The 115,343-nt window shown below is 67.9% G+C and carries 100 protein-coding genes and 1 riboswitch (1 of these 101 running past the window's edge); of the genes, 46 read left to right on the top strand and 54 right to left on the bottom strand.

Features of this window, described 5'->3' with window-relative positions:
- Positions 1 to 64: 64 nt before the first annotated feature.
- Together RU01_RS03325 and RU01_RS03330 are read left to right on the top strand one after the other, a co-directional pair.
- A complete protein-coding gene (locus tag RU01_RS03325; protein ID WP_042573344.1) occupies positions 65 to 643 on the top strand; it encodes a sigma-70 family RNA polymerase sigma factor in 579 nt (192 codons plus the stop codon).
- Positions 636 to 1,652 carry an anti-sigma-D factor RsdA gene (locus RU01_RS03330; protein ID WP_052493109.1) on the top strand — a complete coding sequence of 339 codons (1,017 nt, stop codon included), beginning with the start codon at positions 636 to 638 and terminating at the stop codon, positions 1,650 to 1,652. The genes RU01_RS03325 and RU01_RS03330 overlap by 8 nt, the downstream gene beginning before the upstream one ends.
- A 72-nt stretch (positions 1,653 to 1,724) precedes the next feature.
- On the opposite strand, the gene RU01_RS03335 is transcribed toward RU01_RS03330, so the two are convergent.
- Positions 1,725 to 2,129: a DUF5319 domain-containing protein gene (locus tag RU01_RS03335; protein WP_042573099.1), complete on the bottom strand. Its 405-nt coding sequence runs from the start codon at positions 2,127 to 2,129 to the stop codon at positions 1,725 to 1,727.
- Positions 2,130 to 2,338: 209 nt separating this feature from the next.
- Here RU01_RS03335 and guaB point away from each other — a divergent pair, with 209 nt between their 5' ends.
- From guaB to guaA, 4 genes are all read left to right on the top strand, one after another.
- A complete protein-coding gene (guaB, locus tag RU01_RS03340) occupies positions 2,339 to 3,892 on the top strand; it encodes an IMP dehydrogenase (protein ID WP_269430088.1) in 1,554 nt (517 codons plus the stop codon).
- 65 nt (positions 3,893 to 3,957) lie between these two features.
- On the top strand, positions 3,958 to 5,097 hold the full coding sequence (locus RU01_RS03345; RefSeq protein ID WP_042573100.1) for a GuaB3 family IMP dehydrogenase-related protein: 1,140 nt from the start codon (positions 3,958 to 3,960) through the stop codon (positions 5,095 to 5,097).
- A gap of 95 nt (positions 5,098 to 5,192) precedes the next feature.
- Positions 5,193 to 6,965 carry a GMC family oxidoreductase N-terminal domain-containing protein gene (locus tag RU01_RS03350; protein WP_042573347.1) on the top strand — a complete coding sequence of 591 codons (1,773 nt, stop codon included), beginning with the start codon at positions 5,193 to 5,195 and terminating at the stop codon, positions 6,963 to 6,965.
- Between the two features lie 29 nt (positions 6,966 to 6,994).
- Entirely contained in the window at positions 6,995 to 8,587 is a 1,593-nt protein-coding gene (guaA, locus tag RU01_RS03355) for a glutamine-hydrolyzing GMP synthase (RefSeq protein ID WP_042573348.1), read from the top strand.
- A 22-nt stretch (positions 8,588 to 8,609) separates the two neighbouring features.
- Here guaA and RU01_RS03360 read toward each other — a convergent pair whose 3' ends face one another.
- Together RU01_RS03360 and RU01_RS03365 are read right to left on the bottom strand one after the other, a co-directional pair.
- Complete coding sequence (locus RU01_RS03360; RefSeq protein WP_156148778.1) at positions 8,610 to 8,840, bottom strand: hypothetical protein; 231 nt, start codon at positions 8,838 to 8,840, stop codon at positions 8,610 to 8,612.
- 1 nt (position 8,841) lies between these two features.
- Positions 8,842 to 10,092, bottom strand: coding sequence for a PspC domain-containing protein (locus RU01_RS03365; protein ID WP_042573349.1), 1,251 nt, complete (start codon positions 10,090 to 10,092; stop codon positions 8,842 to 8,844).
- A 138-nt stretch (positions 10,093 to 10,230) separates the two neighbouring features.
- Here RU01_RS03365 and RU01_RS03370 point away from each other — a divergent pair, with 138 nt between their 5' ends.
- From RU01_RS03370 to RU01_RS03380, 3 genes are read left to right on the top strand one after another with little or no spacing between them, the layout of a single operon-like run.
- Positions 10,231 to 11,499: a PspC domain-containing protein gene (locus tag RU01_RS03370; protein WP_082042882.1), complete on the top strand. Its 1,269-nt coding sequence runs from the start codon at positions 10,231 to 10,233 to the stop codon at positions 11,497 to 11,499.
- Complete coding sequence (locus tag RU01_RS03375; protein ID WP_042573103.1) at positions 11,496 to 12,137, top strand: response regulator; 642 nt, start codon at positions 11,496 to 11,498, stop codon at positions 12,135 to 12,137. The genes RU01_RS03370 and RU01_RS03375 overlap by 4 nt, the downstream gene beginning before the upstream one ends.
- A complete protein-coding gene (locus RU01_RS03380; RefSeq protein ID WP_042573104.1) occupies positions 12,134 to 13,105 on the top strand; it encodes an endonuclease/exonuclease/phosphatase family protein in 972 nt (323 codons plus the stop codon). The genes RU01_RS03375 and RU01_RS03380 overlap by 4 nt, the downstream gene beginning before the upstream one ends.
- 16 nt (positions 13,106 to 13,121) lie before the next feature.
- Here the strand turns inward: RU01_RS03380 and RU01_RS03385 are convergent, their stop codons facing one another.
- On the bottom strand, positions 13,122 to 14,372 hold the full coding sequence (locus RU01_RS03385) for a serine/threonine-protein kinase (protein WP_231568584.1): 1,251 nt from the start codon (positions 14,370 to 14,372) through the stop codon (positions 13,122 to 13,124).
- A gap of 173 nt (positions 14,373 to 14,545) precedes the next feature.
- Here RU01_RS03385 and RU01_RS03390 point away from each other — a divergent pair, with 173 nt between their 5' ends.
- The 6 genes from RU01_RS03390 to RU01_RS03415 all read left to right on the top strand — a co-directional run bounded on the left by RU01_RS03390 (position 14,546) and on the right by RU01_RS03415 (position 20,556).
- A complete protein-coding gene (locus RU01_RS03390) occupies positions 14,546 to 15,340 on the top strand; it encodes a hypothetical protein (RefSeq protein ID WP_156148779.1) in 795 nt (264 codons plus the stop codon).
- Positions 15,337 to 16,923, top strand: coding sequence for a DNA polymerase Y family protein (locus tag RU01_RS03395; RefSeq protein WP_042573106.1), 1,587 nt, complete (start codon positions 15,337 to 15,339; stop codon positions 16,921 to 16,923). The genes RU01_RS03390 and RU01_RS03395 overlap by 4 nt, the downstream gene beginning before the upstream one ends.
- Complete coding sequence (gene dinB, locus RU01_RS03400) at positions 16,920 to 18,158, top strand: DNA polymerase IV (RefSeq protein ID WP_042573107.1); 1,239 nt, start codon at positions 16,920 to 16,922, stop codon at positions 18,156 to 18,158. Before RU01_RS03395 ends, dinB begins: the two co-directional genes overlap by 4 nt.
- Positions 18,159 to 18,170: 12 nt before the next feature.
- Positions 18,171 to 18,929: an alpha/beta fold hydrolase gene (locus RU01_RS03405; protein WP_042573108.1), complete on the top strand. Its 759-nt coding sequence runs from the start codon at positions 18,171 to 18,173 to the stop codon at positions 18,927 to 18,929.
- Between the two features lie 84 nt (positions 18,930 to 19,013).
- Positions 19,014 to 19,556, top strand: coding sequence for a hypothetical protein (locus RU01_RS03410; RefSeq protein WP_042573109.1), 543 nt, complete (start codon positions 19,014 to 19,016; stop codon positions 19,554 to 19,556).
- A 46-nt stretch (positions 19,557 to 19,602) separates the two neighbouring features.
- Entirely contained in the window at positions 19,603 to 20,556 is a 954-nt protein-coding gene (locus RU01_RS03415) for a HAMP domain-containing protein (protein WP_042573110.1), read from the top strand.
- On the opposite strand, the gene RU01_RS03420 is transcribed toward RU01_RS03415, so the two are convergent.
- Positions 20,538 to 21,386 carry a helix-turn-helix domain-containing protein gene (locus RU01_RS03420; protein ID WP_231568585.1) on the bottom strand — a complete coding sequence of 283 codons (849 nt, stop codon included), beginning with the start codon at positions 21,384 to 21,386 and terminating at the stop codon, positions 20,538 to 20,540. The genes RU01_RS03415 and RU01_RS03420 overlap by 19 nt on opposite strands.
- A 74-nt stretch (positions 21,387 to 21,460) precedes the next feature.
- On the opposite strand from RU01_RS03420, the gene RU01_RS03425 reads away from it, so the two are divergent.
- On the top strand, positions 21,461 to 21,835 hold the full coding sequence (locus RU01_RS03425) for a VOC family protein (RefSeq protein WP_042573352.1): 375 nt from the start codon (positions 21,461 to 21,463) through the stop codon (positions 21,833 to 21,835).
- A 54-nt stretch (positions 21,836 to 21,889) separates the two neighbouring features.
- On the top strand, positions 21,890 to 22,183 hold the full coding sequence (locus tag RU01_RS03430; RefSeq protein WP_042573111.1) for a putative quinol monooxygenase: 294 nt from the start codon (positions 21,890 to 21,892) through the stop codon (positions 22,181 to 22,183).
- 3 nt (positions 22,184 to 22,186) lie between these two features.
- On the opposite strand, the gene sigJ is transcribed toward RU01_RS03430, so the two are convergent.
- From sigJ to RU01_RS03465, 7 genes are all read right to left on the bottom strand, one after another.
- Entirely contained in the window at positions 22,187 to 23,098 is a 912-nt protein-coding gene (sigJ, locus tag RU01_RS03435) for an RNA polymerase sigma factor SigJ (RefSeq protein WP_042573112.1), read from the bottom strand.
- Complete coding sequence (locus tag RU01_RS03440) at positions 23,065 to 23,820, bottom strand: SDR family oxidoreductase (RefSeq protein WP_042573113.1); 756 nt, start codon at positions 23,818 to 23,820, stop codon at positions 23,065 to 23,067. The genes sigJ and RU01_RS03440 overlap by 34 nt, the downstream gene beginning before the upstream one ends.
- 79 nt (positions 23,821 to 23,899) lie before the next feature.
- Positions 23,900 to 25,897, bottom strand: a complete 1,998-nt coding sequence (locus RU01_RS03445; RefSeq protein ID WP_042573114.1) for an SDR family oxidoreductase — start codon at positions 25,895 to 25,897, stop codon at positions 23,900 to 23,902.
- A 35-nt stretch (positions 25,898 to 25,932) separates the two neighbouring features.
- Entirely contained in the window at positions 25,933 to 28,047 is a 2,115-nt protein-coding gene (locus tag RU01_RS03450; RefSeq protein WP_042573115.1) for an MMPL family transporter, read from the bottom strand.
- Positions 28,048 to 28,157: 110 nt separating this feature from the next.
- On the bottom strand, positions 28,158 to 28,973 hold the full coding sequence (surE, locus tag RU01_RS03455; protein WP_042573116.1) for a 5'/3'-nucleotidase SurE: 816 nt from the start codon (positions 28,971 to 28,973) through the stop codon (positions 28,158 to 28,160).
- Between the two features lie 25 nt (positions 28,974 to 28,998).
- Positions 28,999 to 29,961, bottom strand: coding sequence for a 1-phosphofructokinase family hexose kinase (locus RU01_RS03460; RefSeq protein ID WP_042573117.1), 963 nt, complete (start codon positions 29,959 to 29,961; stop codon positions 28,999 to 29,001).
- Positions 29,962 to 30,007: 46 nt separating this feature from the next.
- The gene (locus tag RU01_RS03465; protein ID WP_442970447.1) at positions 30,008 to 30,532 is read right to left on the bottom strand and encodes a hypothetical protein; all 525 of its coding nucleotides are present in this window, start codon (positions 30,530 to 30,532) and stop codon (positions 30,008 to 30,010) included.
- Between the two features lie 197 nt (positions 30,533 to 30,729).
- Between RU01_RS03465 and RU01_RS03470 the strand changes: the two genes are divergently transcribed.
- Positions 30,730 to 34,041, top strand: a complete 3,312-nt coding sequence (locus RU01_RS03470; protein WP_042573119.1) for an error-prone DNA polymerase — start codon at positions 30,730 to 30,732, stop codon at positions 34,039 to 34,041.
- Positions 34,042 to 34,063: 22 nt separating this feature from the next.
- Here the strand turns inward: RU01_RS03470 and RU01_RS03475 are convergent, their stop codons facing one another.
- Positions 34,064 to 34,528 carry a tRNA (cytidine(34)-2'-O)-methyltransferase gene (locus RU01_RS03475; protein WP_042573120.1) on the bottom strand — a complete coding sequence of 155 codons (465 nt, stop codon included), beginning with the start codon at positions 34,526 to 34,528 and terminating at the stop codon, positions 34,064 to 34,066.
- Positions 34,529 to 34,582: 54 nt separating this feature from the next.
- On the opposite strand from RU01_RS03475, the gene RU01_RS03480 reads away from it, so the two are divergent.
- Together RU01_RS03480 and RU01_RS03485 are read left to right on the top strand one after the other, a co-directional pair.
- Positions 34,583 to 35,455 carry a bifunctional methylenetetrahydrofolate dehydrogenase/methenyltetrahydrofolate cyclohydrolase gene (locus RU01_RS03480; RefSeq protein ID WP_042573121.1) on the top strand — a complete coding sequence of 291 codons (873 nt, stop codon included), beginning with the start codon at positions 34,583 to 34,585 and terminating at the stop codon, positions 35,453 to 35,455.
- Positions 35,452 to 35,751 carry a DUF3017 domain-containing protein gene (locus RU01_RS03485; protein ID WP_042573122.1) on the top strand — a complete coding sequence of 100 codons (300 nt, stop codon included), beginning with the start codon at positions 35,452 to 35,454 and terminating at the stop codon, positions 35,749 to 35,751. The genes RU01_RS03480 and RU01_RS03485 overlap by 4 nt, the downstream gene beginning before the upstream one ends.
- On the opposite strand, the gene RU01_RS03490 is transcribed toward RU01_RS03485, so the two are convergent.
- The 5 genes from RU01_RS03490 to RU01_RS03510 all read right to left on the bottom strand — a co-directional run bounded on the left by RU01_RS03490 (position 35,748) and on the right by RU01_RS03510 (position 50,841).
- Positions 35,748 to 36,566 (bottom strand): ABC transporter permease, encoded by an 819-nt coding sequence (locus tag RU01_RS03490; RefSeq protein WP_052493122.1) that lies wholly within the window; start codon positions 36,564 to 36,566, stop codon positions 35,748 to 35,750. The two genes, RU01_RS03485 and RU01_RS03490, sit on opposite strands and share 4 nt — an antisense overlap.
- A 14-nt stretch (positions 36,567 to 36,580) precedes the next feature.
- Positions 36,581 to 37,582: a daunorubicin resistance protein DrrA family ABC transporter ATP-binding protein gene (locus RU01_RS03495; protein ID WP_042573124.1), complete on the bottom strand. Its 1,002-nt coding sequence runs from the start codon at positions 37,580 to 37,582 to the stop codon at positions 36,581 to 36,583.
- The gene (locus RU01_RS03500; protein ID WP_156148780.1) at positions 37,579 to 48,156 is read right to left on the bottom strand and encodes a non-ribosomal peptide synthetase; all 10,578 of its coding nucleotides are present in this window, start codon (positions 48,154 to 48,156) and stop codon (positions 37,579 to 37,581) included. Before RU01_RS03500 ends, RU01_RS03495 begins: the two co-directional genes overlap by 4 nt.
- A gap of 151 nt (positions 48,157 to 48,307) precedes the next feature.
- Positions 48,308 to 49,459 (bottom strand): homoserine O-acetyltransferase MetX, encoded by a 1,152-nt coding sequence (metX, locus tag RU01_RS03505; RefSeq protein ID WP_082042861.1) that lies wholly within the window; start codon positions 49,457 to 49,459, stop codon positions 48,308 to 48,310.
- Positions 49,456 to 50,841: a bifunctional o-acetylhomoserine/o-acetylserine sulfhydrylase gene (locus RU01_RS03510; protein ID WP_082042885.1), complete on the bottom strand. Its 1,386-nt coding sequence runs from the start codon at positions 50,839 to 50,841 to the stop codon at positions 49,456 to 49,458. Before RU01_RS03510 ends, metX begins: the two co-directional genes overlap by 4 nt.
- Before the next feature lie 200 nt (positions 50,842 to 51,041).
- Positions 51,042 to 51,166: riboswitch (SAM riboswitch) on the bottom strand.
- A 195-nt stretch (positions 51,167 to 51,361) separates the two neighbouring features.
- On the opposite strand from RU01_RS03510, the gene RU01_RS03515 reads away from it, so the two are divergent.
- The gene (locus RU01_RS03515) at positions 51,362 to 52,615 is read left to right on the top strand and encodes an MFS transporter (protein ID WP_197074678.1); all 1,254 of its coding nucleotides are present in this window, start codon (positions 51,362 to 51,364) and stop codon (positions 52,613 to 52,615) included.
- 19 nt (positions 52,616 to 52,634) lie between these two features.
- The gene (locus tag RU01_RS03520) at positions 52,635 to 53,462 is read left to right on the top strand and encodes an exodeoxyribonuclease III (RefSeq protein ID WP_082042862.1); all 828 of its coding nucleotides are present in this window, start codon (positions 52,635 to 52,637) and stop codon (positions 53,460 to 53,462) included.
- A 45-nt stretch (positions 53,463 to 53,507) separates the two neighbouring features.
- Here RU01_RS03520 and araA read toward each other — a convergent pair whose 3' ends face one another.
- The 9 genes from araA to RU01_RS03565 all read right to left on the bottom strand — a co-directional run bounded on the left by araA (position 53,508) and on the right by RU01_RS03565 (position 64,422).
- Entirely contained in the window at positions 53,508 to 55,034 is a 1,527-nt protein-coding gene (araA, locus tag RU01_RS03525; RefSeq protein WP_042573127.1) for an L-arabinose isomerase, read from the bottom strand.
- Positions 55,035 to 55,110: 76 nt separating this feature from the next.
- The gene (locus RU01_RS03530; protein ID WP_042573128.1) at positions 55,111 to 55,788 is read right to left on the bottom strand and encodes an L-ribulose-5-phosphate 4-epimerase; all 678 of its coding nucleotides are present in this window, start codon (positions 55,786 to 55,788) and stop codon (positions 55,111 to 55,113) included.
- Positions 55,785 to 57,470, bottom strand: a complete 1,686-nt coding sequence (gene araB / locus RU01_RS03535; RefSeq protein ID WP_042573129.1) for a ribulokinase — start codon at positions 57,468 to 57,470, stop codon at positions 55,785 to 55,787. Before araB ends, RU01_RS03530 begins: the two co-directional genes overlap by 4 nt.
- Complete coding sequence (locus RU01_RS03540) at positions 57,457 to 58,485, bottom strand: LacI family DNA-binding transcriptional regulator (protein WP_042573130.1); 1,029 nt, start codon at positions 58,483 to 58,485, stop codon at positions 57,457 to 57,459. The genes araB and RU01_RS03540 overlap by 14 nt, the downstream gene beginning before the upstream one ends.
- Positions 58,482 to 59,519: a galactofuranose ABC transporter, permease protein YjfF gene (gene yjfF, locus RU01_RS03545; RefSeq protein WP_082042863.1), complete on the bottom strand. Its 1,038-nt coding sequence runs from the start codon at positions 59,517 to 59,519 to the stop codon at positions 58,482 to 58,484. Before yjfF ends, RU01_RS03540 begins: the two co-directional genes overlap by 4 nt.
- Positions 59,512 to 60,603, bottom strand: coding sequence for an ABC transporter permease (locus RU01_RS03550; RefSeq protein WP_231568586.1), 1,092 nt, complete (start codon positions 60,601 to 60,603; stop codon positions 59,512 to 59,514). Before RU01_RS03550 ends, yjfF begins: the two co-directional genes overlap by 8 nt.
- Positions 60,600 to 62,258 carry a sugar ABC transporter ATP-binding protein gene (locus tag RU01_RS03555; RefSeq protein WP_042573131.1) on the bottom strand — a complete coding sequence of 553 codons (1,659 nt, stop codon included), beginning with the start codon at positions 62,256 to 62,258 and terminating at the stop codon, positions 60,600 to 60,602. The genes RU01_RS03550 and RU01_RS03555 overlap by 4 nt, the downstream gene beginning before the upstream one ends.
- Position 62,259: 1 nt before the next feature.
- Complete coding sequence (locus tag RU01_RS03560) at positions 62,260 to 63,246, bottom strand: ABC transporter substrate-binding protein (protein WP_042573358.1); 987 nt, start codon at positions 63,244 to 63,246, stop codon at positions 62,260 to 62,262.
- Positions 63,247 to 63,375: 129 nt separating this feature from the next.
- The gene (locus RU01_RS03565) at positions 63,376 to 64,422 is read right to left on the bottom strand and encodes an aldose epimerase family protein (protein ID WP_042573132.1); all 1,047 of its coding nucleotides are present in this window, start codon (positions 64,420 to 64,422) and stop codon (positions 63,376 to 63,378) included.
- A gap of 41 nt (positions 64,423 to 64,463) precedes the next feature.
- On the opposite strand from RU01_RS03565, the gene trpS reads away from it, so the two are divergent.
- Positions 64,464 to 65,507 carry a tryptophan--tRNA ligase gene (gene trpS / locus RU01_RS03570; RefSeq protein ID WP_042573133.1) on the top strand — a complete coding sequence of 348 codons (1,044 nt, stop codon included), beginning with the start codon at positions 64,464 to 64,466 and terminating at the stop codon, positions 65,505 to 65,507.
- A 5-nt stretch (positions 65,508 to 65,512) separates the two neighbouring features.
- Positions 65,513 to 66,535, top strand: coding sequence for an inner membrane protein YhjD (gene yhjD / locus RU01_RS03575; RefSeq protein ID WP_042573134.1), 1,023 nt, complete (start codon positions 65,513 to 65,515; stop codon positions 66,533 to 66,535).
- Between the two features lie 18 nt (positions 66,536 to 66,553).
- Here yhjD and RU01_RS03580 read toward each other — a convergent pair whose 3' ends face one another.
- From RU01_RS03580 to iolC, 5 genes are read right to left on the bottom strand one after another with little or no spacing between them, the layout of a single operon-like run.
- Positions 66,554 to 67,942, bottom strand: a complete 1,389-nt coding sequence (locus RU01_RS03580) for a D-alanyl-D-alanine carboxypeptidase family protein (protein ID WP_042573135.1) — start codon at positions 67,940 to 67,942, stop codon at positions 66,554 to 66,556.
- Between the two features lie 32 nt (positions 67,943 to 67,974).
- On the bottom strand, positions 67,975 to 69,927 hold the full coding sequence (iolD, locus tag RU01_RS03585) for a 3D-(3,5/4)-trihydroxycyclohexane-1,2-dione acylhydrolase (decyclizing) (RefSeq protein ID WP_042573136.1): 1,953 nt from the start codon (positions 69,925 to 69,927) through the stop codon (positions 67,975 to 67,977).
- Between the two features lie 2 nt (positions 69,928 to 69,929).
- Positions 69,930 to 70,802, bottom strand: a complete 873-nt coding sequence (iolB, locus tag RU01_RS03590) for a 5-deoxy-glucuronate isomerase (protein ID WP_042573137.1) — start codon at positions 70,800 to 70,802, stop codon at positions 69,930 to 69,932.
- On the bottom strand, positions 70,799 to 71,704 hold the full coding sequence (locus RU01_RS03595) for a Cgl0159 family (beta/alpha)8-fold protein (RefSeq protein ID WP_042573138.1): 906 nt from the start codon (positions 71,702 to 71,704) through the stop codon (positions 70,799 to 70,801). The genes iolB and RU01_RS03595 overlap by 4 nt, the downstream gene beginning before the upstream one ends.
- Positions 71,697 to 72,713, bottom strand: coding sequence for a 5-dehydro-2-deoxygluconokinase (gene iolC, locus RU01_RS03600; protein ID WP_042573139.1), 1,017 nt, complete (start codon positions 72,711 to 72,713; stop codon positions 71,697 to 71,699). Before iolC ends, RU01_RS03595 begins: the two co-directional genes overlap by 8 nt.
- A 176-nt stretch (positions 72,714 to 72,889) precedes the next feature.
- Between iolC and RU01_RS03605 the strand changes: the two genes are divergently transcribed.
- On the top strand, positions 72,890 to 73,627 hold the full coding sequence (locus tag RU01_RS03605) for a GntR family transcriptional regulator (RefSeq protein ID WP_235579452.1): 738 nt from the start codon (positions 72,890 to 72,892) through the stop codon (positions 73,625 to 73,627).
- A 29-nt stretch (positions 73,628 to 73,656) separates the two neighbouring features.
- Here the strand turns inward: RU01_RS03605 and RU01_RS03610 are convergent, their stop codons facing one another.
- Both RU01_RS03610 and RU01_RS03615 read right to left on the bottom strand, forming a co-directional pair.
- Positions 73,657 to 74,655, bottom strand: coding sequence for an ABC transporter substrate-binding protein (locus tag RU01_RS03610; RefSeq protein ID WP_052493110.1), 999 nt, complete (start codon positions 74,653 to 74,655; stop codon positions 73,657 to 73,659).
- Between the two features lie 83 nt (positions 74,656 to 74,738).
- Positions 74,739 to 75,758 carry a LacI family DNA-binding transcriptional regulator gene (locus RU01_RS03615; RefSeq protein ID WP_042573141.1) on the bottom strand — a complete coding sequence of 340 codons (1,020 nt, stop codon included), beginning with the start codon at positions 75,756 to 75,758 and terminating at the stop codon, positions 74,739 to 74,741.
- Between the two features lie 183 nt (positions 75,759 to 75,941).
- On the opposite strand from RU01_RS03615, the gene RU01_RS03620 reads away from it, so the two are divergent.
- The 3 genes from RU01_RS03620 (at position 75,942) to RU01_RS03630 (ending at position 79,173) form a co-directional block, all read left to right on the top strand.
- Positions 75,942 to 77,117 carry a Gfo/Idh/MocA family protein gene (locus RU01_RS03620; RefSeq protein ID WP_042573360.1) on the top strand — a complete coding sequence of 392 codons (1,176 nt, stop codon included), beginning with the start codon at positions 75,942 to 75,944 and terminating at the stop codon, positions 77,115 to 77,117.
- 173 nt (positions 77,118 to 77,290) lie between these two features.
- Positions 77,291 to 78,349, top strand: coding sequence for an ABC transporter permease (locus RU01_RS03625; protein ID WP_042573142.1), 1,059 nt, complete (start codon positions 77,291 to 77,293; stop codon positions 78,347 to 78,349).
- 8 nt (positions 78,350 to 78,357) lie between these two features.
- Complete coding sequence (locus RU01_RS03630) at positions 78,358 to 79,173, top strand: ATP-binding cassette domain-containing protein (RefSeq protein ID WP_042573143.1); 816 nt, start codon at positions 78,358 to 78,360, stop codon at positions 79,171 to 79,173.
- Between the two features lie 175 nt (positions 79,174 to 79,348).
- On the opposite strand, the gene RU01_RS03635 is transcribed toward RU01_RS03630, so the two are convergent.
- The 4 genes from RU01_RS03635 to RU01_RS03650 are packed head-to-tail and all read right to left on the bottom strand — an operon-like array spanning position 79,349 to position 83,047.
- On the bottom strand, positions 79,349 to 80,350 hold the full coding sequence (locus RU01_RS03635) for a Gfo/Idh/MocA family protein (protein ID WP_231568588.1): 1,002 nt from the start codon (positions 80,348 to 80,350) through the stop codon (positions 79,349 to 79,351).
- On the bottom strand, positions 80,347 to 81,240 hold the full coding sequence (locus RU01_RS03640; RefSeq protein WP_042573144.1) for a sugar phosphate isomerase/epimerase family protein: 894 nt from the start codon (positions 81,238 to 81,240) through the stop codon (positions 80,347 to 80,349). The genes RU01_RS03635 and RU01_RS03640 overlap by 4 nt, the downstream gene beginning before the upstream one ends.
- Positions 81,237 to 82,268: a Gfo/Idh/MocA family protein gene (locus tag RU01_RS03645; RefSeq protein ID WP_042573145.1), complete on the bottom strand. Its 1,032-nt coding sequence runs from the start codon at positions 82,266 to 82,268 to the stop codon at positions 81,237 to 81,239. The genes RU01_RS03640 and RU01_RS03645 overlap by 4 nt, the downstream gene beginning before the upstream one ends.
- Positions 82,268 to 83,047, bottom strand: coding sequence for an SDR family oxidoreductase (locus RU01_RS03650; RefSeq protein WP_042573146.1), 780 nt, complete (start codon positions 83,045 to 83,047; stop codon positions 82,268 to 82,270). The genes RU01_RS03645 and RU01_RS03650 overlap by 1 nt, the downstream gene beginning before the upstream one ends.
- Before the next feature lie 75 nt (positions 83,048 to 83,122).
- On the opposite strand from RU01_RS03650, the gene RU01_RS03655 reads away from it, so the two are divergent.
- Positions 83,123 to 84,145 carry a LacI family DNA-binding transcriptional regulator gene (locus RU01_RS03655; protein ID WP_042573147.1) on the top strand — a complete coding sequence of 341 codons (1,023 nt, stop codon included), beginning with the start codon at positions 83,123 to 83,125 and terminating at the stop codon, positions 84,143 to 84,145.
- Here the strand turns inward: RU01_RS03655 and RU01_RS03660 are convergent.
- Entirely contained in the window at positions 84,104 to 85,372 is a 1,269-nt protein-coding gene (locus RU01_RS03660) for an MFS transporter (RefSeq protein WP_042573148.1), read from the bottom strand. The genes RU01_RS03655 and RU01_RS03660 overlap by 42 nt on opposite strands.
- 47 nt (positions 85,373 to 85,419) lie before the next feature.
- Positions 85,420 to 86,589, bottom strand: a complete 1,170-nt coding sequence (locus RU01_RS03665; protein ID WP_042573149.1) for a phytanoyl-CoA dioxygenase family protein — start codon at positions 86,587 to 86,589, stop codon at positions 85,420 to 85,422.
- 208 nt (positions 86,590 to 86,797) lie between these two features.
- On the opposite strand from RU01_RS03665, the gene RU01_RS03670 reads away from it, so the two are divergent.
- Positions 86,798 to 88,003 (top strand): acyl-CoA dehydrogenase family protein, encoded by a 1,206-nt coding sequence (locus RU01_RS03670; RefSeq protein WP_042573150.1) that lies wholly within the window; start codon positions 86,798 to 86,800, stop codon positions 88,001 to 88,003.
- A 63-nt stretch (positions 88,004 to 88,066) separates the two neighbouring features.
- On the opposite strand, the gene RU01_RS03675 is transcribed toward RU01_RS03670, so the two are convergent.
- From RU01_RS03675 to sdhC, 4 genes are read right to left on the bottom strand one after another with little or no spacing between them, the layout of a single operon-like run.
- Positions 88,067 to 88,849, bottom strand: a complete 783-nt coding sequence (locus tag RU01_RS03675; protein ID WP_042573151.1) for a succinate dehydrogenase iron-sulfur subunit — start codon at positions 88,847 to 88,849, stop codon at positions 88,067 to 88,069.
- A complete protein-coding gene (gene sdhA, locus RU01_RS03680) occupies positions 88,849 to 90,600 on the bottom strand; it encodes a succinate dehydrogenase flavoprotein subunit (RefSeq protein ID WP_042573152.1) in 1,752 nt (583 codons plus the stop codon). The genes RU01_RS03675 and sdhA overlap by 1 nt, the downstream gene beginning before the upstream one ends.
- Before the next feature lie 13 nt (positions 90,601 to 90,613).
- Positions 90,614 to 91,075: a succinate dehydrogenase hydrophobic membrane anchor subunit gene (locus RU01_RS03685; RefSeq protein ID WP_042573153.1), complete on the bottom strand. Its 462-nt coding sequence runs from the start codon at positions 91,073 to 91,075 to the stop codon at positions 90,614 to 90,616.
- 1 nt (position 91,076) lies between these two features.
- Positions 91,077 to 91,484 carry a succinate dehydrogenase, cytochrome b556 subunit gene (sdhC, locus tag RU01_RS03690; protein ID WP_082042887.1) on the bottom strand — a complete coding sequence of 136 codons (408 nt, stop codon included), beginning with the start codon at positions 91,482 to 91,484 and terminating at the stop codon, positions 91,077 to 91,079.
- 252 nt (positions 91,485 to 91,736) lie between these two features.
- Between sdhC and RU01_RS03695 the strand changes: the two genes are divergently transcribed.
- The 5 genes from RU01_RS03695 to RU01_RS03720 are packed head-to-tail and all read left to right on the top strand — an operon-like array spanning position 91,737 to position 96,871.
- A complete protein-coding gene (locus RU01_RS03695) occupies positions 91,737 to 92,168 on the top strand; it encodes a cytidine deaminase (protein WP_042573154.1) in 432 nt (143 codons plus the stop codon).
- On the top strand, positions 92,161 to 93,444 hold the full coding sequence (locus tag RU01_RS03700) for a thymidine phosphorylase (protein ID WP_042573155.1): 1,284 nt from the start codon (positions 92,161 to 92,163) through the stop codon (positions 93,442 to 93,444). Before RU01_RS03695 ends, RU01_RS03700 begins: the two co-directional genes overlap by 8 nt.
- Before the next feature lies 1 nt (position 93,445).
- Positions 93,446 to 94,945: an ABC transporter permease subunit gene (locus RU01_RS22370; RefSeq protein WP_082042865.1), complete on the top strand. Its 1,500-nt coding sequence runs from the start codon at positions 93,446 to 93,448 to the stop codon at positions 94,943 to 94,945.
- Entirely contained in the window at positions 94,942 to 95,718 is a 777-nt protein-coding gene (locus RU01_RS03715) for an amino acid ABC transporter ATP-binding protein (protein ID WP_042573156.1), read from the top strand. Before RU01_RS22370 ends, RU01_RS03715 begins: the two co-directional genes overlap by 4 nt.
- 43 nt (positions 95,719 to 95,761) lie before the next feature.
- A complete protein-coding gene (locus RU01_RS03720) occupies positions 95,762 to 96,871 on the top strand; it encodes an adenosine deaminase (RefSeq protein WP_042573157.1) in 1,110 nt (369 codons plus the stop codon).
- A gap of 113 nt (positions 96,872 to 96,984) precedes the next feature.
- Here the strand turns inward: RU01_RS03720 and RU01_RS03725 are convergent, their stop codons facing one another.
- Positions 96,985 to 97,557, bottom strand: a complete 573-nt coding sequence (locus RU01_RS03725; protein WP_231568589.1) for a pentapeptide repeat-containing protein — start codon at positions 97,555 to 97,557, stop codon at positions 96,985 to 96,987.
- Between the two features lie 481 nt (positions 97,558 to 98,038).
- Here RU01_RS03725 and RU01_RS03730 point away from each other — a divergent pair, with 481 nt between their 5' ends.
- Positions 98,039 to 98,560, top strand: coding sequence for a tetratricopeptide repeat protein (locus RU01_RS03730; protein WP_042573158.1), 522 nt, complete (start codon positions 98,039 to 98,041; stop codon positions 98,558 to 98,560).
- A gap of 18 nt (positions 98,561 to 98,578) precedes the next feature.
- On the opposite strand, the gene RU01_RS03735 is transcribed toward RU01_RS03730, so the two are convergent.
- The 4 genes from RU01_RS03735 to RU01_RS03750 are packed head-to-tail and all read right to left on the bottom strand — an operon-like array spanning position 98,579 to position 101,726.
- Entirely contained in the window at positions 98,579 to 99,853 is a 1,275-nt protein-coding gene (locus RU01_RS03735) for a hypothetical protein (protein ID WP_042573159.1), read from the bottom strand.
- A 15-nt stretch (positions 99,854 to 99,868) separates the two neighbouring features.
- Entirely contained in the window at positions 99,869 to 100,363 is a 495-nt protein-coding gene (locus RU01_RS03740) for a hypothetical protein (protein ID WP_042573160.1), read from the bottom strand.
- The gene (locus tag RU01_RS03745) at positions 100,360 to 101,394 is read right to left on the bottom strand and encodes a C40 family peptidase (RefSeq protein ID WP_042573161.1); all 1,035 of its coding nucleotides are present in this window, start codon (positions 101,392 to 101,394) and stop codon (positions 100,360 to 100,362) included. Before RU01_RS03745 ends, RU01_RS03740 begins: the two co-directional genes overlap by 4 nt.
- The gene (locus RU01_RS03750) at positions 101,391 to 101,726 is read right to left on the bottom strand and encodes a hypothetical protein (RefSeq protein WP_156148783.1); all 336 of its coding nucleotides are present in this window, start codon (positions 101,724 to 101,726) and stop codon (positions 101,391 to 101,393) included. The genes RU01_RS03745 and RU01_RS03750 overlap by 4 nt, the downstream gene beginning before the upstream one ends.
- 144 nt (positions 101,727 to 101,870) lie before the next feature.
- Here RU01_RS03750 and upp point away from each other — a divergent pair, with 144 nt between their 5' ends.
- Positions 101,871 to 102,494, top strand: coding sequence for a uracil phosphoribosyltransferase (upp, locus tag RU01_RS03755; protein ID WP_042573366.1), 624 nt, complete (start codon positions 101,871 to 101,873; stop codon positions 102,492 to 102,494).
- Here upp and RU01_RS03760 read toward each other — a convergent pair.
- Together RU01_RS03760 and RU01_RS03765 are read right to left on the bottom strand one after the other, a co-directional pair.
- Entirely contained in the window at positions 102,491 to 104,095 is a 1,605-nt protein-coding gene (locus RU01_RS03760; protein WP_042573163.1) for a phospho-sugar mutase, read from the bottom strand. The genes upp and RU01_RS03760 overlap by 4 nt on opposite strands.
- The gene (locus RU01_RS03765) at positions 104,092 to 104,937 is read right to left on the bottom strand and encodes a purine-nucleoside phosphorylase (protein WP_042573164.1); all 846 of its coding nucleotides are present in this window, start codon (positions 104,935 to 104,937) and stop codon (positions 104,092 to 104,094) included. Before RU01_RS03765 ends, RU01_RS03760 begins: the two co-directional genes overlap by 4 nt.
- A 55-nt stretch (positions 104,938 to 104,992) precedes the next feature.
- Here RU01_RS03765 and RU01_RS03770 point away from each other — a divergent pair, with 55 nt between their 5' ends.
- Positions 104,993 to 105,511, top strand: a complete 519-nt coding sequence (locus RU01_RS03770; protein WP_042573165.1) for a phenolic acid decarboxylase — start codon at positions 104,993 to 104,995, stop codon at positions 105,509 to 105,511.
- Between the two features lie 7 nt (positions 105,512 to 105,518).
- Here the strand turns inward: RU01_RS03770 and RU01_RS23060 are convergent, their stop codons facing one another.
- Entirely contained in the window at positions 105,519 to 105,671 is a 153-nt protein-coding gene (locus RU01_RS23060) for a hypothetical protein (protein WP_042573166.1), read from the bottom strand.
- Between the two features lie 87 nt (positions 105,672 to 105,758).
- On the opposite strand from RU01_RS23060, the gene RU01_RS03780 reads away from it, so the two are divergent.
- Genes RU01_RS03780 through RU01_RS03790 form a run of 3 tightly spaced genes read left to right on the top strand, consistent with a single transcriptional unit; the run spans position 105,759 to position 108,809 of the window.
- A complete protein-coding gene (locus tag RU01_RS03780) occupies positions 105,759 to 106,460 on the top strand; it encodes an enoyl-CoA hydratase/isomerase family protein (protein ID WP_042573167.1) in 702 nt (233 codons plus the stop codon).
- A gap of 13 nt (positions 106,461 to 106,473) precedes the next feature.
- Entirely contained in the window at positions 106,474 to 107,646 is a 1,173-nt protein-coding gene (locus tag RU01_RS03785) for a M20 family metallopeptidase (RefSeq protein WP_042573367.1), read from the top strand.
- Positions 107,643 to 108,809 carry a M20 family metallopeptidase gene (locus tag RU01_RS03790; RefSeq protein WP_042573168.1) on the top strand — a complete coding sequence of 389 codons (1,167 nt, stop codon included), beginning with the start codon at positions 107,643 to 107,645 and terminating at the stop codon, positions 108,807 to 108,809. The genes RU01_RS03785 and RU01_RS03790 overlap by 4 nt, the downstream gene beginning before the upstream one ends.
- A gap of 10 nt (positions 108,810 to 108,819) precedes the next feature.
- On the opposite strand, the gene RU01_RS03795 is transcribed toward RU01_RS03790, so the two are convergent.
- Positions 108,820 to 109,287, bottom strand: coding sequence for a gamma-glutamylcyclotransferase (locus tag RU01_RS03795; RefSeq protein WP_042573169.1), 468 nt, complete (start codon positions 109,285 to 109,287; stop codon positions 108,820 to 108,822).
- A gap of 164 nt (positions 109,288 to 109,451) precedes the next feature.
- On the opposite strand from RU01_RS03795, the gene RU01_RS03800 reads away from it, so the two are divergent.
- The 3 genes from RU01_RS03800 to RU01_RS03810 all read left to right on the top strand — a co-directional run bounded on the left by RU01_RS03800 (position 109,452) and on the right by RU01_RS03810 (position 113,235).
- The gene (locus tag RU01_RS03800; protein ID WP_042573170.1) at positions 109,452 to 110,855 is read left to right on the top strand and encodes an NAD(P)H-quinone dehydrogenase; all 1,404 of its coding nucleotides are present in this window, start codon (positions 109,452 to 109,454) and stop codon (positions 110,853 to 110,855) included.
- Between the two features lie 171 nt (positions 110,856 to 111,026).
- Complete coding sequence (locus tag RU01_RS03805) at positions 111,027 to 112,220, top strand: aminotransferase-like domain-containing protein (RefSeq protein ID WP_042573171.1); 1,194 nt, start codon at positions 111,027 to 111,029, stop codon at positions 112,218 to 112,220.
- A gap of 46 nt (positions 112,221 to 112,266) precedes the next feature.
- Positions 112,267 to 113,235, top strand: a complete 969-nt coding sequence (locus RU01_RS03810) for a GGDEF domain-containing protein (protein WP_042573172.1) — start codon at positions 112,267 to 112,269, stop codon at positions 113,233 to 113,235.
- Between the two features lie 7 nt (positions 113,236 to 113,242).
- Here the strand turns inward: RU01_RS03810 and RU01_RS03815 are convergent, their stop codons facing one another.
- Positions 113,243 to 113,458 carry a DUF2945 domain-containing protein gene (locus tag RU01_RS03815; RefSeq protein WP_042573173.1) on the bottom strand — a complete coding sequence of 72 codons (216 nt, stop codon included), beginning with the start codon at positions 113,456 to 113,458 and terminating at the stop codon, positions 113,243 to 113,245.
- A 183-nt stretch (positions 113,459 to 113,641) separates the two neighbouring features.
- On the opposite strand from RU01_RS03815, the gene RU01_RS03820 reads away from it, so the two are divergent.
- Both RU01_RS03820 and RU01_RS03825 read left to right on the top strand, forming a co-directional pair.
- Positions 113,642 to 115,225: a serine hydrolase gene (locus RU01_RS03820; RefSeq protein ID WP_042573368.1), complete on the top strand. Its 1,584-nt coding sequence runs from the start codon at positions 113,642 to 113,644 to the stop codon at positions 115,223 to 115,225.
- A protein-coding gene (locus tag RU01_RS03825; protein WP_042573174.1) for a serine hydrolase domain-containing protein crosses the window boundary here: on the top strand, positions 115,222 to 115,343 show its start. 1,186 nt of this gene lie beyond the right edge of the window; only the first 122 of its 1,308 coding nucleotides appear in the window; it begins with the start codon at positions 115,222 to 115,224; its stop codon lies beyond the right edge, outside the window. The genes RU01_RS03820 and RU01_RS03825 overlap by 4 nt, the downstream gene beginning before the upstream one ends.

Consider the following 115,343-nt stretch of genomic DNA (forward strand, 5'->3'; position numbering starts at 1 on the left):
GGACCGGGGGGGAAGCGCGCCCCTTTCGGGGCGCGCCCGACGTGAGGTGGAGAACACACTGACAATGATTGTCACGGGTGAGGGGCTGGACTCGGCCGTCGCGGCAGCAGCGCGCGGTGACCGAGGGGCTCTCTCCGTCGTTCTCGAAAGCATCAGGCCGGTCGTCGTCCGGTACTGCCGGGCGCGCGTCGGTGCTGGTGAGAGGGGTCAACTCTCGGCCGACGACGTCGCCCAGGAGGTCTGTCTCGCCGTCATGACGGCGCTTCCTCGCTACGAGGATCAGGGCCGCCCCTTCATGGCCTTCGTCTACGGAATCGCCTCGCACAAAGTTGCCGACGCCCATCGCAGTACTTCGCGTAACAAATCCGAACCCATGGCCGATGTACCGGATGTCATGTCCATCGAGGACGGCCCCGAGCAACGGGCGCTGGATTCGGAGGCAGGACGCCGCATGAACGAACTGCTGTCGACGCTGTCGGACAAGCACCGCGAGATCCTGGTGCTCCGCCTGGTCGTCGGATTGTCGGCAGAGGAAACGGCCGCCGCCGTGGGTAGTACCGCAGGCGCCGTTCGTGTGGCGCAGCACCGGGCAATAGCGAAGCTGAAAACCGAAGTACTGGGAGCAGGTGACAAGTATGGCTAGGGACTCGTGGCGCGACAGCGCACAGTTCGGCGGCTCCGCACGCGGAGGCTCCGGCCGCCCCGACGCCTTCGGCGCGGGTGGCGCCGACCCCTTCGCCGCAGACGACGCCGAGTCGTCCGGCCCTATCGATATCATGGCCGTGCGCCGCGACGACGCTCTCATCGACGCGATCGCCGGCGACGGCCCGATCGCGACGGCCGACGCCGACGAGTACCGGCTGGCCGGCCTGCTCGCCGAGTGGCGGTCCGACATCCTCGCCGAACCGTTGCCGGAACGGCCCGATCTCGATCAGGTCTCCGCCGCGATCGATCTCGCTCTCGCCGAGGACGCACTGTACCGTCAGCGCACGCGCAGCAAGATGCGTCACCTGCGCCCGCTCGTGGGTGCCGCCGCTGCGGTCGCATTCCTCGCAGGCGGAGTCACCGCGTTCTCCTACAGCGCGATGCCCGGAGATCCGCTCTGGAAGGTGAAGGAAGTCGTCTTCACCCAGCAGGCGGATTCGACTGTCGCGCAGGTCGACACGACGACGGCTCTCCACGATGTCGAGGAGGCGCTTGCCCGCGGCGACGCGGAGTCGGCGAAGACTCGTCTCGCCGAGGCCGCGCAGCGCACCGGTGGCATCCGCGACGAGGACGAGCGTGCGCAGCTGCAGGACTGGTGGACTCGTCTGTCCGCCGAGCTGTCCAAGCTGACCGCTCCCGCCTCGGTGCCGCCGCCGGCCGCTCCCACGACGACCGTTCCGCCGATGCCCACCATCCCGGAGGACATCGTTCCGCAGATTCCTACCGACACGAGCATCCCGCTTCCGCAGTTGCCGCTCCCGACCGAGATCCCGACGCTGCCCACGGATATCCAGTTGCCGTTCCCGCTGCCGACGGACCTGCCGTTCCTGCCGCAGCCGACCACCGACGTGACCATCCCACCGGAGATCCTCCGGGCGCCCGCGCCCGCGCCCGCTCCGGAGACCACGACACCGGTCACTCCCAGCACTGTCGTCACCCCCAACTGAGGCATCCGCACCACGAAGAACGCCCGCAGACAGTGTCTGCGGGCGTTCTTCGTGTCTGTGTGAGACGGGCGTCTAGGTGTCGTACCCGTCCCCGTGCAGCGCATCGTTCATCGACGCGTCGGCGTAGCCGCGGCAGTAGTCCCACGTGACGTAGGCGTCGGGAATGGGGTCGTAGGCAGGCTCGTGCGGTCGGACGGTGCCGTCCACGAGCAGCTGGAGCAGGTTCGCTCGCAGCATGTCCCAGTCGTGGTAGTGGTCCTGCTGGCAGTCCTCGCAGCACACGACGAGTCCACGGACTCCGCGGTGCGCCAGGAGCGCTTCGTAGACGGCGAGGTCGGCCAGATCCTCCTCGACGGCCAGACGTTCCTGCGGGTCGAGGGGCTGACCGGGCTCGATGGCGTCGAGGGCGGCCGAAGGGTCGGCAGGATCGCCGGCGAAGGGATCCGGCGGCAGACCTGGAGGCAGTTGATCGCGCACGACTCCACGGTACGCAGCAAGGGCGGGTCTGCGCCAGCGGTACGGTGCCCACCGGCTCGGTGTGTCGCCCGGTGTGCAGGAGAGTGTCGCGCGCGTACAGGACGACACCCGGCGCCGGATACGATGTACCGCGAGCGCGTGAGGGATTCTCCCCGGGTCCCCGGTATCACCGTGCGCACCGACAGACCAGCTCAGGAGGGCCCTTCCGTATGAGTACCCCAGACAGGCCCGTGACTACCGCCGCAGACGCGTCCGCACGTGTGCGGACGGGCGGCGACGATCCGAACAAGGTCGCCATGCTGGGCCTCACCTTCGACGACGTCCTGCTGATTCCCGCGGCGTCGGATCTGATCCCCAGCAAGGTCGACACGTCGAGCCAGCTCACGCGAGAGATCCGTCTGCGGGTCCCGCTGGTGTCCAGCGCGATGGACACGGTCACCGAAGCCCGCATGGCCATCGCCATGGCGCGCGCGGGCGGCATGGGTGTGCTGCACCGCAACCTGTCCGCGACGGATCAGGCAGCACAGGTCGAGGTGGTCAAGCGGTCCGAGGCCGGCATGGTCACCGATCCCGTGACGTGCAAGCCGACCGACACCCTCGCCGAGGTCGACGCGCTGTGCGCCAAGTTCCGCATCTCGGGTCTGCCCGTGACCGACGAGCGCGGCGAACTGGTCGGCATCATCACCAACCGCGACATGCGGTTCGAGGTCGATCAGAACCGCAGCGTCGTCGAGGTCATGACGAAGGCTCCGCTGGTCACCGCGCAGGAAGGTGTCACCGCCGACGCGGCGCTGGGACTGCTCCGTCGCCACAAGATCGAGAAACTGCCCATCGTCGACGGCCACGGTCGTCTGACCGGCTTGATCACGGTCAAGGACTTCGTCAAGACCGAGCAGCACCCGTTCGCGACCAAGGACCGGGACGGCCGGTTGCTGGTCGGTGCCGCGGTCGGCGTCGGCGACGACTCGTGGGCACGCGCGATGGCTCTGACCGACGCGGGGTGCGACGTCCTCGTCGTCGACACCGCGCACGGCCACAACTCGCAGGTGCTCGAGATGGTCAGCAAGATCAAGGCCGAGGTGGGCGACCGCGTGCAGGTCGTCGGCGGCAACATCGCGACGCGATCCGGCGCCCGTGCGCTGGTCGAGGCCGGCGCGGACGCGGTCAAGGTCGGTGTCGGTCCCGGGTCGATCTGCACCACGCGCGTCGTCGCCGGTGTCGGCGCCCCGCAGATCACCGCGATCCTCGAAGCGGTCGCCGTCTGCAAGGCGGCGGGTGTGCCCGTCATCGCCGACGGCGGTCTCCAGTTCTCGGGCGACATCGCCAAAGCTCTCGCAGCCGGAGCATCGACGGCGATGCTGGGGTCTCTGCTCGCCGGTACGGCGGAGTCGCCCGGTGAGCTGATCCTGGTCGGTGGGAAGCAGTTCAAGAGCTACCGCGGCATGGGTTCGTTGGGCGCCATGCAGGGCCGCGGCGCGACCAAGTCCTTCTCGAAGGACCGTTACTTCCAGGACGACGTGCTCGCCGAGGACAAGCTGGTGCCCGAGGGCATCGAAGGGCGAGTTCCCTTCCGCGGACCGCTGTCGCAGGTCATCCACCAGCTCACCGGCGGTCTGCGCGCGGCGATGGGCTACACCGGATCCAACTCGGTCGAGGAGTTGCAGGAGGCGCAGTTCGTGCAGATCACGTCTGCCGGGCTGAAGGAAAGTCACCCGCACGACATCACGATGACCGTCGAGGCACCGAACTACACTGCCCGCTGACCCGACTCCGACCGGAGTCGACCGCCCCCGGCACTGCGCCGGCGGGGCTTACAGAAAGGACGCGCGTGCGCGACCTGGTGGAAATTGGCATGGGCCGCACGGCTCGTCGGACCTACGAGCTCGAGGACGTGGACATCGTCCCCTCGCGTCGTACCCGGTCGTCGAAGGAGGTGTCCACCGCGTGGCAGCTCGACGCCTACCGGTTCGACATCCCGATCGTCGCGCACCCGACCGATGCTCTGGTCTCCCCGTCCTTCGCCATCGAGCTGGGTAAGCGCGGTGGTCTCGGCGTCATCAACGGTGAAGGCCTGTGGAGTCGGCACGCCGACGTCGACTCGGTGATCGACCAGCTGGTCGACATCGCCCAGTCGGACGTCGACGCGGACGCACCGGTGGAACTGCTGCAGAAGTTGCACGCCGCACCGCTGCAGCCTGATCTGCTGGCCGCCGCGGTCGCGCAGGTGCGGGACGCAGGAGTGACGGTCGCCGTGCGCGTCAGTCCGCAGAACGCTCGCTCGCTGACTCCCGCGCTGGTGGCGGCGGGAGTCGACCTGCTGGTCGTGCAGGGCACGATCATCTCCGCCGAGCACGTGGGTCATCCCAGCGAAGAACCGCTGAACATGAAGACGTTCATCTCCGAACTCGACATTCCCGTCGTCGCCGGCGGAGTCAGCGACCACCGCACGGCACTGCACCTGATGCGCACCGGCGCTGCGGGTGTCATCGTCGGGTACGGCTCCACCGAGGGCGCGACCACGACGGGCGAGGTTCTCGGTATCGGTGTGCCGATGGCGACGGCGATCGCCGACGCCGCGGCCGCGCGCCGCGACTATCTCGACGAGACCGGCGGCCGGTACGTCCACGTCCTGGCCGACGGCGGCATCACGACGTCGGGAAATCTGGCCAAGGCCATCGCGTGCGGCGCCGACGCCGCGGTGCTCGGTGCTCCGCTCGCCCTGGCCGCCGAGGCTCCCGGCCGCGGGTGGTACTGGCCGTCCGCTGCCGCGCACCCGTCCATGCCGCGCGGTGCCTTCCTTCCGGTGTCGTTCGGCGACCGTCCGTCGCTCGATCGCGTTCTCTCGGGCCCGTCGAACGATCCGTTCGGGTCGCTCGATCTGGTCGGTGGCCTGCGCCGTTCGATGGCGAAGTCCGGTTACTCGGACCTCAAGGAGTTCCAGAAGGTCGGCCTGAATATCAGGGGCTGAGCTCACGGACAGGGCTGTATCCGGTTCCTGTCACCGCGGTTTACACGTACGCTATCGTGGTATCGATCACGTTTCGGGTGAACCAGGAGGTCTCGATGGGCGACAACAGGGATTACGACGTACTGGTCGTCGGATCCGGCTTCGGCGGCAGTGTCACGGCGTTGCGCCTCGTCGAGAAGGGCTACAAGGTCGGTGTTCTCGAAGCCGGTAGGCGGTTCGAGGACGCCGACTTCGCGGCCACCAGCTGGGATCTGAAGAAGTTCCTGTGGGCTCCGAAGCTGGGATGCTTCGGCATCCAGCGCGTCCATCTGCTGCGCGACTGCCTCATCCTCGCCGGTGCCGGGGTGGGCGGGGGATCGCTCAACTACGCGAACACGCTGTACCAGCCGCCGCGGTCGTTCTTCCAGGACCAGCAGTGGTCCCACATCACCGACTGGCACTCGGAACTGACGCCGTTCTACGAGCAGGCGCAGAAGATGCTCGGTGTCGTGCAGAACCCGCACATGACGCCCGCGGACGACGTCATGAAGTCCGTCGCCGAGGACATGGGCGTCGGACACACCTTCATCCAGACGCCTGTCGGTGTCTTCTTCGGCGACGAGCCGGGCAAGACCGTTCCGGACCCTTATTTCGGAGGGGTGGGCCCGGACCGAGCCGGCTGCATCGAGTGCGGCGAGTGCATGACGGGGTGTCGACACAACGCGAAGAACACCCTGCTGAAGAACTATCTCGGGCTCGCCGAGCGTGCCGGCGCCGACATCGTTCCGATGACCACGGTGACCGACCTGACGCCGCGCCCCGACGGATCCTGGGTCGTCGCCACGCAGCGCACCGGCGCGTACGTCAAGAAGGACCGCAGGACGTACACGGCCGGCCACGTCGTGCTCGCCGCCGGTACCTGGGGCACCCAGCAGTTGATGCACAAGTTCCGTGACAACGGCTCGCTCCCCGGGCTCTCACCCACCGTGGGCCGTCTCACCAGGACCAACTCCGAGTCCATCGTGGGCGCCGGGAAGCTGACGTACGACCCGTCGATCGACCTCACCCGCGGCGTCGCGATCACCTCGTCGTTCCACCCCAGCGAGGACACCCACATCGAGCCCTGCCGCTACGGCAAGGGCTCCAACGCCATGGGTCTGCTGCAGACGCTCATGACCGACGGCGGCGGTCGCACCCCGCGCTGGCTGAAGTTCCTGGGCGAAGTCGTCAAGAACCCTCTTCGGTTCCTGCGCATGATGAACACGCGGCACTGGAGCGAGCGCACCATCATCGCGCTGGTGATGCAGAACCTCGACAACTCCATCACCACCTTCACCAAGCGTGGTCTGTTCGGGCGTCGTCACGTCAGCAGCAAGCAGGGACACGGCGAGCCGAATCCGACGTGGATCCCGATGGGCAACGAGGCCACCCGCCGCATCGCGAAGAAGATCGACGGCATCGCGGGCGGTACGTGGGGAGAGGTCTTCAACATTCCTCTCACCGCCCACTTCCTCGGCGGATGCGTCATCTCCGAAGACATCGAGAACGGTGTCATCGACCCGTACCACCGCGTGCACAACTACCCGACGCTCAGCATCGTCGACGGATCGTCGGTCTCCGCCAACCTGGGCGTCAACCCGTCGCTGACCATCAGCGCACAGGCGGAGCGGTCGGCATCGCTCTGGCCGAACAAGGGGGAGAAGGACCTGCGTCCCGCGCAGGGGCAGCCCTACGAGCGCATCGAGCCCATCGCTCCCCACAAGCCGTTCGTCCCGGTGCACGCACCGGGCGCGTTGATGCTGCCGATCGTCGAGATCCGGACCCCCTCGTCGCCTGCCGTGTCGTCGTCACGCGCCGGTGCTCCCGTCGGTAGCACCGGCGCGGCGTGAGGTCGGGCGCGCTCACTAGAGTGGTGCGCGTGACCGACTCCCAGCCGCAGGATTCCACCCTCGAGAACACCGATCCGGTGCTCGTCGTCGACTTCGGTGCGCAGTACGCGCAACTGATCGCTCGACGCGTCCGTGAAGCTCGGGTGTTCTCGGAGGTGGTGTCCCACACGATGACCGTCGAGGAGATCGCGGCCCGGAAGCCGGCTGCCATCGTCCTGTCCGGCGGACCGTCGAGTGTCTACGCCGAGGGTGCTCCCCAGCTCGATCCCGCGCTGTTCGAGCTCGGAATTCCCGTGTTCGGCATCTGCTACGGCTTCCAGGCCATGGCGGGGGCGCTCGGCGGAACGGTGAGCCACACCGGGACACGCGAGTACGGCCGCACCGACCTCGACGTGTCCGGCGGAACGCTGCACGACGGACTGCCGTCCACCCAGCCTGTCTGGATGAGTCACGGTGACGCCGTCACCGAGGCGCCGGAAGGCTTCGAGGTGGTGGCCAGCAGCGCCGGAGCTCCCGTGGCCGCGTTCGAGAACCGAGCACGACGGCTGGCGGGCGTCCAGTACCACCCCGAGGTGCTGCACTCCCCGCACGGACAGCAGGTGCTCTCACGGTTCCTGCACGAGATCGCCGGCATCGCGCCGACGTGGACCGCGGCGAACATCGCCGACGCGCTCGTCGACCAGGTCCGAGAGCAGGTCGGCAACGGTCGCGCCATCTGCGGGCTGTCGGGCGGCGTGGACTCCGCTGTCGCGGCCGCTCTCGTCCAGCGCGCCATCGGAGATCGCCTGACCTGCGTCTTCGTCGATCACGGACTGCTTCGCGCCGGCGAGCGTGAGCAGGTGCAGCAGGACTTCGTCGCCGCTACGGGCGCGCGGCTGGTCACGGTGGACGCCGTCGACGTGTTCCTGCGGGAACTCGACGGAGTCACCGACCCGGAGACCAAGCGCAAAATCATCGGCCGGGAGTTCATCCGTGCGTTCGAGGGTGCGGTGACCACGGAGCTCGGTGACACCGCGGCACAGGGGGAGTCGATCGACTTCCTCGTCCAGGGCACCCTCTATCCCGACGTGGTCGAGTCCGGTGGCGGCAGCGGGACGGCCAACATCAAGAGCCATCACAACGTCGGCGGGTTGCCGGAGGACCTGCAGTTCTCGCTCGTGGAACCGCTTCGTCTGCTGTTCAAGGACGAGGTCCGCGCCGTCGGCCGCGAGCTGGGTCTGCCCGAGGACATCGTTGCCCGGCAACCGTTCCCGGGCCCGGGTCTGGCCATCCGCATCATCGGATCCGTCACCCCGGACCGCCTCGAGACCTTGCGCCACGCCGATGCCATCGCACGGGAAGAGCTGACGATGGCGGGTCTGGACTCGCAGATCTGGCAGTGCCCCGTGGTGTTGCTCGCCGATGTGCGCAGTGTCGGTGTCCAGGGCGACGGCCGCACCTACGGGCACCCCATCGTGCTGCGTCCGGTCTCGAGCGAGGACGCGATGACCGCGGACTGGACTCGACTTCCCTACGACGTTCTCGAGCGCATCTCCACTCGTGTCACCAACGAGGTCCGAGAGGTCAATCGGGTAGTCCTCGATGTCACGAGCAAGCCGCCGGGCACCATCGAATGGGAATGACGGTGTCGGCGGCTCGGTCGGTCTAGCGACGGCCGGCGCGTCGTCGGACGGGCGCCAGGACCAGCGCGACCCCCACGACGACGGCGACCACCAGCACGGTCCAGCCCGATAAGAGGCCGGACACGATGGCGGTGGGGTTCGATCCGACGATGGTCGGAACGGCGAGCAGCAGGGCCGCGATCCCTGCGAGGAGCAAGACCAGGGACGGTCGGCGTCTGGTCGTATCGGCCTGTGTCGCGTCGTCGGTCGTCATGTCATCCACGGTGCACCTCCAGATTTCCCATCGCGGTGTTCGCGTCGATCGTGAGAACCGGTCCGTCCGGCCCGTCGGTACCGCCGTCGACACTCGTTCCGTCGCCCATGCAGTCGGTGTTGCCCAGTGCGCTGTCACAGGTGACGATCACGTTCATCGTCGGCGGGACGATGATCTCGGTGTTGCCGACGGCCTTGTCGACACTGACGGAACGGTCCTCGGTGAGCGTCAGGCCGGTCAGGTCGAGCGAGAAGTTGCCCACTCCGGATTCGTACGTCGGCTGCAGGGCGGCCATCGTCGTGGGTCTGACGTCCACGTTGCCCATGTTCGGTGAGTTCATACCCGAGACGTCGATGTCCGACATGTCGACGAGGGACGACACGAGAACGAAGCCGGCCAGGGGCGCCGCGACGACGAGCAGTCCGTAGCCGCGTCGGGTGAACGCACCGATCAGTAGTCCGGCCCCGACGACGGCCAAGGCCACCGCTCCGACCCTCGGTGCCGTCACGACGGTGCTTCCGGTGATCGCTCCGACGGCCACCGTCACGGCCGAGGCGATGATGGCCAGGCCGATCACCGTCGAGGTCAGGTGCGAGGTGTTCGTCGGTCGGACTGCCGGGACGAACGGCTTGCCGGGTTCGGGAAGGTCCCACGCGAACGGCGCGACTCCCAGCGGGTCCCACTCCGGCGGTGAGTTCGGATGGACCGGAGCGGTGCCCTCGTCCTTGGACAGCGACACCGGTGCGGCCGTCGACTCGTATCGGTCGGGGAGCGTCGAGAAGGCAGTCCAGGGCGCGGGATCCGCGGTCGGTCCCGCCAGGTCGACGGGTGACGGTGCATCGGGAGTTCTGCGATAGAGGAAGTACAGGCCGCCGAGCATCGCCAGCGTGGACACCAGTCCGGACCCCATCCCCAACGGACCGACGCTGACCGCGGCGATCACGAGGGCGACCGTCAGGACGACGGCACTGGTGTGCGAATCCGACGTCCGACCGCGTCCGAGCAGCGACTCGGCCGGGGACACGGTGTCACCGCGACGCGGAAGTACCAGCCACGCCGCGAGATACAGCACGATGCCCGAACCGCCGAACAGCGTCGACACGACGAAGGCGACGCGCACCAGGACCGGGTCCACGCGGTAGCGGTGGCCGATGCCGGCAGCGACTCCGGCTCCGGGGCCCTGATCGGACAGACGGACGGGACGAGTGCGCCAGAGTTCGGACAGCTGGGCGGATGCGGTGGCTGTGGTCATGACGACCATCCTGCGTCCCGGGCGGGTCCCGGCACATCGGGGCGAACCCTGATTTCGTGAGGGCTGCAGACGGTCGTATGGGGGTGAACCCTGATACCGCGCGGCACATTTTCGTGTCAGGATCGACGCGTGTCCACCCTGCCCGCACTCGAGCCGTCACCGTCGGCACCTCTGCCGACGCCTGTTCTGACGCGCCGTGCCGCGGGACGCATCGTCGGCGGTGTCGCCGGCGGAACCGCCGATCACCTCGGGGTCGACGTCTTCCGGGTGCGCGTCGTGTTCGCGGTGTTGTGCGCCGCGGCCGGTGCGGGTATCGCCGCCTACGGTCTGCTGTGGGTCTTCACGTCCGCCGGTGACGACGTCCGTAGACCGGATCGCGCGGAGCGCCGACGCGCGTACGGGCTTCTCGTCCTGGGCATCGGCGGCGCCGTCGCCCTGGGGTCGGGTCTGAGCGGCAACTCGTCGACCATCGTGGCACCCGTCGTCGTCGTCGCCATCGGCGCGACGCTGGTGTGGCGCGAGTTCGACTCCGCCGGTGCGCATTCGGCGGGCTCGCCGCGGCCGCGCTCGGCCAGGACCTCGGTCCTGGGGTGGGCGCGCATCGTCTCCGGCGTCACCCTCGTGGTCATCGGACTGTGCGTCGTGGTCGTGGCGCGAGTCGACGTCCAGGCGCTGCGTTCGTCGCTCCTCGCGGTGGTGGTGACTCTGGTCGGCGCGATCCTGCTCACGGTGCCTCTGTGGATGCGGTTGTGGCGGGCTCTCGGTGAGGAACGGTCGGCGCGTATCCGCAACGACGAGCGCGAGGACATCGCCTCGCATCTGCACGACTCCGTGTTGCAGACCCTGGCGCTGATCCAGAAGCAGAGCACCGACTCCGCCGAGGTGCTGAGGCTGGCCAGGAGTCAGGAGCGCGAACTGCGCAAGTGGCTGTTCGGAGGCAGCGAGACCGACCACGCATCGCTCGTGCGGGCACTGGCCACGATCGCCGGTGAGGTCGAGGACCACTACGGTGTGACCGTGGATCCGGTGACCGTGGGCGACGTCGAACTGGACCAGCCGTCCGAGCGCTCGGGCATCACCCGCGAGGTCTCGACGGCACTGCTGGGAGCCACCCGCGAGGCACTGGTCAACGCTGCCAAGCATTCCGGCGTGATGTCGATCGACCTCTACGTCGAGGCCGGTTGCGATGCGGTGGACGTGTTCGTCCGCGATCGTGGGTGCGGGTTCGATCCCGACGTCGTCTCCGACGACAGGCAGGGTCTCGCCCGGAGCGTCCGTGCACGCATCGAACGTCGAGGGGGAGCGGTGAACATCAGGTCCGCGCCCGGTAAGGGGTCCGAGATCCACATCCGCGTGCCTCGCGACACGGGGACGACGCGTCACGACAGAGAGGAACGTTCCGCGTGAGCTGTCGAGTTTTCCTGGTCGATGATCACGGGGTGTTCCGCTCGGGTGTGCGAGCAGAACTCGCGCGGGAGAAGGACATCGAGGTGGTCGGCGAAGCCGGCGGCGTCGCCGACGCCGTCCGGGGCATCGACGCCACGACGCCCGACGTGGTGTTGCTCGATGTCCACATGCCCGACGGCGGAGGAGTCGCGGTGCTCCAGTCGATCGCCGAAGGCCCGGTCTGCTTGGCGCTCAGCGTCTCCGACGCCGCCGAGGACGTCATCGCAGTCATCCGTGCCGGTGCGCGCGGTTACGTCACCAAGACCATCTCGGGGTCCGACCTGGCCGACGCCGTGCGCCGCGTGGCGGGCGGCGACGCCGTGTTCGGGCCTCGTCTGGCCGGTTTCGTGCTCGACTCCTTCACCGGACGCTCGTCGGTGCCGGAGCCACCACTGGATCCGGAGCTCGACTCGCTGACACCCCGGGAACTCGAGGTGCTCCGGCTGCTCGCCCGCGGTTACACCTATCGGGAGATCGCCGAGACCCTCTTCATCTCGATCAAGACCGTCGAGACGCATGCGTCCAATGTCCTGCGGAAGACACAGCAGTCCAACAGGAATGCTCTGACCCGGTGGGCGCACCGTCGGCGCATCGAATGACGCGCGGCACTCTCGCTGCGACGATCGTCGGGCTCGGCGGGATCGCTGTCGGACTGGCTGCCGTCGTGGCGTCATGGGTGGACATCCCGTCGATCCTGGTGGTCGGGCCCGCGTCGTTCGCGCCGATCCTGCTGTGTGCGACCGTCGTCGGGGCCGTGGTCTGCGTCGTCGCACGACGGTGGTTGCTGGCTGCCGTGTCGGCAGTGGTTCTGGCCGTCGCGTCGATCGTGGTGGTGCCGCTGTACGTGCCGGGCGCCGCGGGACTCGCGTCGGCCCAGACGGGCGGCGAGGTGAGGATCATGCAGGCCAACGTCATGCTGGGTCGTGCCGACGCCGGCGCTCTGGTGTCGACGGTGCGTGAGCGTGAGATAGACGTCGTCACCATCGAGGAGATCACGCCGGAGTCGGTGGCGCTCGTCGAGGATGCGGGTCTCGACGAGGCGCTGCCCTACAAGTTCGTGGCTCCCTATCCGGGCGGCGCCGGCGCCGCGATCTACAGCAGATTCCCGGTGTCCAACGGTCGGGAACTGCCGGGCTTCCTGCTCGCCGGCGTCACGGTCGATCTCGATGTGGGTGCGGCGCAGCCTCTTCGCGCCTACGCGGTGCATCCGATCCCGCCCTATCCCACTCCGACGCCGGTGTGGGCGTCGGAGTTGGACCTCGTCGCCGACGAGATGTCGGCCGCGGCGTCACGTCCTGGCAGCGTCGTGATCGGCGGCGACTTCAACTCCACGCATGCGCACTCGCGGTTCCGGAACCTGTTGTCCGACGGGTGGGTCGACGCCGCGGACGCCGTGGGTGCCGGTGTTCTACCGACCTATCCGATGGACAAGTGGTACCCGCCCGTCGTCGGAATCGACCACGTCGTGGTGCGCGACGCGGGTGTGCGATCGCTCGACGTCGTGGACATCGCCGGGTCGGATCATCGGGGGCTGATCGCCGCCGTCACCGTCCCGACCATGCCCTGACCTCTGCGTCCCGGGGTTACAGGACGAGGACAAGCACGATCAGCAGGAGCAGGACGACGCCGCCGATCGCCAGGTAGAGGGGCAGACCGGCGGGCGGAGTGACCTTCTTCGGCGCCTTCGTCTCGAAGGCGGGCGGCGAGTACGTCGGGCGCGGAGTCGGGGCGGCGGGATCGGTGGGCGACGCTGCGGTGGGACGCGGAACGCGGTCGAGCGGTGTGGCGGTGTCGGCAGCCGGAAGTCCGGTCATGGTGCGGCCGTGGATGCGTTCGCCGCGACGCGAGGTGCCCGGAACCCGTGAGCCCCGCAGAGCCCAGAACGGAACCTGACCGTCGGCGGCGCGCAACGGCTGGTTGATCACGGAGGTGGCACTGCCGTTCTTGCCGACGGCGAGGGTGACGAAGCGGGTGCGCACCTCGGCCATCGTGGGCCGACGAGCCGGGTCGGGTTCGAGCATGTGCAACAGAGTCGCCGTCATCGTCCCGCTCTTGCGCGGCGGGATGATGCGTCCGCCCGCGACGCGGTGCAGGAGGGCGATGGAGTCCGCGTCGACGCCGAAGGGCGGCTGTCCCTCCGTCGCCGTGTACAGCGTGGCGCCGAGGGAGAAGACGTCGCTGGCCTCGGTGGGGTCACCGCCTCGCGCTACCTCCGGCGCGAAGTAGGCGGGGGTGCCGGTGATGACGGCGCTGTTCTCCTCGTGCGTGTCGGTCTTGGCGCGGGAGATGCCGAAGTCACTGATCTTGACCATGCCCAGCGCGCTGCCGCGGTCGGCGACGAGGATGTTGCCGGGCTTGATGTCGCGATGGACGATGCCGGCTGCGTGTGCGGCGGTCAGCGCATCGGCGATCTGCGCGCCGATCTGGATGACCTCGTCCGGGGGAAGTGTCTCGGCGATGTTGAGTGCCATCGCGAGGCTGCGGGCAGGCAGGTACTCCATGATCAGCCACGGCTCACCGCTGTCGAGGGCGACGTCGTGCATGGCGATCGCGTGCGGGTTGTTCAGCTGGGCGGCCATGCGGCCTTCGCGCATGGCGCGTTCACGGATCTCGCGAGCCTCGTCGGGCGAGAGGTCGACGGTGGAGGTGGCCTGTTTGACGGCCACCTTGCGGCTCAGGAGAGTGTCCCCGGCCAGCCAGACGGCACCCATTCCGCCGCCACCGAGCTTGGAGTCCAGACGGTAACGCCCGGCGAGAAGGTAGTCGGGTCCGATGACCGGTCGCGCACGCCGGGAGCCGGCCACCGCTCCGTTGGGCTGCTCTTGGTCCGTCACGATGTTCGAGGTTATCGGACACGTCGACGAAGCGATGGTCGGGGCTGTCACCTGCAGGTTTCCAGGCGTCTTGACGTGTGAACCGGCAGGGGCTTTACTGGAGTTCGTTCGAAAGTATGTTCGAATTCTCGGTCTTCCTCCGGGGTCTCGATTGTCCCGACCTGGGAGTGCGTATGCCTGTTTCCGTTGATTTCGAAGGTCTCGAGGGCCTGTCCCGCAGCGAGCGTATCGAGATGCTGCGACGTCGTATCCACTCGACGCCGCCGTCGGCTTCGGCGCAGCCGACTCCCGCTCAGCCGGTCAGCCTCACCGCCACGGCCGCTGCCCCTGAACGCGAGCCTGCCCCGAGGCGTGTGCGTCCCGTGCTCCCGGTGCCGGCAGCGTTGTCGGCGCTGCTCCCCGAGGGCGGTCTGGCGCGCGGGTCGGTGGTGTCGGTGTCGGGAGCGGGGTCGCTCCTGCTGGGCATCCTCGCCGCGGTCACCGGGTCCGGTCGACACGCCGCCGTCATCGGCTTGCCTCGGCTGGGTCTGCTGGCCGCGTCGGAGATGGGTGCGCAACTGCACCGCGTGGCGCTGGTTCCGGATCCCGGACCCGATCCGGTGGAGGTCGCGGCCGTCCTGCTCGACGGTATCGACCTGGTGGTGCTCGGGCTGGGTGGCAGCGCGGTTCCGCCGTCGCGGGCTCGTGCCGTGGTCGCCCGTGCCCGCAACAAGGGTGCGACGCTGATCGTCACCGACGGTCGATGGGACGGGGCCGAGTTGCGGCTCGAGGCCCGGATCGACGGCTACGACGGGCTCGGGTCGGGTGCCCGCACGGGACACGGCCGGGTGCGCGCGGTACATCTCGGTGTCGAGGTCCAGGCCCGCGCGTCGCGTCCACGCCGTGGCCGGTTGACGCTGACGTCGACGGGTTCCGGCGTCGAGTGGGGAACGAAGGCCGATCCTGTTCTCGAAGCCCTGCCGTCATGACCAGCCCTGCTGCCGCTCGGCGCAGCCGAGTCCTGGCGGTGTGGTGCCCCGACTGGCCCGCCGTGGCAGCGGCGGCCGCAGCCGACATTCCGGCGTCGGCCCCGGTGGCCGTCGTGTCGGCGAACCGGGTCGTCGCCTGTTCGGCGACGGCGCGGACCGAGGGCGTCCGCCGCGGTGCGCGCCGACGGGAATCGCAGGCCCGATGCCCGGAACTGTATGTGGCACGGGCCGATCCGGATCGTGATGCTCGACTGTTCGAACCGGTCGCATCCGCGGTGGACGAGGTGGTGCCCGGCATCGAGGTGCTGCGTCCCGGGCTCCTGCTGCTGTCGGCGCGCGGTGCGGCGCGGTACTTCGGGTCCGAGGAGGCCGCGGCGGAGAGGCTCGTGGACACGGTCGCCGCGGTCGGCGTCGAGTGCCAGGTGGGAATTGCCGACGAGGTGAGCACCGCGGTGATCGCGGCGCGTCACGGCGCCGTCGTTCCGCGGGGCAGCGGTGCACAGTTCCTCGCGCCGCTCCCGGTGTCCGAGCTGTCCGCCGAGCCGTCTCTCGCCGCTCCGGACCGGATCGAGCTGGTGGATCTGCTGATCCGGCTCGGACTGCGCACCGTCGGAGACTTCGGCGCGCTGTCGCCCGTGGACGTCGCTTCGCGCTTCGGCACCGACGCAGTCCTCGCTCACCGCAGCGCGCGAGGTGAGCCGGAACGTCCACCGTCGGCACGCGTGCTTCCGCCCGACCTCGATGTCGAGTACCTCTGCGATCCACCGATCGATCGTGTCGACGCCGCAGCCTTCGCCGGCCGCGCCCTGGCAGAGAAACTGCACGTCACTCTGTCGGCAGCCGCGGTGGCGTGTACCCGGTTGCTGGTGCAGGCCAGCACCGCCAACGGCGAGCACCTCTCGCGCACGTGGCGGTGTGCCGAGCCGCTGACTCCGGAAGGCACCGCGGATCGAGTGCGGTGGCAGCTGGACGGGTGGCTCACCGGCCGCGCCGCGAACAAGCCCACCGCCGGCATCGTGGTGCTGCGTCTCGAGCCGGTGGAGGTGGTGTCGGCGGGGGCGCTGCAGTTGGGGTTGTGGGGCGGTGTCGGCGACGAGGACGAGCGCGCCCGACGCGCTCTGGTGCGCGTTCAAGGCCTGCTGGGCGGCGACGCCGTGCAGGTGGGTGTTCTCAGTGGTGGTCGCGGGCCGGGGGAGCGCGTGACGATGCTTCCGTGGGGTGACGAGCCGATTCCCGACGCCGACCCCACCGCGCCGTGGCCGGGCCGACTTCCGTCGCCGTCACCGTCGGCACTGATGCCGACGCGTCCGGAGATCACGGTGTCCGACGCGTCGGGAATCGCGGTGCAGGTCACCGAGCGCGGCATGTTCGACCGTGTGCCCACGCGGGTCGACTGGGGTTCTCGCAGTTGGACTCTGCACGGGTGGGCGGGTCCGTGGGCGGCGGACGAGCGGTGGTGGGATCTGGGTGCGACGTCGACGGCTCGACAGGTTGCGCGGGCGCAGGTGCTGCTCGAGGACACCCGGGCGCTCCTGGTGTTGCACGACGGTGGACGCTGGTTCGTGGAAGGGATCTACGAATGACGGCGGAACGGGCACGCGAGAGGGTCGGCGAGGCCACGATCCTGCATGCGGACCTGGATTCCTTCTATTCCTCCGTCGAGCAGCGCGACGACCCGTCGTTGCGCGGGCGGCCGGTCATCGTCGGCGGCGGAGTGGTCCTCGCCGCCAGCTACGAGGCCAAGGCATACGGGGTCAAGACCGCGATGGGTGGACGTCAGGCCCGTGCGCTGTGTCCACAGGCCGTGGTGGTGCCGCCCCGGATGGGCGCGTACTCGCAGGCGAGCAAGGACGTCTTCGCGGTGTTCGAGAACGTCACCCCGCTCGTCGAGGGCATCTCCATCGACGAGGCCTTTCTCGACGTCACCGGCCTCGCGCGGCTGTCGGGATCCCCGTCCGACATCGCCCGCGACCTGCGCCGCACCGTCGCCGAGGACGTCGGACTGCCCATCACGGTAGGCGTGGCGCGCACCAAGTTCCTGGCGAAGATCGCCAGTGCCGTCGCCAAGCCCGACGGCCTGCTGGAGGTCCCGCCCGACCGCGAACTCGAGTTCTTGCACCCACTGCCCGTGGAGCGGATGTGGGGAGTCGGCCGGGTCACCGCGGACAAGTTGCACGCTCAGGGAATCCGCACGATCGGAGAGTTGGCCGCGCACCATCCGGGCGCACTGGCATCCGTCCTGGGGACGGCTGCAGGGAGTCATCTGCACGCACTGTCCCACGGCATCGACGCCCGCCGAGTCAGCACCGGGAGGAGTCGACGTTCCGTCGGAGCTCAGCATGCTCTGGGGCGTCGGCACAAGGACCCGGCGGACATCGACGCGGCTCTGGTCGCCCTGGTCGACCGCGTCACCTATCGGATGCGTAAGGGAGACCGAGCCGGACGCACCGTGACGCTGCGTCTGCGCTTCGACGACTTCACCCGCGCGACGCGCTCGACCACTCTGACACGCGCGACAGCGGACACCCACCTCATTCTCACCGCTGCTCGGTCACTGCTCGCAGCATCGATGTCGACCATCACGATGCAGGGTCTGACTCTGGTCGGCGTTGCCGTGTCCAATCTGGAGGACGGCGCGGCGCACCAACTGGAACTGCCGTTCGGTCCCGTCGAGGACGAGCATCCGACGATCGACCGAACGGCCCTGGACAACGCGCTGGACGGCGTGCACCGGAAGTTCGGATCGTCGGCAGTGACACGCGGGGTCCTGCTCGGGCGCGAGGAGCGTCCCTCGGTGCCCATGCTTCACGACCAGTAGCGTGGACGGTCTATGAACATGACCGACGGTGTGGTGGACGTTGACGGGGTACTGCTGCACTACCGGGATTCCGGTGGCGAGGATGTACTGGGCGTTCCCGTCGTCCTGGTGCACGGCATGGGCGGCGACGGCGGTACGTGGAACACGTTCGCCCGCACACTGATTCGTCGGGGTCGACGCGTCGTGGTACCGGATCTTCGCGGGCACGGCCGCAGTGGCCGCGCCCCGAGCTACCTCTTCGAGGAGTTCGGCCGTGACATCGAAGCGCTGATCGACCACCTGTCCCTGTCGCGCGTCGACATCGTCGGGCATTCGCTCGGCGGCCATGCCGCGACGCTGGTGGCGCAGCGGAGACCGGCCGTCGTGCGCAAGCTGGTCGTCGAGGAAGCACCGCTGCCGATCCGGCCGGGCGACGCTGCACCGTCGATCGCCACCAAGTTCCCCTCCGCCCGCGAACTGCTGCACGCCACGACCAGTGCGATCCGTCATCCGCGCGCTGTCCTGGCGTTCGACCGTTCGATGACGTCGTCGGCGTTGGCGCAGTTCCGTGCACCCGACGCGCGGTGGTGGGAAGCGTTGCAAGACATCGATGCCGACGTCCTGCTCGTCGTGGGAGGGCCGACCGGGATGGTGGACCGGACACGGCTCGCCGCGATGACCGCACGGCTGGCGCGGAGCCGCGTCGTCGCCGTGGACAGCGGGCACAGTGTGCACCGCGATCGCGCGGACGACTTCGATGCCGCCGTCGGGCCGTTTCTCGCCGCGGAATGACACGGGCGGTCGATCGCTGTGACGCGGTCCAGACCTTGTCGACTTCACCCCGAGCGGGGCACCGCCGTCGCTACGGTCGTCGCCATGACGAGCCCCGAGAAGTTCACTCCGACACGGCGAGACGCAGCACTGGCGGCGTGGGCCTCCATGTACGCAGTGTCCGAGCTCAGCCTCATCCGCACGACCGGGCAGGGCGGGGCCGCCTACGCGCAGCTCCAGGTGTGCCCGTCGGGCGCTCGGTACCGGTCGGTCGTCGAGAACATGAGCCCGCGGGCTGCGCGAGAGCTCACCAACGGGTACCACGCCAACTTCCACCACCCCGTGCTCTACGCCAAGGCGCTGCGCATGGGCGCAGTGCGATTGGCGGAACTGGTGCCCGTGTCCCCGCTGCTGCGCCGCGTACTCGTGGCCGCGCCGGCCCTCGCGGCGACGGCGGACATCACCGAGAACGTCGTCAACCTCTACATCCACGAGGACGTCGACCGCATCACCGACACCACTGCCAGGGTGTCCAGCGCGCTGAGCATCGTCAAGTGGACCGGAACGGTCGGGCCGCTGATCTACATGACGACCGAGTTCGTGCCGTTCTGGTTCCGGGCGGTCGCGGGGCGGTTGTCCCGACGCTGACGCCGACAGACCGACACCGGGTGGACGGTGCGGTTATCTTCGAGGGATGCGCACCCCCCGTCCGGCAACGGCACTGTCTCTGCGCAGCCGCATCCGCCTGCTGACGGTCAGTGTCGCGGCACTGGCAGTGGCGATCTGTTCGGTCGTGATCTACATGGTCACCGAGGACGCGTTGCGCACCCAGCTCTCCGATCGCGTCGGTCGTGACGCCGACAAGCTGATCGAGAGCGACTCCTCGGGCCTCTCGCCCGCTGCCTTCGGGTTCGCCGCCGGCACGGGCGCCAGCCGGAGCTTTCTGCGCGTCGGTGTGGTCAGCGCCGCCGGTGACGTCTACTCCGCCACCGGCACCTTCGAACCGTTCGCCACCTCGGACGGGGTGCTCGAGGCACCCGTCGCGTCGGTGGTCTCGGGCGAGACCGACCGCATCGTCACGGATCTGAACGGCTACGCCGTGGCCATCGAAAAGGCGCCCAGTGGGTCGACCGTGCTGGTCGCCGAGTCGTACGACTCGCTGTCGGGGGTGCTGTCGGGTCTGCTCGTCATCTTCGTCACGGTCGGTGGGGCGCTGGTGATCGTGGCCGGGATGGCGGGGTACCTCGTCGCGATGACGGGACTACGACCGGTGGGTCGACTGACCCGCGCCACCAGACGCATCACCGAAACGGGAGATCTGAGCCCCGTCGACGTCGCGGGAGACGACGAGTTGGCGCATCTCGCCGATCGCTTCAACGACATGCTGGCCGCGCTGACGCGCTCACGGCAAGCGCAGAACCACCTCATCGTCGACGCGGGCCGTGAACTGCTCGCCCCGTTGACGGCGTTGCGTACCAACATCGAGCTACTGATCGAACTCGGCGAGCCGGGCCGAGCAACGGTACCGCTCGACCCGGAGGCCGTCGATCAGCTGCGTCGCGACATAGTCGATCAACTCGACGAAGTGGCGCACCGCATTCACCGCCTGGTCGACGATGCGCGTGAGGCTCACACGCAGGAGGCGTAGGACGCCGGCGGGCGTCCCACCAGCGCCGTGAACGCGCGGATCAGGTGGCTCTGATCCGAGTACCCGAGCTCTGCAGCCAGCGCCGCCCAGTCGACCGGTCCGCCCGCGTGCGCCGCCGCGGCGACGTCGAGCAGGCGGAACCGCTGCACGACCCATTTCGGTCCGACGCCGACGTACTCGGTGAACTGACGCTGCAGCGTGCGCAGACCGACGCCGGACAGTGCGGCGAGATGGTCGGCGCGCGTGATCGACGGATCCGCCTCGGCCAGCTCGACCAGCCGAGCGATCTCGGATGCGACGGGGTCCGGCGGTGGGCACCGCTCGACGAGCCAACGATCGAGGATGTGCGCGGCCGTGGCGGTGTCGACGGAGGGATCGAGGAGGCGAGCGGCCACCTCGGCGTCGTCCACTCCGCGTGCAGGAAAACCGGTCACCTCGCCCACGGGAACGATCCGGTCGGTGAGATCACGGACTCCGCTGCCGAGGAAGGGCCGGAATCCGCCGGGCCGGAACGCCGCCGCGACGGTGCGCCCCTGCCCGGTGAGGCGTCGTTCGAAGCGTTTCCGCATGACACCGTTGACCAACAGGCGTGGACGGCCGTCGTGCACTTCCGCGGTGAGGTGGATGACCGGCCGCGGAACCACCTCTTGCACATGGGGTTCCGGGCAGTTCCAGACCACGGACCAGATGTAGTCGACGAATCCGGAGATCACCGGCGACGGTCCCACTCGGCCGACGTCGATGCGCTCGACGGCGCGTGACGGGTGGAGAATGCCGGCACGAGCGCGCGCTTCTCCACGCTCGAGCGAGAGATCGCGGTCGTCCGACACGTCACGAAGCATAGGCAGGTGCGGTGACGCGTTTGTCCAATCCGGACGACGAACGGTGGACGACGATTGCGGTCATGACGACACGACTCGCGATGATGACGCTCGACTGCGCCGAGGTGGCACCGGTGGCGGAATTCTGGTCCGCGTTCCTCGGCTGGACACAGGTGATGGGGGACGGCGAGAACTACGCCATGTTGGCCGGACCGGACGGTGGAGCGGCACTCGGCTTCGGCAAGGTCGATCACTATCAGCCGCCCGCGTGGCCGAACGAGAACGGCAGCAAGCAGTTCCACTTCGACGTCGCGGTCGACGACATTCCCGCCGCCGAGGCGCGTGCGATCGAGCTGGGTGCAGCCCTTGTCGACCCTCAGCCGGGGGAGACGTGGCGAGTGCTCCGGGATCCGGCGGGCCATCCGTTCTGCTTGACCGATGCCGCCAACTGGGGCTGACGCCCCCCGTGGTCGACTGGGTCGGAACCGTTCCCGACCGAGAAGGACTACATCGTGGCCATCACCGCACTGCTCGACCTGCGTCTCGACCCCGCTCGCCTGGAGGAATCCCTCCGGATCATCGACGAGACCCTCGTCGCCACGCGCGCCTTCGAGGGGTGCCTCGGCGTCGAGGTCACCGCTGACGTGAAGGATCCCGCCCACATCGTGATCGTCGAGAAGTGGGCGAGCGCCGAGGCCGACGCCGCCTATCGGGCGTTCCGTCAGACGCCGGAGGGCAAGAGCGAGCTGGGATCCATCGTCGTCGCCGCTCCTGTACTGACGGTGCTGGCTCCGGTCGGCGACTGACCGTCACTCCCGCCACACGGCGGCGTCGACGAGGGCGAGCTTGTCGGGTGAGCGGATCATGTCGATCCGGTTCACCCGACCGCTCGCCGACACGTCGAAGGACACCACCCCGACCAGGACGTCGCCGACCGTCAACGTGAGACCGTCGCGTCCGTTCACTCGGCACGGGTGCAGCCGAAGGGAGTCGCCGACCTTCGCGGCGATACCCAGGAGGAAGCGCGCCACGTGATCGGCGCCCGTCACCGGCCGACGTGCTGCCGAGACGGCCCCGCCGCCGTCGCTGATCAGGACGACATCGGGATCCAGCGTCGTCAGCAGGTCGGCCAGGACGCCGGTGCCGGCGGCGCGCGTGAAGGCACGGACCGCGTCCGCATGCAGATCGGCGGGGACGTCGAAGCGGGACGTCCCGTTTGCGACGTGACGTCGTGCGCGGGAGGCCAACTGCCGCACAGACGTCGGCGTCCTCCCCACGATGCGGGCCACCTCGTCGAACGGAACCCCGAACAGGTCGTGCAGGACCCATGACGTGCGCTCCGCGGGCGACAACGCTTCCAGCACGACCAGGAGGGCGAAGCGCACGGACTCGTCCAGAGTGACTCGGTCGGAGGTCGCGTCGACCGAGTCGACCAGCGGTTCGGGCAGCCACGGGCCGACGTATGTTTCTCGCCGAACACGTGCCGAGCGCAGCACGTCGAGGGCGGCTCTGGACACGGCGACGACCGCCCAAACTTCGACGTCGAGAATCGGTGACGACGCGTCGGCGGCCATCAGTTTCGGCCAGCAGTCCGAGACGACATCCTCGGCGTCGGCGTGCGAACCCAGGACGGCGTAGGCGATCCGGACCAGTCGGGGCCGTATCCGGACGTACTCCTCGGTGACGGTCACCGGGAAGGCGCGACGTCGCGAGCGAGCCATTGCTCGAAGGTCTCCACCCCCTGCGGCCCACCCGGTGCCGGGAGCAGGCCACCGTTCGCCATGCCGCGGCCACCGGCACCCGGAAGTCGCAGAGGAACGACCAGTCGCCGCGATCCTCGTGCGCGGAGCACCCGGCGGGCCAGATCGGGTTGGTACTCCGGCTGGGGTCCCGCGAATTCGACGACGGCCGAGAGTGGTTGCGCGACTGCGAGGTCGACAATATGCGCGGCGACCTCCGCGACACTGACGGGCTGACTCCGCATCGTCGGGATCATCGCGATCGGGCCGGGAGTCATCGCCAGAGCCTGATCGGTGAACTCGTGGAACTGGGTGGCCCGCAGGATGGTCCACGGCACCGCGGACTCCCGAACCAGTTTCTCCTGCAGGCGCTTACCAGCGTAGTAGCCGTAGTCGACTCGATCACATCCCACGATCGACAGCGCCACGTGGTGGCCGATTCCAGCACGTTCCCCGGCGCGGAGCAGTGTCGTGGTGACGGCGCCGAAGAAGGCTTCGGACTTGCTTGCGGACATCGTCGTGACATTGGAGGCGTCGATCACCGCGTCGACACCGGCCAGCGCGTCGTCGAGTTCCGGGGTCGGCCGAGTGAGGTCGATACCGACGGACCGTGCCAGGACTACCGGGGTGTGGCCCAGTGTCCGTAGGCGATCGACCACCAGTCGCCCCGCCGCACCCGTTCCGCCCGCAACCGCAATTCGCATGGCCCCATCCTTCCGTCATGAGGGCGCCTGATGGAACCCATCAGAGGGAAGGACGAGGCGACGGGGCGGAACGTGACATTCACCAGCTCGCGCCGGGTACCCATCGTCCGGCGCGACGGATCGCGCGGGGAAGGCGGAACTCGCGTCCGGCCTTCTTCGGCGCCCGTGGACCGGACGACCACGAACTGGTGTCCGTGCTGCCCTTCGCCGCTGCGCTGTCCGGGTACGCCTTGTAGTACGACGCCAGGACACGGTCCTTCGAGCGTGGCATCAGCAGGTTGCCCCATTCGGCGGCAGTGCCGGTGGGGACGTCGATGCGCTTCGGCTTCTCGATCAGGGCGCGCATGACCATCGCCGCGGCCTTCTCGGGTGTCTCGACCTTGTTGACGTTCTTGTTGCCCGTCGGCGCGATCATCGGGGTGTCCACCAGCGGCATGTGGATGGTGGTGAAGGAGATACCGTCGGCGAGAGTTTCGGAGGCGGCGACGGAGGTGAACGCGTCGAGCGCAGACTTGCTCGCGACGTACGCCGCGAAGCGCGGCGGGTGGCTCTGCACCGATGCACTGCTGATGTTGACCACGTGGCCGAACTTGCGTTCCCTCATGTGGGGGAGCAGCGCCAGGATCAGGCGCAGAGCGCCGAAGTAGTTGACCGCCATGGTGCGCTCGAAGTCGTGCAGCCGGTCGGTCGAGAGCGTGAGCGAGCGCCGGATGGATCGTCCGGCATTGTTGACCAGCATGTCGACGTGGCCGTGGTCGGCCAGGATGGCGGGCACCGTCTCTGCCACCGACGCGTCGTCGGTGATGTCGCAGACGTAGCCGTGCGCTTCCGCACCCGTGGCGCGTATCTCGTCCACCACCGTCGTCAGCTTGTCGCCGTCGCGGGCGATAAGGATGACTCGTGCGCCCTTGCGGGCCGCCGCGAATGCCGACGCCTTGCCGATGCCCGACGATCCGCCGGTGATCACGACGTGACGCCCCACCAGTGGTCCCGCGGGATCGTCGCGACGAGCGCGATAGGGATCGAGGTGCGCGCGCCAGTACGACCAGAGAGCGGGCGCGTAGTCCCGTAGTGGCGGAACCTCGATCATGTTCGTGCTCAGAGCCTCCCGCGTGCGGGTGGAGTCGAACCGCGTCGGCAACGTCAGATGCTCCGCCATGACAGGGGGGATGTCGTAGTTCTCGAACACCGAATCCCGTGCGGCCGCAACGTGCTTGTTGGTCGAGCGCAACAACGGCGTGACGACGGCACCGGGGATGCTGCCGACGGCACGAGGAGCGCCGGCGGCGTCGGCCAGAGCCGAGTAGACCTCGCGCATCGGCTGCGGGCGGGGGTTGACCAGGTGGAAGGCGCGACCGTCGAGACCCGGTGTGTGTACCAGGGCGACGAGCGCATCGGCGACGTAGTCGACGGGGACGATGTTCGTCGCGCCCAGAGCCGGCACCGTCATCGGGAGCAGCGACGGTAGCTCGGCCAGCAGCGAGATCAGCCGGAACAGGTAGTACGGGCCGTCGATCTTGTCGATCTCGCCCGTCCTCGAATCGCCGACGACTGCAGCCGGCCGATAGACCCGCCATGTCAGGCCCGGCGTCTCCCGGACGACTTTCTCCGCTTCGAATTTCGTGCGGTGATACGGCGTCGGAAAGCCTTGTCCGCGGTCGAAGTCGTCCTCGGTGAACGTGCCCCGGAAGTCGCCCGCGACCGCGATGGACGACACGTGGTGCAGGGTGGCGCCGAGTGACCGGGCGAGTTCGGCGACAGCGGCCGTTCCCTGCACGTTGGTCGACTCCTGTTCCTCGCCGGCGGTCAGGTCGTAGATCGCGCCGAGGTGGATCACGTGGTCGACCGCTGTCAGAGCGGACAGTGCCGACTCGTCGATGCCGAGGCCGGGTCGCTCGAGATCGCCGATCAGCGGGCGAACGCGGTGACCGGAGGACTCCGCGACGCCGCTCAGGCGGTGTTCCGAGGTCGGTCGCACGAGAACGTGGACCACAGCGTCGGCGTCGCGTTCGACCAGTCGGCGCACTACGGCCCGGCCGAGGAATCCTGTGCCACCGGTGACCACGTAAGAACTCATGCGCGGACCTTACCGCGGAGTAAGTACCGGCGGTATCAGTGACCGATGCCGACTTTTTCGTGCACCTTCTTCATCCATGCCGGTGCCCACCAGTTGGCCTCTCCCATGAGCTTGACCAGCGACGGGACCAGTAGCATGCGGATGATCGTGGCGTCGATGATCAACGCCAGAATCATGCCGACACCCAGGAATCGCATGATGGACAGTCCGGACATAGAGAACGCACCCGTCACGATGATCAGGATCAACGCTGCCGCGGTCACGATGCGTCCGGTCCGCTGGGCGCCGATCAGCACCGCTTCCTCGGTGGTGGCGCCGGCGGTGCGGGCCTCCACCATGCGGGACATCAGAAACACCTCGTAGTCGGTGGACAGCCCGAACACGACCGCGAGGATGAGAACCACGAAGGTCGCCTCCAGCGGTGCCGGTGTGACGCCGAGCAGGCCCGCCCCGTGACCCTCCTGGAAGATGAACGTCAGAGCTCCGAACGTTGCCGCCATGCTCAGTCCCGCCATCGCGACAGCCTTGATCGGCAGCACCACGGAGCCGAACGCCAGGAACAGCAGGATCAGCGTTGACACCACCATGATGGTGAGCATCACCGGCAGCCAGCTCACGATCGCGTTGTTGCCGTCCAGGACCAGGGCCGCTGCTCCGCCCACCGTCAGGTCGGTTCCGGCGGGTGCCTGGATCGCGCGGAGTTGCTGCACCACATCCTGTTGCGCTTCCTGGGACACGTCCGAGGAGAAGGTCGCGTTGATGACCACGAAGTCGCCGCTGGCCGTGCCGAACTGGACGTTGGCGATCCCGCTCACCGCGCGCGCAGCCGTCGTGACCGCGTTGATGGCGGGGCCGTCCGGCCGCGCCGACTCTCCGTCCAACACGATGGTGGCGCTGTCGCCGGTGCTGCTGAAGTCGGAGGACAGGGTCTCGAACGCGATACGCGCGGGATCGTCGGCGGGCAGCGCGGTGTAGGACACCTCGCCCAACTGGGCCTTGACCAGCGGTGCGGCAACGACCAGCAGGCCGACGATGATCAGGGTGGCGACAGTGATGGGGCGCTTCATCACCTTCGTGACGACCCCGCCCCAGAACTTGTGTGCGCGTGCATCTCCGCGATCCGAGGCGGTCCTCGACCAGGTGATGGCATTGATGCGGTGACCCAGCATGGCCAGGACGGCCGGTACAGCCGTCAACGACAGCAGAGCCGCACATCCGACGGCCGCCATCGCGCCGAAGCCGAGGGATCGGATGATGGCCTGCGGGAAGACGAGCATCCCCGCGAAGGCGCAGATGAGCAGCAGACCGGAGAAGACGATGGTGCGCCCGGCGGTGAGCATCGTGCGCCGTGCGGCCTCGTGGGACGTGGCTCCGCCCCTGAGTTCCTCGCGGAACCTGCTGACGATGAAGAGGCCGTAGTCGATGGCGAGTCCGAGACCCAGCAGGCTGGCGACGTTGACGGCGAAGGAACTGATCTCGGTGAACGTGGTGAAGATGCGCAGGACTGTCAGCGCGCCGGCCACCGACAGCGCTCCCACGATCACGGGGACTGCGGCGGCCACGACGCCGCCGAAGATGACGACCAGAAGAATCAGCGTGATCGGGATGGCGATGATCTCGGCGCGGACCAAGTCTTCCTGGAGCTGGGTGTTGAAGGAGACGCCGGCGACGGAGGCGCCCGCGAACTGCGTGTCGATGCCGGCGACCTCCAGCTTGGGGAGCAACTCCGAGAACGACGCGACGGTGATGCCGCTGGCGTCGCCGAGGGTGACGGTCGCGAGTCCCTTCGTGCCGTCCTTGCTCTCCAGGAACGGCTTCTGCACCGGTCCGGCCGTCCAGTAGGAGGTGATGTCGTTCGGACCCACCTCCGCCCGGAACGCGTCGAGCACCGGCGTGACGTCCGCGCCGATGTCGTCGAGCGTGCGGCCGTCGGGCGCGGAGTAGATGACGATGATGTCCGGGGCGGCGGTTCCCAGGCCCTGGATCTGTCGGGCGACCTGCACGGCCTCGCTGCCGGGATCCTCGTATCCGCCCTGGCTGAGGCTGCCGAAGACCCCGAGTCCCCACGTGGCGCCTGCCAGAACGATGACGATCGCGGCGGTCAGGACCCACCGTGCCCGCGACACCACGAACGAAGCCCAGCGAGTCACAGAAAATCCCCTATGTGGTCGTGCCGATCGGTCGTCGACGTCAGACAAACCCTAGTGACTGTTCTCGAGGAAACTCTGTGGGAGCGCTCGACCGGCGTGTGGTCCTGGACTCACCGAGCCTGCGTGAGGGACGTGGTGTCCACCTCGACTGCCGACGGCGGGCGTAGCGCCGTGACCGTCGCCCACCCCCGTGCGACCAGGCCGGCGTCGCTCTCGTCGTCGTCGGCTGCCGCGATGGCGTCGAAACGCACGGTCACGAATTCGTCGTCCTTCTCACCGATCTCGGCCTGGACCGCGCCGAAAGCGGCGAGCTCTGCCGACCGGACGCCGCGGAGGTCCGACGGGGGGACCGGCGGGATGTTGACGTTGAGCACCCACTCGGAGGACCGATGCTCCAGGAACCACTCGAGTGTTTGCCGCGCCACCAGCCGCGCGGTGTCCCACGTCGTCACGTCGGTCCTCGCCTCGTGCGCCACCCTGTCGTGGATGTCCGCCGGCGCTGCGAGCGAGGCGGTGTCCAGGCCCGCCAGTGAGAAGGCCATCGACGGAACGCCGTGGGTGAGCGCCGTCAGAGCGGCGCCGACGGTTCCCGAATGCAGGACGGCCGACCCGGTGTTGGGTCCGTGGTTGATGCCGGACAGCACGACATCGGGGCGCGGACCGAAGGCGCCGCGCGTCGCCACGAAGGCGATCATGGCCGGCGACGCCTGCACCGCGTAGGCGTCGACATCGAGATCGGCGACGGCGGCACGCGAGAAGACGAGCTGGTCACGATTCTGCAGCGCCGACAGCGAGGCACTGGCGCCGCTGCGTTCCTCGTGAGGTGCGGCGACCACGACGTCGAGTCCGGCGTCGACGGCCACTCGGGCGAGAACCGCGATGCCGTGGCTGTCGATGCCGTCGTCGTTGGTGATGAGTGCGAGCACGTCGATGTCCTCCTGCTGTGAGAGATCAGGGCCGGAAGGGTCTGACGTCCACCGCGGCAGTGAGAGTCTCGACCAGCCCCAGCTGTCCTGTACCCAATCCCTTGCGGGTCACGTTCGCCGTTCCCGCTGCACCGCCCAGCCGCAGCGCCTCCTCCATCGACTTCCCGCGGGCCAGTGCGGTGGCGATGCCGGCGCTCATCGAGTCGCCGGCGCCATGGTGATCGGTCTGCTCGAGGCCCGGTGTCACCACTTCGAGGACGACTCCGTCGACCAGCGCGAGCGCCGGATCGGCGGCTCGGGACAGGACGACGGTGTCGGCGCCCTCGTCGTGCAGTGCCCGCATCGCGTCGATCAGGGCATCCGGGTCGTCGGAGTCGGCGCGGCCGTCCTCGATCAGGTCCTCGTGGCTCATCTTCAGCACGGTCAGGCCACCCTGCAGCGCTGCCGTCATCGTGGGGCCGGACAGATCGGCCACGACGGGCTTGCCCAGTGACCGGAAATCCGAGGCGAGTCGACGGTAGAAGTCGGCAGGGACGACGGATTCGGTGTGCGGTCCACCGAGCAGGACGATGTCGGACGACGCGCCGCATTCGAGCGTGATGCCGTACAGGTCGTCGAGAGCGTGACGCGGCAGGTGCGGGGGATCGACGGTCGCGACCTCGGTGCGCTCACCGTCGCGTCGATCATGGATGTAGGAACCGGACTCGTGGCCGATGTCGATGGCCCGCACGGTGATGCCCTCGCGGTGGATCAGGTCGCGCAGCACTCCACCGCTCTCGCCACCGAACGCGCCCGTGAGCGTCACGTCCATGCCGAGGTTGGTGGCCATGCGGGCGATCCAATGTCCCTGGCCACCGGCGTGGATGTGCAGTTCCTGGTCGCCGTTGGGAGCTGTGTCCACGGTGATGGTCAGCAGCGGAGACGGCGCGAAGACGGTGGCTGTAGGCGCATGGTCGTCGGTGGGCGTCGGAGAAACGGAGGGGAACATCGCAGCTAATTGCCCGATTAGTCCGGTCCTCAAACCCGGAGAACGGTCAGCTGCCGAAGGCCTCCGCAAGGTCGTCGAGCGACGGGAAAGCCGGTTCCGGTGCTGCCTCCGGCACCGTGATCACCGTCGACGCCTGCTGGACCGTGTACACGGTCCAGGGCAACACCGTGGCCATGTACTCCGCGAAGCCGGGGTAGTCGGACACCCACATCGCCTCGGTCGTGTCGCCGTCGCGGAGCGCGCAGGTGGCCAGCACGACGTACGAGCCGGGAGGCACGTCGGACACCGTCTGGGTCGACGTGCCGGGTTCGATGTCGCCGCTGTCGTAGAGGGTCTGACCGGGTCCGAGAATGTCCTCCAGCGGCGGCAGAACACCGCCCGGTGCGGGTGCCAACGACGTGGCGCAGCTGAGGGTGCCGTCTGCAGCGGAGGTGATGGTGTTGGTAACGGACGTGCCGTCGACAGCGAACGCGTACGTGACGTCGGTGGGTTCCGCCGCGGCTGCGAGACCGGGAGTGGCGAGGGCCAGAGGGATCACGGCTGCTGCGCCGAGGATGGTGCGGGTGAGCATTCGCACGGCATGTCCTTGTCGTCGTCGATGGTCGCTTCCACGTCAGTGTGCAACGGAAGCGGACCATTCGGCACCTTTCGTACCGGACGTCCCCGTGAGGGTGCGGTTCCGGGCCGGACCACGGTTTCGTCGACTTGCCGCCGGGGCGGACGTGGTGGTCCAATGGGAACATACGTTCGAACGAATGAGGGTGCGTCATGGGATGGAACGACGGACCGCCCAGCTGGACCGAGATGGAGCGGCTGCTCTCGGGAAAGCCCCGTGTCATCGATCCACTGGCCGCGGGCGACGGCGGTGACAGTCCGGCCTGGTCGCGGAAGCGGGATCCGTACGAAGGCGCGGTGGTGCGCCCGAAGAACACCGTCCCCTATGCCGAGCTGCACGCGCATTCGTCGTTCAGCTTTCTCGACGGAGCCTCCCAGCCGGAGGAGATGGTCGAGGAAGCAGTTCGGCTGGGTCTCGACGCCATCGCGCTGACCGATCACGACGGCATGTACGGCGTCGTGCGCTTCGCCGAAGCGGCGCGCGAGCTGGACATGAAGACGGTGTTCGGCTCCGAGCTCTCCCTGGGGGAGACGGGTATGCCGACCGAATCGCGCACCGGCGCAGCCGATCCGGACGGAACTCATCTGCTGGTACTCGCTCGCGGGCAGGAAGGCTACCGACGGCTCTCCCGGGAGATCGCCACCGCGCATCTCGCCGGGGGCGAGAAGGGGCGTCCGCGCTACGACATCGATGCGCTGGCCGACGCGGCGGGCGGGCACTGGCAGATCCTGACGGGGTGCAGGAAGGGCAGTGTGCGGCGTGCGCTGACCGAGAGTGGGCCGGCGGCGGCAGAGCAGGCACTACGGGAACTCGTCGACAGGTTCGGTCGGGATCGGGTCACGGTGGAGCTGACCCGTCAGGGAATCGCGGAGGACGACGACCGCAACGACGTCCTCGCGGAACTGGCCCAGCGGTTGTCGCTGCCCGTCATCGCCACCACGTCGGCGCACTTCGCGCGGCCCGGCCGTCGCCGACTGGCCATGGCGATGGCGGCGGTGCGCTCGCGCCGCAGTCTCGACGACGCGTCGGGTTGGCTTCCGCCGCTGGGTGGGACGCACCTGCGCTCCGGCGCAGAAATGGCGCAGCTGTTCTCGGCGTATCCCACCGCCGTGTCCCATGCCGCGGCACTGGGGGAGGAGTGCGCATTCGACCTGCACCTCATCGCGCCGCAGCTGCCGCCGTTCGACGTACCGGAGGGCCACACCGAGATCACGTGGCTCCACGAGCTGACGATGCGCGGAGCCGAGCGACGCTACGGTCGACGCGAGGACGAACCTGTGGCCTACGCCCAGATCGACCGCGAACTCGCCGTCATCACCGAGTTGGATTTCCCCGGCTACTTCCTGGTGGTCCACGACATCGTCGACTTCTGCAAACGAGCCGACATTCTGTGTCAGGGACGAGGATCCGCGGCCAACTCGGCGGTCTGCTACGCCATCGGCATCACCAACGTCGACCCCGTGCGCAATGGTCTGCTGTTCGAACGTTTCCTCTCCGTCGAGCGCGACGGCCCACCCGACATCGACGTGGACATCGAATCCGACCGTCGTGAAGAAGCCATCCAGCACGTCTACGCCAAGTACGGGCGCGGGTACGCGGCGCAGGTGGCCAACGTGATCACCTATCGCGGCAAGTCCTCCGTGCGGGACATGGCCCGAGCGCTGGGTGCATCGCAGGGGCAGCAGGACGCGTGGAGCAAGCAGATCACCCGATGGTCCGGCGTGCCGGGCCGCGACCTGTCCGCCGAGGCCCGCGAGACCACGATCCCGCTGCCGGTGCTGGAGCTGGCCGCGCAGATCGAGAACTTCCCGCGGCATCTGGGCATCCACTCCGGCGGCATGGTGATCTGCGACCGACCCATCGCCGACGTGTGCCCCGTCGAGTGGGCGCGCATGGAGAACCGCACGGTCCTGCAGTGGGACAAGGACGACTGTGCCGCAGTGGGTCTGGTGAAGTTCGACATGCTCGGTCTCGGCATGCTCTCGGCGCTGCACTACATGATCGACCTGGTGAAGGAGCACAAGGGACTGCACGTCGACCTCGCCGAACTCGATCTCGGCGAGGCCGCGGTCTACGAGATGCTGCAGCGCGCAGATTCCGTCGGTGTCTTCCAGGTGGAGTCGCGGGCCCAGATGGCAACGCTTCCTCGCCTCAAGCCGCGGGAGTTCTACGACCTCGTCGTCGAGGTCGCCCTCATCAGACCCGGACCCATCCAAGGACATTCGGTGCATCCCTACGTCCGCCGACGCAACGGACTCGAGCCCGTGACGTTCGACCATCCGTCGCTCGAACGTGCTCTCGAACGCACACTGGGTGTCCCGCTGTTCCAGGAACAGTTGATGCAGATGGCCGTCGACGTCGCGGGGTTCTCGGCCACCGAGGCGGACCAACTGCGTCGGGCGATGGGGTCCAAGCGCAGTCCGGAGAAGATGGACCGCATGCGGCAACGCTTCTACGACGGCATGCGCGACCTGCACGGCATCACCGGCGCCAAAGCCGACCGCATCTTCGACAAGCTCTACGCCTTCGCCAATTTCGGCTTCCCCGAGAGTCATTCGCAAAGCTTCGCGTCGCTGGTCTTCTACTCGTCGTGGTTCAAGCTGCATCACCCGGCGGCGTTCTGTGCCGGGCTGCTCCGCGCGCAGCCGATGGGTTTCTACTCGCCGCAATCGTTGGTGGCCGACGCTCGACGGCACGGTGTCCTGGTGCACGGGCCCGACGTCCGTGCCAGTCTCGCCCATGCCACGGTCGAGAACGACGGCACCGAGGTGCGCCTGGGGCTGTCCGACGTGCGGTCCATCGGGACGGCGTTGGCCGAGAAGATCGTGGCGGCGCGGGAGTCCGGCGGGCAGTTCACGTCTCTGCTCGATCTCACCGGACGTGTGGAATTGACCGTCACGCAAGCGGAGTCACTGGCCACCGCCGGTGCGTTGGCCTGCTTCGGCGTCACGCGTCGGGAAGCGCTGTGGGCCGCCGGCGCCGCCGCAGCCGAACGGCCCGACCGACTCCCGGCGCTCGGTGCGTCCACCAGGGCTCCGTCACTGCCGGGCATGAGCGCGTGGGAGTTGGCCGCCGCGGACATCTGGGCCACCGGTGTCTCGCCCGACAGCTACCCGACCCAGTTCCTGCGCGAGCGGCTCGACGAGATGGACGTCGTCCCCGCCGACGGTTTGATGGCCGTCGCGGACGGTGACCGGGTGCTCGTGGCCGGCGCGGTCACCCACCGCCAACGTCCGGCCACCGCGGCGGGCGTCACGTTCATCAATCTCGAGGACGAGACCGGGATGATCAACGTGGTGTGTTCGGTGGGACTGTGGCAGAAATACCGTTCGGCGGCGCAGTTGTCACAGGCCCTGTTCATCCGGGGCATCGTGCAGAACGCCGAGGGCGTCGTGACGCTGGTGGCCGACAAGCTCGAGACGCTGGACCTGCGAGTGCTGCTGCGTTCGCGAGACTTCCGCTGATCCACTCGACCGCCCGGGACGCTCAGACGCTGCCCTCGAAGTCGCACTGACGCCAGGCCTCGTAGACGACGACGGATGCGGCATTGGTGATATTCATCGACCGGCGCCCCGCCAGCATCGGGATGCGCAGGCGATCGGTGACATGGGGGTCGGCGAGAACTTCCGGTGCCAGACCGGTGGGTTCCGGTCCGAACAGCAGAACGTCCCCGGCCCGGTAGGACACCGACGCGTAGGACGTGGTGGCGTGTGCGGTGAAGGCGAACACGCGCTCGGGTGCGAGCGACTCCCACGCGGCCTCGAGATTCGCGTGCACCGTCACCGACGCCAGGTCGTGGTAATCCAGACCCGCTCGACGGAGCTTGGGTTCGGACAGGTCGAATCCCAGCGGCTCGACCAGGTGCAGTTCGCACCCGGTACCGGCGACGAGTCGGATCGCGTTGCCGGTGTTCTGGGGGATTCGGGGCTCGTGGAACATCAGACGGAACACCCGTTCAGCCTGCCATGTCCCACCGGTGCCGCGGAGCGTGGGAAACTTGTCGGCGTGACCGCAACGAGACTGGACGGCAAACTCACCCGCGACGAGATCTTCGTCGACCTGACCGCGCGGGTCACCGCACTGCGCGAGCGTGGGATCACTCCCGGCTTGGGGACGGTGCTGGTCGGTGACGATCCGGGCTCCGCTGCCTACGTGCGCGGCAAGCACAACGACTGCGCCAAGGTGGGCATCGCCTCCATCCGGCGCGACCTCCCGGCGGACGTGTCCAGCGACGAGCTCGACGCCGTCATCGACGGGCTGAACGCAGACCCGGCCTGCACCGGCTACATCGTGCAGCTCCCGCTGCCGAAGCACCTGGACGAGAACCGCGCCCTCGAACGCGTGCACCCCGAGAAGGACGCCGACGGCCTGCATCCCGTCAACCTCGGCCGGCTGGTCCTGGGCGAGGACTCCACCCTCCCGTGCACTCCCCGCGGCATCGTGCACCTGCTGCGTCGCTACGACGTCCCTGTCGCCGGTGCTCATGTGGTCGTCGTCGGACGCGGCGTGACCGTCGGCCGGCCTCTCGGGCTCATCCTCACCCGGCGCTCCGAGAACGCCACCGTGACGCTGTGCCACACCGGCACCCGTGACCTGGCCACCGAGGTGCGGCGCGCGGACATCGTCGTCGCCGGTGCCGGCGTCGTCGGACTGATCACGCCGGACATGGTCAAGCCCGGTGCCGCGGTCATCGACGTCGGCGTCTCACGCACCGACGACGGGCTGAGGGGCGACGTGGCCGACGGTGTCGACGAGGTCGCCGGCTTCCTGTCGCCGAATCCCGGTGGTGTCGGACCCCTGACCCGTGCGTTCCTGCTGAGCAATGTGGTCGAGCGCGCAGAGCGTCTGCTTGCCGCCTCGGAGTCGACCCTGTCATGAGCACCTCGTCGCGGCGACCGGCGCGGGACATGCTGCGACGCAGCATCCCCGTGATCGCCGTCGTGGTCGTCATCGTCGTCGCGGTGGTCCTGGTGCTTGCCGACAGATGGCGTCGAGGTGCGTTCGTCTTCGGTTTCGCCACGCTGATCGCCGCCGCGTGCCGACTGTGTCTCGGTAGCGAACGTGTCGGAATACTCGCCGTGCGGTCTCGTGCGTTCGACACGGTGTCCCTCGCTGCGGTCGGCAGCGCGGTGGTGTGGCTCGCCGTGTCGATCGACCCGTTGGGTACCGACTAGCCTTCGCGCGACTGGGTCACGCGCAGTGTCAGCGGCACGAAGATCGCCAGCACCATCAGCGAGAACAGGATCGAGTACAGCATCGGGTGGTTCGACGCCCAGTTGATCGGCTCCCGGATGGCGATGGACGGTGCGGTGGGATTGCCGAACGACTCGCGGGTCGAGCGCGCGACCGACGTGATCGGGTTCCATTGCGCCACGGCGCGGAGCGGACCGGGCAGTGTCGACGACGGAACGAATGCCGACGAGATGAACGTGATCGGGAACAGGATGATCATCAGCGCGCTCTGCGCACTTTCGGCAGTGCTGGCGACCGATCCGACGACCGCGCCGATCCACGACATGGCGAAGCCGAAGAACATCAGCAGCAGGACGGCGCCCACTGCGTCGAGAGCGCTGCCCCGGATGCGCCAGCCCACGGCGTAACCCGCGCCGATCATGACGGCGATGCTGACCACGGAGACCAACATGTCCGACAGCGTGCGACCGAGCACGATGGACAACCGGGACATGGGGAGCGAGTGGAAGCGGTCGACGATGCCTTCCTTGCTGTCCGTCGCCAGGCCGATGGCTGTGAACGCGGCGCTGAACACCACTGTCTGGGTGAAGATGCCGCCCATCAGGAACTCGCGGTACGTCGCCCCACCGAGTGCTCCGCCGAACACGTAGCTGAAGAGCAGGACGAACATCAGCGGTTGGATGGTGGCGCCGAGAAGCAACTGCGGCACGCGCAGGATGGTCAGCAGGTTGCGCTGCGTCATCGTCACGCAGTCGACGAGGAAGCTGGAGACGTTCTGTTCGCGAACGGGTCTCACGAGGAGCGGCTGAGTCACGATGCGGCCGTCGCCATCGACGCGGGTGAGGAGCTTCCCGTGGATTCGAAGAACACGTCGTTGAGGTCGGGCACGTTCACCCGTGCGTCGCCGACGCGGATGCCGGTGCCGTGCAACCGGCTCAGCACATCCACCATCGACTCGCTTCCCCAGGGAGCGTCGACCGTGAACCACCCTGCGGAGGCGCCGTCGCGATGGACTCGGAAGTTCATGCGCGGCAACAAATCCGCGGCCAACCGTAGGTCGCGGGGATCGGCCAGGCGCACCTCGACCGACGGAGGGCGGACGCGGGACTTGAGGTCCGTCGGTGTGCCGCGGGCGACGACGACTCCGCCGTCCACGACGACGATGGCATCGGCGAGCCGATCGGCCTCCTCGAGATACTGCGTCGTCAGAAGCACTGCCGTTCCGTCCGCTTTGAGTTCGGTCACGATGTCCCACATGTCGTTACGGCTCCGCGGATCGAGCCCCGTGGTCGGCTCGTCGAGCACGATCAGAGGCGGTCGCGCGACCAGCGCTCCCGCCAGATCGAGTCGTCGACGCATACCGCCCGAGAACGTCGACACCGATCGCTTGCCGGTGTCCTCCAACCGGAAACGTTCGAGCAACTGGTGCGCACGGGCTCGCGCGTCACGTGCACTCAGTCCGTAGAGGCGGCCGAGCATGCGCAGGTTCTCGTAGCCTGTGAGCCGTCCGTCCACGGCGGCGTACTGTCCGGACAGACCGATCAGGCCGCGCACGGTCCGCGGATCGCGCACCGCGTCGACACCGGCGACGTGAACCGAGCCGGACGACGGACGGATCAACGTCGAGATGATGCGCACCGTCGTCGTCTTACCTGCCCCGTTGGGTCCGAGAACGGCGGTGACCCGGCCCGCGTCCGCCGTCAGGTCGACGCCGTCGAGCGCGCGGTGGGTGTTGCGTCGTCCCGTGTAGTCCTTCACCAGCCCGCGAACGTCGACGGCCAGGGTGTCGCCTCGGGAGAGTCCTGCGGTCACCGAGCACCAGCGAGCAGGGCGAGAGGCGCATTCCCCAGGCGGCGCGCGACGGCCGCCAACGCGTCGGGTGTGCCCATCGCGTTGTGCTGCACGTCCACCGGGAAGTCGGTGATGGAGCCCGCGATGTAGCGGCGCCACGCCCACGGAGTGAGCGTCGGATCCGCGTCGACAGTCGCCGAGAAGAACGTGAGGTCGCCGTCGAAACGCTGGGGGGCGTGATCATGACCGAGGTCGACGAACAGGCGGTACCTCTCGTACAGGCGCCGCATCTGTCCTTCGTCCAGGTGCGCCGTCGGTCCACCGGCAGCCCGGATCATCGCGATCGCCTCGTCCAGGCCGATGTCGTCGTCGACGTCCATCTCCAGCGGCAGGAACTCCCGGATCAGCGACGCCACGGACATCTCCGTCCTCGGCAGTCCGGACCCGGCCAGCGGATACGCGTCCATGATGATCAGCTCGACGGTCTCGCCGAGCTTGTGGAACTCGATTGCCATCGCGTGGGCGATCAGGCCTCCGAGGGACCAGCCCAGCAGCCGGTAGGGGCCCTCGGGGAACTGGGTGCGGACCGTGTTGACGTAGTCGCGGGCGATCTCGGAGATCGACGCCGGCTCCGGTGCAGCGACCGCGATACCGCGAGCCTGCAGACCCAGGACGGGGATGGAGGGGTCGAGGTGCGGGAGCAGCCCGGTGTAGCTCCACGACAGTCCGATGGCGGGGTGCACACAGATCAACGGCGTGACCCCGTCGTCGCCGGCTCTCAGCGGGAGAACGACGTCGGTGCTGGATCGGCGGACCGACCCGGTGGTGGGGCGTGCGGCATGCGACCCGTTCGAGGCCGACCCGTTCGACCCGGTGCCGTTCGATCCGGTGCCGTTCGGGCTGGTGCCGTTGGTTCCGGAGCCGTTCGCGCCGGTGGCCTTCGTTGCGGTGCCGGTGGACGCGGTGTCCGTGCGACCTTCATCGAGCATGATCAGCTCCTGTAGACGGGCGGACAACGCAGCCGAGGTGGCTGCGTCGAAGAACCAGGTGACGTCGACGGCATCGGTGTCGATGCGGTCGCCGATGCGCTCACGCAGCACATCCATGACGCGCACCGCGGCCAGTGAGTTGCCGCCGAGGGCGAAGAAGTCGTCGTCCGGACCGACGGTGTCGAGTCCGAGGACGTCGGCGAAGGACGAGCTCACGATGTCGAGCATCGACCGGACCGGAGCCACGGGGCGGATGGTGGCGACCGCCGACGTCGACTCCCCACGGTGGCCGCGACCGAGCGGCTCGAGTGTGCCGACGGGCATCGACAGCGCACGCCTGTCGACCTTTCCGTGCGCGGTCAGCGGCAGGGCGTCGTGCATCGTGATCGTTGCCGGGACGAGTCCACGCGGAAGCAGAGTGGACAGGAACTCGCGGATGTCCACCGGGTCGGCGCCCTGCGTCGTGGTGACGTGAGCCGCCAGGACCGCACCCGCCGTGTTCTCGCCGACAACCACGGCCGCGGACGTCACGGACGGGTGCGCGACGAGAACCGCCTCCACCTCGCCCGGCTCGATGCGCACGCCGCGGATCTTGGTCTGGGTGTCGGACCGTCCGGTCATCTCGAGCAGACCGTCGACGGCTGTGCGGACCAGGTCGCCGGTCCGATACATGCGGCTGCCGGGACGACCGAACGGACTGGCGACGAATCTCGACGCCGTGGTCGCGGCGCGGCCCGGATATCCCTGCGCCAGAAGCGGACCCGAGACGTAGAGCTCGCCGGACTCGACCTCGGACAACGCGTCGGACAGGATGTGGACGGCGGCAGCGGGCACCGGTGCCCCGACGTGCGGCGGTCGGCCGGCGAGCTGGACGCCCATGGTGGCGGCGACGGTGGTCTCACTGGGCCCGTACGCATTGACGACGCGACGTCCGTGCGACCAGGCCTCGAGCAGTGCTGCGGGAAGCGCCTCGCCTCCGGTGCCGACCGTGCGCACCGTCGGCACGTCGTGCGGATCGAGGGTGGCCAGCGACGCGGGTGTCAGGAACAGGACGTCGATCCGCTCACGGTCGATCAGTGCCGACAACGCGCGGCCCGCGTAGGTAGCGGGCGGTGCGACGATCAGCGCCGAACGGCGTCCCACGGCCAGCAGCAGTTCCAGGACTGCGGCGTCGAAGCCCGGTGAGGCAGCGTGGAGGACACGCGAGGTGCGAGTGGTGTCGAAGGTGGATCCCAGTGCCAAGGCCAGACTTTCGAGACCGTGGTGGGTGACCGCGACCGGCTTGGGTCGCCCGGTGGTGCCGGAGGTGTAGACCAGGTACGCCACGTCGTCGAGCGTTCGCTCACCTCGGGGTAGGCCGTCGGCAACGATCGGCGAGGCCTCGGTGGTGGACCGCACCCGTGTCCCGTCGACGTCCAGGTCCCACCACGACACGGATGCCGGCACGGCGGTGAGCTCGGCGCGCAGTCCCAGAACAGGTTTCGCGTCCTCGAGGATGTACTTCAGTCGTTCCTCGGGATACGTCGGATCGATCGGCAGCACGGTCGCGCCACTGCGGGCGATGGCCCAGAACGCGGTGACCGACGCCAGCGACCGCCCCATGGCCAGAGCCACGACTGTGCCCGGCACGGCTCCGGCGGCACGCAGCTCGTCCGCCAGCGAGTCCGCGGCGGCGAGGAGCTCGGCATACGTCCGCCGGCCGTCGGCAGCGACGACGGCGGTCCGGTGCGGTGATTCGTCGGCGGCCCGGTGAAGAAGACGTCCGAGGGAGTCGGTTCCCGGGCCGATGCGTGTCGGACCGGTCAGGCTGGCGAGAGACAGTGAGCCGTCGGTGGTGGCTCGATCCACCGTGTCCACCAGGGCCGCCGCCAATGCCCGAGCGGTGCTGGGCAGGAACAGCTCTCGCGAGTAGGTGACGGAGACGACGGCGCCCCCGTCCTCGCGGGCTCGGAGGGTCACGACGAGGTCGAATGCGGACTTGTCGATCGGGAGGGTCAGTGCGGTGACCGTGCGGTCACCCAGTTCCAGATGCAGCGGCGGCGACCCGTGCACCGACAGCATGATCTGCACGATCGGGTGGCGGGCGGGATGGCGCTCGGGACGTAGTTCCGAGACGAGCGTGTCGAAGGGGAGTGCGGCGTTGTCGAACGCATCCAGATTGCGGTCGCGGACCACGGCCAGAGTCTCGTCGAACGACTGGGACAGGGACACGGGGGTGCGCAGCGCGAGAGTGTTCACGGCCATGCCGACCATGGAGTCCGAGCCGTCTCGTCCTGCGAAGGGCGTTCCCACCACGATGTCCGCGGAGCCCAGAAGCGGATCCACCTCGGGTGTGCGCGCCGCGAGTACCGCCGCCAAGGCCGCGTGGACGACCATGAACTCGGTGGCGTGATGTGCGGCCGCGTACTCGCGGGCTCGGGACCGGGCCTCCGGCGTGAGCACGGCATCGACGACGTCGGCACGTCCGGTCGGACGTGCCGGTCGGGCCATGTCGGTGACCAGTGAGTGCTCGGCCGGACTTCCCTCGAGCGATTCCCGCCAGAACGCGAGCGACCGCTCGCGGGCGTCGCCGGTGATCGATGCGGTGCGAGCCAGGACATGATCGATGTACTGGACAGGTTCCTCGGGCCACACGGGCGCGGAACCCGAGCGACGAGCTTCGTACGCGAGAAGGAGGTCCGTCGTCAGCGGGGTCACGGATTCACCGTCGGCCGCGATGTGGTGGACGGCGACGCCCACGACATGATCCGTCGCGGACAGTCGGATGATGCGTCCGCGCACGGGAATCTCGGTGGACAGGTCGAACGGGGTGTCGGAGAGCTCGTCCAGAACGGCCTGCACCTCGGGTCCGGTGACGTCGAGATCGTCCGCACCCGCCTCGACGACCGTCAGGGGGACGTGAACCGGGGGGAGAACGACCTGGACGGGGGCACCGGCCACGGTGGGATAGACCGTGCGCAGCGATTCGTGGCGGGCGACGACGTCGTCCAACGCAGCTCCGACCGCATCCGTGTCCAGCGGTCCGCGGATGTGCAGAGCGGCGACGATGATGTACGCCGACGCTGTGCTGGCCACCTTCGAGGCGAACCACATCGACAGCTGCGACGGTGAGAGCGGCATCGGATCCGGCCGGACGATCGGGGTCCGAACGGCGCGAGGCGCACCGAGTGCGTGCCGTGCGTCGGTGGGGCGACTCGCCGCGGTCGATTCCGCCACCTCGGTGAAGGCGGGCAGCTCCGACAGTTCCGCGAGCTCGGGGAGTTCGGCCAATTCGGCGACGGTAGGTCGGTCGAAGACGGCCCGCACCGGGACGTGCACTCCGGTCACGTCCGCGATGCGTGCGGCGTACCTGGTCGCGGTCAGCGACGTTCCGCCGAGGGCGAAGAAGTCGGCGCTCACGCCGACCTTCTCGACTCCGAGGACGTCGGCCAGGACCGACGCGAGAGCGACCTCCGCAGCGGTCCGTGCCGCACGGTCCGACACGTCCGTGAGGGTGTCGGGCACGGGTAGGGCGGCGCGGTCGAGCTTGCCCACAGGGGTGAGGGGGAAGTGGTCGAGCACGGCGACCGTGGTGGGCACCATGTGCCGGGGGAGCCGGGAGCGTGCGAACCGCAGGACGTCGGCCCCGTCGATGCCGTCGCCCGACTGCACGAACGACACCAGCAGAGTCTCGCCGGTGGGACCCGGCGCGGTGACCGTCACGGCGCCGCCGACACCGGGTGCTGTCGACAACACGGCGTCGATCTCGCCGAGTTCGATGCGGAGCCCTCGGATCTTGACCTGGAAGTCGCTGCGTCCGGTGATCCGCACCAGCGGTTCGGTCCCGTCGGGCGGGAACGACCACTTGGCCAGGTCGCCGGTGCGGTAGGTCCGGGCGCCCGGCAGCCCGTACGGGTCCGCGACGAACCGGGCGGCCGTCAGCGCGGGGCGATCGAGGTACCCCCTGGCCAGCTGCGTGCCGGCCAGGTGGAGTTCTCCCTCCACACCGGGGGCGACCGGGCGCAGCCGAGCATCGAGAACCACGGCGCGCATGCCACCGACCGGGCGTCCGATCGAGACCTCGTCGCCGAGGGTGAGGTGTTCGAGGTGCGAACTGATGGTCGTTTCGGTCGGACCGTAGACGTTGACTATTCTGCGACCGGACGCGACGGCGTCCAGAAGATCCGGCCCGAAGTTCTCCCCACCGATTCCCAACCCGACCAGGTCGGCCGGAAGGGGCTCGACGTCGATCATCGTCGCCAACACGGACGGCGTGAGGAACGTGTGGGTGACCTTCTGCTCGCGCACCAGAGTGCTCAGTTCGGTGCCGCCGACGATGCCGGGAGGCACGATCACCAACGTCGCTCCAGATCCGAAGGCCAGACCCAGCTCGAGCATCGACGCGTCGAAACTGGGCGACGCGAAGGACAGGACGCGCGAGGACTCGGTGGTCCCGAACGCGCGCACCAGTTCCGCCGTGACGTGTCCGAAGCCGCGCCGCGTGACCTGCACGCCTTTCGGCCGCCCGGTCGTTCCCGAGGTGTACGTGACGTACGCGGTGCAGTCGAGAGGTATCGACCAGTCGTCGGTGTCGACGGCGAGAGAGGGCACGCCGTCCTCGGCGAACAACGCGTCGGTGGTGGTCCACAGGAAGCCGTCGCTGGGAACATCGGCGGGATCGGAGCAGACGGCGTGCAGAGTCTTGCTGTCGCGCACCATGAATCGGCGGCGCTCGGCCGGGTAGTCCGGGTCGACCGGGACGATCGCCCCACCGGCGCGGGCGACAGCGAGGATCGCCGCCACCGACTCGGTGGATCGCCGGAGAAGTCCGATCACCCGAGTATCGGCGGAGACCCCGTTGTCGATCAGTCGAGCGGCGCCGCGCGAGACCAGAGTGTCGAGCTCCGCGTAGGTGGTGTGGCGATCACCGTCGACGATCGCGATCGCCCCGGGCGTCGTGACGGCGCGGAGCGCGACCGATTCGTCCAGCGAGGTCACCGCGTCGACGGATCGAAGCTTCGCACGTCCGCGCATGGGAACGGTCGCCGCGCGTTCGTGGGGAAGCAGGACGCCGATGTCCGACAGCGGAGCGTCCAGCGTCGTGGTCATGACGTCGAGTACCGACAGCAGACGGTCGAGGAAGGCGGTGGCCGTGCGACGGTCGTAGAGGTCCGTCGAGTAGTCGATCTCGATCGCGGATCCGCCGGAGTGCCCGGCGGAGTCGTCGAGGACGACTTCGAGGTCGTACTTCGCGCGCCCCACATCGATGCGGTGAGCCGAGATCTGCGCACCACCGACGGCCGCAGAGATGTTCGGCGTGGTCCGCTGCGTCAGCATCACGTCGAACAGGGGGTGGCGTCCGGGAGTGCGCGGGGGATCGAGCGCCTCGACCAACACCTCGAAGGGCATGTCGGCCCGGGCGAGCGCCTCGAGGTCTGCGGTACGCACGGCCTCGAGGTGTTCGGCGACCGTCGCGGTCGGATCGACCACCGTCCGCAGTGCCACGGAGTTGACGAACATGCCGACGACGGTGTCGAGGTCCTGGTGGCGACGTCCGGCGACGGCCGTACCGACGGTGACGTCGTGTCCGGCACCGAGTTCGGCGAGGACGATGACCAACGCCGCGTGGACGATCATGAAATGCGACAGTCCGATTCGGCGAGACACCGAGTCGAGCTTCGCGGTCTGCTCGGCGTCGAGCTCGATCCCGACGGTGGCGCCGAGACCGGTCGGCTCGGTGGGCCGTGCGCGATCCGCGCCCGGGGTGGGGACGTCGGGCAGTCCGGCCAGAGTGTCGAGCCACCACGCGGTCGCGGAGGCGAGGGGCGACGACGGATCGTCGAGCGAGCCGAGCGATCGACGCTGCCATTCCGACGCATCCGCGTACTGGACGGGGAGCGGCGCCCACCGTGGTTCGTCACCGTCGACACGAGCCGTGTACGCCGCCAGAAGATCGGCCGCGAGGACACCGAGCGACCAGCCGTCGACGCAGACGTGATGCAGGATTAGCGCGAGAACATGATCGTCCGATCCGGGCCCGACCGTGAGGATCGCGGCTCGGAGCGGGAGGTCGGCGGCGAGGTCGAACGGCCGTGAGGCGACGTCTGCGAGTGTGGCCGTGACGGCCTCCTCGTCCGCCGCGTCGATCAGCGCGACGTCGAGCGCGGTCGTGGCGGCCTCGATCCCGAGGACGATCTGCACCGGTCCGACCTGCTCGGCTGCGGGACGCGTGTCGTCGATGCCGAAGACGGTCCGCAGGCTCTCGTGGCGCGTCACCACGTCGACGAGTGCCGACCGAGCCGCCTCGACGGAGAAGGTTCCGGAGATCCTCAGTGCCATCGGAACGTGATACGTGGCCGACGGCCGGTACTGCTCGATCCACCACATGCTGCGCTGCGGAGGTGACGCCGCGATGGGGACGCTGCGGTCGACGGGAACGGGGCCGGATTCGTCACCCGATTCCCTCGGACCTCCGTCGTCGAGGTGGAGTGCGAGGCGTTCCACCACGGGGTGGGAGAAGATCTCACGGACACCGATGGAGTGGCCGCCGACGGCGGAGACTCGCGAGGCCACGCGTGTCGCCAGCAGCGAGTTCCCGCCCAGCTCGAAGAAGTCGTCGGTCGCGGCGACGTCGTCGAGACCGAGGATCTCGGCGAGGATGCCCGCGACGAGGATCTCGTTCTCCGTCTCGGGGGCGCGTGTCGGGCGGTCCTCACGGGCGCTGTGTTCGGGGAGGCGGCGTCGGTCGATCTTGCCGTTGGGGTTCAGGGGCATCTCGTCGAGGACGGTGATGCGATTGGGAATCATGTACTGCGGCAACAGGAGCGCCAGCTCGTCGACGAGGCCGTCGGACTCCGCGGCCGACCCTGCGTCCACGGTGACGAAGCCGTCCAGAGTTCGATGTGCGCCACTGCCGCGCACGACGACGGCGGCGTCGACGACGTCGGACAACGAGCGCAGAGCCTCTTCGATCTCGCCCAGTTCGATGCGGAACCCGCGCACCTTGACCTGGCCGTCTCGACGGCCGAGGTAGACGAGGGTGCCGCGGGTGGTCCAGGTCACGAGATCGCCTGTGCGGTAGAGCCGATCGGAGTATCCGAACGGATCGGCGACGAACCTGCCGGCGGTCAGATCGGTGCGGCCGAGGTATCCCCGTGCGATACCGGTTCCACCGAGGTACAGCTCGCCGACACATCCCGGTGCGGTCAGCGCGAGGTTGCTGTCCAGGACGAAGGCGCGGATGCCGGGGAACGGCGATCCCAGTTCGACCTCGTGTTCGGCGACCAGTGGACCGAACGTCACGGCGACCGTGCTCTCGGTCGGACCGTAGACGTTGACGAGCCTGCGTCCGGGAGCCCAGTCGTCCACCAGCGCAGCGGGAACGACGTCGCCGCCCACGCCGATCGCACGCGGCCCGCCGCCGACCGGCACGCGCACGGTGGCCAGTGCCGACGGTGTGACGAAGCCGGCGTCGATACGAAGATCGTGGAGCGCCGCGGCGAGCTCGTCGCCGCCGTGGACGTCCGACGGGACGACCACGAGGGTTCCCCCCGACCCGAAGGCGAGCACCATCTCGAGAATCGATGCGTCGAAACCCGGTGAGACGAAATGCATCACACGGGCCGCGCGCGGCAGACGGTGCGAGGAGATCGCCGCGTAGGTCATGGCGGCGAGTCCGCGATGCGTCACGGCGACGCCCTTGGGTGTGCCGGTACTGCCCGACGTGTAGATCACGTACGCGAGATCGTCCGGACCGGGTCGGGAGAAGACCGGTCCGGGGAGGAGGGGTCGAGACGGTTCGCGGACGTCGTCGACGAGGATCCACTGCACCTGGGACGGGAGGGTGTCGACCAGGTCGCTCGTGGTCACTCCGACCAGCGCGCCGCTGTCGTGGACGATCGTGGCGATCCGCTCCAGAGGGAGAGCGGGATCGATCGGCAGATAGGCGCCACCGGACTTCGCGATGGACCACGCCGAGGTGATCGACCAGTGCGACCGGGGCAACGCCGAGACGACGACGATGTCCGGGCCGATGCCGAGATCGGTCAGTTCGCGTGCCAGGTCGTCCGAGCGTGCGTCGAGTTCGGCGTAGGTGACCTCGACGGTGCCGTCCACGACGGCAGCATTGCCGGTGCCGAGAGCGACTCCGCGCGTGAGGATGTCGGCGAGCGTGGCGAACGGGGGAACCATGACGTCCGTGGGGGGCAGCACCTCCAGCCGCTCCTGCTCGGTCACCAGGGAGATGGTGCGCAGCGGGGTGCCGACCTCGGCGGCTGCGAATTCGACGAGGAACTGGGCGAATCGCTCGCTGTGGGTCACCAGGTCGTCGGCGGAGTACAGCGCCGGATTCCCCTCGAGGTCGACCCGCAGACGGCCCGAGGTGGTGCTCTGGTGCACGGTGACCGCCATGTCGGCAGTGGGACCGGAGGTGAGGAGTTCGAGGTCGGCGGGGATGTCGCCGAGCATCACGCGCTCACCGAACATCATGAGGTTGATGGTCGGGCCGAGTGTCACTCCAGGGGCGCCCAGCAGATGCGCGATTTCCGACGCGGGAAGGAGTTGATGACGCAGAGATTCACTGACGCGCCGACCCACCTCGCGCACCACGTCGCCGATCTCGACGCCGCCGCCGCAGTGAGCGGGCACGGGTACGGCGTTGGCGGCCATCGACGCGGACTCGCGCATCCAGGACGTGACGCGCGCCGCCATGGGCATGGTGACCACGACGTCCGGGGTGTCGGTGACCCTGGCGAGAAACGCCGCGAATGCTGCGGCCACCACGACCGCAACGGTGCTCTGATGACGTTCGGCAGCATCGTGGACGGTGCGGTCGGCATTGGTGCCCAGCAGGGTGTCGCAGCGGTGGTTGTATGCCGACGGGGGAGCGACTCTGCCCGACATGGAGACCGGCTCACCCAGTACGTCGCGGAGGCCGGCCCAGTAAGCACGGTCGCGGTCCAGCCGGGACGACGCCCGGTACTTCGCCTCGGCCAGCGCGAACGCACGAGGATGGCGGGCGCGCGACGGCGGTGGTTCCCGGCCCTCGACCAGTGCCGAGTAGATCTCGGCGGTCCGGGCGGCGGCGACGGATGCTCCGTACCCGTCGATCGCGACGTGGTGTCCGCGGGCGTACCAGTAGTGATGGTCCTCGCCCAGGGTGATCAGCGCGGTGTAGCCGAGCGCGTCCCGGTACATGTCCAGCGGCCGGGTGAACTCCGTCATGAGCTCGACCGCGGCATCCTCGGGGTCGTCCTCGCCGCTCACGTCCACGCGGATCAGCTCGACGTCGGCGAGCGACCTGTCGAGGCGTTGACGGACGGTGTGTCGGCGGCCGGCATCGGGATCGTCGGCATCCTCGCCCTCGGTGACGAGAGTGGTGAGCATGGATCCGGTCTCTACGGTGGTCTGCCGCATCGCCTGAGCGAGGAGTTCCACGTCGATGGGCCCGCGGATGTCCATGTAGTGGGCCACCGCGAAGGTCACGTCGGGATCGAGCTCCTGCAGCAACCACATGTCGCGCTGAGCCGTGGTCAGGTCGAAGACGTCCTCGTAGTCGCTGCCCGTGTCCACGCCGGCATCGACGTCGCCGTCACCACCGGTCTTCGAGTGCGAGCTCCGCTCGGCCATGTGTTCTCCCGGATAGTTCACTTGCGCACTGCGTGAACTTCCGCCCACCGTGGATGTCCCACGGCTCCGACACTAACAAACCCGAAACTTGATTTCGACGGTCCTTGTGTACTACAGGTTTCTTTGTGAGGTGTGCCAACCTCCACCTGTTTCAGCGCGTGGGAGCCACAGCATCCGAGGCCAGTTCCATGGTGGCGATGAGCATGGTGGCCACGGCATCCGGCTCGGTGAGGAAGCCGTCGTGTCCGTCCCGCGAGGAGATGATCCTGAGCCCGTCGCACGACGGGATCAGGTCGGCGATTCCCTGCTGCTGACGGAGCGGGTAGAGCCGGTCCGAGTCGACCCCGCCGACGACAGTCGGAACGGTGACGGACCGCAGGACGGTCTCCAGTCCGCCGCGGCCACGTCCGACGTCGTGGCGGTTCATCGCCTCGGTCAGCAGTACGTACGACCCGGCATCGAATCGCCCGGCGAGTTTCGCGGCCTGGTGCTCGAGGTAGCTCTGCACGGCGTAGCGACCACCGTCGAGGGCGTCCTCTCCCACCTGCGAGCGATTGCCGAAGCGTGTGTCCAGCTCGTGTTCCGTGCGGTAGGTCAGATGCGCGATGCGCCGCGCCACGGCGAGACCGGACAGCGGAGCTCGACCCGTGTGGTGATAGTCGCCGCCCTGCCAGTCCGGGTCCCCGGTGATGGCCGCGATCTGTGTCGTCTGCGTGCCGATCTGATCGGCGGACGCCCGCGCGCCGACAGCGATGACCAGTGCGGAGGCCACCCTGTCGGGATGGGACGCGAGCCATTCCAGGGTGCGCATTCCGCCCATGGATCCGCCGACCACCGACGCGAAACGCTCGATTCCCAGCGCGTCGGCAACCATGCGCTCGGCGGTGACCTGGTCGCGGATCGAGATCTCCGGGAAGCGTGACCCCCACGCGACCCCGTCGGGATCGAGCGACGACGGTCCGGTGGTACCGCGGCAGCCACCCAGGACGTTGGTGGCCAGGATGCACCATCGGTCGGTGTCCAGCGGCGCTCCGGGACCGACCATTCCCGACCACCAGCCGGGTGACGGGTGGTCCGGCCCGGCCGGTCCGGTGACATGGGAGTCGCCGGTGAGTGCGTGTTCGACCAGCACGACGTTGTCCCGCGCCGGAGACACCTCTCCCCACCGCTGCACCACGACGGTCGCGTCGGGAACCACGCGACCGCTCTCGAGGGGAACGTCGCCGATGTGCACGGTGCCCACCCGCCCGTCCGCCGGCGGAAATGCCGACGAACGAGCGAGCGAGGGGAGATCGAGTGTCAAGATGCTGCCCGGAAACCCTTCTCCAGATCGGCGAGGATGTCGTCGATTCCCTCGATACCGACGGCGAGTCGAACGAGCCCCGGCGTCACGCCGGAGGCCGCCTGCTCCTCGGGCGACAACTGCGAATGCGTCGTCGACGCGGGGTGGATGACCAAGGAACGCACGTCACCGATATTAGCGACATGGCTGTGTAGATCCAGGGCGTCGACGAAACGTTTTCCGGCCTCGAGCCCACCGGTGAGCTCGAACGCCACGATGGCTCCGGCGCCGCGCGGCGCCAGTTCCCGGCCACGGTCGTACCAGGGCGACGACGGGAGTCCGGCGTAGTTGACACTGACGACCTCCGCGCGGTTCTCGAGGAACGTCGCCACGGCGGTCGCGTTCTGCACGTGCCGCTCGAGTCGCAGGGACAGAGTCTCGATGCCCTGCCCGATGAGGAAGGCGTTGAACGGGGACACCGCGGCGCCGATGTCGCGGAGCAACTGCACACGCGCCTTGAGGGCGTACGCGGGCGCACCCAGATCGGCGAACACCACACCGTGGTAGCTGGGATCAGGGGTGGTGAAGTTGGTGAAGCGGCCCTGCGTCCAGTCGAAGCCGCCGCCGTCCACGATGACGCCGGCGATGGCCGTGCCGTGGCCGCCGAGGTACTTGGTGGCCGAGTGCACCACAATGTCCGCGCCGTGCTTCAGCGGCTGGATCAGGTACGGGGTCGCGACCGTGTTGTCGACGATCAGCGGAATGCCGTGTCGGTGAGCGACATCGGAGACGCCGCGGATGTCGAAGATGTCGTTCTTCGGGTTGGAGATGGTCTCCCCGTAGAACGCCTTCGTTTCCGGGCGGACTGCCTTGTCCCACTGGTCGAGGTCGTCGGGATCGTCGACGAACGAGACGGTGATGCCCAGCTTCGGCAGCGTGTAGTGGAAGAGGTTGTACGTGCCGCCGTACAGACGCGGGCTGGAGACGACGTGGTCGCCGGTCTCGGCGATGTTCAGGATCGCCAGCGTCTCGGCGGCCTGGCCGGACGAGACGAGCAGTGCGGCGACGCCGCCCTCGAGGGAGGCGATGCGCTGCTCCACGACGTCCTGCGTGGGGTTCATGATGCGGGTGTAGATGTTGCCGGGCTCGGCCAGTCCGAACAGTGCTGCCGCGTGATCGGTGCTGTCGAACGTGTACGAGGTGGTCTGGTAGATCGGCAGGGCGCGTGCGTGGGTCGTCGCATCGGGAACCTGTCCGACGTGGACCTGGCGGGTCTCGAAACTCCAGTTCAGAGCCGGATCTTCGACGGGCGCACCCACCGCGTCGACGACATCGGATCCCGAGACGTCGGGCGCGGAGACCTCGGGCGCGGGAGAGTTCGGGTCGGAGTAGTTGTCGGTCATGTCTGTCGTGCTCCTCGTGGAGGTGGCGTGCAGGGAATCCACGTCGGAACGCACCACGTCTGCCGCACGAGTCACCGTCACCGTGTGCAGAGCGCAGTAGGCGAGCCGAGCTTCGTGGAGAAAGAAGTATCGGGGCCTATCGCGAGCTACAACACATGGTGGAAACCTCCGAGGTGCCGGTCGGTGGGCCCGAGGGATCGGGCCCGCGCTTGCTCTCGCTCCGCACGATCACGGACCGAGTAACCCGGTCATCACCCGGGGCACCCCACCGCGGTTGGAGGGTTGCCGGCCAGCAAGCCGGGGCTCGATGCTGGCGCTCATGACCTTGGCAGGAATGGTAGCGGGTCGTTCCCGGGAGTCGGAAGGGTGGCCGAACTCACGGTCGTTCGATTGGCGAATGACCTGGCCGGGGTTCAGACTGGAACACGCGAAGGCGCCTTTCGGGGCGCCTTGTTCGTTTCACGGGTCCTTACCTTCTGAATCGATCATGAACCGCACCGCCGACCACGAAAGAGAGCTTGTGACACCCCCCTCCGTCGCTTTCGACGTCCTCCCGTCCGCACCCGCCGCGGCACCTGCCGTGCCGGATCGGCAGCGTGTCCGTCGTCGACGCGTGGCGATGTCGGCGCTGGCGCTCGGCGGCTTCGGTATCGGCACCACCGAGTTCGTGTCCATGGGTCTGCTCCCCGACATGGCGACCTCGATGTCGGTGTCCGAGCCCAGCGCGGGCCACCTCATCTCCGCCTACGCACTCGGCGTCGTCGTCGGCGCCCCCGTGATCGCGGCACTGGCGGCGCGGGTTCCTCGCCGCATCCTTCTCCTGGCCTTGATGGTGGCGTTCACGCTGGGCAACCTCGGCACCGTCTTCGCGCCGAGCTTCCACGAACTGATGGCGTCTCGATTCGTCGCCGGGTTGCCGCACGGCGCGTACTTCGGCGTCGCGGCGCTGGTCGCGGCACACCTCGCCGATCCCGGCAAGCGCGCCAAATCGGTGGCGATGGTGATGATGGGTCTGTCCGTCGCCAACGTGGTGGGTGTTCCTGCCGCGACGTGGATCGGTCAGGCCTTCGGGTGGCGCAGCGCGTTCGGCATCGTCGCGGTCATCGGAGCGCTCACCGTCACCGCGCTCGCAGTGTGGTTGCCTCGCCTCGACTCGATGCCGACCACGGACACCAGAACCGAGCTCGGAGCGTTCCGCCGCACCCAGGTATGGATGACACTGTTCGTCGGCATGGTCGGATTCGGCGGCATGTTCGCCGTCTACACCTACATCGCGACCACGTTGACCGACGTGTCCGGCCTGTCCAAGGCAGCTGTTCCCGTTGCGCTGATGATCTACGGACTGGGCATGGTGGCCGGCAACTTCCTCGGTGGATGGATCGCCGACCGCATGCTGGTTCCCGGTCTGTTCCTCGCCATGACCTCGGTCGCGGTGAGCCTGGCCGTGTTCGTCGCGGCGGCGCACAACCCGGTCACCGCGCTGATCGTCGTCTTCCTCATCGCAGCCTCCGGGTCCGCGATCGTGCCCGGTCTGCAGACGCGTCTGATGGATGTCGCCGCCGATGCGCAGACGCTGGCAGCCTCGCTGAACCACGCCGCGTTCAACTTCGCGAACGCTCTCGGCGCAGCTCTCGGCGGTGCCGTCATCGCCGCCGGCTTCGGATACACGGCCCCCGCCGTGGTCGGTGCGGGCCTGGCGATAGCCGGTATCGCCGTCCTCGCCACCTCCGTCGCCATGCAGCGACGGACGGACGCCCGGGCAGTAGTGGTCTGAGCTCGGATACGGTTCTCCGGTGTCTCACACCATCACCTCGGTCAACGTCAACGGCATCCGCGCCGCAGTGCGTAAGGGAATGCTCGACTGGCTCGCGACGTCCGGCGCGGACGTGATCTGCCTGCAGGAAACTCGCGCGACCGACGACGAAGTCCTGTCCTGCCTCGGCCCCGCGCTGGACGGTGGCAGGCAGGGTGCAGGGTGGCACCTGGTGTCCGCGGAGCCGTCCGTGAAGGGACGCAACGGGGTAGCAATCCTGTCGAGGACGCCGGCCGAATCGATCCGAATCGGCTTCGGTGACGCCGAATTCGACGATTCGGGCCGGTACATCGAGGCGCGTTACCCCGCGGTCGGCGCCGATCCTGCCGTCACCGTCGCGAGCCTGTACCTGCCCTCGGGCGAGGTGGGTACCGAGAAGCAGGCGTCGAAGGAACGATTCATGGCAGCGTTCGCGCACCACCTGGACGTGTCGGGATCGTCGGGCGAGCACCACGTCGTGTGCGGCGACTGGAACATCGCGCACACGGAGCTGGATCTGAAGAACTGGAAGGGGAACCGGACCAAGTCCGGCTTCCTTGCGTCGGAGCGCGCGTGGCTGGACTCGTTCATCGGCGAGACCGGAGCCTGGACGGATGTCGTGCGAGCACTGCACCCGGACCAGGACGGTCCCTACAGCTGGTGGTCGTACCGCGGCAAAGCCTTCGACAACGACGCGGGATGGCGCATCGACTATCAGATGGCCACCACCGACTACGCCGACCGAGCGAAGGACGCCGTGGTCGAACGTGCCGACAGTTACGACCTCCGATGGTCGGATCACGCGCCGGTCACCGTCGTGTACCGCTAGACCGCCGGCTCGGCGGTCACCTCCGGCGACGCGGCGCGTGATCCGTCAGAGCGCCGCTGCGAGCCGGTGGTATGCCGCGTTCCAGCGCAACGTGCGCTGGAAGCCCCTCGTTGTCGTGTCGGCGTCGATGGTGAGCAGTTCCACGGCGATCATGTCCGAGAATGCTTCGAGCACAGCGATATCGAGCGCGGTGCTCATCACGGTGTGGTGCGGTGCCCCGGCGGTCAGCCACGATTCCGCGGACACCGACAGCGACGGCTCGGGCTTCCACACCGCGCACGCCACCGGCAGCTGGGGCAGTGCCTCGTCGGGCTCGACGACTTCGACGACGTTGGCCGTCAGGCGGAACCGTTCACCGACGTCCGACAGTCCCACGATGATGCCGGGGCCGGGATCCGCGGTGAACCGCATGCGCACAGGGTCTTCGCGGCCGCCGATGGAGAGCGGGTGGATCTCCACCGTGGGCCGCGACGTGGTGATGGACGGGCACACCTCGAGCATGTGAGCGCCGAGAATCTTCTCCTCGCCGGGAACGAGATGGTAGGTGTAGTCCTCCATGAAGGACGTTCCGCCGTCCAGGCCGGCAGCCATGGTCTTCATGGCGCGCAACAACATCGAGGTCTTCCAGTCGCCCTCTCCGCCGAATCCGTAGCCGTCGGCCATCAAACGCTGCACGGCCAGGCCGGGCAGTTGTCGTAGCCCGCCGAGATCCTCGAAGTTGGTGGTGAAGGCTCCGAATCCACCGTCGGACAGGAACTGCCGCATTCCGGCTTCCACGCGCGCGCCGTAGCGCAGCGACTCGTGACGGTCACCGCCCGGCCGCAGTTCGGAGGCGACGTCGTAGACGTCCACGTATTCGGCGACCAGATCGTCGATCGCACTGTCGCCGACGCCGTCCACCACCTCCACGAGGTCGTTCACCCCGTAGGTGTTGACCGAGACACCGAAACGCAGCTGCGCCTCGACCTTGTCGCCCTCGGTGACGGCGACGTCGCGCATGTTGTCGCCGAAGCGGGCGAGCTTGAGTGTGCGCATCTCCGCGCGACCGATCGCTGCGCGGGCCCACTGGTCCACCCTCGTGACCACGGTCGGGTTGTCGACGTGCCCGGCGACCGTGGTGCGCAGCACGCCGACTCGCGACTGGATGTGGCCGAACTCGCGATCACCGTGCGCAGCCTGATTGAGGTTCATGAACTCCATGTCGATGGTGGACCAGGGCAACGACATTCCCGCTTGCGTGTGCAGGTGCAGCAGCGGCACGTCGAGTGCGTCCAACCCTGCGATCCACATCTTCGCGGGGGAGAAGGTGTGCATCCACGTGATCACACCGATGCAGTCGGCGGCAGCGTTGGCTTCGCGCATCTGCGTCAGGATCGACGACGCGTCGAGAAGCACCGGCTTCCAGACCACGCTCACGCTCAGCTTCGCGTCCAGTTTGTCGGCGATCTCGCGGGACTGGGTGGCGACCTGGTCGAGAGTCTCGGGGCCGTACAGGCCCTGGCTGCCGGTCAGGAACCACACCTCCGGACGGGCTGTGCCGGAGACCGGGGTGGACGTGGATGCAGCGGACATGGGGAGAACCTCCTGTGCCGTCCGCGGATCGCGGCGGCGAGAACGGGTGGAGCGGAAAGTGGAGACGGTCTGTCGATCAGCGCTGGCCGTACACGTTCTGATATCGCTCGTGCAGGGCGTCGACCGCGGCGGGCGGGATGCGCAGCGGTTGGCCGAGTTGGTGCGCGAGGTGTACCGACCGGGCGACGTCCTCGCACATCACGGCCGCCTTCACGGCGGACCGAGCGGTCGGGCCGACGGCGAACACACCGTGGTTCTGCATGAGGACGGCCGGTGACCGGCTCTCCCGGAGCGTGTCGACGATGCCCCGACCGATCGAGTCGTCGCCGATGGCGGCGAACGGTCCGACCGGGATGTCGCCGCCGAACTCGTCCGCGCACATCGTGGTGACGACGGGGATCGCCTGACCGCGCGCCGCCCACGCCACCGCATAGGGCGAATGCGTGTGGACGACCGCACCGACGTGGTCGAGGTGTCGGTAGACGTACGCCTGGGCCTGCGTGTCGGACGACGGAGCATGGTCACCCTCGACGACGGCGCCGTCCAGGTCGCACACCACCATGTTCTCCGGTGTCAGGTCGTCGTAGGAGACCCCGCTGGGTTTGATGACGAACAGGTCCTGTCCCGGCACCCGCGCGGAGACGTTGCCGGCCGTCCACACCACCAGTCCGTACCGCACCAGTTCGGCGTGCAGTGCGCAGACGTCACGGCGCACGGCGGTGACCGCGGTGCGGACGTCGTCGACGATCGTCATCGTGCGGCCGCCTTCCGTGCCAACGCGTCGCCGCGGAGCGATCGGAGATGTCTCATCGTGGATACGTCCTTACCGAAGTGGTCGTGGAGTTCGGAGTACACGGCGAACAGGGCGTCGTACGCCTCGGATCGCGCGTCGTCGGGCACGTAGGCGCCTCGGCGTACGCGTCCCATCGACTTCGCCGCCGTCGGCACGTCGAGGTAGCAGCCGGCGGCGACGGCCGCGTGGATGGCCGAGCCCAAGGCGGGGCCCTGGTCGGAGCCGATGACGGACAACGGCATCCGCAGCACGTCGGCGTAGATCTGCATCAGCAGCGGGTTACGGGCGAGGCCTCCCGCGACGACGAATTCCTCGACGGGCACCCCGCTGGCGCGGAACGTCTCGACGATGACCCTGGTGCCGAAGGCGGTGGCCTCGAGGAGCGCACGGTAGATGTCCTCGGGGCGCGTCGCGAGTGTCGTACCGACGACGAGGCCCGAGAGTCGGTGGTCGACGAGGACCGACCTGTTGCCGCTGTGCCAGTCGAGAGCGACGAGGCCATGTTCTCCCACCTCCTGCTCGGACGCCAACCGGGTCAGGTGATCGTGGATCGATTCCCCGACGGCCTCGGCAGCGTCCCGGTAGTCCGCCGGAACGCCGGTGCGCACGAACCATCCGAAGATGTCGCCCACCCCGCTCTGTCCCGCTTCGTATCCGTAGGAACCGGCGACGATGCCGCCGTCGACCACTCCGCACATTCCCGGAACCTCGCGCAGCACATCGGCACTCATCACGTGACAGGTCGACGTACCCATGATCGCCACCATGCGGCCGGGTTCCACCGCCCGCGCCGCGGGGGCGGTGACGTGCGCGTCGACGTTGCCGACGGCGACCGCGATGCCCTCGGGCAGGCCGGTCCATCCGGCCGCCTCCGCGGTCAGCGTGCCTGCGCGCGAGCCGAGTTCGCCGATCGGCTGGTCGAGCTTGTCCTCGACGAAGGAGCCGAAGCCCGGAGCGAGTTCGGTGAGGAACTCCGCCGACGGGTACTTGCCGTCCTGCAGGATTCCCTTGTAGCCGGCGGTGCAGGCGTTGCGGACGTACGTGCCGCACAGTTGCCACACGATCCAGTCCGCGGCTTCGACCCACCGATCGAGCGCGTCGTAGATCTCGGGATCTTCCTCGTGGATCTGCAGTGCCTTCGCGAACTCCCATTCGGAGGAGATGAGCCCGCCGTATCGGGGGAGCCACGTCTCGCCGCGTGATGCGGCGAGCGCGTTGATGCGGTCCGCCTGGCCCTGCGCAGCGTGGTGCTTCCACAGTTTCACGTAGGCGTGCGGACGGTCGACGAAGCGTGGGTCCTCGCAGAGCGGGGTTCCGTCGGCGAGGGTGGGGACCATGGTGCACGCGGTGAAGTCCGTGGCGATGCCGACCACCTGCTCCGGCCGCACGCCGGCGGACGCGAGAGCCGCCGGCACGGCGTTGCGCAGAACGTTGCGGTAGTCCTGCGGAACCTGCAGTGCCCAGGCGTCGCCCAGAGGGACGTTCCCGCCGGGGAGGGTGGATTCGAGGACGCCGTGTTCGTAGTCGTGGACCGCGGTGCCCAGTTCGGCTCCGTCGGACACGCGCACCACGACGGCGCGTCCCGACAGGGTTCCGTAATCGACTCCGACGGTATAGGTCTCGGTATGGTCAGCCGTTGTCATGGCGCTCTCCTGGTGTGGTGCTGCTCGCTCGGACGATCAGCTCGGGTTCGATGCGAGTCTCGGGGGTCGGTGTGTCGTCGAGAGCCGCGCGCAGTATCTCGATGGCTCGACGACCGACCTCGGTGAAGTTCTGTCCGACAGTGGTGAGTGGGGGAATCAGGTAGGCGGCCTCCGGGATGTCGTCGAAGCCGACCACGCCGACGTCCTCGGGTATGCGGCGCCCGCTCTCGTGGAAGGCTCGCAGAAGTCCCAGCGCCATCTGGTCGTTCGCGCAGAACACCGCCGACACGGAGGTGTCCGATGAGAGGCGCAGGCCGCACTCGTATCCACTGCGCGCGGACCAGTCGCCCCGCAGCGGAGGTGTCCACGGCAGACCGTGCTCGTCGAGGACGTCCTGCCATCCCTGCTCGCGGGCGCGGGACTCGGCCCATCCGTGCGGTCCGGCGAGATGGACGATCTTGTGGTGGCCCGCGTCGACGAGGTGGCGGGTGGCCATCCGCGCGCCACCCTTCTGATCGACGCCCACGGTCCAGCGCGAGGTGAGCGGGTCGCCCTCCACCACGACGACAGGAACGACGGACTCCTCCGAGCGGGCCGCGGCGACCGCGTCGTCCGTCGCGGCGATGAGCACGATTCCCTCGACGCCCTGGTCGTGCAGATGGTGCATCGCCGCGACCAGCTCCTCGCGGGACAGCGTCGAGAGGCTGACCGCGCTGACGGAGTAGCCGGCCTCGCGAGCGGCGCTCTGCACGGTGCGGTGCGTCGCACTCGGTCCCCAGAACCCGAGCTTCGAGCCGATGATGCCGATGGTCGCGGACTTCTTGGTCACCAATGCTCGTGCGGCGCGGTTGGGGCGGTACCCCAACTGGTCGATGGCCTTCTGCACTCGGTCGCGAGTCTGGGGTCGTAAGTTGTTCTGACCGTTCACTACCCGAGAGACCGTCTGGTGCGAGACGCCGGCGAGCCGCGCGACGTCGGCCATGACGGGGGCGCGCCCGTCGGCCTCGGTCGTCATGTCCGCCGCCGCATGCTCAGCAGTCGCTGAGCGACCACGAAGACCAGGAGCAACGCGCCCACGGTGATGCGGGTCCACCAGGAGCTCAGGGTCCCGTCGAAGGCGATGAAGGTCTGGATGGCGCCCAGGATCAGCACACCGACGACGGATCCGAGGACGTAGCCACGTCCACCGGTCAGGAGAGTGCCACCGATGACCACGGCGGCAATGGCATCGAGCTCCATTCCGACGGCATGAAGGCTGTAGCCGGACAGTGCATAGAAGGCGAAGAGCAGACCGCCGAGAGCGGCGCAGAAGCCGCTGATCGCGTACACGCCGACTTTGACGGCCGCGACGCGCAAGCCCATCAGGACGGCGGAGGCCTCGTTGCCGCCGACGCCGTACACGGAGCGGCCGAAGCGGGTGCACGCCAGCACGTAGGCGGCGACGGCGACCGTGACGAGCGCAATGACGACGGACCACGTGACGGAGTAGCCACCGGGGAGTTCGACGACGCCGAACGCGATGGCGCTGAACGTGGAATCGGTGATCGGAATCGACTCGACACCGATCATGTAGCAGAGGCCGCGGGCGAGGAACATGCCCGCGAGGGTCGCCACGAAGGGTTGGATCTGCAGATAGTGCACCAGGATTCCCATGGTGGTGCCCAGCAACGTTCCGCACAGGAGCACCGTGGCCATGACCAGGATCGGGGACCAGCCCAGTTGCAGTGTGCGAGCGGCGATCATCGTCGAGAGGGCGACGACGGATCCGACGGAGAGATCGATACCACCGGTGAGGATGACGAAGGTCATGCCGACGGCCAGCACGATCAGGAACGCGTTGTCGATGAAGAGGGACAGGAACAGTTGGGGGTCGGCGAAACCGGGGTAGCGGATCTCGCCGATGCCGAACAGTCCCACGAGAAGGGCGAACGTCGCGATGACAGGAAGGAACCGCGAGGGCGGCGAGTACCGGCGTACGCGGTCCCAGGTGCCGTGGCTCGTCGCCGGAGCGGGTGATCCGGTGGGAGGGTGCGTGAGCAGGTCACTCATGAGCGCGGGCCTTCCGGCCGGTGGGGCGGAGCGTACGCAGAGAGGCACGGGCGCGGGGTGACTGCAGGAGGCAGACGACGATGATGACGAGTGCCTTGAAGAGGTAGTTCGCCTCGGACGGAATGCCCACGTTGGTGATGGTGCGAGTCAGCGTTCCGATGAGGAGCGCACCGACGACGGTGCCGGCGAGGGAGAACCGTCCACCGGTGAGGGCGGTGCCGCCGATGACGACGGCGAGGATCGCGTCGAGCTCGATCCACAGACCGAGACTGTTGGCGTTCACGGAATTGGTGTTGGCGGCGATGATCAGGCCCGCGATGCCGGCGCACAGCGCGGCGAACACGTACACCGTCCAGACGATCGTTCGCGACCGCACTCCGGCGAGCCTGCTCGCTTCGGGGTTGATGCCGACCGCCTCGACGAGCATTCCGAGCGCGGTGCGGCGCGTGATCAGCACGGTGACGGCCACGACGGCCAGAGCGATGAGCAGCGCGACCGGCAGGCCCAGGACGATGCCCGAGGCCAGGAACCCGAAGGCGCCGTCGGCAACGGTGGTGATCTGACCGTCCGTCACCAGCATGGCGAGACCGCGGCCGGCCACCATGAGCACCAGAGTCGCGATGATGGGTTGAATGCCGAAGACGGACACCAACAGTCCGTTCCACAGTCCTAGCAGGAGGCAGGCGCCCAGTGCCCAGGCGACGGCCATGATCACGGTGGAGGCGGCGCTCTCGTCGGGTGAGGCGACGATCCGAGTACACGCGACAGCCGCCGCGATGACCGCGACCGCACCCACGGACAGGTCGATGCCCCGGGTAGCGACCACCAGCGTCATGCCCACGGCCACCAGGATCAACGGGGCCGAGTTGCGGGCGATGTCGACAGGATTGCCGAACACGCCGCCGTTGACGATGCGGATGTCGAGGAAGCCGGGTGTGACGATCACGTTGATCACCACGAGCACCAGCAGGGCGATCAACGGCCAGAAGACCGGGTGGGACGGAAGCGATCTGATGCGGGACGGCGCGGGGCGGTCCGGCGTCGGCTGCGAGGGTGTGGGTGTCACACCCAGGGTGGCGGTCACGGTGCGAGGCTCCTGTCTGCGGCGTCGACAGGCGCCGAGGTGGTCTCGACGACCTCGTCGGTGCGTGTACCGGCGGCGATGGTGGCGAGAACGTCACCGACGGATACGCCGTCGTTGACGCGTTCGTCGATCTTGCGGTGATCGCGCATGACCACGATGCGATCGCTGAGCCGCAGGATTTCCTCGAGCTCGGCGGAGATGAACACGACGGACATTCCGCGCGACGCGAGATCGGCGACGAGCGACTGGATCTGGGCCTTGGCGCCGATGTCGATCCCGCGGGTGGGTTCGTCCAGGATCAGCAGTTCCGGTTCGGTGACGAGCCACCGGGCGAGCAGCACCTTCTGCTGGTTGCCGCCGGACAGGTTGCGCATCAACGCATCCGGATCGCTGGGTCGGATGTCGAGTGCGGTGATGTACTCCTGCACCAACCGAGCGCGCAGGGAGCGGGGGATGGGTCGCATCCAGCCTCGCTTCGCCTGCAGAGCGAGCATCATGTTGTCGGCCACCGTGAGGTCGCCGACGACACCGTCCGCCTTGCGGTCCTCGCTGGTGAGCGCGACCCGCTGATCGACGGCGTTGCGCGGGGTGCGGAACCGCCGCGAGACGGCATGCACGGTCATGGATCCGCTGTCGGAACGGTCGGCACCGCCGAGAAGTCGGGCGAGCTCGGTCCGCCCGGACCCCAGCAGCCCGGCGACACCGACGACCTGCCCGGCGTACAGACGCAGATCGGTGGCCTCGAGGGCGCCCTTGCGTCCCACGCCGAGCACTTCCATGACCGGTTCGCTGGAGGAATCCACGACGACGGGCGCGCGGTCGTCCAGCCGGTCGAGCAGATCGAGCTCGCGCCCGATCATCAGCTGGACCAGCTGCAACTGCGGAGTGTCGGCCACCATGCGTTCCTCGACGAAGCGGCCGTTGCGCAGGATCGTCATCCGATCGGCGATCCGGTAGATCTGATCGAGGAAGTGGGAGACGAAGACGACGGCGGTGCCGGCGGACCGCAGTCGTTCGATGACGCCGTAGAGCGTCTCGACCTCGTCCTTGTCCAGGCTCGACGTCGGCTCGTCGAGGATCAGCACGCGGGCGTCGACGTCGACGGCGCGGGCGATCGCGATCAGCTGCTGGACCGCGATGGGGTGATCGCCGAGGACCGATGACGGGTCCACGTCGAGCCCGAGGCGATCGAGTGTGGCGCGGGCGCGGCGGTTCATCGCGCGGGTATCGATGCCGCCGATCGCTCGGAGTGCCGAGCGCACGGCTGCCGGCGCCGCGGAGAACCTGTCGGCGCGACGCGGTTCGCGTCCGAGCAACATGTTCTCCGCGACCGTGAGGTTCGGGAGCAGGTTCACTTCCTGGTAGACGGTGCTGATACCGGCGGCCTGCGCGGCGGCGGGAGTCGCGAACTCCTGCTGCGTCCCGCCGACCGTCACGGTGCCGCTGTCGATCGAGTAGACCCCGGTCAGGGCCTTGATCAGGGTGGACTTGCCGGCTCCGTTCTCGCCCATCAACGAGTGCACCTCTCCCGGGAACAGGCGGAGAGAGACACCGTCGAGGGCGCGAACGGCTCCGAACGTGATGGAGATGTCCTTCATCTCCACGATCGGCGCTGTGGCCGTCGAGCGCGGCGGAACGATCACCTCCATGCTCATGTCAGTACTGGCGGTCGGCGAGCACGGATGCTGCCTGGTCGCGGGTGAACGTGGTCTCCTCGGTGACAACGCGCTTGGGCACCTCTTCGCCGTTGACGACCTTCTTCGTCAGGTCCATCAATTGCGGTCCGAGCAGCGGGTTGCACTCGACGATGAAGTCGATCTTGCCGTCGGCGAGTGCCTGCATGCCGTCCTTCACCGCGTCGACGGTGATGATCTTGATGTCCTTTCCGGGGACAAGTCCGGCTGCCTCGATGGCTTCGATGGCACCGAGGCCCATGTCGTCGTTGTGGGAGTAGACGACGTCGATGTTCTTGTCGGAGTTGAGGAACGACTCCATGACCTGCTTGCCGCCGTCACGCGTGAAGTCACCGGTCTGCGACGCGGAGATGGAGATGGACGGCTGAGAGGAAATGGCGTCGCGGAAGCCCTCGGCGCGGTCGATCGCCGGTGCTGCGCCGGTGGTGCCCTCGAGTTCGACGACGTTGATGCGGCCGTCGGCGTTCACGTCGGACGTCGCGCTGTTCTGCACGAGCCAGTCGCCGGCCTTGACGCCCTCGGCGACGAAGTCGGAGCCGAGGAAGGTGGCGTAGAGAGACTCGTCGGTGGTGTCGACCGAACGGTCGGTGAGGATCACGGGGATATTGGCGCGCTTGGCTTCCTGCAGGACGGGTTCCCACCCGGTCTCGACCACGGGGCTGAAGGCGATGACATCCACTTTCTGCTGGATGTAGGTGCGGATCGCCTTGATCTGGTTCTCCTGCTTCTGCTGGGCGTCGGAGAACTTGAGGTCGACGCCGGCGTCCGTCGCCGCGCTCTGGATGGACGTCGTGTTCGCGGTCCGCCAGCCGCTCTCCGCACCCACCTGGGAGAAGCCGAGCACCGTTCCGCCGCTCGAGGAATCACCACCGCTACTACCGCACGCACTCAGGGCCAAGGCTCCGCTCACCAACAGCACACTCGCCGCTACGACCTTCTTCGACGCCATCATGTTCTCCTCCGTCGTCGCCACCTCGTGTGACGCGTGACACAGAGTGTGAGCGTTAACATTGGACCGCGTCAAGGCTTTGGCAAACATTGACCACGAGAAATGTGAACGCTCACATCGGCGCCCTGTTCAGAGTCCGTCGGCGCTGCCGAATCGGTACTCGGTGACCCACCGGTAGGTCTCGCCCGGGCGCAGCACCGCGGACGGGAACGTGTCGTGATGCGGGCTGTCGGGGAACAGTTGAGGCTCGAGAGCAATCCCGTCTCCCTGGCGGATCGCGCGTCCCCGCCGGGAGACGGTGCTCCCGTCCAGGAAGTTGCCCGTGTACACCTGCAGTCCGGGCTGATCGGTCCAGATCTCCAGCGAGGTCGCGGAGACGCCGGAGATCAGTCGAGCGGCCCGGCGCAATCCGTCGTCGGCGAATTTTCCGTCGAGCACGTAGTTGTGATCCACGCCCCGTGTCGCGAGGACGTGGGGGTCGTCCGCGCGGGAGACGTCGCCGAGGCGACGTGGCGTGCGCAGGTCCAGTGCTGTCCCGCTCAGCTCGGCAGTGCCCCCGGTCGGGATGCCCGCGGAGTCCACCGGAACGAAGGCAGCCGCGTCCACCTGCAGCGTGTGGTCGTCGATGCCCTCACCTGCCAGATCGAAGTACGCGTGGTTGGTCAGATTGACCACGGTCGGCTTGTCCGTCACGGCGACGAGTTCCAGGCGCACCGTGGACGGTCCCGCCGTGACGCGCGCTCGGACGCGCAGCTCGCCGGGGTATCCCTGGTCGCCGTCCGGGCTGACCAGCTCGAGCTCCACCGAGTCCGTTGAACGATCGACGACGGTCCATGTGCGGGAGTCGAAACCGTCGATCCCGCCGTGCAGGTGGTTGTCCCCGTCGTTGAGTGTCACCTCGACGTCGGTGCCGTCGAGCTCGAAGCGTCCCCCGGCGATCCGATTGGCGTAGCGGCCCACGGTGGAGCCGAGGTAATCGCCCGAGGCGCGGAGCCCCGACTCGTCCGCGACACCGACCAGCACGTCACGACGTCGTCCGTCTCCACCGGTGACGGACATGCGCTGAAGGGTGGCACCGAAGGGCAGGACGTCGACCTCGATCCCCGGGGCGGATCCGATGGTCACGGCGTCGGGGGAGGTGGTCGCGCGGTCGTAGCCGTCGTATCCGGGAGTCATCGCGCAGACGTTACGGGCGGAGGTGATTGAATCTGTAGATCATGACGACGGACACGGCGACCGACAGTCCCTCGACCACGCGGCGGCAACGAGTGCTCTCGGGCATCCAGCCCACCGCGGACTCGTTCCATCTGGGCAACTACCTCGGCGCGGTCCGGCAGTGGGTCAAGCTGCAGGACGAGTACGACGCGTTCTACTTCATCCCCGACCTGCACGCCATCACGGTGCCGCAGGATCCGAAGGAACTGCGGGCCCGCACCCGTCGCGCGGCAGCGCAGCTTCTCGCGGTCGGAATCGACCCGTCCCGTTCCACTCTGTTCGTGCAGTCGCACGTGCCGGAACACGCGCAACTCGCGTGGGTCCTCAACTGCATCACCGGTTTCGGTGAGGCGGGCCGCATGACGCAGTTCAAGGACAAGTCGGCCAAGCAGGGGAGTGACGCGACGAGTGTCGGCCTCTTCACCTATCCGGTTCTGCAGGCCGCCGACATCCTGCTCTATCGACCTCAGCGTGTCCCGGTCGGCGAGGACCAGCGTCAACATCTGGAACTGACGCGAGACCTGGCCCACCGCTTCAACACCCGCTTCTCCAAGACCTTCGTGGTTCCCGAGGCACACATCGTCACCGGCATCGCGAAGATCTACGACCTGCAGGACCCCACTGCGAAGATGAGCAAGTCCGGGTCGGGCGTGTCGGGGCGCATCGACATCCTCGACGACCCCGCGGTGTCGGCCAAGAAGATCCGGTCGGCCGTCACGGACAACGAGCGGGAGATCCGGTTCGACACCTCGACCAAGCCGGGTGTCAGCAACCTGCTCACCATCCAGTCCGCGCTGAGCGGCACACCCGTCGCGGAACTGGTCGAGGGTTACGTGGGCAAGGGTTACGGTGACCTGAAGGCCGATACCGCGGACGCTGTGTCGGCGTTCGCCACGCCGGTGCGTGCAGCATTCACCGAGTACATGAACGACCCGGCCGAACTGGACCGGCTGTTGCAGGTCGGGGCCGAGCGCGCACGCTCGATCGCCTCGGCCACACTCGCGCAGGTGTACGACAAGGTCGGATTCCTTCCACCGAAAGGCTGAGCGCCATGCCGGACTTCGCAGCGATCATCGAACGACGCCGGCGTGAATGGCCCTGGTTCGACCATCTCGCCCGAGCGGGATCGGTCTACCAGAACCAGAAGGGCGACTACTACGCAGCCGGCATCACCTATTTCAGTGTGCTGGCCCTGTTCCCCTTGCTGATGGTGGCGTTCGCGATCATCGGGTTCGTGCTGGCATCGAGACCTGAACTGTTGACGGAGCTGCAGACGCAGATCTCCGAGAACGTGCCCGGCAGCTTCGGCACCACGATCAACGAACTGGTCGAGACGGCGATCGAGTCGCGCGCCAGTGTCGGTGTCATCGGACTGCTCGGCGCGCTCTATGCGGGACTGGGATGGACGGCCAATCTGCGGGAAGCGCTCACCGCGATGTGGGAGACCCCGCACGAGGCGGGCAGCTTCCTGTCGACCAAGGTCAAGGACTTCGGCGCGCTCGTCGGCCTCGGACTGGCCCTGGTGATCTCCCTCGGACTCTCCGCGTTGGCCAGCGGATCCATCCTGCCGACGCTGCTGCGCTACGTCGGACTCGACGGTATTCCGGGTGTCGGTGTCGCCGTACAGATCGTCTCGTTCGTCCTGGCCATCGCGGCGACCTGGGCATTGTTCGTCTGGGTCATCGCCCGCCTTCCCCGAGAACCCGTCACCGTGCGCAGCGCGGCGCGTGCTGCGCTGATGGCCGCCGTCGTCTTCGAGATCTTCAAGCAGGTCGGCGCCGTCTACCTCGAGAGCGTGACGTCCGGTCCGGCCGGTGCGACCTTCGGTCCCATCATCGGCATCCTGGTGTTCGCGTTCACCACCTCGCGCTTCCTGCTCTTCTCCACCGCCTGGGCTGCGACGGCGACGGAGAACCTGGCGCTCGCGTCGACACCGGTGCCGGACAGCGCCGTGATCGCCCCGCAGGTCATCGTTCGTGAGGGTGTGTCGCCGGCGGGTGCAGCGGCGCTCGTCGGCGCCGGCGTCGTCACCCTGCTGGGCATCGGTGGGTGGCGGGACCGCCGCAGGCGCTGACCGGAGAACGGTGTCCGGTCAGGTGCGTCGCGTGAGCCGCCGCGCCCACAGCACCAGGCCGACGACGACGATCAGACCGAGCGCACCCACGCCGACTCGGATGGCGGTGTCGTTGTCGTCGGTCACTCCCGGGTAGGCGCCGCCCCGCGCATCCGTCGACAGCCGATTCGTGGGCGCAGCGGCGGTCGTCGGGGTGCGTGTCGTCTCGTCGTCGGTCGCCGCGTCGGTGTCGCCGGGGGACACCAACGTGCCGACGCCGGTCGAGACGGGTTGCGCGAAGCCGTAATCGAGTAAGCGCGCTGCCTGTTCCCACGGTCTGATCGGGAGGACGTCGGCGTTCATCAGCGAGACGGCGAGTCGGCGTCCGCCACGCTCGGCCGCCCCGACGAAGGTCTGGCGTGCGTCGTCTGTGTAGCCGTTCTTGCCGCCGAGGGCATCCGGGTAGTTGAACAGCAGGGCATTGTCACTCGCCAACACGAAACCCGGCCGGTCCTCGTTGAGTTCGAGATCGGGATTCACGGGCACACCGGGTTCGTCCGGCCGGGACGGATTGTCCGGCTTCGACGAGTCCTTCGGGTACCCGGGGAACGGCACTGACTCCGTGGCAACCAGTTCCGCGAAGACCGGATTGTCCATCGCTGCACGGAAGATCAACGCCAGGTCGTACGGCGAGCACGCCATGCCGGGTCCGTCGAGGCCCGAGGGCGAGGCGGTGCGCGTGTCGGTGGCGCCGAGGTCGCGCGCCTTCGCGTTCATCTTGTCGACAGCCCGGTCCAGACCGCCCAACTGCACCGCAATGGCATGCGCCGCATCGTTTCCCGACGCCATGACGAGTCCCTGCAGGAGTTGCCGCACGCTGTAGACGCCGCCCTTGCCGATGCCGACGGCACTGCCCTCGGCCTGCGCGTCGTCCTCGGTGGCCGTGACGGTGCGATCGAGGTCGAGTTCGTCGAGAGCGACGAGCGCGAGCAGAACCTTTATGGTCGAGGCGGGGCGATACCGACCGTGGGGGTCCTTGGCGGCGATCACGGTGCCGGTATCGAGATCGGTCAGAACCCATCCCGCAGCGGAGATGTCGGCGGGAAGCGGGGGTGCTGCATCCGCGGTGATCACCCCGCACGCCGCGAGTTCGTCGCCACCGACGGCCCGATCGGGCACCGGGACCGGCGCGGGATCGGCGTCGCCGGGCAGCGGCACTTCGGACGCGTCGATGGCCGGCGGGGGCACGTCACGGTGCGGACATGCGTCCGTGTCGGGCGTGCGGAACGGTGTCGACGTCGGTGTCGCCGGAGGCTGAGCCCCGGCGACACCCGACACACCCAGCGGCAGACCTGCAAGGACCGCCACTGCAGCGATGGTGACTGCGGACCGCCGTACTCGCGGGTGGCGCCGGTGTGAGGTGTTCATCACCGCTCACCCTACGAGGTGGCTCCCGATGATCAGTCGCCCGACGGTCGCAGGTACGGCCGCTGGATCTTCTTCCACGCCGCATAGGTCTCGTACGCGTCCTGCGTGCTCTGCAACGTCGACGTGGAGCTGACGGGCACGTCCCACCACGACTCGCTGTCCGGTGCGGGAATCAGCGGGTCGGTCTCGACGTGGATGACCGTGCAATGGTCCGCCGCCTTGGCCACCTTGACGGCGTCGGCGAACTCACCCGCGGTGTTCACACGGATGACGTCCGCGCCGAGACTCTGAGCGTTGGCCGCGAGATCGACGGGCAGGACGCCGCCGTCGAGTCGACCCGACTCGGACCGGTAGCGGTACGCCGTACCGAACCTCTGCGAGCCGAGCTGTTCGGACAGCGAGCCGATCGAGGCGAATCCGTGGTTCTGCACGAGCACGAGGATGACCTTGACGCCCTCCTGCACGGCGGTCACCAGTTCGGTGGCCATCATCAGGTAGCTGCCGTCTCCGACCATGACGAACACGTCCCGGTCGGGTGCGGCCATCTTGACGCCGATACCGCCGGCGACCTCGTAACCCATGCAGGAGAACCCGTACTCGACGTGGTAGCCCTTGGCATCGCGAGTACGCCAGAGCTTGTGCAGATCTCCGGGCATGGAACCGGCGGCGCACACGACGATGTCGCGGGGATCCGACAGCGAGTTGGTCAGCCCGATGACCTGGTTCTGGTTCATCCCGACGTTGTCGTCGTCGACGGCGTACACCGAGGACACCGTGCGTTCCCACTCGGCGGCGAGTTCGGTGACACGAGCGCGGTAGTCGGCGCTCACCTCGTGGCCGGCCAACGCTTCGGACAGAGCGTCGAGTGCCTCACGGGCGTCGGCGACGACGGACAGACCGCCCTGCTTGACCGAGTCGATGGACGCCACGTTGATGTTGACGAACTTCACGTCCGGATTGGTGAACGCGGTGCGGGACGCACTGGTGAAATCGCTGTAGCGCGTACCGATCCCGATGACCACGTCGGCGTCGGTCGCCAGCGCGTTGGCTGCTGTCGTTCCGGTGGACCCGATGGCACCGACGGACTGGGGGTGGTCGTAGACGAGGGAGCCCTTGCCGGCCTGACTCTGGCCGACGGGGATTCCGGTCTGCGCCGCGAACGACGCGAGGGCGTCCGTGGCGCCGGAGTAGATGACGCCGCCACCGGCGACGATCAGCGGAGCCTTGGCCGAGCGGATGATCTCGGCGGCGCGGGCGACGACGGACCGCTCGGGCAGCGGACGGGCGACGTGCCACGTGCGCGGTGCGAAGAACGACTCCGGCCAGTCGTGTGCCTCGGCCTGGACATCCTGCGGGACAGCGACGGTCGCAGCGCCGGTCTCCACGGGATCGGTCAGAACGCGCATGGCGCCGAGCAGTGCGGCGGGCAACTGCTCCGCACGCCACACCCGATCGAAGTACCGCGAGAGCGGCTTGAAGGCATCGTTGACCGTCACGTCGCCGCTGGAGGGGAGCTCGAGTTCCTGCAGCACGGGGGAGGAGGCGCGCGTGGCGAAGGTGTCGGCAGGGAGCAGCAGGACGGGCAACCGGTTGATAGTCGCCAGAGCCGCGCCGGTCAGCATGTTCGTCGAGCCGGGCCCGACGCTCGCGCTGACGGCCCAGGTCTGCAGGCGGTCCTTCTGACGGGCGAAGCCGACAGCGCTGTGCACCATCGCCTGTTCGTTGCGACCCAACACGTACGGCAGTTCGGGCTCGGTTCCGGCCTCGACCGCGTCGATCTCGGCCTGCAGCAACGCCTGTCCGAGACCGGCGACGTTGCCGTGGCCGAAGATGCCGAAGCATCCGGCGAAGAACTTGGTCCGCTCACCGTCGCGTTCGACGTACTGGTTCGCGAGGAACTTCACGATCGCCTGCGACACCGTGAGGTGCACGGTGGGCTCGGCATTCTCGGTCTTGCTCTGTGACATCGGTGCGGTGGACACCATCGTCATGCTCCTTTTCGGTGCGCTGTGTCGAGCGGGAGGCGCGGATCGATGTCCTGCCCCTCCCATGTGCTGCGGATCCAGGTGTGGTCCGGATCGTCGACGATCTTCCAGGCGCGTTCGCTGCCCGGTCCGGCCATGACGTTCAGGTAGTACATGTGGTAGCCGGGCGCCGCGACGGACGGCCCGTGATACCCGTGCGGGACGAGGACGACGTCACCCGTGCGCACCTCTTCGAGCACCTCGATGGGACGCTCCGGGGTGCCGTACACGCGGTGGTAGCCGAAACCCTCGGAACCGTCTCTGCCGCGGTCGATCTCGAAGTAGTAGATCTCTTCGAGCGCCGACTCGGTCTCGGTCTCCTCGTCGTGCTTGTGGCCGGGGTAGGAGGACCAGTTGCCGCCCGGGGTGATGACCTCGCACGCGATCAGCGAGTCGGCCTCGAAGGTGTCGGCGGTGCCGAAGTTGTGCACCTGCCGGCTGCAGTTCCCGGCGCCGCGCAACTCGACGCTGACGTCGGCCGCGGGGACGTACCGGAACGGCAGAGTCTTCGTCGCCCGCGCTCCGCACAGAGCGAAACGGCCACCGCTCTCGCTGCGCAGCGTGTAGCTGCTGTCGCGTCCGACGTAGACGAAGTCCGACGGCCCGTCGAACACCGATGCGCGTCCGGCCAGTGCGGCGTCGTCCGTGCCGCACGTGACGGTCGCGGATCCCTGGAGTGGGACCACCATGATCTCGTCGTCGTCGGAGGTGAGGTCGACGGACTCGCCGGGTGCGAGAAGCACTGTGCGCAAGCTGGACTCGGTCCATCCCGCGCTCTCCGGAGTGACGGTGACTCCGGCACCGGGAACCGCGGGAATGTAGAACTCGCTGTTCACTTGTCGGCTCCGCCCCGCACCATCTCGACTGCGGTGGCCACTGCGGTGGCGACGTCACCGTCGGCCGGGTACAGCAGCGTGCGGCCCACGATGAGTCCGCGCACAGCCGGAATCTTCAGTGCTCGTGCCCAGCTGGCGAAGGTCTCGTCCGGTGCGGTCTGAGGATCTCCGCCGAGAAGAAGCGTCGGCAACGTGGTGGCGTCCATGACGCGTTCCATCTCGTCGACGACGGGAAGCTTCATCCACGTGTACGCGGAGGTGGATCCGAGGCCCTGGGCGATGTGGATCGACTTGATGACCGCGTCCGCGCGGAGATCGTTGACCACCTTGCCGTCGCGACGCGACGACAGGAACGGCTCGACCATGGCCATGAGGCCCTCGGCGGCCAGCTCGTCGATCGCCTGAGCGCACGCGGTCATGGTGCCCAGCGTGCCGGGATCGTCGAGGTCGATTCGCGTGAGCATCTTCGCGCCGTTCATCCGTGCCTTCGCGGTGGACGCAGCCGTCGCGCCCGTCATGCGGTCGTCGAGTTCGAAGGAGGCGCCGGCCAGGCCGCCGCGGTTCATCGACGAGATGACCACCTTGTCGTCGAGGGCTCCGAGCAGCACCAGGTCGTCCAGGATCTCGGACGTGGCGAGGACGCCGTCGACACCCGGATCGGCGAGCGCGGTCCGCAGTCGGTCGAGCAGTTCGGTACGGGAGTTCATCGCGGTGGGGTTGGACCCGACCGACAGGGCGCCGCGTGCCGGGTGATCGGCGGCGACGATCATCAGGCGACCGTCGCCGCGGACGGTGTCGCGCGTGACGCGGTTCGCCCAGGCGCGATCGATCGCGCCGGGGTCGTGCGCGCGGATCTCGGTGACGTCGGCGTAGGTAGCGGCAGCGGTGAGGGTGTCAGACATGTGCGTCCTCGATGTCGGTGGTGAGGGCAGCCTCGGCGAGTGCGGACACTTCGTCGGCGGTGGGCATGGCCGTGGAGCATTCGAGGCGCGAAGCCACGATCGCGCCGGCAGCGTTGGCGTGGCGCAGGATCTTCTCGAGCGGCCACCCCGACAGCAGGCCGTGGCAGAGGGATCCGCCGAAACTGTCGCCGGCTCCGAGTCCGTTGACCACGTCGACGAAGTTCGGCGGCACTTCCACGCGCTCGGTCCGGGTCTTGCCCAGGACGCCCTTGGGCCCCTGCTTGACCACGGCGAGTTCGACGCCGAGATCGAGCAGTGCATCCGCGGCGCGGTCCGGATCGGTCTCGCCGACGGCGATCTCGCACTCCTCGCGGTTACCGACGGCGACGGTGACATGACCGAGTGCGCGCTGTACCTGCTCGGTCGCGGCGGCGGGGCTCTGCCAGAACATCGGTCGGTAGTCGAGGTCGAGGATCGTCAGGGGTGCGCGTCCTCGCGCCTCCCAGGCGGCGAAATGGGCGCTGCGACTGGGTTCTTCGGACAATCCGGTGACCGTCGACCAGTACAGCGAGGCGGCGCGGACGGCGTCGAGGTCGATGTCCTGAGCTCGCACCTGCAGATCCGGCGCCGTGGGCTTGCGGTAGAAGTACAGAGGGAAGTCGTCCGGGGGGAAGATCTCGCAGAACGTCACGGGGGTCGCGTACTCGTCGTTCTGCACGACGTAGCGGTTGTCGACACCCAGCCGGGCCAGCTCGTTGCGGACGAAGCGTCCGAAGGGGTCGTTGCCGGCGCCGGAGATGAGGGCGCTGCGGCGTCCGAGCCGCGCGGCGGCGACCGTGACGTTGGCGGCGCTGCCGCCGAGGAACTTGCCGAACGTGTCGACGTGTTCGAGACCGACGCCGACCTGGAGGGGGTAGATGTCGACGCCGCTGCGGCCGATGGCCAGCACGTCGAAGCGGGCGTCACCGGGTGACTCGGTGCGGTGCGGTGAGGTCAAGGTCGGCTCCATCGAGACTGAGGGCGGGTGCGTGAACCACTGTGCTCCGCACCACACCGCGATGTCAATAGTTTGTCCTGACATTCTAACTTGACGTCATATTGCGCCCCGTCACCTACACTCGTTTCTCGGGCAGCCGCCCCCCATGAACGATGACGCCCGACAACGATCGCGATCGGAGCTGGTACGTGAGTCAGCCACTCGCCGTGGAGCTCGACAGGTCGAGTCCCGTTCCCCTCTACTACCAACTCGCGCAGGCAATCGAGGGTGCAATTCTCGGGGGCACCCTCGCTCCGGGCGATCGGTTCGAGAACGAGTTGGCTCTGGCCAAGCGCCTCAACCTGTCACGACCGACGACGCGGCGCGCCATCCAGGAACTGGTGGACAAGGGACTCCTGGTCCGCAAGAGGGGCGTCGGCACGCAGGTGGTGCAGAGTCCGGTGCATCGCCCGGTCGAGCTCACCAGCCTCTTCGACGACCTGGCGCGCGCCGGTCAGGATCCCAGTACCAGGCTGCTCGAGTACTCGGTGGGACTGCCGACCGAGGATGTCGCTCGTGAGCTGAACATCGTGCCGGACTGCGAAGTCGTGACGGTGCGCCGTCTGCGATTGACGAAGGGCGAGCCGCTGGCCCTGATGGTGAACTACATGCCCGTCGACGTGGCGCCCGAGCCGGTCGAGCTCGAGGCGCACGGTCTCTACCAGTCCTTGCGGACCAAGGGCGTGCACATCAGGCTCGCACGCCAGCGCATCGGGGCGAAGGCAGCCGATCGCGACGAGGCGCACCTCCTGGACGAGAAGCCGAAGGCGCCGCTGCTCACCATGCACCGCACCGCGTTCGACGACTCCGGCAAGGTGGTCGAGTACGGCTCGCACGTCTACCGGGCGTCGCGGTACTACTTCGACACGACGCTCGTCGACCGCTGACCGGAACGCGGCCCTGCCCATCGCCACACTCAGGATGCGATCGACTCCAGCATCGGTCGGATCTTCCCGAGTGCGTACGTCAGCGACGACGGCGACGGGGTGTTGAGTGCGACGATGGTCGCGTAGTCCGTGATCAGCATGCCGCCCGAGCGCACCGAGGGCAGGTCCGACCAGCCGGGAAGCGTTTCGAGTTCCGCAGCGGTACCGCCGTTCACGAGGATGATCACCAGGTCGGAGTTCAGGACGTCGACGCGTTCGGGCCCGACGACGAGCCGGTTACCGGCCGTGGCCGGGAGTTCGATGGGCGGCAGCGTCATCCCCAGCTTCTGATAGAACGCCGCGGCGCCGTCGTCGGGATCAGCGACCACGACGAGCTGCTGGGTGGCCGGAATGTACTGTGACAGCAGCGCGGTCTTCCCGCCCAGTCCGGGCAGTTCGGCGGTGGCCTCGGCGAGGGCGGTCTCCGTCCCCGCGATCACCGTGTCGGCGTCGTCCTCGCGACCCAGCGCCGTGCCCAGAGCGCGCGTTAACGCGTCGTACGGCGAGACCGTGTCGCCGATGACGGGAATGGTCGGGGCCAGCGCGGTCAACTGGTCGTACAGGGTGGGTGTCGATGCCGCGAAGTCGGCGAGGATGAGATCCGGTGCGTACGAAGCGATTTCCTCGATGGGGAGGGTGCCCTCGACGGGGACGGGGATGAGCGGTACGTCCGCCGCCAGCTCGGTCTGCCAGGGGTAGCGGCCGTCCGCTGCCCCGGTCGTGTCCGAGGCGAAGGCCACCGGCTGGATTCCCAGGGACAGTGCCGCGTCCGCGGCGGGCGCCGTGAGGGTGACGATGCGCGGGTCGGGCCCGAGCTCGGCACGATCGATCGAGGTGGAGCCGAGCGCGTGTTCGATGGTCACGGTGCCCGTCGGGGTGTCGCCGTCGGGCGCCGCGTCCGATAACTGATCACTGCTGCACCCGGCCGCCGAGAGGAGTGTCAGGACGGCGACGGCCGAGGCGAGTCGTCGTGATGTCGTGCTGCGCATGCGGTAACCCCTGCTGCTCGTGGTGCCTCCGGAGACCACGGAGGTAGGGGTACCCTAAGTCGTCGGGCAGCAGGTGTGGGGAGCTACGTTCCGGCGGGTGGCGCCGTGCTCCCGCGCACCTGCAGGCTCGGTGCGATCAGGTCCACCGTGCCCGATGCGTCGGGGCGCGCGATGCGGTCGATCACCGCGGCGGCAGCCCGGCGACCGACGGCGGAGCTGGCGTTGTCCACGGACGTCAACGACACGTGGCGCAGTTGCGCGATGGAGGTGTTGTCGTAGCCGACGACCGAGATGTCCTGCGGCACGGCCAGTCCCGCCTCCTGGCAGGCTGTCATGACGCCGACGGCGGCGATGTCGTTGACGGCGTAGACGGCTGTCGGTCGAGGTGATCGGGAGAGCAGTCTGGTCGCGGCCTCGTACCCACCGTCCTCGGTGAGGTCGCACGTCTCGACCAGGCCGTCGGTATCGAGGCCGAGGGACGCCATGGTGGAGCGATAGCTCGCCGCGCGTAGCGCTGCGACGACACCGAACGAGCCGGCAACGTGGGCGATAAGGCGGTGACCGAGGTCTGCCAGATGGCGGACCGCAAGCTCCGAGCCCGCCGTGTCGTCGTTCGCCACCACGTCCGCACGGGGAAGTTCGAGGTCTCGGCTGGCCACGATCACCGTCGGCATCGAGGTCGCCGCACCGGCGACCAGAGGAGTGGGCTCACGAGTGCCGACCAGGACCAGCGCGTCGAGGCGCAGCTCCGTGAATTTGCGGACGACGGTGTCGTCGCCGCTGCGATCCGCGCGTCCGTCACCGAGCATCATCGTCAGTCCGTGGCTCTCGAGGACCGGGGCCATTCCTTCCAGGCAATCGACGAACCACGGGTTCCGCAGGTCGTTGATCAGGACGCCGACGATGTCCGTGCGCTGCCGAGACAGGCTGCGGGCGGACAGGTTCGGTCTGTAGCCCAGGGCGTCGATCGACGCGAGGACGGCGGCGCGCTTGTCGTCGCTGACATTGGGGGAGTCGTGCAGCACCAGGGACACCAGTGACTTGGAGACCCCTGCGTGCTCCGCCACGGTGCGAATGGTGGGGAGCCGATCCGATGTCGACATCGCACTCTCCGTTCTCGCCGGGCTCCTGCAGTGGACCGTGCCCGATTGGACCGTGCCAAACGCAGCCTAGCTGCACAGTCGCGTCGAGCGGAAGACCGTTGACAGCGGCTCCGCATGAGGGGCACACTGCGGATCGACTTCCTTTTGGAACGGTCCAATCCCTCTCACGCCTGGAGCGCACTCATGTCCGACGCCCTGTCGAATTCCCGTCCCACCGCTATCGGAGTTGCCGTCATCGGGTTCGGCTGGATGGGCCGTGTCCATACCCAGGCCTACAGCCGGGTCCGGCATCACTACCCGTCCCTGCGGCCCCTGCCCGTTCTGGCCACGGTGGCCGACGAGGTGCCCGGTCGAGCCGAGGAGGCAGCGGCGCAGTTCGGGTTCGCGTCCTCGACGACGTCGTGGCGTGACGTTCTCTCGGACCCGTCCGTCGGCGCCGTGTCGGTGACGTCGCCGAACTTCCTGCACCGGGACATGGGTGTAGCGGTGGCGGAGTCGGGGAAGCATCTCTGGATCGAGAAGCCCGTCGGGCTGTCCGCCGACGATGCGCGCGCCGTGGCGATCGCTGCGGAGAAGGCGGGCGTGCAGACGGCGGTGGGCTTCAACTACCGCAATGCGCCGGCGGTGGAGCAGGCTCGCGCCATCATCGCGTCCGGTGAGATCGGCGAGATCACGCATGCCCGCTTCCGGTTCTTCAGCGACTACGCAGCACATCCGGACGGCGCCCTGAGCTGGCGTTTCGAGCGCGAACGTGGGGGCAGCGGAGTGCTGGGGGATCTGGCATCCCACGGGGCGGACCTGGTCTGGTACCTCCTCGGCGACATCGCCTCCCTGGTCGCGGACACGGCCGTGTTCATCCCGCAGCGGTCCAAGCCCACCGGCGCCACCAGCGGCCACACCCGGTCGAGCGGTGGCGAGAAGGGTGCGGTGGAGAACGAGGACTTCGTGTCGGCGCAGCTGCGGATGGCGTCGGGTGCGCGGTGCGTTCTCGAGGCCAGTCGTGTGTCGGTCGGTGAGCAGAACTCCTACGGCTTCGAGATCCACGGAACGCGCGGCGCGCTGTCCTGGGATTTCCGGCGGATGGGCGAGCTGGTGCTGAGCACCGGATCGCTCTTCCAGGATCAGCCGATGTCGACCGTGTTCGTGGGTCCGGATGCCGGCGAATACGGCGCGTTCCAGCCCGGATCCGCCTCGGCGATGGGCTACGACGACCTGAAGGTCGTGGAAGCGGCACGGTTCTTGCAGTCGATCGCGGAGAATCGTCCCGTGGGCGCCACGGTGCGGGACGCGGTACGCAGCTCGGAGATACTGGACGCCATGACCGAGTCGGTGGCGGCGGGGCGCTGGGTGACACCGTGACCCGGGCCCATATGTCACCCCTGCAGTCCTAATGTCCGAACAAAGTATTGACTTATGGCTGTGATGCGTATTACATCGTCATGACACGGCGATGTTCCGCCACGGCCCTGCTTCTCGGCCGGGACGTCACACGGTCGTCAGCGCAGAGAATCCACCGTCAGGTAAGGAAGTCCATGTCCACACAGGCAGATCTCGATCTCGCCACGCACACCGTCGTGACCGACGAGCGCGTGAAGAAGCAGAAGCCGTTCCAGCGGCTGTTGGTACGCCCGGAGATCGGTGCGCTGTTCGGCGCCATCATCATCTTCGTGTTCTTCGCGATCGTCGCGCCGCCGTTCCGCAGCCCCGAAGCTCTGGCGACGGTGCTCTACGCATCCTCGACCATCGGCATCATGGCCTGCGGCGTCTCGGTGCTCATGATCGGCGGCGAGTTCGACCTGTCGACCGGTGTGGCGGTGACGTTCTCGTCCATCGCGGCATCGATGCTCGCCTACAACCTGCACCTCAACGTCTGGATCGGATCGCTGCTGGCGCTGGTCCTCGCGCTGGGCGTGGGCTTCCTCAACGGGTATCTGGTGATGAAGACCAAGATCCCGTCCTTCCTGATCACCCTGTCGTCGTTCCTGATGCTCACCGGAATCAACCTCGCGGTGACCAAGCTGGTCACCGGACAGGTCGCCACGCAGTCGATCTCCGACATGGCCGGCTTCGAGTCCGCCAAGAAGGTCTTCGCCTCCTCGTTCTCCATCTTCGGTGTCTCGGTCCGCATCACCGTCGTGTGGTGGCTGCTGTTCACCCTTCTCACCACGTTCGTGCTGATGAAGACGCGCATCGGTAACTGGGTCTTCGCCGTGGGCGGCAACCAGGACTCGGCGCGGGCCATCGGCGTACCGGTGACGAAGGTCAAGATCGGCATGTTCATGTTCGTCGGTTTCTGCGCCTGGTTCGTCGGCATGCACCTGCTCTTCGCCTTCAACACCGTGCAGTCCGGACAGGGCGTCGGCAACGAGTTCCTCTACATCATCGCCGCGGTCATCGGCGGATGCTTGCTCACCGGAGGGTTCGGTACCGCGATCGGCGCCGCCATCGGAGCGTTCATCTTCGGTATGACCAACCAGGGCATCGTCTACGCGGGCTGGAACCCGGACTGGTTCAAGTTCTTCCTCGGTGCGATGCTGCTCTTCGCCGTCATCGCCAACAACAGCTTCCGTTCCTACGCTGCGAAAAGGTGACACCTGACATGAGTGCAACCATCGAGACCCCCGTCGAGTCCGACAACAGCGGCGGCAAGACCCCTCTGATCGAACTGAAGAACGTCGGCAAGAGCTACGGAAACATCATCGCGCTCGGCGGCATCAACCTCCGCGTCGGCGCCGGTGAGGTGACGGGCGTGCTCGGCGACAACGGCGCCGGCAAGTCCACGCTCATCAAGATCATGGCCGGGCTGCACCAGCAGACCGAGGGCGAGCTCCTCGTCGACGGGAAAGCCGTCAAGTTCGGCTCGCCCAAGGACGCCTTGGACAAGGGCATCGCCACGGTCTATCAGGACCTCGCCGTCGTGTCGCTGATGCCGGTGTGGCGCAACTTCTTCCTCGGCCAGGAGCTGCGGAAGAAGGGCGTCCTCAAGACCCTCGACGCGGCCGCCATGCGGGCCACGACGAAGGAAGAGCTGCACAAGATGGGCATCGACCTGCCCGACGTCGACGCCCCCATCGGGTCGCTGTCCGGTGGTCAGCGTCAGTGTGTGGCCATCGCCCGCGCCATCTTCTTCGGCGCCCGCGTCCTGATCCTCGACGAGCCGACCGCCGCGCTGGGCGTCAAGCAGTCCGGCATGGTGCTGCGCTACATCTCGGCAGCCAAGGAGCAGGGCTTCGGCGTCGTGTTCATCACGCACAACCCGCACCACGCGTACATGGTGGGTGACCACTTCGTCCTCCTCAACCGCGGCCGTCAGAAGCTCGACTGCTCGTACGACGAGATCAGCCTCGACGACCTGACCAAGGAGATGGCCGGCGGCGACGAGCTCGAGACGCTCACGCACGAACTGCGTCGCTGACACCTGCGCTCACGGGCCCCGCACCTCCTCGAGGTGCGGGGCCCGTGTCGTCTCTGCACACAACCCGTGTCGTCACGGCCGGATGTGCCTGCCGTGCGGTCCGCGCCTGTGAGCAGAACTGCACGAACGACCGAAGGCCCCGCACCGGTGAGAGGTGCGGGGCCGTCGTCGGTGTCTAGCGGAGAGGGAGGCCTGCTGCCGTGTACGCGGCGTCCACCAATTCCATGGTCGCCACCGCGTCGTCGGCTCCCAACGGGATCGGCGCGCCGTGCAGGACGTGGGCCGCGAACGCCTCGAGTTGGTACTCGTAGGACGGGCGGGTCCCCAGATGCTCCACCGTGGTTCCCGACGCGTCCGTGACCGAGACCCGATCGTCGGAGTTCGGCTTGATGAAGTCGGGCGCGAACGCGGAGCCGTCCGAGAACGTCAGTCGGACGGTGAATTCGAACTGCGAGTGCACCATCGAGTTGGCGACCGTTCCGCGAGCGCCGTTCGGGAACTCGAGCTCGATGGTGGACGTCTCGTCGACGCCCTTGTCACGTTCGGTCGCCGTCGCGGAGACCACGCGCGGCGGCCCTTCGGCGGCGTCGGCGAGCATGCGGTGCACGTGCAGGCCGTAGCAGCCCAGATCCATGATCGCACCGCCGGCGAGGTCGAGGGACCACCGAGGGTCGCCGTCGGCGGGCTCGGGCATGGCCATGACGACGTCGACGCCGGTGAGCCGACCCAGCCGGCCGGACTCGGCGATCTCGAGCAGTCGACGCGTCACCGGGTGGAAGAGATAGTGGAACCCTTCGACGATGATGCCGCCGGTCTCACGCGCTACTTCGCGCACCTCGCTCGCCTCGGAAACGTTGCGTGCGAACGGCTTCTCCGTAAGGACGGCCTTGCCCGCACGCAGGGCGCGGATGTTCCACTCGGCGTGGAGGGCGTTGGCCAACGGGTTGTAGACGGCATCCACCTCGGGATCGTCGACGACCGCGTCGTAGCTGTCCGCGACGCGTTCCACGCCGTACCGCTCGGCGAACGCCTCGGCCCGGCCGCGATCGCGTGCCGCCACCACCACCAGCCGGTGACCGAGCGCGTGGGCCGGACCGACGATGGCCTGCTCCGCGATACGCGACGCTCCCAGAACCCCGATGCGCAGGGTCGCAGCTTTCGGTTCGGGCGTTGTCACACCGTAATCCGTCGGGCCGCCACCACGTCGCGGAGGTACCCGACGCTGGCGATGACGTCGGTGATGGGGCCGGGACCTTCGGGCTCGCCGGTCAGAATGGTGTCCTGCTCGAGCACGAACCAGCCCGTGTAGCCGGCGTCGAGGAGCGAGTCCACGACGCCGCCGATGCCCACGTCACCGGTGCCGAGAGGCCGGTACATACCCGCGCGGACGGCGTCGGTGTAGGTCAGTTCTCCGGCCTGGACCCGCGCCGCGAGTGCTGCGTCGACGTCCTTGAGGTGAGCATGGGCGATGCGATCGGCTGCCGCAGTGGCCAATTCGGCCGGATCGGTACCGCCGATCATCAGGTGACCGGTGTCCAGGCACAGCGGGATGGACGATCCGTCGAGCACGCGGTGGACCTCGTCGCGCTGCTCGATCATGGTGCCGACATGGGGATGGACGACAGCGAGGATGCCGCGGTCCGCCGAGGCCGCAGCCAGACGATCGAGGTTGCGCAGCAACACGGTCCACTGATCGGCGGTGAGGGTCGGACGTGCGTCGTAGCCCTCCTGGCCCGTGGAGGCGGCGAGGACGATGACGTCGGCGTTCGCCGCGACGAAGCCGTCGAGCAGCGACGAGATGGTCGGCACCGGGTCATGCGACTCCTCGTGCAGCAGAACAGGAGCGAAGCCCCCGACCGAGGTCAGGTCGTGTCCCGCCAGAGTCGCCGCGAGGGCGGCGGGATCGGCGGGCAGGAAGCCCTCGGGACCGTTCTCCGTCGCGGTGAGTCCTGCGTCGCGCATCTCGCGGAGGACGCGGTCGTTGTCCATCTGGTAGCCCCAGCCGGGGACCTCGCACACACCCCACGAGATGGGGGCTCCGGCGATACGTACGGGTGCTGCGGTCATGAGCGAACCTCTTCCAGGGTGACGGGTGCGCCTCGGCGCAATGATTCGGTGGCGGCCTCGGCGATCCAGGCGACCTCGAGAGCGTCCTGTGCGGTGCAGGGTGACGGGCGGGTTCCGGCGGCGACGTCGAGGAACGCTGTCAGCTCGTCACGGTACGACTGCGCGAAGCGGTCCATGAAGAACGAGTGCGGCGCGTCCGCCGGGAAGATCTCACCGTGCGGGAAACCCTGTGCCGCTTCCATGTTGCGCACCGGCGAGTGCGGGTCCCAACCGGCAACGACGGTGTCCTCGCTGCCGTGCACCTCGAGCCGGCAGTCGTACCCGCGGCCGTTGTAGCGGGAATTCGACACGACGCCGACGGTGCCGCCCTCGAACGTGAGAAGGACGGTGGCGGAGTCGACGTCGCCCGCCGCGGCGAAGGCGGGATCACCCTGGTTGGAGCCGGCGGCGAAGACCGAGACCACCTCTCGTCCCACGATCCAGCGGACGACGTCGAAGTCGTGGACGCTGCAGTCGCGGAAGATGCCGCCGGACTCCGCGATGTAGGCCATCGGTGGGGGAGCGGGGTCGAGTGTCGTGGAACGGACGGTGTGCAGGAATCCGAGTTCGCCTCCTCGCACCGCGCGCTCGGCTGCTGCCACGGCGGGGTCGAACCGACGGTTGAACCCGATCTGTACCGGGACGTCCGACGACGCGATGCCGTCCACCACTGCTCGGCTCTCGGCTGCGGTGAAGGCCAGCGGCTTCTCGCAGAAGACGGGAATGCCGGCGTCGACGGCGGCGAGCAGCAGGGAGGCGTGCGCGGGAGTGGCTGCCGCGATGACGATGCCGTCCACACCGGCGGACAACATCGCGTCGACTCCGTCGACCTTTTCCGCGTTGTACTTCGCGGCGACCGTGTCCGTCACATCGGGTCGGCCGTCGGTGACGACGAGGCTCGACACTCCGTCCAGACCGGCGAGAGTCTCCACGTGGAATGCGCCGATGCGCCCCAATCCGATGACTCCGATTCGTGCCTGTGTACTCATCAGTCCTGTCCTCCTACTACCTGCTGGTCCCATTCGATGACCGATCCCGTGACCACACCGCTGCGCGCCGACAGCAGGAACACCACGAAGTCGGCGATCTCGTCCGGTTGCCCGAGCTTGCCCATCGGGAGCGCGGCCGAGGCGTCGGCGACCCAGTCGTCGTCCGCATCGTGAAAACGCTTCTGCGTCAGGGTCTCTCCCTCGGTCTCCGTCCATCCGATGTCGAGGGCGTTGATGCGGATGCGGTCCCACCGGTGGGCGTGGGCGGCGTTCTTCGTCAGTCCGGCCAGTCCGGCCTTCGCCGCCGAGTAGGGCGCGAGATAGGGCTGGCCGCCCCGAGAGCTGAGCGAGCCGATGTTCACGATCGTTCCCGGTGCCGAGCGGGAGAGCATGTCCTTGACCGCCGCCTGCATCACGAAGAACGGGCCGCGCAGGTTGACCGCGATGTGGTCGTCGAACAGCTCGGGAGTGGTGTCGATCAGCGTTCCGCGGGAGGTGAGGCCGGCGGCATTGCACACGGCGTCCACCCGTCCGTACACCTCGATGGTTCGCGCCACGCTCGCCAGAGCGTCTGCGGCGTCGGCGACGTCGGCGCGGATATAGGTGGCGTCGTGCCCCTGTGCGCGAAGCTCGTGCTCCATCGACGTTCCGACGTCGTCGCGACGGCCGCTGAAGGCGACACGGGCACCGGCGGCCAGCGATGCGCGCACCACGGCCGCACCGACACCGGACGTTCCGCCGCTGACGAGAACGACAGTGTCGTGCAGAAGTGTGCTCACCCGAGAAGTCTTGCGGTACTCGTCCGTGTGATCAACACTCTGGAGGCATCAAAAACACCTCGAGAGGACACGGCTGTGGGCCATCGCTACAAGGTTCGGGAGATCGCGCAGCAGTCGGGGCTGAGCGAGGCGACCGTCGACCGAGTTCTCCACGAGCGTCCCGGCGTCCGCGAGGACACCCGCGCAGAGGTGCGCCAGGCGATCGCGGACCTGGACAAGCAGCGCAGCCAGCTACGACTGTCAGGGCGCAAGTTCTTCTTCGACGTGGTGATGCAGGCACCCGAACGCTTCTGCGCGCAGGTGCGAGCCTCGATCGAGTCGGAACTTCCGATGCTGTCCCCGGCCGTCGTCCGCTCGCGGTTCCACTTCCGGGAGACCGAGTCGGTGGAGGCGATGCTCGAGACTCTCGACCGCATCCGACTTCGAGGATCGCACGGCGTGATCGTCAAGGCGCCGGACGAACCGGAGGTGGCGCGTGCGCTCGACGTCCTGTCGGCGTCGGGGATACCCGTCGTCACTTACGTCAGCGACGTGCCCTCCAGCGCGCGTATCGCCTACGTCGGCATCGACGACCACGCGGCCGGAGCAACGGCTGCGTACCTGGTGGACCAGTGGCTCGGAGAGTCGCCCGCGGCCGTGCTGGTCACGTTGAGTCACAACAGTTTCCGCAACGAGGGTGACCGTGAGATCGGCTTCCGGCGGGCGCTGCGGGCGACCTCGTCGGGTGTGACCCGCCCCGTCGTCGACATCGCGCGCAGCAGCGGTCTCGACGACACGGTCGAGGATCTGGTCGTCGCCGCACTCGAGGCGCACCCGGACATCGAGGGTGTCTATTCCATCGGTGGCGGAAACCTCGCGACGGTGCGGGCGTTCGCGCGTGTCGGCCGACGGTGCCGGGTGTTCATCGCGCACGATCTCGACGCGGACAATCGTCGGTTGCTGGCGGACCGGTCGATCAGCGCCGTCCTCCATCACGATCTGCGCGCAGACGCGCGGCTGGCGTGCCGCCTCCTGATGCAGTCGGCAGGCGCCGTGCACGGGGTCCAGGATTCGCCGTCACCCGTGCACGTAGTCACTCCCTACAACACTCCCCGATGACGCCGTCCGCCACAGCCCCCACGCCACCAGCGCGGCAGCCGACATACCGGCGCCGGCGATGCACAGCGCGGTCCATCCGCCCATCGACCAACTCAGCGACGCCGCGCTCGACCCCACCACGCCCCCGGCGAAGTAGCTGACCATGTACGCCGTGTTCAGGCGGTTGCGCGCTGGTGGGTCGAGAACGAAGACGACGTTCTGATTGGCGATGTGGGCACCCTGCGTTCCGAGGTCCAGGGCCACGATGCCCACCAGCAGGACGACAACGGCCCACACGGCACCGCTCCCGGATCCGAGATACAGCGGAACCCAACTCGCGAGCAGCACGGTCAGGCACAGCGTCGTGGCGAGGCGTCCGCGTCCTCGATCCGCCATCCGGCCGGCGACAGGAGCGATCGCTGCGCCGGCGACCCCGGCGATGCCGAAGAGTCCGATGACGGCGTCACCGTACGAGAACGGGGGAGCGGCAAGTAGGAAGGCGAGGCCGGTCCACATGACGGAGAACGACGCCATCAGCAACGCACCCAGAGCCATCCTGAGGCGAAGCTCGCGGCCGGTGCGGACCAACGTCAGGATGGACACCAGGATGCCGCGGTAGGACTCGGTCACCACCGGAGTCGAGACGGGAACGAAGCGCCACAGGACCGCGGCGAGTATCGCGATGACGACGGCCGCGACTGCGAACACCAAGCGCCACCCGCCGACTTCGGACAAGAACCCGCTCACCGTCCGTGCCAGCAGGATGCCCGTCAGCAGTCCGCTCATCACCGTGCCGACGGTGCGCCCGCGATCCTCCTCCGCGGCGAGCGCCGAGCTCAACGGAACGATCACCATGGCTGCGGACGCGCCGATACCGGCCAGGATCAATGCTGCCGCGAGGACGGAGAACGCGGGGGCGGCGACGGCGGCAGCGTCGGCGATCGCGCACACCACCGCCGCGGTCACGATGAGGCGCCGCCGCTCGATCATGTCGCCGAGCGGCACCAGGAACGCCAGGCCCACCGCATACCCGATCTGTGCGGTCGTGACCAGGATGCCCGCGGTGGCGTTGTCGACGTCGAACGAGCGCGCGATGCTGTGGAGCAGGGGTTGCGCGTAGTACAGGTTTGCGACCAGGACGCCGCACGTGACGGCGAGCAGCAGCACCAGGCCTCGCCCGATCGTGGGCGCGGGCTCGGTGTCGTCGTTCGTGTCCGTGCTCGTCGAGGCGTCCGTGTCGTCCTTCACGCCCCCACTATCGCCCGGCGAGAGAGCCGGTGCACAACCGAGAGACGTCAGGGCCGGTGACGGGTACTCATGGCGGCCGCCTCGTCGGCGAACTCGTCGGGGGAGAGGTTCTCGTCGAGTGCCCTGTGCACCAGCTCGGCCTGCGTCTCGGCGGCCAGGCCGGTCAGCGGCGGGTCCAGGTCCAGGTTCGTCGGAAATGCATACGCCTCGGCCGAGGCGGCCACCACATTCGCGACCGACCGTTCGCCGTGGGTCGCCGCGAACTCCTGGAGCGAGGGATAGATGGAGGTCACGATGGCCTCGCGGTCCACGCTGTCCATCGCTCGCCCGAACGCCGACGAGATCTGCAGAAGGTTGGCCATGCGCTTGATCGAGGTCGACGTGTTGTGACCGGCGGCGTGGAAGAGAGCCGGATTGAAGAACACCGCGTCGCCTTTACTCAAGGGCAGTTGCACGTAGTTCTGCGCGAAGTACTCCTGGAAGGCGGGTAGACCGAATGCGACGTACCCGGGTTCGTAGTGCTGGGAGAACGGCAGATACATCGTCGGCCCGCTCTCGATGGGCATGTCGCAGTGGGCCACCGCGCCCTGCAGCGTCAATGCCGGCGACAACCGGTGGACGTGGGCCCGGAAGCGTGATGCGGTCGCGGGGTCCATGAACCCGAGGTGATAGTCACGGTGGGGATTCTGTGCGGCACCACCAGGATTGACGACGTTCACCGCCGACGTCACCTGGTACATCGGTCCGAGCCACGCTTCGGCGACGAGGGCCAGGACATCGTTCGAGTAGTACCGGGTGAAGAGCTCGGGCGCCTCCAGCGCCAATTTCTGCAGTGCGTTCCAGACGCGGTCGTTCGCGCCCGGCTTCGCGAAGTGGTCGCCGCTGCCCGTGCCGTCGCGGCGCTGGCGCTCGACGACGGACTCGAAGTACTCGGTGACCTCTCGAAACGCGTGATCGCTCGTGACGGCGCCGCGGAACACCACGATCCCCGGGCCGTCGAGCAGTGCCCGTGCGATCTCGTCCTGGAGGCCGACGCGATCGCCCGCGGTGTCGAGCGTGGCGGCGTCGTAGAAGAGGACGTTGCTCTCCACGGAGGACGAATACGGATAGTCCGCCGGATCGGTGGTCGCGGAGACGACCCGGTGGAACTCGGCGAGGTCGCAATCCGATTCGGTGACCAGAGCAGTGCGGGACGAGTGCTGTGCGGACAGTGTCATGTCGTTTCCTTTGCATCGACAGGTGATTCTCTCTGTCGAGCCTGCACCCTCGACGCCGACCGTACAAGAGCCGTGGACCCCTCGAGAACACCTCGAGTGCGTGATCGATGCCGGGACGAATCCGTCTGATTCACCGACATCCGGGGTAACCGTGTACCACGGTGACGGGTAACCGCATCGATCGCTGTCACGACCTCAGGAGTTGTACATGAGCAAGCACGAACCGCTGGGACCCCTGTCACCGGATTTCCTGGCCGCCGACATGTTCGGCTACCAAGGAGTGCTCACCGACGAGGAATCGGCGATCGTGCTCACGGTTCGTCAGTTCCTGGAGGACGAGGTCGCCCCGCGTGCCAACGAGTTCTGGGAGAAGGCGCAGTCGCCGGTACACCTGCTGCCGAGGTTGGCGGAGCTCGGAATCGTCGGGCTCGAATACGAGTTCGACGGTCGGGAGCCCGCCCGGAAGGTGTTCACCGGGTGGCTCGGGATGGAGTTCTCCCGCGTGGATCCGTCGACAGGAACCATGTTCACCGTCCACAGCGGCCTCGCGATGAGCAGCATCGCCATCCTGGGATCAGACGAGCAGAAGGATAGGTGGCTGCCCGCCATGAGGCGGATGGAGAAAATCGGCGCCTTCGGGCTCTCGGAGCCGCACGGTGGATCCGACGTCGCCGGCGGTCTGGAGACGACGGCACGCCTCGACGGGGATCACTGGGTCCTCAACGGCAGCAAGAGGTGGATCGGCAACGCGACGTTCGCGGACCTCGTCATCGTCTACGCCAAGGACGAGGCGGACGGAGAGGTCAAGGGCTTCGTCGTCGAGAAGGAGTTCGAGGGGTTCCGCGCCGAGAAGATCGAACGCAAGTACTCGCTCCGCGCCGTCGAGAACGCCGACCTGTACTTCGAGAACTGCCGAGTGCCCGTCGCGAACAAGCTCGAGCACGCCAATTCCTTCGCCGACACCGCGAAGGTGTTGTCGCTGACTCGCGGGGGAGTCGCCTGGGGAGCTGTCGGCGTCATGATCGGGGCCTTCGAGAAGGCCGTTGCCTACGCGCAGGAACGCGAACAGTTCGGTGCGCCCATCGCGTCGTTCCAGTTGATCTCAGACCTGATCGCCCGCATGGCCGGAAACATCACGGCGTGCATCGGCATGGCGCTGCGGGTGTCTCAGCTCCAGGATTCCGGGGTCCATCACGACGAGCACGCCGCGTTGAGCAAGAGCTACTGCACCACGCGGCTCCGCGAGGTTGTCGGCTGGGCGAGAGAGATCCTCGGCGGCAACGGCATCGTTCTCGACTACGACGTCATCCGATTCTTCACCGACGCGGAAGCCCTCTACTCGTACGAAGGCACCTCCCAGATGAACAATCTCATCGTCGGCAGGGGAGTGACCGGCTTCTCCGCCTTCGTGTAGCGCGAGCACACGAAAGCCCGCTCCTGCAGTGCAGGAGCGGGCTTTTCGGGACGTGCGAGGAGGTCAGCGTGCGAAGAGCAGCGCGCGCTTGACTTCCTGGATGGCCTTCGTCACCTGGATGCCGCGAGGGCAAGCGTCGGTGCAGTTGAAGGTGGTGCGGCAGCGCCACACACCCTCGACGTCGTTGAGGATGTCGAGACGCTCGGGAGCGCCCTCGTCACGGCTGTCGAAGATGAAGCGGTGCGCGTTGACGATGGCAGCGGGACCGAAGTAGCTGCCGTCGTTCCAGTACACGGGGCACGACGTGGTGCAACATGCGCACAGGATGCACTTGGTGGTGTCGTCGAACCGGGCGCGGTCGGCAGCCGACTGGATGCGTTCACGCGTGGGCTCGTTGCCGCTGGTCATCAGGTACGGCTTGACGGCACGGAACGCGTCGAAGAACGGCTCCATGTCCACGATCAGGTCCTTCTCCACGGGAAGCCCGCGGATCGGCTCGATCGTGATGGTCAAGGACTTGGACGAGTCCTTGGGGAGCATGTCGCGCATCAGCACCTTGCAGGCGAGACGGTTGACACCGTTGACGCGCATCGCGTCGCTGCCGCAGACGCCGTGCGCGCACGAGCGTCGGAACGACAGAGTGCCGTCGAGGTAGCTCTTGACGTAGAGCATCAGGTTCAGCAGACGGTCGGTCGCCAGGGTGGGCACCTGGAAGCTGTCCCAGTGTGCGCCCTTGTCGTCCTCGGGGTTGAAGCGAGCGATCTTCAGAGTGACCATGACCGCTTCGTCGGGGACGGCGGGGAGGTCGCTCTTGTCTTCGGAGTTGTCGATTACAGCTGCACTCATCAGTACTTACGCTCCATCGGCTCGTAGCGCGTCTGCACCACGGGCTTGTAGTCGAGGCGGATATCGGAGAGCAATCCGTCGCCCACCTTGTACGCCATGGTGTGGCGCATGAAGTTGACGTCGTCGCGCTCCGGGTAGTCCTCGCGTGCGTGTCCGCCGCGAGTCTCCTTGCGATTGAGGGCACCGGCGACGGTGACCTCGGCCATCTCCAGCAGGAAGCCGAGCTCGACGGCCTCGAGCAGGTCGCTGTTGTAGCGCTTGCCCTTGTCCTGCACGGTGATCCGGCCGTAGCGCTCCTTGAGCGACTGGATGTCGCTCAGCGCCTGCTTCAGCGTGTCCTCGGTGCGGAAGACGGACGCGTTGTTGTCCATCGACTGCTGCAGCTCGGAGCGGATCGTGGCGACCTTCTCGGAGCCGTGATCGGAGAGGATCAGCTCGAGCCAGTCCTCGACCATCTTCTGCGGTGCCTCGGGCAGCGGCGTGAAGTCGACGCTGTTCGCATGCTCGGCGGCAGCGATGCCGGCGCGACGGCCGAACACGTTGATGTCGAGGAGCGAGTTGGTTCCCAGGCGGTTCGAGCCGTGGACCGACACGCAGGCGCACTCACCGGCGGCGAACAGTCCGGGGACGATGTCGTCGTTGTTGCGCAGGACCTCACCACGGATCTTGGTGGGGATGCCGCCCATGACGTAGTGGCACGTCGGGTAGACGGGAACCAGTTCGGTCACCGGGTCGACGCCCAGGTACGTGCGCGAGAACTCCGTGATGTCGGGGAGCTTCTCCTCGAGCACCTCGGCGCCCAGGTGGGTCACGTCGATGTAGACGTAGTCCTTGTTGGGACCGGCGCCGCGACCTTCGAGGACCTCGAGAACCATCGACCGGGCGACGATGTCGCGGGGTGCGAGGTCCTTGATGGTGGGGGCGTACCGCTCCATGAAGCGCTCGCCGTCGGCGTTGCGGAGGATGCCGCCCTCGCCTCGGACCGCCTCGGAGATGAGGATGCCCAGACCCGCCAGACCTGTCGGGTGGAACTGGTGGAACTCCATGTCCTCGAGCGGCAGTCCCTTGCGGAAGATGATGCTCATGCCGTCACCGGTGAGGGTGTGGGCGTTGGACGTCGTCTTGTAGATACGACCCGATCCACCCGTGGCGAACACGATCGATTTCGCGTGGAAGACGTGCAGTTCACCGGTGGCGAGCTCGTAGGCGATGACACCCGTGGCCACGGGACCGTTGTCGGTCTCGGTCAGCGCGATGTCGAGCGCGTAGAACTCGTTGTAGAACTCCACGTCGTGCTTGACGCACTGCTGGTAGAGCGTCTGAAGGATCATGTGTCCGGTGCGGTCGGCGGCGTAACACGCACGGCGGACAGGTGCCTTGCCGTGGTCGCGTGTGTGGCCACCGAATCGACGCTGGTCGATCTTGCCCTCGGGGGTGCGGTTGAAGGGCAGGCCCATCTTCTCCAGGTCGAGAACCGCATCGATGGCTTCCTTCGCCATGATCTCGGCCGCGTCCTGGTCGACGAGGTAGTCGCCACCCTTGACGGTGTCGAAGGTGTGCCACTCCCAGTTGTCCTCCTCGACGTTGGCCAAGGCGGCACACATGCCACCCTGAGCCGCGCCGGTGTGACTACGCGTGGGGTAGAGCTTGGTCAGAACTGCCGTGCGAGCGCGAGGGCCTGCTTCGATCGCGGCGCGCATTCCTGCGCCACCTGCGCCGACGATGAGTACGTCGTAACGATGTTCCTGCATATCGAAATCTCCCCTAGCTGGCGGTGATGTTGGGGTCGAACGTGAAGATCACGTACGTGCCGAGACCCATGATCAGGATCATCGACAGGACCAGAAGCGTCGTGAGCCAGAATCGCGTGGAGTCCTTGCGTGAGTAGTCCGCGATGACCGTGCGCAGGCCGTTGCCGCCGTGCAGCTGGGCCAACCACAGCATCGTCAGATCCCACACCTGCCAGAACGGGCTGGACCAACGTCCGGCCACGAAGGCGAAGTTGATGCGATGAACGCCGTCGTCGAGAAGCAGCATGATCGACATGTGCCCGAGGACGAGGACGACGAGCGCGAGCCCGGAGAAACGCATGAACAGCCATGCGTAGAGCTCGAAGTTGCCCCGGTTCTTCCGACGCGGTGAGCGCGGGTTGTCGAGGCTGGCGGGGCGGTCGTGCGACGTGCCCAGCGTGCGTGCCGGCTTGCTTCCGGCATCCGTGGTCGCCATGTCAGTGCCCCCCGGTGAAGGTGTTGTAGAGGATGCGCGCTGCGCCGGGGATCATCACGACGAACCAGATGCCGAGAATGACCCAGAGCATGAGGCGCTGGTACTGCGTGCCCTTCGACCAGAAGTCGACCAGCATGACGCGGATGCCGTTGAGTGCGTGGTAGAGCACCGCAGCGACGAGGCCGAGTTCCATCAGGCCGACGATCGGCGTCTTGTAGGTGTCGATCACGTCGTTGTACGCCTCGGGGTTGACACGGACGAGCGCCGTGTCGAGCACGTGGACGAACAGGAAGAAGAACGTGACCACACCGGTGATCCGGTGCAGGACCCAGGACCACATGCCAGGGTCTCCGCGGTACAGAGACCGCGTGCGCTCCCGGGACGGGGCGGCTTCGGTCGAGGTAGCCATCGAGTGCAGTGCCTCCAACATCATTGATGGACGCGACGAGTGGAGAGATCCGGGTGAGACCGGAGAAACTCAGCTCGATCGTGTATGTGAAACGACTTCTTCGAACTCTAATCCCATGCCCGGACACGCACTAATTCGCGTTGGGCCTGGCGTTTCCGCATCGCAGGGAAGTTAGGTTTGCCTGTCCAATCGGGGATGCGGTTCCGTCGTAGATTCCGACATCCGGGCGGATGTCGTGACAGGATCGCTCCCATGCAGGAAGTGGACTGGAAATCCTTGCGAGACAGAGCCCGTGAGGCTATGACCCACGCATACGCGCCCTACTCGAACTACCCGGTGGGCGCTGCCGCACTGGTGGACGATGGACGGGTCGTCGTGGGATGCAATGTGGAGAATGTCTCATACGGCCTGGGGCTCTGCGCCGAGTGCGGACTGGTGTCGACGTTGAACTCCTCGGGCGGCGGACGACTGATCGCGTTCTCGTGCTGCGACAGTCGGGGTCTCGTGCTTCTCCCGTGCGGCCGTTGCCGGCAGCTCCTGCTGGAGTTCGGCGGCGGTGGTCTGATGATCGACACGACGAGTGGACCTCGCTCACTGAGCAGCCTCCTCCCCGAAGCGTTCGGACCCGACGACCTTGCCGCCGGCCGCACCTCCGACGCCCCGAAGGAGGCGACGGATGCCTGATGCCGTATCGGTGATAGCCACCAAACGCGATGGCCACACCTTGTCTTCGGACCAGATCTCCTGGATGGTCGACGCCTATACGCGCGGCGAAGTCGCCGACGAGCAGATGTCGGCGCTGACGATGGCGATTCTGCTCCGCGGAATGGACCGCGGCGAGATACGTCAGTGGACGGAAGCGATGATCGCGTCCGGCTCCAGAATGGATTTCTCGTCCATCTCCAGACCGACCGTCGACAAACATTCCACCGGCGGAATCGGCGACAAGATCACGTTGCCGCTCGCGCCGATCGTCGCCGCGTGCGGAGCGGCCGTTCCCCAGCTCTCGGGCCGCGGACTCGGCTACACCGGTGGCACTCTCGACAAACTCGAATCGATCCCCGACTGGCGCGCGGACCTGACGGCGGAGGAGATGACGCGCATCCTCGACGACCCCGCTGTCGGCGCTGTCATCTGCGCGGCGGGCGCAGATCTCGCGCCGGCGGACAAGAAGCTCTACGCCCTGAGGGATGTGACCGGAACGGTCGAGTCCATTCCGATGATCGCGGCGTCCATCATGAGCAAGAAGATCGCCGAGGGGACCGGCGCATTGGTCCTCGACGTCAAGTGCGGGTCCGGCGCCTTCATGAAGTCGCTCGATCAGGCGCGGGAATTGGCATCGACGATGGTGGAGCTGGGAACCGATGCCGGTGTCCGCACCATTGCCTTGGTGACGGATATGAATACGCCCCTGGGGTGGACCGCGGGTAACGCACTCGAAGTGCAGGAATCGCTCGACGTCCTGGCCGGCGGCGGACCGTCCGACATCGTCGAGCTGACCTTGGCATTGGCTCGGGAAATGGTCGCCGCGGCCGGGCTGGGCGACATCGATCCCGCGGCCACCCTGCGGGACGGTACGGCGATGGACCGGTGGCGCGCGATGATCGCCGCCCAGGGCGGAGATCCGGCGGCGGCATTGCCCACCGCCCGTGAGACGCACGACGTGACGGCGGAGCGGGACGGTGTCCTCACGCGTGTCGACGCCATGGCCGTGGGAATCGCGGCGTGGCGCCTCGGTGCCGGACGTGCTCGGCAGGGACAAGCAGTCCAGGCGGGAGCGGGCGTGCGTCTGCATGCGAAGGAAGGCGACCGCGTGACGAAGGGGCAACCGTTGTTCACCCTCCACACCGACACCCCGGAGAAGTTCGACGGCGCGCTCGAGGCACTCGGCGGTGGCTGGGACATCGGGGATGTCGCGGAGACCGCCCGGCCCCTGATCCTCGACAGGATCGGGTCGTGAGATGACGCGTCGCCGGTGGAGCCTCGCCGCGGCGGTGGCCGTGATGCTCTCGATACTCCTGGGAGCGTGCGGGTCGTCGTCGGACGGACCGCTGATCGACTCGGTCACCGACGACGGCGTGCTGGTGGTCGGGACCGAGGGCACGTACAGCCCGTTCAGCTTCCAGGGTGACGACGGTCAGTTGACCGGATACGACGTCGACGTCGTGCGTGCCGTCGGGGAGAAACTCGGAGTGCGCGTCGAGTTCGTCCAGACGCCGTTCGACTCCATCTTCGCCGGACTCGAGTCGGAACGATTCGACCTGATCGCCAACCAGGTGACCATCAACGACGAGCGTCGTGCGAAGTACGACCTGTCGCGGCCGTACACGGTCTCCGACGGCGAGATCCTGACTCGCACCGGCGACTCGTCCATCAGCTCGCTCGCCGATCTCGCCGGCAAGACGACGGCGCAGTCCTCGACCAGCAACTGGGCCGAGGTGGCCACCGACGCCGGTGCTCAGGTGCAGGCGGTCGAGGGGTTCGTCCAGGCCGTCACGCTGGTCAAGGACGGCCGCGTGGATGCCACCGTCAACGACTCGCTGGCGGTCGCGGAATACTTCGCCCAGACGGGTGACACCGGGGTGTCCGTCGCCGCGCAGACCGGCGACGTCAGCCTGCAAGCCTTCGCAGCCCGCAAGGACAGCGGTCTGATGGACTCGGTGAACACGGCATTGGAGGAACTGCAGAACGACGGGACCCTCGCGGCCGCGTCGGAGAAGTACTTCGGTTCCGACGTCGCGGTGCCCGATGCGGAGACGGCGGCGGCTACCGCTCCCACCGAGTCCGCCGCGGCCTCGCAATCGACGTGGGATCTGATCTCCCGCAACCTGGTGCCGATGTTGAAGGCGACGGTGACGACGACGCTGCCGCTGACGGCGATCAGCTTCGTCATCGGGCTGATCATCGCTCTGGCCGTGGCGCTGGCGCGCATCTCGTCGATCCGACCGCTGTCGCTGCTCGCTCGCTTCTACGTGTCCATCGTGCGCGGAACGCCTCTGCTGCTCCAGTTGTTCATCGTCTTCTACGCGCTGCCGCAATTCGGTGTGGTGATCTCTCCGTTCCCGGCCGCGGTGGTGGCGTTCAGCATCAACGTCGGTGGCTATGCCGCCGAGATCGTCCGAGCCTCCATCCTGGGAGTTCCCAAGGGCCAGTGGGAGGCCGCGCAGACCATCGGTATGGGCTACCGGACGACATTGCAGCGCATCGTCCTCCCGCAGGCCTTGCGCACCGCAGTTCCTCCTCTGTCCAACACGTTGATCTCGTTGGTCAAGGACACCTCGCTCGCGTCGACCATCCTGGTGACCGAGCTGTTGCGAGTCGCCCAGCTCGCCGCCGCCCCGACGTTCGACTTCTTCGCCCTGTACTCGGTCGCGGCGCTGTACTACTGGGTCATCTGCATCGCTCTCTCGGCTGTGCAGGGTCGACTGGAAACCCGACTGGACAGGTACGTGGCGAGATGACCGAGAATCCCCTCATCGAGGTAGCCGGGCTACGGAAGTCGTTCGGCGGCAACACGATCCTGAACGGTGTCGACTTCACCGCGGACCGGGGCACCGTGACCGTCGTCGTCGGCCCCTCCGGGTCCGGCAAGACCACATTGCTGCGCAGTCTCAACGCCCTCGATCCCGCCGACGCGGGAACCATCCGGGTCGGTGACGTCTCGGTCGATTTCGAGGCGCTGTCATCGGAATCGAAGGGACGCGTCCGCAGCGCCACGTCCGCGTTGCGCGCGCAGAGCGGCATGGTCTTCCAGTCGCACAATCTGTTCCCGCACAAGACGGTTCTGCAGAACGTCACCGAGGGGCCGATCGTGGTGCAGAAGCATCCACGGGAGGAGGCGGAGGCCGCAGGGCGCGAACTGCTGGCGCAGGTGGGGCTGACCGGCAAGGAAGATCAGTACCCGTTCCAGCTCTCCGGTGGCCAGCAACAGCGCGTCGGGATAGCGCGGGCGCTCGCGCTCGCCCCCCAGCTGATGCTCTTCGACGAGCCCACTTCCGCCCTCGACCCGGAACTCGTCGGTGAGGTTCTCGCCGTCATCAAGAACCTGGCGAGCGAGGGGTGGACGATGATCGTCGTCACGCACGAGATTCGATTCGCGCAGCAGGTCGCCGACCAGGTTCTGTTCGTCGACGGGGGAGTCGTGGTCGAGAGGGGCACCCCCGCGGAGGTCCTGAGCAACCCCTCGCAGGACCGCACCCGGCAGTTCCTGAAGAGGATCCTGGACCCGCTGTAGGAGTAGGGCGCGCAACACCGTCACGGACACTAAAGTCGGAGTCATGGAAGACGATGTGGCGGTTGGTCCTGCTCCACTGGACATGCAGAACATCGCACGCGCGCCGAAAGCGTTGCTGCACGATCACCTGGACGGTGGACTGCGCCCGAGTACCGTGCTGGAACTGGCCAGCGAATGCGGGTACGACGGCCTGCCCGCATCCGACGCGGAGAGCCTCGGACGGTGGTTCCGCGATGCGGCCGACAGCGGTTCCCTCGAGCTGTACCTCGAAACGTTCGCCCACACCGTCGCGGTGATGCAGACCGCCGAGGGCCTGCAGCGCGTTGCGAGGGAATGCGCCGAGGACCTGGCGGCAGACGGTGTCGTCTACGCCGAGGTCAGGTACGCCCCCGAGCAGCACCTCGAGAAGGGGCTCACACTCGACGAGGTCGTGGAACACACCCTCGAAGGCTTCCGGCAGGGTGAGAGCGCAGCGCGTGCAGCCGGTCGTCCCATCCGCATCGGGTGCCTGCTGACGGCGATGCGGCACGCCGCGAGGTCACGGGAAATCGCCGAGCTCGCCGTCCGCTACCGCGACCAGGGCGTCGCGGGATTCGACATCGCCGGCAAGGAGGCGGGATTCCCGCCCAGCCGCCATCTCGACGCCTTCGAGTACATGCGGGCGAACAACGCGCACTTCACCATTCACGCCGGCGAAGCGTTCGGCCTGCCGTCCATCCACGAGGCCATCGCGTTCTGCGGAACCGACCGGCTGGGCCACGGCGTGCGCATCGTCGACGACATCACGACGGACGCCGACGGCAACCATGAACTGGGACTGCTCGCGAACTACGTGCGGGACAAACGAATCCCCTTGGAGCTGTGCCCCAGTTCGAACGTCCAGACCGGTGCTGTCGCCAGCATCGAGGCGCACCCCTTCGACGTGCTGGCGCGGCTGCGATTCCGCGTCACCGTCAACACCGACAACCGCTTGATGAGCGACACTTCGATGAGCAAGGAGATGTTCACGCTCGCATCCGCTTTCGGGTACGGCTGGTCGGACCTCGAGCGGTTCACCATCAACGCGCTCAAGTCGTCGTTCCTGCCGTTCGATCAGAGGTTGGCGCTCATCGACGACGTCGTGAAGCCCGGGTACCGGGTGTTGATGGGGTAGGCGCCTAAGTCACCCGCTGGACGCGCCGTGCCTCAGTGTCCACAACTCGCTCGGATCGACGGGATCCCGTCGATCCGAGCGATTTACGGACACTCAGGCACGGCCACGCTCGCTCATGCCGACCACCGCGGCAGCCGCGTGCGCTCGTCGAGTCGTGTGCTGCCCAGTTGGGTGCGTGTCAGGAAGAGACAATCGGTGAGATCGGCACCGCGGACGTCGGCTCCCCGAAGGTCGGCGCCGAGCAGGTCGCAGCCTGCCATGTCGACGCCGCGCAGGTCGGAGCCCAGGAGCGACGCACCTCGTAGGTCGGCACCGACCGCGCGCAGACGTCGGAGGTCGCGGCCGGCCAGGTCTGCATAGCGCACCAGAATCGGATCGACGAGGTCACCCTGCGCGCGGAACGATGCGCGCACGTCCTCGCTCACCGCGTCCAGGATCGGGCGGACTCTCTCCCTGTACATCTCGAGGTCGGCCGCCGGGTCGGCGCTGTCGACACTCGCCGTGATCTCGCTGACCAGGACGTCGACGGCGGCCTTCAGGTCGTCGTCGTAGGTGCGGTGCCGCGCGTGGGTGAGGTGCCACAGCAGTTCGTGCAGCGCAGTGACGGTTCTGAACGCGGCGAACATCGACGCCGCGGTCGACGGGTCGTCGCGCCACGTGCGGCCGCCGGACAGTCTGCTGCTCACGTGCTGTCCTGCTCCGAAGCAGTCGAAGGCACTGCATCCGCGAAAGCCGCGGCTATCCAGACTGTCGTGCACGGTGCAGGAAAAGGACGTGCTCAGGTTGGGGCAGGGGTCGCCCGCGTTCTTGTCGACGGGAAAATCGGACGATCGGGTGAAGGCGAAAGCCACGCAACATAATCCGACGCAGCTACGGCAATCGGCGCGGAGGGACGGCAGGGGGCGAGGTGAGGTGGGCACGATGTGCTTCCGGGTGGCAGGAATGCTGGGCCAGATGCGGCGGGACCCTGGCCGGTCACCGAAGGACCGGGGGTGCCGCCGACAACGTCGCACGCAGATGCCACCGAGCGCCGGAACGGTGCACGGGAGTGGCCGGAGGGCCGAGTCACCAAGTCATGAAGGAAGTCACTGATCGCACCGTAACGCATGTCGACGCGGGCGTGAAGCTCGCGGTGACGAGAATCGACGGCTGCCGGACAATGGCGGCATGACAGAAGACCGGAACGCATCGCCCGAGCTGAAGCAGACACCGGAAGAAGCTCTCGCGGACTACTGGGACACCGTCGACCTGGACGATCACGCCGGCGCTGTCACGCGTCTGCAGGAGCTCGTCACGACACTCGACCTCGACGAATCGATCGCGCACTTCGAGATGGGGAGCGTGTACGACTCGGTCGGCGACGAACAGGCGGCGGTCGTCGAGTACGAGGCCGCCCGAGCGTCTGGACTTACCGGATCTCGCAGGTCACAGCTGGATATTCAGTACGCGTCCACTCTGCGAAACCTCGGTCGGCTGGACGAGGCCGTCGACGTTCTGCGTGCTGCGGTTCCCGATCCGTCGACGGGAGATGCTCGAACGGTGTTTCTCGCCCTGGCGCTGCATGATTCGGGACGTTCGGCCGAAGCTCTGAAGCTCACGATCGACGCGCTGACACCGTATCTACCGCGGTACCGGCAGTCAGTCGCGGCGTACGCGCGTGCCCTTCTCGATCCGCCGACGGACGCCTGAGTCGATCACGCGCAACCGTCAGGTGGTCGGGCGCAACCGGGTCTCGAACTCGCGCTCCAGGGCGCGCCAGGACTCGGCTTCGGCATCGAACGGCGCACTGGGCGCCATACGGCCCTCGGTCGGCTCGACGATGTACGACACCAGCCACCCGAGGGGCGTGGAGGTCGCCAACGCTTCCTCCACCGACGGATCCTTGGCGTAATCGGCTGCATCGGTGAACAACTCGACCGCCAGGTCCAGCTGGTCGACGTCGACGAACTGCGGGCCGCGAGCCAGGTCGTCGGCGAGGCCCGGCAGTACGTAGACGTTCTCGTCGGTGACCTCGATATCGAGGGAGCCGTCGACTGCCGCGGTACGGACGTCGTCGTAGGTACTCACCGACGTCAGGTCGTGGTCGTGATCGTCGGCGAGGTAGCGGGCCAGTGCTCGCTCACTGCCGAATACGAGAATGGCGCCGGAGCGACCGAGGAACACAGGCTCGTCGTCCAGGTAGCACCGCAGTGTGTAGTACGTGTCGTCCGAGGTGATGATGCGAACAGGGTCGATTCCTACTGCGCCCCAGAACGTTTCGTCGTCCTGGTCGTCGTCGTCCTCGTCCTCGTCGACGGCCAGCGGAACGATCACCGTCGAGTCCGCGTCGTCGTCGGAGTCGATGTCCTCGTCGTCCAGGTCGTCCACGTCGACGATGTTCTCGGCCGCCGCGGTGATTTCGGCGTCGGCGATGGCGGTGGCGTCTGCATCGACGTCGGGGGTGACGAGGACGTCGTCGATCGCATCGAGAACCGCGTCCCATCCCTTGGCGACGACGGAGCCGATGCGGTTCCAGAGCTGACTGCCCTCACGGCCGACGAAGGCGTCGGCGCCACGAGAAAGAACTCCGAGTAGGGGATTGGCGGAGAAGAACCGGGTGACGGCATCCAGTTCGCAGACCTCGCCGAGGGTGCGCGCCATTTCGAGCGACCGCGCGAGTTCGACGAGAGATTCCTCGTCCGGCTCACTGGCTGCGAGCTCCGGGACGCCGACCAGATCGAAGACGTGCTCGTCGTCGGGTTCGATGTGCGCCGCCGACAACGCCACCACGGTGCGCCACTGCGGGTGCTCGACCAGGTCATTGTCGGTGTCGTTGCGGATGAACGCTGCCATCTCGGCGACCGACGGGAACGCGTACAGGTCGTCCTCGCGGCCGAGGAACGCTTCCCATTCCTCACCGTCCTCGCGCCACTCGGGCGCCCACAGTGTCACGAGGTTTCCCGCAGTCACTCCGAGTTCGATCGGGACGATGTCTCCAGGCATGGCCGCGAGCCTATCTCAGCGGCGGCTGTCGGCGGATGCTGCGTCGAGCACCGAGAGGAGCCGCGCCGTGATGGCCTCCCTGGTTGCAGCCGCGTCTCTCACCGAGCCGTTCACAGCTTCGACGACAACGCTCTCGACATGGTGAGCGCTGCAGTCGCGCACCCGGTCGTCGACGTGGAGTACGACCAGGGATCCGTACACATCGGCCTGTGCGGACACCGAGAACCCGCCCCGGCCGTCGACGGTTCGCGATCCGCGTACCGCCCCCAACGCATCGAGGCTGTCGCGGAACGCGGCGGACGCGAGTCCTGCTCGGTACAACGGGCCGGAGGTATCTCCCGACAACACGCAGGGCGAAGGAGAGGGAACAGCCGGCGGCCGGTGGGCGGTTCGGTGTAGATCGAGAACGGCACGTGCGACAGCCTCGCCTCCGTATGCGAATTCGCCCGGATCTACCTCGAGCGAGACGATCTCACCCGTCGGCGCGACCTCGATGTAAGACTTTGTCATGCTGTCGGCCGGTAGAACCCGTGAAAGCCCATGCCGGAGTTCGATGTCCGGATGGGAGAGACACTGACCGGATCTCCGGCCTCGACCATCTGGCCGTTGCCGACGACCATGGCCACGTGACCGTCCCAGACGGCCAGGTCACCCGGCATCACGTTCTCCACATCGACAGGGGTTCCGACGGACTGGTCCGAGGCGAGCCGGGGGATGTCGACACCGGCGTGCTGGTAGGCGCTCTGCGTGAGCCCGCTGCAGTCGAGTCCCTGCCCCGGGGTTGTGCCACCCCAGACGTAGGGCGTGCCCTGCTGGTCGAGAGCGAAGCGGACTGCGCTGGCCGCACGGCTGTTGGGAGCCAGGGATGTACTGCCGTCGGGGAGTGTCACCGACGTTCCGGTGCCGCCATCTGCAGGGTCGTAGGCGCGATGGCCGGGAGCTGTCGCGCCGGATGTCTGCGGGTCGACGAAAGGCTGGAAGTCACCGACCGTCGCCGCCTGTGTCGGTGAGACGAACGACCGCACGATCGCATCGATCGCGGACGTGGGACGAGGGATCTCCGGGAGAACCAGCGCCGCGACTCGCGCCGCCAATGCGTCTAGTTCGGCGCGGACGCGGGCGTAGACGACGGTAGCCCGCTCGAGATGCTCGGCGGCGAGAGCCACCAGGGCTGTCTGCCCTGCCGGGGTGAGGGCTGCAGGCAGCAGGACGCCCGCGGCCGAGAGGAACGATGACAACACCGCGGACAGCTCGGCGCGACCTCGGGCGATCGACTCGGTGGCCTCGGCTGCCGCTGCCTCGAGTTCACCGGCGTGAGCGATCAACGCCGTTCCCGCCTCGATCGAACTCCGCACGGAGGACAGCGCCGCATCCGCGGCCGTGCCGGTCCAGACCCCGGACAGTGCGCTCGACGCGTCCGTGGCAGCGCGTACTGCCCCGGCGACGTGCCGGTCGCCGGTACGCACTGCGCTGTCGACCGAGTCTTCCGTGGCGACGCATCGCAGCAGGTCCTCGATCGGCGCGGCCAACACGTCGATCACCGGGTCACGCCTCCGGACAGCGAGTCGGACAGCGACTCGTCGCCCACTCGGTAGCTCCTCGACGCACGGAGAACGTCGTCGGCAGTCGCGGCGAACCGGTCCGAGAGCGTCGACAGAGCGTCCGAGTAGCGCTGCGATGCCGCGCCGAGGACGGCCGCGAAATCGGATCCGACAACTCCGAATGCCGCCGTCTCGCCGACGCTCACGGCGGTCGAGGCCTCACGCAGGGCGGTCGACGCGTCGTCGAGTCCACCTGCGGGCGCGGTCATCGCATCGGCATCGACCTCCACACCACCGTGCACGTCCGGGCCGACACCGGGAACTCTCACCATGTTCTCCTCCACCCATCCTGTGCGCGAACATCCTTGTTCTCGCGGGGTTGGACGCCCTGGCGGTCCCGACGGTTCCCCGGCTCGTCAGCACGACCAGCCGGTGCGGTGGCGACTAGTGTGTTGCCGGTGAACACCACGCCCGACATGGACATGCGCGTACTCGACCATCCCCTCGCGTCCGCGCTGCTGACTCAGATGCGCGACCAGGCAACGGACAACCCGGCCTTTCGCTCCGCCTTGCGCCAGCTCACCCAGATGCTCGTGTACGAAGCGCTACGGGATGCTCCTGTGGTCGAATTCGAGGTGACGACGCCTGTCGCGGTCACCACGGGAACGCGTCTGGCGAAGCCCCCGCTGCTCGTCCCCGTACTGCGAGCCGGACTCGGCATGGTGGAGAAGGCGAGCTCGCTGATCCCGCAGTCACGGATGGGATTCGTCGGAATCGCCCGTGACGAGAAGACCCATCAGCCGGTGCCGTACATGGAATCGCTGCCCGACGACCTGGCCGGATACCCGGTGTACGTACTGGATCCGATGCTGGCCACCGGCGGATCGATGGTGCATACCATCGAGCTTCTCGTTCAGCGCGGTGCCGACGACGTCACGTGTATCTGCGTCGTCGCGGCTCCCGAGGGCGTGCAGGCCCTCGCGTCGTCCGGGCTGCCCGTGCGACTGGTGGCGGCGAGCATCGACGACGGACTCGATGCGAACGCGTACATCGTTCCCGGCCTCGGCGATGCCGGCGATCGTCAGTTCGGACCTCGCTAGAGGCTGTCGGCGAAGGTGACCAGGGCTGCGAGGCTCGCGCGTGCACGCGCACGCGCCGCCTCGAGTCCGTCGTTTCCATGAACGGGCTCGACCACTTCCAGGTACGCCTTGAGCTTCGGTTCGGTGCCCGACGGCCGGACGACGACTCTGCAGCTGTCGGTGGTCAGTTCGACTGCGTCCGTGCGGAGTTCGGCCTCGGGAGAGTCGAGATCACGCACCGTCACCTCGGATCCGGCCAACGTCTCGGGCGGTGATGCACGCAGCTTCGCCATCATGTCGGCGATCTCGGACAGGTCGGTCACCCGCCGCGACACCTGGGTTCCGACGCGCGCGCCGAACTCACGGTCGAGGTCGTCGAGCACGTCGAGCACGGTGCGACCCTGCTCCGCGAGCTCGGCCACCACGTGGGCCAGGAGAACGGCGGCGGAGATCCCGTCCTTGTCGCGCACCGCATCCGGATCGACGCAGTGGCCGATGGCTTCCTCGTACGCGTAGATCAGACCCTCGCCGGCGCGGACGAGCCATTTGAAACCGGTCAGCGTGCGTCGATACCGCGCGCCGCGAGCGGGTGCGAGTGCGGACAGCAACGTGGACGACACGAGCGTGCTGGCCACGAGGGAGTTCGGAGTCGCGGTGCGCAGGATGTGGTCGGCGAGAACGGCTCCCGTTTCGTCACCGGTGAGCATGCGCCATCCATCAGCGCCGGATACCCCGACGGCGCATCTGTCCGCATCGGGGTCGAGCGCGATCGCGAGGGAGGCGCCCACCCGGTCCGCGAGCGCCAGCAACTCGTCCGTAGCTCCCGGTTCCTCCGGATTGGGAAAGGCGACCGTCGGGAAGTCCGGGTCGGGGTCGAACTGCGACTGCACGGTGTGTACGTCGGTGAACCCGCTACGGCGCAGCGCGTCGACGGCGACGGTTCCACCGACGCCGTGCATGGGAGTCATTGCGATGCGCACCCCGCCGTGGGACGGTCGAGCGGGAACACGGTCGGTGACCCGATCCAGGTATGCGGCCACGATCGGGTCGGAGGTGGGCTCGACCGCGGTGCGCGGAACGTGGGCGGCGCCGGGTGCTGCCCCGATGAGGTCCTCGATCTCGCGATCCGCGGGGGAGACGAGTTGGGCGCCGCCGTCGAGGTAGACCTTGTAGCCGTTGTCGGCCGCGGGATTGTGCGAGGCCGTGATCTGTACTCCTGCGATTGCACGCCGGGACCGTGTCGCGAACGCCAGAACGGGAGTGGGTGCGGGGTCGGGAAGCAGGGTGACGCGAAAGCCCGCTGCGGCCAACACTTCTGCTGCTGCGCGGGCGAAGGCGGCGGACCCGTGCCGCGCGTCGCGGCCGACCACCACCTCGGATCCGCGCGCGTGATGCCGTGCGAGATAGGCGGCCAGGCCGGCCGTCGCGCGTGTCACCACGGCCACGTTCATCCCACTGGGGCCGGCCTGCACAGGGCCGCGGAGCCCGGCTGTTCCGAACGTGAGCGTGCCGGCGAACCGGGCGGCCGACTCGGTCGCGTCGAGTGCCGCGAGTTCTGCGCGGGTCACCGGGTCCGGGTCGTCGGCGATCCACGCTTCGACTGCTGCCCGGACGTCGCTCACAGGCGCGTCACGAGTTGCCGGAGAAGGGTTCCCATCCGTTCGGCGGACGCTGCGCCCGCGGCGATGACCTCGGCACCGTCGAGATGATCGCCCGTCATTCCCGCCGCGAGGTTGGTCACCAGGGAGATACCCAGTACGCGCGCTCCGGCGCCACGGGCTGCGATCGTCTCGTGCACGGTGGACATGCCGACAAGGTCTGCGCCCATGGTGCGCAGCATGCGGATCTCGGCGGGGGTCTCGTAGTGAGGACCGGGCAGTCCCGCGTAGACGCCGTCGGTCAGCGACGGGTCGATCTCACGCGCCACATCGCGGAGGTCGGCCGAGTAGGCGTCGACGAGGTCGACGAACTGCGCGCCGACCAACGGTGACCGCGCGGTCAGGTTGAGGTGGTCCGAGATCAGCACCGGGTCTCCGACCGCCATTCCTTCACGGATACCCCCGGCCGCGTTGGTCAGCACGATGGTGCGTGCGCCCGCGGCGGCCGCGGTGCGCACGGGATGGACGACGCGACCGAGGTGATGGCCTTCGTAGGCGTGGGTGCGTCCCAGCAGGATCAGGACCCTGGTGCCCTCGACGTCCACCGACCACATCGCACTGGAGTGGCCCAGGGCTTTCGGGGCAGCGAAACCCGGCAGCGACGACATCGGAACGATGTGTTCGGGCGTCCCGAATTGCTCGGCTGCCTTCTGCCATCCCGAACCGAGCACTACCGCGACGGGATGCTCGGCGACGCCTGTGATGTCGGCGAGCGCCGCGGCGGCCGCTTCGGCGGCTCCGGTCGGATCGGTCTCCGGGTCGACGGGGACGTTCGTAGACGAGGCCTGTGTGGGGGGAGTACTCACGAACTCGACCCTATCGCCGACGGGGGGTGCCCGCTGCGGCAGGCAGAATCGGGAGATGACCGAGACCGCGAGCCCCGCACCGGACCAGGATCTGACCGGACTGGTGGGCCATCACTTCATCTACACCTACGCCAACGGGTGGCAGTACGAGATGTACGTGAAGAACGACGCCACCATCGACTACCGGATCCACAGCGGGATGGTGGGAGGTCGCTGGGTCAAGGACCAGCAGGTGGACGTCGTGCGGCTCACCGACGACGTCTACAAGATCTCGTGGGTCGAGCCCACCGGCACCTGCGTCGTGGTGGACGTGATGCCCGGGCTCCGGCGGGTCCACGGCACGATCTTCTTCCCCGCGTGGGTGGAGGAGGACGGCTCGAAGACGGTGCTGTTCCAGAACGACCATCTGCCGCTGATGACGACTTACCGCGACGAGGGTCCGACGTACCCGATCCATGTGGTGCCCGAGTTCGCGCAGATCACGTTTCTCGAGAACGTCGGAGTCGACGACGACACGGTCGTCGCAGTGGCGCCCGGTGATCTCCCGGACGGATACGCGACGCGTCGGAACTGACGAGGGTTCAGGTGTGGGCGCGGTAGAGACGCCAGAACCACACCGTTGCCCCCGACGCCAGGACGGCGCCGGATCCGAAGGCGCCGACGAACAGCAGCATCGCCGACAGGGCAGCCAGCAGCACGATGACCACGAGTTGGACAATTGCCGCGAACTGCATGACTGCACAGTGCCCCTGGCCGGGCGGTGGCGCAAGGTGGACGGCCGCCGACGTCACCGGCGTGTTACCGGCTAGTACCATCCGCTCATGCCTTCACTCGATCGCGACGGAAACGTCTTCGTTCTCAGCCTGGCCCACGCGGACGGAGTGAATCCGGAGAACCGTTTCCACCCCGATTGGATCGAGCACGTCCACGAGCTTCTCGACGAGGCGGATGCAACGGAGGGCCCTGCAGCCCTGGTCACCGTGGGTGGCGGCAAGTTCTACTCGAACGGTCTGGACGTCGATTACCTCTTCTCCCACGCGGACGCGATCCCCGAGTACCTCGATCTGGTGCACACCGTCTACACCCGGTTGCTGCGGTACCCGATGGCTACCGTCGCCGCGGTGCAGGGCCATGCGTTCGGCGCCGGCGCGATGCTCGCGCTGTGCCACGACACCTCGGTGATGCGCGAGGACCGCGGCTTCTTCTGCCTGCCCGAGGTGAACCTGGGCATGCCGTTCACCCACGGCATGTCGACGCTGCTTCTCGAGCGACTCCCGAATCAGACCGCGCTCGAGGCCATGACGACCGGACGCCGCTACGGAGGTCCCGACGCTGTGGCAGCGGGAATCGTCCAGACGGTCGCCGGAGAGGACCACGTGATCGAGACTGCCGTACGGCAGGCCGCCGAGCGCGTCGCGACGCGCGGACCCAATCTGACGTCGATCAAGGACAGCGTCCACGTGTCCACGTTGGCGGCGCTGTCCGTCCCCACCGCTGAGAGCGGCTTCGCCTTGGGTCAGTGACAGACTGGTGACCGTGCACCCGACCATCGACGCCGTCATCGACACGGCGCGTACCGACCTGATCGGGTTGTCGCATGCCATTCATGCCCGTCCCGAGGTGGCGTTCGAGGAGCACTTCGCTGCCGCGGCCACTTCCGAGCTGCTGGTGAGCGCCGGATTCGAGGTGCGGCGCGGAGTCGCCGAACTGTCGACCGCGTTCGACGCGTCGTTCGGGTCGGGCGACCTGGTGGTCGCCGTCTGCGCCGAGTACGACGCGCTGCCGGAGATCGGACATGCCTGCGGGCACAACATCATTGCGGCGTCCGCGGTGGGCGCCGGTCTCGCACTGGCGTCCGTCGCGGACGAGCTGGGCCTGACCGTGCGGGTACTGGGCACGCCGGCGGAGGAATCCGGTGGCGGCAAGGTGCTCATGCTCGACGCCGGCGTCTTCGACGACGTGTCCCTCGCGCTCATGGTGCATCCGGGTCCGTTCGACATCGCAGCCGCGCGGTCACTCGCCCTGTCCGACATCGCCGTCCGCTACACCGGGCGGGAAGCTCACGCGTCCGCGGCGCCGGAGTGGGGGATCAACGCCGGTGACGCGGTGACCGTCGCACAGGTGGGTGTCGGACTGCTGCGTCAGCATCTGCGGCCCGGCCAGCAGATCCACGGCATCGTCGGGCACGCGGGTATCGCTCCGAACATCGTTCCCGGATCGTCCGAGATGTTCTACTACCTGCGAGCGGACACTGCCGAAGCCCTGGACGACCTCGACCGTCGGGCTCGCGGGTGCTTCGAAGCCGGTGCGACGGCGACAGGGTGTACCCACGAGATCGTGACGGTGTCGCCGACCTACACCGAACTCACGCCCGACGCGTGGCTGGTCGACCGATACCGCAGTGTCGCACCGGCTCTGGGGCGGACGCTGGTCCCGCCCGAGTTCGAGACATCGCGACCGTTCGGCAGCACCGACATGGGCAACGTCACGGCGGTCGTTCCCGGTATCCACCCCGTCATAGGGTTGGACTCGGGTGGAGCCGTCACCCACCAGCCCGCATTCGCGGCGGCATGTGTCACCGACTCCGCCGATCTCGCCGTGACCGACGGTGCCCGCGCTCTCGCGCAGGTCGTCGTCGCGGCCGCCACCGATCCGCATCACCGCGCTCGATTCGTCGAGGGCGCCCACGAGAGGACCGCACGACGATGAACCCGGCCGACGACTGGATCGCTGCACACGGGGCGGATCTCGTGACGTGGCGTCGTCGGATCCACCGACATCCCGAGCTCGCGCGTCAGGAGTTCGAGACCACGAAGATGGTCGCCGAGATCCTGACGGCGGCGGGTCTGTCGCCCGTCGTGCTGCCCAGCGGCAGCGGCGTGATCTGCGACATCGGTCCGAGTGGGCCGAGAGTGGCCCTCCGCGCCGACATGGACGCATTGCCGCTGACCGAGTTCACGGGCGCCGAGTACTCGTCCGAGGTCCCCGGTGTCTCACATGCCTGCGGTCACGACGCGCACACGACGATCCTCCTCGCGACCGGCCTGGCGCTGGCCTCGCTGCCGAACCTTCCGCACGGAGTACGTCTGATCTTCCAGCCGGCCGAGGAAGTCATGCCGGGTGGGGCGTTGGACATGGTGGCGGCGGGAGCGCTGACGAGCGTGTCGCAGATCTACGCGCTGCACTGCGACCCACGCCTCGAGGTGGGCAAGATCGGCATCCGCGTCGGTGCCATCACGTCCGCGGCCGACACTGTCGAACTGCGCCTCGACTCGGCCGGCGGACACACCTCACGTCCGCACCTGACATCGGACCTGGTCTACGCACTCGGCTCGGTCATCACGGGTCTGCCGGGGCTGCTCAGCCGTCGGGTCGATCCGCGGACCAGCACCGTCATGGTGTGGGGCGCTGTCGTCGCGGGGCAGGCGCCCAACGCGATCCCGCAGAAGGGCATGCTGACCGGCACCGTCCGCACAGGGGATCACCAGACCTGGGCGCTGCTCGAGCCACTGGTGCAGGAGATCGTGGCAGGGGTGCTCGCACCCACCGGAGTCACGTTCGAGGTGCACTACCGGCGAGGCGTGCCCCCCGTCGTGAACGACGAGCACGCGACGCGCCGTTTCGAGGCAGCCATCCGCTCACTCGGCCCGGACGCGTTGGCCGACACCGCGCAGTCCGGCGGCGGTGAGGACTTCTCGTGGTACCTCGAGAACGTTCCGGGTGCCATGGCTCGGCTGGGTGTGTGGTCCGGCGTCGGGCCGCAACTTGACATCCATCAGCCCACGTTCGATCTGGACGAGCGTGCGCTCGCCGTCGGCGTCCGGGCGATGACGGCGCTCGCCCTGGGCCTGGGCGACGATCAGGTGCTCTGACCGTCAGCTCTCAGGACGGGGAGGTGCCGGGACCCACGTTGCGGCTGTTCCTCGTGCGGAGGTCACGGACGTAGTCCGCGGGAGCTCCGGCGATCTCCGCCGCTTCGGCCATCACACCCAGGTAGCGGGCGGACGGAAGTCCACCCTCGTACGCGTCGAGGACGTACAGCCACGCCAGGACGGGCTCGTCGTCGGTGTCGACGCGCAGACGGATCTTGCGGTGGATGCCGAGCTCGGAACCCTCCCACCGGTCGAGGCTTTCCTCGTCCTCGGGGGAGACGTCGTACAGGACGACGAAGACTTTCGAATCGGGGTCTTCGACGACCGTCGCCAGCGCGCCTTCCCACCCGATGTCGCCGCCACCGAACGTCAGACGCCATCCCGGCAGCCACCCCGTCCCGGACGCAGGCGAGTGGGGGCACCGCTCGAGCATCTGCTCGGGGTGCATGTTGGAACCGTAAGCGGCGTAGATCGGCACGGCGGTCAGCCTAAACCGTCATGTCCGTGTCCCGCGGATCGAGGTCGTCCGCGCTCCGGCGTCGGGCTGAGGTGCGAGCGCGAGCCTCGGTGGAATAGGTTTGAGGAGTGTGAGCAACCCTCACGCCCGCTAGGACTCTCCCGCAAACCCGTTACGGAGGATGAATGACCCGCATCGTGATCATCGGCGGTGGACCGGCCGGGTACGAGGCTGCACTGGTCGCTGCTCAGCACGGTGGGACGGTGACTCTCATCGATTCCGACGGTGTGGGCGGCGCCTGCGTGCTGTGGGACTGCGTCCCGTCGAAGACCTTCATCGCGTCCACCGGCATCCGAACCGACATGCGGCGTGCATCCGATCTCGGCATCGAGCTGGATCCGGCATCCGCCACCGTCGATCTCCCGCAGATCCACAACCGTGTGAAATCCCTTGCGCAGGCCCAATCCTCCGACATCCGGGCTCGTCTGCAGACCGTGGGTGTGACGGTGTTGGCCGGCTCCGCCAAAGTGGTGGACACCCAGCCGGGCCTCGCTGCCCACCAGGTCGAGGCGACTCTCGCCGACGGTACGACGCAGCAGCTCGACGCCGAGGTGGTGCTGATCGCGACCGGTGCCAGCCCCCGGATCCTTCCCGGAGCAGAGCCCGACGGCGAGCGCATCCTCACGTGGCGTCATCTGTACGACCTCGATTCGCTCCCCACTCACCTGATCGTCGTGGGTTCCGGTGTCACCGGCGCCGAGTTCGTCTCGGCGTACACGGAGATGGGCGTCAAGGTCACCGTGGTGTCCAGCCGCGACCGCGTGCTGCCCGGCGAGGACGCCGATGCCGCGCTGGTTCTCGAGGACGTCCTGTCCGAACGCGGTGTGACGCTGATCAAGAACGCGCGCGCCGACTCCGTCACGCGCACGGACGACGGCATCGTCGTCACGATGTCCGACGGGGAGACCGTCGAAGGTTCCCACGCTCTGATGACCGTCGGCTCGGTGCCCAACACCGCGAATCTCGGGCTCGAGAGTGTCGGCATCGAACTCGACCGTGGTGGCTACCTACGGGTGGACCGGGTGTCGCGCACCCGTGTCACCGGTATCTACGCCGCCGGTGACTGCACGGGGCTGCTGCCTCTCGCGTCCGTCGCGGCGATGCAGGGCCGTATCGCGATGTACCACGCTCTCGGTGAGGGCGTCAGCCCCATCAAGCTCAAGACGGTCGCGTCGGCGGTGTTCACCCGTCCGGAGATCGCCACGGTCGGTGTGGGGCAGTCCGCCATCGACAACGGCGACGTGCCGGCACGGACGGTGATGCTGCCGCTCAACACCAACCCCAGGGCCAAGATGTCCGGGCTCCGTCGCGGCTTCGTCAAGATCTTCTGCCGACCGGCCACCGGCGTCGTCATCGGCGGCGTCGTCGTCGCGCCGACCGCGTCGGAGCTGATCCTGCCGATTGCCATCGCAGTGCAGAACAACCTCACGGTCAACGACCTCGCCGCGACGTTCTCCGTCTATCCGTCGCTGACCGGGTCGATCACCGAGGCCGCTCGCCAGCTCATGCGCCACGACGATCTGGACTGACGCACCGGGAGTTGTCTCGAGGGATGAGACGAGGGTGTCACAGAGTGGGCACTCGGCCTAGCATGGGTCCAGCGCCTCACCATGGGCGCCGTTCCCGTCCGAGCCACTCTGTACACAGACACCCTGTGAGCGCGCCGCGACGCCTGGTTTCCACGGTGTTCGGAGTTCGTCATGTCCATCACGGTTCCCCCTGTCCCCTCGTTGTCCGTCCGCGCGTCGTCCGTCACCGGATCAGCGATCCGTGACCTGCTCACGCTGACCGCCCGGCCGGACATACTGTCCCTCGCCGGCGGTCTTCCATCGCCGGACGTCATGCCGCACAGCACCATTCGTGACGTCACGCATCGGATACTGAGCGGCTCCACCGCCGCCCTGCAGTACGCGGAGACCACGGGGGTGCGGCGGCTCCGCGACGTGATCGCCGCACGGGAGTCGGCGCTGGTCCACGGCGAGGTGTCGCCCGCCTCGGTGGTGGTGACCCACGGCTCCCAGCAGGCGCTCAGCCTGCTCGCGTCCGTGCTCGTCGATCCCGGCGACGTGGTCGTGGTCGATCGACCGGTGTATCCCGGTGCGCTGCAAGCATTCCAGGCCGTCGGCGCCCGCATCGAGTCGGTTCCGGTCGACGCGGACGGCACCGACACCGACGCCCTCGAGCGACTGCTGGTGTCGGGCGTGCGTCCTCGTGTCGTGCACACCGTCAGCAACTTCCACAATCCTCGAGGGGGAGTGCTGTCGGTCGGGCGTCGCCGCGCTCTCGTCGACCTCGCGGAGCGATACGGCATCTGGGTCGTCGACGACGATCCCTACGGCGACGTGTGGTTCGACGCGCCTCCACCGAGCCCCGTCGTGTCCGATCGGGTGATCCGGTTGAGCTCCGCGTCCAAGATCCTGGCACCGTCCCTGCGCGTCGGGTGGCTCACCGCGCCCCGACCGGTGTGCGACGCCGTCGAGCGGATCAAGCAGAGCGCCGATCTGTGCGGCTCGTCGTTGACGCAGCTGATCGCGGCGGACCTGCTCGCGGACGAGACGTGGCTGCAACGGCACCTGGACGACGTCCGCGCTGTCTACTCGGCACGGGCGGAGGTGCTGGTCGGAGAATTGCGGAGCGAACTCGGTCCGGCGATCGAGGTCGATGCGGCCCGCGGCGGGATGTTCCTGTGGGTGCAGTTCGCCGACGGTACGGACACCTCGACATTGCTGCCGGCAGCGGTCGAGCGCGGGGTCGCGTACGTGCCCGGTCGCGCCTTCGACCCGGCCGGCGGGGACGAACTCGGAACTGCGTTGCGCGTCTGCTTCGCGACGTCGACCGAGGCCGAGCTGCAGGAGGCCGTGCGACGCCTGGCCGCGGCGCACGACGCGCGGTAGTCCTCTCCGGTTTTCCGACTTCCGCCGAACCTGGCATCGTGTCGGCATGCGGTCCGTCGACGGCGTCCAGCCACCGAGTGTTCGGCACGGAACCGCCCAACTCCGGACCCGCCTGCTTCGCCAATATCTGCTCGTCACGACATCGTTGTACGCGGTGGGCGTGACGGTCTCGCTCCTGCCGCACGGTGACCGGGTGACGTCACCGGTGGCGGGCGGAGTGGTGGCGGTCGTCGTCGGGGTGGCGGCGCTGCTCGTCCTGGCGGTCCGGCCTCGCGGACGCGTCGCGCTCGGTATGGCCGTGGGCGCCGCCATGATCGCGACGCCCGCTGTCATGGCCTTTCATGTGCTCACCGCATCGCAGTTCATGTGCCTGATCGCGGTGATGTTCCTGGCCATGTACATCCGCGCCTTCCACGACCGGACGGTCGCTCAGGTCCTGGTGATCGTGCTCGTGGTGGCGGTCTGTGGGGCCGCGGCCGCGTCCCCCGCCCAGCTCTATCCCATCAGCTACCTGGTTTTCGCAGTCGCCGTCGTCGGCGCGGCCGAGGCGTTCGGGAGTGTCACCAGGGCGTTGATCGACGCGTCCCACACCGACCCGCTCACCGGTGTGCGGAACCGGGCGGGCTGGGAGATGGCCGTCAGCGAGGTGACGACGTCGTCGATCACCGTCGTCGCGCTGGACGTCGACGGTTTCAAGGCCATCAACGACACGTCCGGCCATTCCGCCGGCGACCGGTTCTTGATCTCACTCGCCCGCTCGTGGTCCGATCTGGCACCCCCGGGCACGGTGATCGCGAGGCTGGGCGGCGACGAGTTCGCGGCTCTCGTGCACGGTGCATCGCCGACCGTGAGCCGTGCCTTCGCCGACGCGACCGCCGCTGCCTTCCCGCACGTCAGTGTCGGCTGCTCAGTGTCCGCGTTTCCTGGCGAGTCGGCGTCGGATGTCCTCGCACGCGCCGACGCCGACCTCTACCAGGTGAAGAGGAAGAAGGCCGGCGTCGACGACAAGGCGTGAGTGCGGGTCAGTCCTTCGGGTCCAGAGCGGAGGGCTTGTGCACCGCGTCCTTGCCGGACTTGTCGCTCTCCACTCGGTACTGCGGGTCGTCCTTCGACGCCTTGACCTTCCGCCCACCGGCTTCGGTCTCGGAGGTGATCTTCTCGACCACCTCGCCTTCGGTCTTGGTGCCGTGCGTCTTCCACTCGACCTTGTCGCCCTTGGTGAATTCGTCCTTCGACATGTGTCGTGTCCTTCCGTCGGGATGCGGGGCTCATACCCGGATAGTGCCGTCGGTACACCCGGCCTCCCCGATGGTGCAAGTTGCATGGTGCACAGTGCGGTATCGGCGTAGGGTCTCGAACCGATCGGTCTCCAGCCCATGTTCGTGGGACGGGGACTCGGCACGTCGAACGGGGATGACGAGATGGCCGCGAGAATTGCTGCGACGGTAGTGACGCTGGCATTGGTGGCAGCGGGATGCAGCTCGGAGGAGGCATCGCCGGAGCCACTCGCGGACAGCCCGCCGGCCGTCCCAGCCGCCCAGATCGACCGCGCGGACGTCGACGCGGCCGTCGGCGATCTCGACGGGTACGTCGAGGCGATGATGGCGCGGACCGGGACGCCGGGAGTCGCGGCTGCCGTCGTGTACCAGGACGAGGTTCTGTACTCGCGGGGATTCGGAGTCCGGAAGGTCGGCACCGATGAGCCTGTCGACACCCACACCCGGTTCCAGCTCGCGTCGGTGTCCAAGCCGGTCGCGTCGAGCGTCATCGCTGCCTCGGTCGGAGACGGAGCGGTCGACTGGGCCGATCCTGTCCGACGCTACGAGCCCGAGTTCGCGGTGGCGGATCCGTACGTGAGCGAGCACGCGACGTTCGTCGATCTGCTCTCGCACCGATCGGGTCTGCCGGATCATGCCGGAGACGTCCTCGAGGATTTCGGGTACGACTACGACGACATCATGGGCCGACTCGACCAGCTCCCGCTGGCGTCGTTCCGGGACAGCTACGCGTACACGAACTTCGGGTTCACCGCCGCCGGCAACGCCGCAGCGAAGGCGCAGGGCACCGACTGGCCCGAGCTGTCTCGTCGTCGCATCTACGAGCCCCTCGGCATGGCCGACACCTCGTCACGATTCGAGGACTGGGCGAACTCGCCCAACCATGCGGTGAACCACGTGCTCGCCGACGGTTCGACTACCGAGTGGGAAGCGAAGTACGTTCGCGAGCCCGACAATCAGTCACCTGCCGGAGGAGCGAGTTCGTCCGTCGACGACATGACGAAGTGGATCCGCATGGAACTCGGCGGGGGAGAGTTCGAGGGACGTCGCATCGTGGACGCGGACGCACTGCAGTACACGCACACCTCGCACTCCCTGTCGGGCGCGTCCGGGACGGAGGGCGCGCGAGACTCGTTCTACGGGTTGGGGTTCAACGTGGGCACGGACGACAAGGGGCGCGTCGAGCTGTCGCATTCCGGAGCGTTCGCCCTCGGGGCGAGCACCACGGTGTTCATGTTGCCGAGTGAACAGCTGGGCATCGTCGTCCTGTCCAACTCGGCACCGGTCGGGGGCTCGGAAACTGTTGCCGCGCAATTCATGGACCAGGTGCGGAACGGTCGGCAGACCGTCGACTGGGCACCGCTGATCGCCGGGATCTTCGACGGGATCGCAGAGGAGGAGGCGTCGCCGATCGACTACGCGACACCGCCGGCCTCGGTGACCCCTGCTCGTCCCGCGACCGAGTACGTCGGAATGTTCGACAGCCCGTTCCACGGACCGGCACGGGTCTCGGCGGACGGTGATCGGCTCACGCTCACCGTCGGCAAGGACGGTCAGCTGACGTACCCCCTCACCCATTACGACGGTGATACCTACTTCTTCGAGACGTCCGGCGAGAACGCGGTCGGCCCGACAGGGATCACGTTCGAGATCGTGAACGGTGCTCCCGCCTCGTTCACGGTCGAATACCTCGACAAGCAGGGACTCGGAAGGTTCACACGCTCATGACTGTTCGCACTGTCTCTCGTACCGTCGGTATCGCGACGGCCTCTGCCCTGATCTTTATCTCGGGCTGCTCGTCCGGCAGCGGCGAGACGCCGGCACCGGCCACGTCGTCAGCGACCGC

This window comes from Rhodococcus sp. MEB064, from assembly GCF_000834565.1.
GTDB lineage: Bacteria > Actinomycetota > Actinomycetes > Mycobacteriales > Mycobacteriaceae > Rhodococcoides.

What these genes read in the sequence shown, in the direction of transcription:
- RU01_RS03325 (WP_042573344.1), top strand. Translation starts at nt 65, where the DNA reads ATGATTGTCACGGGTGAGGGGCTGGACTCGGCCGTCGCGGCAGCAGCG.
- RU01_RS03330 (WP_052493109.1), top strand. Translation starts at nt 636, where the DNA reads ATGGCTAGGGACTCGTGGCGCGACAGCGCACAGTTCGGCGGCTCCGCA.
- guaB (WP_269430088.1), top strand. Translation starts at nt 2,339, where the DNA reads ATGAGTACCCCAGACAGGCCCGTGACTACCGCCGCAGACGCGTCCGCA.
- RU01_RS03350 (WP_042573347.1), top strand. Translation starts at nt 5,193, where the DNA reads ATGGGCGACAACAGGGATTACGACGTACTGGTCGTCGGATCCGGCTTC.
- RU01_RS03360 (WP_156148778.1), bottom strand. Translation starts at nt 8,840, where the DNA reads ATGACGACCGACGACGCGACACAGGCCGATACGACCAGACGCCGACCG.
- RU01_RS03365 (WP_042573349.1), bottom strand. Translation starts at nt 10,092, where the DNA reads ATGACCACAGCCACCGCATCCGCCCAGCTGTCCGAACTCTGGCGCACT.
- RU01_RS03380 (WP_042573104.1), top strand. Translation starts at nt 12,134, where the DNA reads ATGACGCGCGGCACTCTCGCTGCGACGATCGTCGGGCTCGGCGGGATC.
- RU01_RS03390 (WP_156148779.1), top strand. Translation starts at nt 14,546, where the DNA reads ATGCCTGTTTCCGTTGATTTCGAAGGTCTCGAGGGCCTGTCCCGCAGC.
- RU01_RS03395 (WP_042573106.1), top strand. Translation starts at nt 15,337, where the DNA reads ATGACCAGCCCTGCTGCCGCTCGGCGCAGCCGAGTCCTGGCGGTGTGG.
- dinB (WP_042573107.1), top strand. Translation starts at nt 16,920, where the DNA reads ATGACGGCGGAACGGGCACGCGAGAGGGTCGGCGAGGCCACGATCCTG.
- RU01_RS03405 (WP_042573108.1), top strand. Translation starts at nt 18,171, where the DNA reads ATGAACATGACCGACGGTGTGGTGGACGTTGACGGGGTACTGCTGCAC.
- RU01_RS03410 (WP_042573109.1), top strand. Translation starts at nt 19,014, where the DNA reads ATGACGAGCCCCGAGAAGTTCACTCCGACACGGCGAGACGCAGCACTG.
- RU01_RS03415 (WP_042573110.1), top strand. Translation starts at nt 19,603, where the DNA reads ATGCGCACCCCCCGTCCGGCAACGGCACTGTCTCTGCGCAGCCGCATC.
- RU01_RS03425 (WP_042573352.1), top strand. Translation starts at nt 21,461, where the DNA reads ATGACGACACGACTCGCGATGATGACGCTCGACTGCGCCGAGGTGGCA.
- sigJ (WP_042573112.1), bottom strand. Translation starts at nt 23,098, where the DNA reads ATGGCTCGCTCGCGACGTCGCGCCTTCCCGGTGACCGTCACCGAGGAG.
- RU01_RS03440 (WP_042573113.1), bottom strand. Translation starts at nt 23,820, where the DNA reads ATGCGAATTGCGGTTGCGGGCGGAACGGGTGCGGCGGGGCGACTGGTG.
- RU01_RS03445 (WP_042573114.1), bottom strand. Translation starts at nt 25,897, where the DNA reads ATGAGTTCTTACGTGGTCACCGGTGGCACAGGATTCCTCGGCCGGGCC.
- RU01_RS03460 (WP_042573117.1), bottom strand. Translation starts at nt 29,961, where the DNA reads ATGTTCCCCTCCGTTTCTCCGACGCCCACCGACGACCATGCGCCTACA.
- RU01_RS03465 (WP_442970447.1), bottom strand. Translation starts at nt 30,532, where the DNA reads ATGCTCACCCGCACCATCCTCGGCGCAGCAGCCGTGATCCCTCTGGCC.
- RU01_RS03470 (WP_042573119.1), top strand. Translation starts at nt 30,730, where the DNA reads ATGGGATGGAACGACGGACCGCCCAGCTGGACCGAGATGGAGCGGCTG.
- RU01_RS03485 (WP_042573122.1), top strand. Translation starts at nt 35,452, where the DNA reads ATGAGCACCTCGTCGCGGCGACCGGCGCGGGACATGCTGCGACGCAGC.
- RU01_RS03500 (WP_156148780.1), bottom strand. Translation starts at nt 48,156, where the DNA reads ATGGCCGAGCGGAGCTCGCACTCGAAGACCGGTGGTGACGGCGACGTC.
- RU01_RS03510 (WP_082042885.1), bottom strand. Translation starts at nt 50,841, where the DNA reads ATGACCGACAACTACTCCGACCCGAACTCTCCCGCGCCCGAGGTCTCC.
- araA (WP_042573127.1), bottom strand. Translation starts at nt 55,034, where the DNA reads ATGTCCGCTGCATCCACGTCCACCCCGGTCTCCGGCACAGCCCGTCCG.
- RU01_RS03530 (WP_042573128.1), bottom strand. Translation starts at nt 55,788, where the DNA reads ATGACGATCGTCGACGACGTCCGCACCGCGGTCACCGCCGTGCGCCGT.
- araB (WP_042573129.1), bottom strand. Translation starts at nt 57,470, where the DNA reads ATGACAACGGCTGACCATACCGAGACCTATACCGTCGGAGTCGATTAC.
- RU01_RS03540 (WP_042573130.1), bottom strand. Translation starts at nt 58,485, where the DNA reads ATGACGACCGAGGCCGACGGGCGCGCCCCCGTCATGGCCGACGTCGCG.
- yjfF (WP_082042863.1), bottom strand. Translation starts at nt 59,519, where the DNA reads ATGAGTGACCTGCTCACGCACCCTCCCACCGGATCACCCGCTCCGGCG.
- RU01_RS03555 (WP_042573131.1), bottom strand. Translation starts at nt 62,258, where the DNA reads ATGAGCATGGAGGTGATCGTTCCGCCGCGCTCGACGGCCACAGCGCCG.
- RU01_RS03560 (WP_042573358.1), bottom strand. Translation starts at nt 63,246, where the DNA reads ATGGCGTCGAAGAAGGTCGTAGCGGCGAGTGTGCTGTTGGTGAGCGGA.
- RU01_RS03565 (WP_042573132.1), bottom strand. Translation starts at nt 64,422, where the DNA reads ATGACTCCCGGATACGACGGCTACGACCGCGCGACCACCTCCCCCGAC.
- trpS (WP_042573133.1), top strand. Translation starts at nt 64,464, where the DNA reads ATGACGACGGACACGGCGACCGACAGTCCCTCGACCACGCGGCGGCAA.
- yhjD (WP_042573134.1), top strand. Translation starts at nt 65,513, where the DNA reads ATGCCGGACTTCGCAGCGATCATCGAACGACGCCGGCGTGAATGGCCC.
- RU01_RS03580 (WP_042573135.1), bottom strand. Translation starts at nt 67,942, where the DNA reads ATGAACACCTCACACCGGCGCCACCCGCGAGTACGGCGGTCCGCAGTC.
- iolD (WP_042573136.1), bottom strand. Translation starts at nt 69,927, where the DNA reads ATGGTGTCCACCGCACCGATGTCACAGAGCAAGACCGAGAATGCCGAG.
- RU01_RS03595 (WP_042573138.1), bottom strand. Translation starts at nt 71,704, where the DNA reads ATGTCTGACACCCTCACCGCTGCCGCTACCTACGCCGACGTCACCGAG.
- iolC (WP_042573139.1), bottom strand. Translation starts at nt 72,713, where the DNA reads ATGGAGCCGACCTTGACCTCACCGCACCGCACCGAGTCACCCGGTGAC.
- RU01_RS03610 (WP_052493110.1), bottom strand. Translation starts at nt 74,655, where the DNA reads ATGCGCAGCACGACATCACGACGACTCGCCTCGGCCGTCGCCGTCCTG.
- RU01_RS03615 (WP_042573141.1), bottom strand. Translation starts at nt 75,758, where the DNA reads ATGTCGACATCGGATCGGCTCCCCACCATTCGCACCGTGGCGGAGCAC.
- RU01_RS03620 (WP_042573360.1), top strand. Translation starts at nt 75,942, where the DNA reads ATGTCCGACGCCCTGTCGAATTCCCGTCCCACCGCTATCGGAGTTGCC.
- RU01_RS03625 (WP_042573142.1), top strand. Translation starts at nt 77,291, where the DNA reads ATGTCCACACAGGCAGATCTCGATCTCGCCACGCACACCGTCGTGACC.
- RU01_RS03630 (WP_042573143.1), top strand. Translation starts at nt 78,358, where the DNA reads ATGAGTGCAACCATCGAGACCCCCGTCGAGTCCGACAACAGCGGCGGC.
- RU01_RS03640 (WP_042573144.1), bottom strand. Translation starts at nt 81,240, where the DNA reads ATGACCGCAGCACCCGTACGTATCGCCGGAGCCCCCATCTCGTGGGGT.
- RU01_RS03645 (WP_042573145.1), bottom strand. Translation starts at nt 82,268, where the DNA reads ATGAGTACACAGGCACGAATCGGAGTCATCGGATTGGGGCGCATCGGC.
- RU01_RS03665 (WP_042573149.1), bottom strand. Translation starts at nt 86,589, where the DNA reads ATGACACTGTCCGCACAGCACTCGTCCCGCACTGCTCTGGTCACCGAA.
- RU01_RS03670 (WP_042573150.1), top strand. Translation starts at nt 86,798, where the DNA reads ATGAGCAAGCACGAACCGCTGGGACCCCTGTCACCGGATTTCCTGGCC.
- RU01_RS03675 (WP_042573151.1), bottom strand. Translation starts at nt 88,849, where the DNA reads ATGAGTGCAGCTGTAATCGACAACTCCGAAGACAAGAGCGACCTCCCC.
- sdhA (WP_042573152.1), bottom strand. Translation starts at nt 90,600, where the DNA reads ATGCAGGAACATCGTTACGACGTACTCATCGTCGGCGCAGGTGGCGCA.
- RU01_RS03685 (WP_042573153.1), bottom strand. Translation starts at nt 91,075, where the DNA reads ATGGCGACCACGGATGCCGGAAGCAAGCCGGCACGCACGCTGGGCACG.
- sdhC (WP_082042887.1), bottom strand. Translation starts at nt 91,484, where the DNA reads ATGGCTACCTCGACCGAAGCCGCCCCGTCCCGGGAGCGCACGCGGTCT.
- RU01_RS03695 (WP_042573154.1), top strand. Translation starts at nt 91,737, where the DNA reads ATGCAGGAAGTGGACTGGAAATCCTTGCGAGACAGAGCCCGTGAGGCT.
- RU01_RS03700 (WP_042573155.1), top strand. Translation starts at nt 92,161, where the DNA reads ATGCCTGATGCCGTATCGGTGATAGCCACCAAACGCGATGGCCACACC.
- RU01_RS22370 (WP_082042865.1), top strand. Translation starts at nt 93,446, where the DNA reads ATGACGCGTCGCCGGTGGAGCCTCGCCGCGGCGGTGGCCGTGATGCTC.
- RU01_RS03715 (WP_042573156.1), top strand. Translation starts at nt 94,942, where the DNA reads ATGACCGAGAATCCCCTCATCGAGGTAGCCGGGCTACGGAAGTCGTTC.
- RU01_RS03720 (WP_042573157.1), top strand. Translation starts at nt 95,762, where the DNA reads ATGGAAGACGATGTGGCGGTTGGTCCTGCTCCACTGGACATGCAGAAC.
- RU01_RS03730 (WP_042573158.1), top strand. Translation starts at nt 98,039, where the DNA reads ATGACAGAAGACCGGAACGCATCGCCCGAGCTGAAGCAGACACCGGAA.
- RU01_RS03735 (WP_042573159.1), bottom strand. Translation starts at nt 99,853, where the DNA reads ATGCCTGGAGACATCGTCCCGATCGAACTCGGAGTGACTGCGGGAAAC.
- RU01_RS03740 (WP_042573160.1), bottom strand. Translation starts at nt 100,363, where the DNA reads ATGACAAAGTCTTACATCGAGGTCGCGCCGACGGGTGAGATCGTCTCG.
- RU01_RS03750 (WP_156148783.1), bottom strand. Translation starts at nt 101,726, where the DNA reads ATGGTGAGAGTTCCCGGTGTCGGCCCGGACGTGCACGGTGGTGTGGAG.
- upp (WP_042573366.1), top strand. Translation starts at nt 101,871, where the DNA reads ATGGACATGCGCGTACTCGACCATCCCCTCGCGTCCGCGCTGCTGACT.
- RU01_RS03770 (WP_042573165.1), top strand. Translation starts at nt 104,993, where the DNA reads ATGACCGAGACCGCGAGCCCCGCACCGGACCAGGATCTGACCGGACTG.
- RU01_RS23060 (WP_042573166.1), bottom strand. Translation starts at nt 105,671, where the DNA reads ATGCAGTTCGCGGCAATTGTCCAACTCGTGGTCATCGTGCTGCTGGCT.
- RU01_RS03780 (WP_042573167.1), top strand. Translation starts at nt 105,759, where the DNA reads ATGCCTTCACTCGATCGCGACGGAAACGTCTTCGTTCTCAGCCTGGCC.
- RU01_RS03790 (WP_042573168.1), top strand. Translation starts at nt 107,643, where the DNA reads ATGAACCCGGCCGACGACTGGATCGCTGCACACGGGGCGGATCTCGTG.
- RU01_RS03800 (WP_042573170.1), top strand. Translation starts at nt 109,452, where the DNA reads ATGACCCGCATCGTGATCATCGGCGGTGGACCGGCCGGGTACGAGGCT.
- RU01_RS03805 (WP_042573171.1), top strand. Translation starts at nt 111,027, where the DNA reads ATGTCCATCACGGTTCCCCCTGTCCCCTCGTTGTCCGTCCGCGCGTCG.
- RU01_RS03810 (WP_042573172.1), top strand. Translation starts at nt 112,267, where the DNA reads ATGCGGTCCGTCGACGGCGTCCAGCCACCGAGTGTTCGGCACGGAACC.
- RU01_RS03815 (WP_042573173.1), bottom strand. Translation starts at nt 113,458, where the DNA reads ATGTCGAAGGACGAATTCACCAAGGGCGACAAGGTCGAGTGGAAGACG.
- RU01_RS03820 (WP_042573368.1), top strand. Translation starts at nt 113,642, where the DNA reads ATGGCCGCGAGAATTGCTGCGACGGTAGTGACGCTGGCATTGGTGGCA.